This is a genomic window from Caloramator quimbayensis (assembly GCF_900167605.1).
In the GTDB taxonomy this organism is placed as follows: Bacteria; Bacillota; Clostridia; order Clostridiales; family Caloramatoraceae; genus Caloramator_B; species Caloramator_B quimbayensis.
In genome coordinates, this window is sequence record NZ_FUYH01000010.1 from 1 (window position 1) to 110262 (window position 110262).

A 110262-nucleotide genomic window follows, 5' to 3' on the forward strand; every position below is an offset into this window, starting at 1 on the left:
AAAGTGAACATAGGCAGTTAAAGCAAAAAGATACCTGTCACTGTCAACAATAAGACTTTTAAATCTATCATGGAAAAGGTGACCTATTCTTTCATGCCTTTTGTTATAGTACATAGCGTACTTATAATTGATAAAGTGCATAATCTTCGATATGTCTGCACCGTTTGAATCTATAATAAAATGGGCGTGATTATCCATAAGACAGTATGAATACACCTTAAACTCGAAATGGTCCTGAGCTTTTTTAACGAAATCCATAAACTTTACTTTATCATCATCATCTTTAAAAAGAGGAGCTTCAACGATGCTTTTAACCATAACATGGAAAATTGAGTCATACGATTTTTGCCTTGCCAGTCTTGGCATGACAAACCACCTCCAACTTAAATTATATTTTTAGTATTATTTTGCCAAGTTAGAGGTGATTTTATTCATGTAATTGTAATGTTGGTAGTGAAAATAAGTAACCGTCCCTCCTAACTTTATAACCTTCTTTGACCTATAAGAATATATTTTTTGAAATTTTTGTATTTTTATATGTTTTTATAATATATTATGATATAATTTACTTGGAATATTTAAATTTAATTTTTTAATACGGGGTGGTAGCGTGAGCGAATATGAATCAAAATTAAAGAGTAGCGATGTGGATCTTTTATTTGAAGCCATCTTGACCCTCGAAAATATAGAAGACTGCTATAGATTCTTTGAGGATATATGCACTGTTAATGAAATAAAAGCTATGGCTCAAAGGCTTCATGTTGCTAAAATGCTGAGGGAAAGAAGGACATATATAGATATAGCTGATACTACAGGCGCAAGCACAGCGACCATCAGCAGAGTAAACAGATTCTATAACTATGGAAATGATGGATATAAAAGGGTGTTTGAAAGGTTAAAGAGCAAGGGGAAATTAAATTCTGACTAGGCAGCATTTATGTGCTGCCTTTTATGTTATAATAGCAGCATATAAGAAATAATGCTATAATCAATTTGTATATTAATTGGTAACTTGGGAGGAATAAAAGTGATAGATCTGAATTTACTAAATGAGCAGCAAAGAGAAGCGGTAGAAACTCTAAGCGGGCCTTTATTGATACTTGCAGGGGCAGGAAGCGGAAAAACAAGAGTTTTAACATACAGAATAGCAAATCTTATTGAAAATGGAGTTTACCCAGGGAACATACTTGCAATAACCTTTACAAACAAGGCAGCAGGAGAGATGAAGGAAAGGGTAGCTGATTTAGTTGGAGACGAAGCTAAAAGCATCTGGATAACAACTTTTCATTCTGCCTGTGTCAGGATACTAAGGCAAGATATTGAAAAGCTTGGGTACAGCAGGGATTTTGTAATATACGATACCTCTGATCAGGAAAAGATTATAAAGGATTGCTTAAAGGAACTCAATATAGATGAAAAAGCTTTCCCTCCAAAGGATGTCCTTTCAAAAATAGGTTCCTTTAAAGATGAGCTTATAGATGCGGATACATACTTTAGAAAACATGGTATGGATTTTAAGACAAGAAATATAGCAAACCTTTATAAGCTTTATCAAAACAAGCTTGAGAAGAGCAATGCCCTCGATTTTGATGATATTATAATGCTTACAGTTAAACTTTTTAAAGAAAATGATGATGTTTTAAGTTATTATAGAAGAAAATTTAGATATATTTTAGTTGATGAGTATCAGGATACAAATAGAGCACAGTATGAACTTATAAATATACTTGCAAAGGAGCATAGAAACCTTTGTGTAGTTGGAGATGATGATCAGTGCCTTTATTCATGGAGAGGAGCTAAAGTTGAGAACATACTCGACTTTGAAAAGGACTATCCTGATGTTAAGATAATAAAGCTTGAGCAAAACTACAGGTGTACCAAAAGAATACTCGATGCTGCAAATTATGTTATTCAAAACAACGAAAAAAGAAAAGCCAAGAGGCTCTGGACTGAGAACATGGAGGGGGATAACATAAAGTTTTATAAGGCAGAGAGTGGTGAGGATGAGGCACAATTTATTGTAAATGAGATATCAAAGCTTAAGAGTAATGGAAGGAACTTTAAGGATTTTGCCGTTTTGTACAGGACAAATGCAATGTCCCGTTCTCTTGAAGAGGCCTTTGTAAGATCATCTCTTCCTTATAGGGTAATAGGAGGATTGAAATTCTACGACAGAAAGGAAGTAAAGGACATATTAGCTTATCTAAAAGTTATAAACAATCCCCTCGACAGCATAAGCCTTGAGAGAATTATAAACGTTCCAAGAAGAGGAATAGGACAGTCTACAATAGATAAATTAAAGGAATATTCATCATCAAAGGATATGAGCCTTTATTATACTTTATTAGAGATAGATTCTATAGACGACCTTAATAAAAGGGCGCTAAACTCAATAGAAAAATTTATAAGCCAGATGAATTATTTTGTTATGTCAAAGGATTCAATGAAGGTGTCGGAGCTAATAGATGAGATATTGAATACAACAGGATATATTAAAGAGCTTGAAAAGGAAAACTTAAAGGAAAATCAGGACAGAATTGAAAACCTTAAGGAATTTAAATCTGCTGCAGTTGAGTTTGAACAGAGCAGCGAAGATAAAAGCCTTTCAGCTTTTCTTGAAAAGGTAGCTCTCGTATCCGATCAGGATCAGATAGAATCCGTTGATGCTGTTAACCTTATGACGCTTCATACTGCAAAGGGCCTTGAATTTAATGTTGTATTTATAGCAGGAATGGAGGAGGGAATATTCCCACATTTTTCAGCACAGGAAGATGATGAAGAGCTTGAAGAAGAGAGAAGACTTTGCTACGTTGGAATAACAAGGGCGAAGACAATACTTTATCTAACCTGTGCGAAGTATAGACTCCTTTATGGAAGGCAGATGTTTAACAGCGTATCGAGCTTTATTGAGGAAATACCAGAGAACCTGATAGATGATATAACTAAAAAGAATATTAGCTTTAATAGAAATTACGGCTATGAGGAAAATAGATTTTCAAAGTTTAGCGGAAATAGTTCAAGTTATCAAAAGTATGGAAGCCCTTTAAACATAACAAAACCTGAACCCCCAAATAAATCCTCAATTAAAAAGGTAATAGAATATACTGTTGGGTGCAGGGTAAAGCATGATAAGTTCGGAACAGGCATGGTAGTTGCAATAAAGGATGTATCATCGGACAAAATGATAACTGTAGCCTTTGACAAAACCGGAATTAAAAATCTTTTAGCATCTGTTGCGCCTCTTGAGAAGATATGATTAAATTTATGAGAATCTATTGATAAAACTTATATTTTGCTAAATCTTTTTTTCATTTAATATTTGTTATTTATGAATAGATTAACTATTCAATTATTGATATTCGCAAATCAAACCCATATAAAAGTAAAAAACGTATAAAAACATAAAATTAATTGTGTTTTCTGAATTAGCGAAATATGAGATAAAAACATAATAAAGCTCATATTTCGCTCAATGATTTTCACATTTATAATATTTAAAAAATCCATAATTATTCTAAAACAATTTTAATATAAAGGCAATTAATGCAAAAAAATTTTAATATAAAACTTAGATATATCAAGGCTTATTGAGAATAATTGCCGAATCCAAGTAAAATATATATGTATAAAGTTATAACTTTAATTACGATAAAAGTAATTCAGCAAAATATACTATAATTCTTAACAAAAATTCTTTCTAAGACGGCAGATAGGCAGTTAATGTTATTATCTCATGAACATGCCTAATAAGAGATGGAACATTATTTAAAAAGGTTATTATTTAAATGGAGGTTGCTATGGAGGACGTTAAAAAACAAATAGAAAGATTGAGAGAGGAATTAGAATATCACAACTATAGATACTATGTTTTGGATGATCCTGAAATATCAGATGCTGACTACGATAAAATGCTGAAGGAGCTTGAAAAGCTCGAAAAGCAGCATCCCGAGTTTTATGACGAAAATTCTCCTACTCAAAGGGTTGGAGGAGTGCCTTTAAAGGAATTCAATCAGGTGAGGCACAACGTACCTATGCTGAGTCTTCAGGATGTTTTCAGCTATGAAGAGTTAAGAGATTTTGACAGAAGGGTAAAGAGCGAACTTCCCGATGTAGAATATATTGTTGAACTTAAAATAGACGGACTTTCAGTATGCCTTAGTTATGATGAAGGACGATTAAAAAGAGCAGCAACGAGGGGGGATGGATTGATAGGTGAGGATGTTACTTTAAACGTTAGAACTATAAAAAGCGTCCCTCTAAAGATAAATTACAATTATCCTCTCGAGGTTAGAGGAGAGGTTTATATGCCAAGGGATGCCTTTGAAAAGCTTAATATAGAGAGGGAGGAATTAGAACAGCCTCTCTTTGCAAATCCAAGAAACGCAGCGGCAGGTTCTTTAAGACAGCTTGATTCAAATATAACTGCAAAAAGAAAGCTTGATATTTTTATATTCAATCTTCAAAGCATAGAGGGCAAAGAGCTTAAAACTCACTATGATGCCTTAGAGTTTTTAAACTCTATAGGTTTTAAGGTAAGCCCCAAAAGGATATTATGCAAAGATATAGATGAGGTTATTGAAAAAATTGAAGAGCTGTCGCAGATAAGGGGAGAACTTCCCTTTGACATAGACGGAATAGTTATTAAGGTTAATGATTTAAAGGACAGGGAAAAGCTCGGACAAACTTCTAAAACACCAAGATGGGCAGTTGCCTATAAGTTCCCAGCGGAAAAGAAGAAAACTAAGGTAAAAGATATAATAGTGCAGGTTGGAAGAACCGGTGCTATAACTCCAACGGCAATATTAGAGCCCGTAAGGATTGCAGGCTCTACGGTATCGAGAGCGACTCTGCATAATGAAGATTACATAAAGCAAAAGGACATAAGAATTGGGGACAGCGTTATAATTCAAAAGGCTGGAGAAATAATACCTGAAGTTGTTGAGGTTGTTATTGAGGATAGAAATGGCGATGAAAAGGTATTCAATATGCCTGAAAAATGTCCTGAGTGCGGAGGAGATGTTGTAAGGGAAGAAGGAGAGGCTGCGTTAAGATGTACAAACATATCATGCCCGGCTCAGCTAAAAAGAAGTATAATTCACTTTGCTTCAAGAGATGCTATGAACATTGAGGGCCTTGGACCGCAGATAATAAGCCTTCTTATGGATAATAACCTTATACATGATGCTGCAGATTTATATTATTTAAAATTTGATGATTTGGTAAACCTTGAGAGGATGGGTAAAAAATCTGCACAAAACCTTATAAATTCAATAGAAAAAAGCAAAGATAATGATATAGATAAATTTATATTTGGTCTTGGTATAAGGTATATTGGAAACAAAGGGGCTAAAAATCTTGCAAGAGCTTTTAAAAGTATAGATAATTTAATTAATGCTTCCTATGAAGAATTGATAGAAGTTGAAGAGATAGGGGATAAAATGGCAGAGAGCATAATAGCTTTCTTCCAAGAGGAGCACAATAAAAAACTCATTGAAAAGTTTAGACAATCAGGTATAAATTTTATTCTTAAAGATGCAAACAATAACGAAAATAAAATTTTTGAAAATCTTACCTTCGTTTTGACAGGAAGTCTTTCAAAATACAGCAGGAAGGATGCAGAAAGTATAATAGAGAGCCTTGGAGGCAAGGTCTCCTCAAGCGTATCAAAGAAAACGAGCTATGTTTTAGCTGGAGAGGATGCAGGAAGTAAGCTTAAAAAGGCACAGGAGCTTAACATAAAAATAATCTCTGAGGATGATTTTGAAGATATGATAAAAGGAGTTAATTAAAATGAAGATTCTTGATGTTTTAATGTGGATAATGTTTTTTATTTCCTTTGTTGTATCAATTATAACTATTGTTGTACTCTTTGGTATTTCCTATGGGGATCTTTTAAAACCATTTGCGACGATGCTGCCTATTGAAATAAGCCTGTCTTTAACGTTTTTCATATGGGGGCTTTGTAGCATTTACGGCTGTGATGTATCAGATAAAAACAGCAGCCCTAAAGTTTCAACGGCGCTGTTTGCACTCGGAGGAATACTTCTCATATTTGTGGTTTTTGGAATATATTGATAGAATAATGAATATTTTTATATTATAAATTTCAAAATTATATATTTTAAAAACAGGGATTAATATATAAATTGATATGTAATTTTTATATTTAATCGCTGTTTTATTTTTTTTAATTAATTCATATAATTTTATATGTGATTTTATAAAATGTTATTAAAACACGAGATTAAGCTGTAAAATCAAAACTTTAAGCAACAATTAACGACATAAAATTATAAAAATATTTTCTATAGAATTTATAAATATGACAATTAAGAGATTGAATTTTTATATATATAAATATAATAATGCAAACAAAAGTTATAAATTGTCGAAAAAATGAAGGTTAAAAATATAAAATTGCAATTGATTTTACAAATAAAAAAATATAGAATATTAATATTAAATTATTTTGCTTAATTTAAATCTAAAGGGGTGTTGAGGATGGTAAAGTATATAATCAAAAGGGTTATATCCTGTATTATAACCATGTGGGTAGTAGCCACAATAACATTTCTTTTAATGCATGCAGTGCCAGGGGGACCCTTTGATAGGGAAAAAAAGATACCTCCCGAGATAAAAAAACAGATAGAGGCAAGGTACAATTTAGACAAGCCTCTTTGGTGGCAGTATCAGGATTATTTTAAACATCTTTTAAAGGGAGATTTTGGACCTTCCTTCAGGTACATAGGAAGAAGCGTTAATGATTTAATAAAAGACGGCTTCCCAGTATCTGCACAACTTGGAGGGGTTTCGGTGCTTGTTTCACTTTTAATAGGCATACCCTTTGGAATCATATCAGCACTAAATCAGGGGAAGTGGCAGGATAATTTTGTTATGTTTCTCGCTACAATAGGTATTACAATTCCAAGCTTTGTACTTGCAACTCTTCTTTTATATTTTCTATCCTTTAAACTTGGACTTTTCCCGTCGATGAGATGGGGAACAGCAAAACATTATGTTCTTCCGGCAATAGCTCTTGCAGCAACACCAACAGCTTTTGTTTCAAGACTTACAAGGTCAAGCCTTCTTGATGTTATAAGGCAGGATTATGTTAGGACTGCAAAGGCAAAGGGAATTCCGGATAAAATCGTAGTATATAAACATGCTTTGAAAAACGCAGTTATACCAGTAATTACATATCTTGGACCATTAGTTGCGGGTATTTTAACGGGAAGTTTTGTAATAGAAAAGATTTTTACAATACCTGGAATGGGAAGACAGTTTGTTGAAAGCATAACAAATAGAGATTATACAACTATTCTTGGACTTACAATTTTTGATAGTTTCCTCCTCGTATCCTTTAATCTTTTAGTTGACATATTATATGTTGTATTTGATCCAAGAATAAAGCTTGATAACTAGGGGGTGAGGAAATGGATTTAAATCTTAAAAATATAGATAAAGAGCTGTTTGAGTATATTCCTTCTGATAATAAAGATTTAAATACAGTTGTACGTCCAAGTGAAACCTATTGGCAGGACGCATGGAGAAGGCTTAAGGAAAATAAAGTTGCAACCTTTTCTTTATTCGCTTTAATTCTTCTTATTCTTATTTCAATAATAGGTCCTTATCTCTCAAAATTCGATTATAGAACTAACGATATAAATTCATTAAATCTTTCGCCAAACTCAGAGCACTGGTTTGGAACTGATGAACTTGGAAGGGATCTTTATGTAAGGGTTTTATATGGTATGAGAATATCTTTATCTGTTGGAATAGTTTCAGCCCTTATAAACTTTGTAATTGGTGTAATATATGGAGGCATATCTGGGTATTACGGAGGGAATATAGATAATATAATGATGCGCTTTGTTGATGTGTTATACAGCGTTCCTACGGTTTTATATGTAATACTTCTTATGGTTGTTTTAGGTGAGGCAAGCCTATCTAACATATTCATAGCTCTTGGTATATCCTACTGGGTTGGAATGGCAAGGATAGTAAGAGGACAGGTTCTTGCATTAAAACAGCAGGAGTTTGTACTTGCAGCAAGGGCCCTCGGAGCTAAAAATTTCAGAATTATATTAAGACATCTTATTCCAAACAGCATGGGACCTATAATAGTAACTCTTATGATGTCTATACCGAGTGCAATATTTACTGAAGCATTTTTAAGTTTTATAGGTCTTGGAGTTTCAGCTCCTATGGCTTCCCTTGGAGTTTTGTGCAACGATGCAATTACAACCTACAGAACATATCCCTATCAGCTGTTTTTCCCATCCCTTGCTATATGCATTATAATGCTTGCATTTAATCTTTTTGGAGACGGATTAAGAGATGCTCTTGATCCTAAAATGAGAAAATAGGGGGCACGGTTATGGAAAAACTTTTAAAGGTAAATAATCTTCATACCTCTTTCTATACCCATGTTGGAGAGGTCATGGCTGTTAGGGGAATAACCTTCGATGTTGAAAAAGGGGAGGCAGTAGGACTTGTTGGGGAGTCGGGCTGTGGGAAAAGCGTTACTATGATGTCCCTATTAAGGATTTTAGCTGATACTGGGAAGGTAAAAGAAGGCAGTGCATTGTTTGAAGGAAGGGATCTTGTAAAAATATCGAATCAGGAGATGTTAAAAATCAGAGGAAATGAGATAAGCATGATTTTTCAAGACCCAATGACTTCTTTAAATCCTGTATTTACAATAGGAAATCAGCTTATGGAACCTCTTTTAAGGCATAAAAGAATGACAAAACACGATGCTAGAAAAAAAGCAGTGGAGCTGTTAAAGCTTGTTGGAATACCTGAGGCAGAAAAAAGGCTATCCCAATATCCCCATGAGTTTTCAGGGGGTATGAGGCAGAGGGTTATGATAGCAATGGCTCTAGCCTGTGATCCTAAACTTTTAATCGCTGATGAGCCGACTACAGCTCTTGATGTTACTATTCAGGCGCAGATACTCGATTTGATGAAGGAACTTAAAAATAAGATAAGCACATCTATTATTCTTATAACCCATGACCTTGGAGTTGTTGCAGACCTTTGCAGCAGGATAAACGTAATGTATGGAGGCAAAATTGTAGAGCAGGGAACAAAAAGAGATATATTCTACAATCCATCCCATGCTTATACCTTAGGACTTTTGGGCAGCGTTCCAAATCCCAAAACATTAATTAAAGAGAGGTTAAAGCCGATTGATGGACAGCCTCCGGATCTTTTAAAACCTCCTGAAGGATGCCCTTTTGCGCCAAGATGTAAATATGCAATGAGAATATGTGAAATTAAAATGCCTCCTTATTTTGAAATAAGCGAGGGGCATAGAGCAGCCTGCTATCTTAATCATCCGTATGCTCCAAAGGTTGAAGGTTTCAAAGGAAGGGGGAGAGAATGATGGAAGAGAAAAAAAGCCAATTTTTAATTGAGATTAAGAACTTGAAAAAATATTTTCCAGTAAAAAAAGGGATTTTTAAAACTTCATCAAGCTATGTTAAGGCAGTAGATGATGTTTCCTTTGAAATAAAAAAAGGAGAAACATTAGGGCTTGTTGGTGAGTCAGGATGCGGTAAGACTACCTGTGGAAGAACTATATTAAAGCTTTATGAGCCAACCTCAGGGAAGATAATATATGATGGAAAGGATATAACAAAGTTATCTGTAAATCAAATGCTTTCCTATAGGAGAAAGATGCAGATTATATTTCAAGACCCCTATGCATCCCTCGATGCAAGGATGACGGTTGGGGATATAGTAGGTGAGGCCATAGATATTCATAATTTGATGGGGAAAAAGGAAAGAAACGAGAGGGTTCAGTATCTTCTTCAAAGGGTTGGGCTAAACAGTGAACATGCAAATAGATATCCCCATGAATTTTCAGGGGGACAAAGACAGAGAATCGGTATTGCAAGGGCTCTTGCTGTACAGCCTGAATTTATTGTGTGTGATGAACCTATATCGGCTCTCGATGTTTCAATTCAGGCACAGGTTGTAAATATGCTTGAGGATCTTCAGGGAGATTTAGGGCTTACCTATCTTTTTATAGCCCATGACCTCTCTATGGTTAAACATATTTCAAACAGAGTAGGAGTTATGTATCTTGGAAAACTTGTTGAACTTGCAGCAAGCAATGAACTATATAAAAATCCGCAGCACCCCTATACACAGGCTCTTTTATCTGCAATACCTGTTCCTGATCCTGATATGGCAGAGGAGAGAAAGAGAATTATACTTGAGGGAGAGATACCATCTCCTATAGATCCTCCTGAAGGATGCAGGTTTAAGGGAAGGTGCAGATTTGCAAAGCCTATATGTTCAAAGGAAAATCCAGTCTTTAAGGATTTGGGCGGAGAACATTATGTGGCGTGTCATTTATTTGATTAAAAATTAATAAATATTATTAGGTGAACATCCAGTAAAATTACATATACTGGAAAATATAAAAAATAAGGGGGTTTATTATGAAAAGGAAAAAATTATTTATCTGCTTAACTGTCATCCTTACCATAGCTATGGTGGGGACACTGCTTGCCGGCTGTGGTAACAAGAGTGCATCAAGTGCTAATCAGACTCTTGTTTACAACCTTGGTACTGACTCGGAGACAATAGACCCTGCGTTAAACCAAGCAGTTGACGGAGCTACTGTTGTTGCAAATGCTTTTGAAGGCCTTACAAGAATAGGCGATGACAACAACGTTAAACCCGGAGTTGCTGAGAAGTGGGAAATAAGTCCGGACGGAACAGTTTACACGTTCTATCTTAGAAAGAATGCAAAGTGGTCCGATGGGAAACCGGTTACAGCAAAGGATTTTGAATTTGCTTGGAAGAGAGCCCTCGATCCAAAACTTGCAGCAGCCTATGCATTTTTCTTAACTGATAACATAAAGAATGCAGAGGAATACTACAATGGGAAGGCAAATTGGGAAGATGTTGGGATTAAAGTTAAGGATGATTATACTATAGAAGTTACATTAAAAGTTCCAACTGCATTCTTCCTGCAGCTTGTTGCAATGCCAATATACATGCCTTTAAGACAGGATGCTCTTGAAAAGGGCGGAGAACAGTGGACACAAAGCGGAGAAACATACATTGGAAACGGTCCATTTAAGATGGTAAAATGGACACACAATGACTCTATGGAATGGGTAAAGAATGAAAACTACTGGGATGCAAAGAACGTTAAGCTTTCAAAGATGACCTGGGTTATGGTAACTGAGGCTTCATCAGCTCTTCCATCCTGGGAAAAGGGAGAAATCGATATTATAGAATCAGTTCCTCCTGCAGAGGCTCCAAGACTTATTCAAGAAAAGAAGCTTCAGATAATACCAGAGCTTGGAACATATTACTTATATTTTAATACAAAGAAGGCTCCTTTAAATGATCCAAGAGTAAGAAAGGCATTAGCCTTAGCAATAAATAGACAATCTATAAAGGATGCAGTATTAAAAACAGGGCAGATAACAGCCTATGCACAGGTGCCCTTTGGAATTAAGGAAGCTGATGGGAAGTCAGACTTTAGAGAAAAAGGCGGAAATTTATTCCAAGAAGATGTAAATCTTGCAAAACAGCTTTTAGCTGAAGCAGGATTCCCAGATGGAAAGGGATTCCCAGAGATGACATATCTTTATAATACAAACGAATCTCATAAGAAGATTGCTGAAATGATACAGGATATGTGGAAGAACAATCTCGGTATTAATATTAAGCTTGCTAACCAAGAGTGGAAGGTATTCCAAAAGACAAGACAAAATGGAGATTTCGATATTGCAAGAGGCGGATGGATTGCTGACTATGTTGATCCTATGACATTCCTTGATATGTTTATGAGCGATAACGCATTTAATGATGGAAAATACACAAATGCACAGTATGATGCTCTTTTAAAAGAAGCAAAGACAGCAACAGATTTAGCAAAGAGAGACCAGCTAATGCATGATGCTGAAAAGATTATAATGGATGAAATGGGAGTTTGTCCAATATACTTCTATGTAAGCAATATGTGCGTACAGCCATGGATTAAGGGAGTATATAAGACTCCTCTTGCAACGGTATACTTTGATCATGCTTATGTAGATGAAAGTGCAAAGAAGTGATTTTAAGGCCCGCAAAATGCGGGCCTTATGTTTTTTAAAAGGTAGTAGCCGTTATTGCTGCACAGCCAATCATTTTCGCTTGTTAAGAAGCTCTAAGTCCTGCTTCCTTGAAAATTAAGAACTTTTGGAACTCACTCCGTTCAAACAGCCAAAAGTTCTAAAATTTTCTGCGTCAGCAGGACAAGAGCTTCTAAGACTCGCTTTATATTGGCCTTAGCAATAATAACGGCTTTGAATTTGCTAAAGTATGTTTTAAGGCCCGCAAAATGCGGGCCTTATGCTTTTTCAGGAGGAGCATCTGATATTTTCTCTCTTGGAGAAAAATACGCACAGTCGGTTCCATGACCCATTACGCTTTGGGTAATACTCACATGGTTTAAGGTGCACTTTCCGTTCTTTTCATGAACACAGTTTGCAGAACAGTTTATATTTGTCACCAAAATCCCCTCCTTAATTATAGTATTGAATTTTTGTGCTATTTTTATTTACAAAGGCAGATTTTCAATACTATAATTACTCTCTACATAATTCCCAAGGAGGGACAGTTACTTATTTAGCATACAACTTTAACAATTTTAAATTTTATTCTATGCTCTCAAAAAAATTACTTTCATTGCTGCCTATATCGTTGGTCAATATTGTATTTTCTATGGGACGGTTACTTATTTCAGATACAATTGTTGTATTGTTAATATCATCGGCTAAAGATATTATCTTGTTTTCCTCATCTCTAAAATTATCTATTACGCTGCCAAAATAATGAAGAAAAATATAGCTCGAGTAGAAGGAGTAGAAGCTATTAAACTGTCTTGATAAAGTAATTGAGGAAGGTGATTTTTTGCTTGATACTCTAAAGCTTTTTATAAACACAGGAGCTTTGCTTGAAGAGAATATATCAGGTAATTCAGTAATATCGAGATTGTATCCTTTAAGATTAAAATTTTTAAAAGAGGTACTCTGCATTATATTTGAATTTTCAATTGAAGATTTATAAAAATCAATTAAAATGTTTAAGGTGTCCCTGCTGCTGTCAATAGAATATATTAATAGGATGCATTTTAATATTTCGCATATGTCTCTTATAGAATAGCTTATTTTAGAATAATCACCATTAATAAAAAGACTATATATTGGATCATATAAATCTAAGAGGATATTATATGTTCTAAGGGCAGATTCTTTAAATATATCTATTTTTGTTTCAAGGTATCCTTCAATAAGAGCCGATACGGTTTTAAAATGTGTCCATATTGAAGTTATTGAGGTGTCTATACCTCCTCTTTCAACTTCACCGGTTATTTTTATTCTCGATTCGAGTTCAGCACAGAGCATAGCAACCAAGAGCCTGTATTTTTGTTTTTTCTCCGTATCATCATCTAAGTTTAAACATCTGACAAAGGATGAAACTGCAAGGCTTAATTCCTTTGATGATAATTCGAAGATTTCGTTGCAGTTGTTATATAAAAACTCAAATAGGTTGTCTGAATCGATTCTATATCTCTCCAAACCTGATAAAGTATTATCTTTACCATATTTTAAAGTTGCTTTATAAAGATATAAAAGAGCTTCGTACATGAAAATCTGTTCTATCAGTTTTGCTCCATTCTGAATAGGTTTAATTTTAATCTCACCTTCTGAATTTTTGGTCTTATCTTCAACGGATATAAAAAGACCATCTTCATTTCTCATATATGTTGTCGCAAAATTATAATAGTTTTGAGCAGTTAAAAGCATTAAATATGATAAAGGCGTATTTTTGTCCTCTAAAACTTCAATAGATTTAAGGAGGCTCAATATAGCAAATGCCTGAGAAGATGGAAGTATTGTTTTGTTAAAACTGTTAGGGCTCCACATGTATCTGCCTTTTCTATCTGTATCAGCAAAAGATAAAAGCGGCTTTCCTTTTTTATATGAACATCTAAGCAGCAATACATCTTCAAGTGACTCATCTTCTTTATCTGATTCAAAAGAAGGTAAAAATTTTTTTATATCCTTTTCATCGTATATTTGAAATATTCCGCAGCCAGAGTATAAAATTCCCCATTTTATATTATCCATGCTCATACAGCACAGTTTAAGGGAAGTGTTTAATAAATCAATGCTTTCCTGATGGCTTTCCAAAATTTACACCACCTATGATAATAATTCCTTATATTTATTTTATGTATAGTGGACATGCAAATTTACATAGGATTATAAATTTATTAGTTTGTCATGTTGTCGTTATACATGTATAATTATATTTGGAAATGGAGGTTTTAAAATGAAGTGTGGTAAACTTCCCAATGATGTGCTTGAGGACATAGTAATCTCGAGCATAAAGAAAAAAAATAAAGATATTTTTGTAGGTCCTAAGGTTGGAGAGGACTGTTCAATAGTAGACTTTGATAATGAAGTTTTAGTTTTAACTACGGATCCAGTAACTGCAGCACAAAATGATGCAGGGAAAATAGGAATACATATATGCTGCAACGATATTGCTTCTGCAGGGGTGAGCCCCTTAGGGGTTCTTGTTACGATACTTGCACCGCCAAGCAGTACAATAGATGATATAAAAAGAATAATGAATGAAATAAATGAAACCTGTGAAGAATTAAATATAGATGTTCTTGGAGGGCATACGGAGGTAACTGATGCTGTAAATAGGATAGTACTTTCAATAACTGCCATTGGAAAGAGCAGAGGTAAAAGATATGTTACAACTGGAGGAGCAAAAACTGGAGATGATGTTATAATTACAGGCAATGTTGCTGCTGAAGGTACTGCAATAATTGCAAAGGATTATTATGAAAAGTTAAAAGTAAAGATAAATGAAGAAATTCTTTTGAAAGCTCAAAACCTTATAAAGGATATAAGTGTTGTTAAAGCAGGACTTATTGCAGGAGAGTTTGGAGTAAATGCAATGCACGATGCTACAGAAGGAGGAGTGCTTGGGGCAATTTGGGAGGTTGCACAGAGCAGCGGAAAGGGAGTTTATGTTTATGAGGATAAAATAGCTATAAAAGAAGAGACTAAGATTATATGCGATACTTTAAATTTAGACCCTTTAAGGCTCATATCCAGCGGTTGCATGATAATTACCTGCAAAAATGGAGAGGAACTTATTAAAAGGTTGAATGAACATAAAATAGAAGCCTGCATCGCAGGGAAAATAACAGATGAAGAAAAAATAATTCTATCAAAGGGTGAAGAAAAGGAATTATCTCCTCCTGATTCAGATGAAATCTATAGGGTAAATATTTGATGATATAAATGCCTGAAAAAATAGAATTTTCGTAGAACATATAAATTTATTTAAAACTAATTCTATATAGTTTATAATCTTTAACACTTTTTAAAAGTGGAGAATAAAAACAATATGCATTATTAGATAAGTTATTATAAGAAATAATTAAAAGAATATTATGAAAAATATTTTTGCTTTTTCATAAATTAAGGAGGATACAAATGACAAGAATTGATGGAAGACAAAGCAATGAAATAAGACCATATAAAATTACAAGAAATTATATAATGCATGCTGAAGGTTCTGTGCTTGTTGAATCGGGGAATACCAAAGTTATATGTACTGCATCTATTGAAGATAAAGTTCCTCCATTTTTGAAGGGAACAGGGGAAGGATGGATAACCTGTGAGTATGGTATGATTCCAAGATCAACCCATGTAAGAAAGGTTAGGGAAGTAAGCAAGGGAAGAGTTGATGGAAGGACAGCAGAGATACAAAGAATAATAGGAAGAGCATTAAGGTCTGTTGTTGATTTAAAAGCAATAGGAGAGAGAACTATTTGGATAGACTGCGATGTTATACAGGCAGATGGCGGAACGAGGACTGCATCTATAACTGGAGCATTTGTAGCTCTTGTTGATGCTATAAATAAATTAGACAGCACTGCTAATTTTACTGTTTATCCTATAAAAAGCTATGTCGCAGCTGTAAGCGTTGGAATAGTGGACGATGAAGTTTTAACTGATCTTTGCTTTGAGGAGGATTCAAAGGCAAAGGTTGATATGAATGTTGTTATGACTGATAAGGGTCAGTTCGTTGAAATACAGGGAACGGGAGAAGACAGCCCTTTTAGCAGGGAAGAACTTGAAAAGTTAATTCAGTACGCACAGGAAGGAATACAAAATTTAATAGCAATACAAAGGGATTCTCTTGGCGATGGGGGTAAAAGGATAGGCACTGGAGGAGAAAATAATGAAGTTAGAGAAGATAATAATAGCCAGCAACAATAAGCACAAGGTAGATGAGATTAAAGATATTCTGAAGGGTTTTTGCAATGAAATTTTATCTTTGAAAGAAGCCGGCATAAACTGTGAAGTTGAAGAAAATGGAACAACCTTTGAAGAAAATGCCTACATAAAGGCAAAGGCTATAGTAGATTTAACAGGCCTTCCATGTATTGCAGATGATTCAGGTCTTGAGGTTGATGCTTTAAACGGTGCTCCTGGAGTGTATTCTGCAAGATTCTCTGGAGAGCATGGAAATTATAAGAAAAACAATGAAAAGCTATTATCCCTTTTAAAAGGGGTTCCAAGGGAAAAGAGAGGGGCGAGGTTTGTAACTGCTATTGCTCTTGTAACACCTGATGGAGATAAAATATTTGCAAGAGGAGAAATAAGAGGTATAATAACTGAGGAGGAAGTGGGCAGTAACGGATTTGGATATGATCCTCTGTTTTTGGTTTTAGGACTTAACAAAACCTTTGCTCAGCTAAGCTCACAGGAAAAAAACAGTATCAGCCACCGAGGAAGAGCTTTAAATGACTTAAAGGAAAAACTTGTTTCCATAGGATAGATAGGGGGAGGACTTAGTGCGTATTGGTGTAGTCAGCGATTCCCATGGAAATTTATATATGCTGGATAAAGCTATAAAAAGTATGGGAAATTTAGATTATATAATACATTTAGGAGATGAATACAGGGATATTATAAAAGTTAATGAAAAATATAAGCTGCCTATTGAATATGTAAGCGGCAACAATGACTTTGGAGCAGAAAGAATTCCAGAAAAAATCTTAAGTATTAGTGGGAAGAAAATATTTATAACTCATGGACATAGATATAATGTTTATTTTGGACTTGAAAGCCTTTATTTTAAAGCTCTTGAAACAGATGCAGAGCTTGTTTTATATGGTCATACTCATGTTCAGGATATAAAAAGCAAAGGTGATATAATTCTTTTAAATCCGGGTAGTGTATCAAGACCAAGGGACACAAAACCCGGATGTGCAGTAGTTGAGATAGACAATAGGGGCGATATTGATTTTAAGCTCATAAGGCTTGAGTATTAGTATCTATAAAGGCTTTTGATAATTGGTAATAAATTTTTTAAAAAAGGTATTGACGATTAACATAATATCCTGTATACTCTATATTGTCGCCGGAAGAAATGACTTAAAAAAAGGTTTCGGGGTGTAGCGCAGATGGGAGCGCGCGTGGTTTGGGACCATGAGGTCGCAGGTTCAATCCCTGTCACCCCGACCATTAAAAAAGTTGTTGACAAGGACGACGAAATATGTTATTATGTTTAAGCTTGAATATGCGGGTGTAACTCAATGGTAGAGTGCCAGCCTTCCAAGCTGGTAACGTGGGTTCGATTCCCATCACCCGCTCCACATATGCGCCCATAGCTCAGTTGGATAGAGCAACGGCCTTCTAAGCCGTGTGCCGGGGGTTCGAATCCCTCTGGGCGCACCAATAATGGTGGATATAGTTCAGTTGGCTAGAGCGCCAGATTGTGGCTCTGGAGGCCGTGGGTTCGAGCCCCACTATCCACCCCATATAAAACGTTGGGCAGTAGCCAAGTCGGTAAGGCACGGGACTTTGACTCCCGCATGCGTAGGTTCGAGTCCTGCCTGCCCAGCCATTCGAGCCACTAGCTCAGTCGGCAGAGCACATGACTTTTAATCATGGTGTCCGGGGTTCGATTCCCCGGTGGCTCACCAATTTAATATTAACATGCGGGCATGGCGGAATTGGCAGACGCACTAGACTTAGGATCTAGCGCCGCGTGCGTGGGGGTTCAAGTCCCTCTGCCCGCACCACTATTTAAATAAAAAATGCGCGGGAGTGGCTCAGTTGGTAGAGCGTCACCTTGCCAAGGTGAACGTCGCGGGTTCGAGTCCCGTCTTCCGCTCCAAATGTGCGGGTGTAACTCAATGGTAGAGTGCCAGCCTTCCAAGCTGGTAACGTGGGTTCGATTCCCATCACCCGCTCCATTTGCGCCCATAGCTCAGTTGGATAGAGCAACGGCCTTCTAAGCCGTGTGCCGGGGGTTCGAATCCCTCTGGGCGCACCATAATAAAGGCCAGAGAGGGCGCCCATAGCTCAGCTGGATAGAGTTGCAGACTTCGAATCTGAAGGTCGTAGGTTCGAATCCTACTGGGCGCGCCAGAAAAGTGAATGCGGGCCATTAGCTCAGTTGGTAGAGCACCTGACTCTTAATCAGGGTGTCCTGGGTTCGAGTCCCCGATGGCCCACCAAATAAATACGGGCTATTAGCTCAGTTGGTAGAGCACCTGACTCTTAATCAGGGTGTCCTGGGTTCGAGTCCCCGATAGCCCACCAAATAAGGATCATCGTAAGATGGTCCTTTTATTTTTGCCTTCTAAAATGATATAATAAATTAATCAAAGGAAATTTAAATCACAGGTATAATTAGGAGGAGATTAAATGTCCTATTTAAAGATTTTGCAGGACAGAATACAGCAGATATCAGAGGATTTGAGCTCAGCCCTAAGTATAGATGTAACGGTTGTAGATGAAAACTTTATAAGAATAGGCGGAACGGGGAAATATGCCTATGAAATAAACAAGTGCTGTCCAGAAAATTCTCTTTTTCATAGAGTACTTGAAACTGGGAATATGGAAATAAATATAGAGAATATAAAGGGTGATAAATGCAAAAACTGCTCAAGTTATAAAAGCTGCAAAGAAACAGGCAACATGGCATGCCCTATTAAAATAGACGATAATGTGGTTGGGGTAATTGGATTTATAGCCTTTGATATGAACCAGAGAAAACTTATGGAACAAAAGTATATTGAATACCAAAAGATGCTTAAAAGAGCTGCACTTATTATAGAAAATGAACTAATGAACATGAAGATTACAAACAGGCTGAATATTGAGATGGCTGAGATTAATGAGATAATAAATTCAATAAATAAAGGAATAATAATCATTAACTCAGAGGAGAAGATAACCCATATAAATTCAAAGGCAATTAAAATTCTTGGGATAAACTTCTCTAAGGATAGAATAATAGGTAAGAGTATAAAATCTATAGTTAATAATCTTGATATTGCAGATACCCAGAATAAGGAACTTATTGATACTTGGAATGTTACAGAAAAAAATGTAAAGGTTATATATCAAATAAAGGAACTTATGCTAAATAAACAGAAGATTTCAACACTTATTGGGTTTGATGAGATTAAAGAAATAATTAACATAGCCATGAATTATACTAAATCTGACAATATTGATTTTTCTTGTATAATTGGAAACAGCAAGAGCCTTACTAAAGTTGTTGAAAAGGCAAAAATTGCTGCTAAATCTGACTCCACTATACTTCTTCAAGGGGACAGCGGTACGGGGAAGGAACTTTTTGCAAGGGCTATACATGCTGAAAGCAGAAGAAAAAATGAAGCGTTTGTTGCAATAAATTGTGCCAGCATACCTGAAAATTTACTTGAATCGGAGCTTTTTGGCTATGAAAAGGGTGCTTTTACAGGAGCAAGTACTAAGGGACGAATTGGTAAATTTGAACTTGCTAATAATGGAACATTATTTCTTGATGAAATTGGAGATTTGCCTCTTCACCTTCAGCCAAAGCTTCTTCGAGTTTTACAGGATAGGGAGATAATAAAAGTTGGGGGCAACACCCCGATAAAAGTTGACGTTAGAATAATATGTGCAACCCATAGAAATTTAGAACAGCTTGTGAGGGAAAAGGGATTTAGGAAAGACTTATTTTACAGACTTAATGTAATTCCTCTTTATATACCTCCACTTAAGGATAGAGAAAATGATGTTCTGATATGCTCTGAATATATTTTAAATAAACTAAGCATAAAACTTGGAATAAGTAGGAAGTTTTTATCAAAGGAAGTTGAAGAAAAATTTAAAACATATGACTGGCCGGGAAATGTAAGGGAACTTGAAAATGTACTTGAGTATGCAGCAACGCTCTCATCAAGCAGTGAAATACGGCTGGAAGATTTACCTGAATATTTTTACGAAAAATCAATAGATAATATTGACTGTAAGGATGTTTTAGAATGTTCGCTTGATGAGAGTACAAAGGAGTATCAGAGAAAAATCTTAAAGTACTATATTGATAAATATGGAAATTCAACAAAAGGAAAAAAACAAATAGCAAAGGAGCTTGGTATAAGCCTTGCTACTTTATATAGAAAGCTTGATGATTTAGAACTTTAATTCTCAATATTAAGAAATATTTATCAAAGATGAGAAATTAAATATTACCCAAAAAGTATTGAACATTAAAAATTTAATGTAATGGTTATTAAATTTTAATTGTAATATAAGATTTTTATGCAGTTTTAATAAAAACATTTTCATATTCTCTCCTGTAATATTAAAAGGGAGTATTGGCACAGCATTTGCACTATATAAAGGCGAAGGGAGAGGATATTATGGATTTTAATAAAATAATAAAAGTATTAAATCAGCAGGTAAAACCTGCATTAGGCTGCACAGAGCCTGTTGCTGTTGGAATTGCAGTTGCAAGAGCTTATAAAGAGGTCAAGGGAGAAATTGAGAAAATAACTGTAAATCTTAGCCCTAACATATTTAAAAATGGTATGAGGGTTGGAATACCTGGTACAAGCCATAGCGGAATACCCTTTGCAATAGCCCTATCAGCTGTTTGTGGGGATTCCGATTTAGGACTTGAAGTTTTTAAGAATGTTACTTTAGAAGATGAAAGAAATGCAGAAAAACTTTTATGCAAGGGAGTAGTGGATATAGGAGTTGACGACTCAAAGGATAACTTTTATATTAATGCCCATGTAAAAACAGATAGAGGTTATGGAGTATGTATAATTCAAGGCTTTCATACTAATATAACCTTTGTTGAGGCAAACGGCAGCGTTATTTATAAAAAAGATTATGAAGATTGCAGCAGAAAAGAGGAACTGGAGAAAATAGGGAATTTAACTATAAATGAACTTATAGATATAATAGAAAACATCCCCTATGAAGATATAAAGTTTCTTCTTGAGGGTGAAAAAATTAATATGGAAATAGCGGCAAAAGGATTAGAAGAAGGAGTTGGCCTTGGCCTCGGGCGAGGAATTAAAAATCTGATAGAGAGCGGAATGATAAATAAGGACATAGCAAATACGGTAAGGTTTTATACAGCAGCAGCTTCCGATGCAAGAATGGCAGGTGTTAATATGCCTGTTATGAGCAGTGCAGGAAGCGGAAACCACGGAATTACGGCTATAATTCCTGCTTCCATTGTGTGCCGCTATTTAGGATATGACGATGAAAAACTCTCAAGAGCCCTTGCACTTAGTCATCTGATTACTGTTTATATTAAAGAATACACAGGAAGATTATCGCCGGTATGCGGCTGTGGTATTGCTGCAGGAGTTGGTGCCTGTGCTTCTGTTGCATGGCTTATAGGATGCGACGATAACCAAATTGCAGGAGCAATAAAGAATATGATAGGAAATCTTGCAGGACTTTTATGCGACGGTGCAAAGGGAGGATGTGCTTTTAAACTTTCAACTGCATCCTCAGAGGCAGTTATTCAGGCATATCTTGCTAAGAATAATGTTATAATATCTGACTACGATGGAATAGTATCAAAAGAAGCCGAAAATACAATTAAAAATCTTGGAAGATTATGCATTGAGGGTTTATCCGGAGTTGATAATAAAATTATAGAAATCATGCTAAGTGAGGCTTAGAACTTCTAAACGAGCTAAGAAGATTGCCTTAGCAGCATTAAGGGCTTTCCTTTAATATAAAATTAGTATTGTTTTTAAATACTTTAAATATAAGTATTAATATTTCATTAAAAGGAGGTTTATCCTCCTTTTTTTAATTTTAATATTGGGGTATAATAATTTATAGTATTATTTGGGAGGAGTAGATATGGGAAAGCCAAGTATATTCAGCAGCAAATATGAACAGCAGATGAAAAGAAGAAGAATCAATATAATACTTATAATACTCATCTTAATAAGTGCTGCTTATTTTGGAGGAAAATATTATTTGAATAAAAACAATATCAATATAAATATAAACATCTTTAAAAATAGGAAGACTACAGAGAAAAAAGCAGAGAATCAAAAGAGCAATGTTAATATAGACAATACAAAGAATACTGAAGTTCCCAATAAAAATACGAATACCTCATTAGAAAATGAAAAAATATTAAGTTATGAATATAAAACTGCCAATGGCTTAGTATTAAAAATAGATTATAAAGTAAAAGGTGATTTGAAGGAATTTTTAAAGTTAGAGGATGCATCATCTCAGACTTTCTATGATATTTCTGAAGATAAAAAATATATTATATTTGATGATATAACATCAAATGACATAATATTAGCTGATATTAATGGTAATTTTAAAAAGCTTACTAAGACGAACTATAAATCAACTTCAACCAATCAGACCTATGAAAAAGATAAGATACTTTCATCAAATCCTCAATATGTATGGTCAAGGAAGCCTCACTTTACTAAAGATGGAAGGATAGTTTATATATCGCAGCTGCCCTATTTTAGAAGACAGGGAGAATTTTATCTGTGGGTAGTTAAGTTTGATGGAAGCGGCCATAAAAAAGTTGGTCTCATAGGAAATGATTTAAACGGAATAACCTATGATGGATATGACTCGGAAGGCAATATTAGGATTAAGTCCCAAAATGCTATATATTATCTTAAAAAAGGGGCATATTCTTTAAGTAAATAAATATGCCCTGTCCTATTTTCTCCAAACATACAAAATAAGCGCAGATAATTCATATAATTATATAAAGAACTGCTCGGAGGAATATTTGATGTTAAGTAGTTATGACAGCTGCAGCATTAAGGAAAAGATATCTGTGTTTATTAATGACTACAAGATGTGTAATAGGACGATAGCTTCTATTATAGCAGGATTTTACAGATCCTATGGTTTTAGAAATGAGGGTACTGCATTATCTTTAGAAATAGTAAATTCTATTAAAGATGATACATTAAACTTAGAGGAAAGAAATGTACTTATTTGGAATTTATATATTCTATCAGATGAGAGTATAGATGATGAATTGTATGATAATGCCCAAAGGATGCTTGACAGGGCTGAAAAAAATTGGTCTCGTGATGTAATACTTGGAGATGATATTGGAGTATATCACGTTTCATGGATTGAACAGATTTGGCTTAAAAAGGCGGAGATATATCTTCTTATAGGAGATAGAGAAAATTTTGAAATAACAACTGATAGAATACTGAACAGCAGATTTGAACTTTTTAAGGATGCCCAAATAGAAACAGGTGAGAGCATAGTTTATGATAGATGTACTTACAGCTGCTTAGAGCTTATGGCAGTTGAAATGAGGAAAAGGGATGCAGCTTTAGCCAATAAAATAATAAAAAAAGCTGCACTTTATAAGGGCGGTTTTGGAATATATGATTTGGATGCTTTTAAAAAGGCACAAGAAATAGAGAGAAAAGGGATGCCATATAGGGCTTTTCAGATGTATTTGAAGGAATATTATAAACTTTTAGATAACCAGTATGATAATTTAAGATATGGTTATTGCGGAACATGTTCTTATTTTGAAGATTTTAAATGTAGTAGATATAATTTATATGTAAATCAAAACAAAGCGTGCTCAAAATATAAATCAAAGAAAAGTATAAATAAATAAATAAAAAAGGCAATCCCCATGGAACAATATGTAATTTTTATACGGCAGCACAGAAACAGGAACAAACAGGAGTAAAGAAGGGATTGCCTTTTAAACTAAGATAATATTTTGAACTTCGATTATTATGTTATCCATTATGAATAATTTTATACTATAAAAAAAGAATTTTTTAATAAAAAATACTGAGAATTTTTGGAGGAAATAAATGAAAGTTGGAATTTCTACTGCCTGTTTTTATCCTTCTGTAAATACAGAAGATACTCTAAAAATAATAAAGGATATTGGATTTGATTTATGTGAAGTATTTCTTGAAGCAGAATGTGAAACAGATTTTGATTTTTGTATGAATTTAAAGAATAAGGCAGATAATCTTGGAATAGAGATTTATTCGGTTCATGGATTTTCTGCAGCCTTTGAGCCTTATCTGTTTGATAAATATAGAAGAAGAAAGTTAGAGATGGAAAAAAGGTTCAGAGCTATGTGCAGTGCAGCACAGATATTTAATGCAAAGTGTTATGTATTCCATGGACTTAGAAAGACTAATGAAAAAATTGATTATGAGGAAATCTCAGAGAATATGGATTATTTATGCAGTATATCTGAAGAATATGGGATTAAAATTGCCTGGGAAAACGTTGCTTGGTGCAGAACAAGCGATCCATCCTTTATAAATGAAGTTTCAAGAAATATGAAAAATGATGTATATTATACATTGGATATTAAACAAGCTGTAAGAAGCGGAAAAAATCCTGTTGAATATTTGAATGTATATAATAACAAACTGATTAACGTTCATATTAATGATGCTGGATATGGAAACAGCTGCCTTCTTCCAGGAAAAGGGCAGATGGATTTGAAGGGAATAATACAACATGTCAGCAGCATTAATGAAGATATTCCTTTAATAATTGAGCTTTATAGAGAAAATTATGATACCTATGATGATCTTAAAAAAGCTAAAAAATATATTGAAGGATTGGAGGAAAAATAGTGAAAAGGTTTCTGCTTGTTTTATCTATAATATTCGTTGTATTGTTTTCTTCCTGCCTTGACAGCAATGATATTAACAACATTTCAGATTCTCCTTCTTCTCCTAAGGAGAACCAAAGAGGAGTTTTAACCATTTCTTTTATAGATGTTGACCAAGGTGATGCAATACTTATAAAAACGCCTAATGGAAAATTTGTGCTTGTAGATTCAGGATCACAGAATGAAAAGGAAAAATTTTTTAAATTTATATCAAGGCAGAATATAGAAATTTTTGATGCATTAATTGCAACACATCCCCATGAGGATCATATTGGAAATATGGATGAAATAGTTTCTAATTATAAAGTTTTAAATATATACATGCCAAAGGTAACATCTAATACAGCTACATTTCGCAGCCTTATGGAAGCCGTTAAGGATAAAAGTCTTAAAATAAAAAACGCATATAATGGTGTAAATTTTGATTTAGATGGAGTTAAGTTTGAATTTTTAGCTCCAAACAATTCAAGGTACGATGACCTTAATAATTATAGTGCAGTACTTAAAATTACCTATGCAAACAAATCATTTATGCTTATGGGTGATGCTGAAAAGTTATCAGAAGGAGAAATTCTAAAAAATAATGAAAATTTAAAAGCGGATGTAATTAAAATAGGACATCACGGCAGCAGTTCATCATCAGCTAAATCTTTTATAAGCGCTGTATCACCAAAATATGCAGTAATATCCTGCGGGAAGGATAATGATTATGGGCATCCCCACAGGGAAACTATAAAGCTTCTTAACGATTTTAAAGTAAATATTTTAAGAACTGATATGGATGGAACAATAATTTTTAGTACTGATGGAGAAAATATAAAAGTATTAACCAATAAATAGATTTCAAATGTTTAAATTATGTAGTAATAAGGGTATAATCAATATTAAATAAATATTTAATAACAAAAGTTATATTTAAAGCATATATTTTGATATAAAGCATCTTAAATCTGAAATAGTTAAGAATAATTTATTTCAATAAATGTCTAATACTTGAATATGTATTTTTACTATGGTATTATTACAATGTTGTATTGTATGAAATTAGAATTACTATTATATAATATGGGTTTTAAGGTAATACCCAGGGTTACGGATAGGAGGAAAATAAATGAATACAAAAGTAGAAAAATTAGAAAAGAACACGGTTAAATTGGAAATAACTGTTCCAGCTGAAAACTTTCAAGAAGCTTTAAAAAAATCATACAATAAAAACGTAGGTAAGTATAATATTCCTGGTTTTAGAAAAGGAAAGGCACCTATGGCAGTTATTGAAAAGTACTATGGAGTTGGTGTTTTCTATGAAGATGCTGTACAATTTGTATGCGATGAAACATATCCAAAGGCTATAGAAGAAAACGACATAACACCAGTAGATTATCCAGAAATAGATATAGTACAAATAGGTAAGGATACTGATTTTATATATACTGCAAAGGTTACTGTAAAACCAGAGGTTAAACTTTCAGAATATAAAGGTGTTGAAGCGAAGAAGGCAGAATATCCTGTAACTGAAGAGGATGTTGCTTCTCAGCTTAATTTAATGAGGGATAAGAATGCAAGAATTGTAACAAAGGAATCAGGAAAAGTAGAAAATAACGATATAGCAGTTATTGATTTTGAAGGTTTTATAGATGGAGTACCCTTTGAAGGCGGAAAGGGAGAAAACTATGAACTTACAATCGGTTCAGGAACTTTCATTCCAGGATTTGAAGAACAGCTTATAGGTGCTTCAAAGGGAGATACTGTTGATGTAAATGTTACTTTCCCAGAGGAATATCATGAAGAAACTCTTAAAGGCAAACCAGCTTTATTTAAGGTAACAATAAAGGAAATTAAATTTAAGGAACTTCCAGAGCTTGATGATGAATTTGCAAAGGATGTATCTGAATTCGATACTTTAGAAGAATTAAAGCAGGATATTAGAAAGAAACAGGAAGAAACTAACGCAAACAGAGCAAAAAGAGAATATGAAGATGAGGTTGTAAAGAAGGTTGTTGATGCATCAGAGGTTGAAATCCCTGATGTTATGGTTGAAAAAGAAATAGATTATATGATGAATGATCTTAATTATAGATTAAAATATCAAGGACTTGATATAAATCAATATGCTCAGCTTATGGGAACAACTGCTCAAGATATGAGAAAAGAATTTAAAGGAACTGCAGAGTACAGAGTTAAAAACAACCTTGTTCTTGAAGCAATCGCAAAGGCTGAAGGAATAAAGGCTGAGGATGAAGAAATTGAAAAGAGAGCCGAAGAAATAGCAAAATACTATGGAAGCAAAGACCTTGAAAAAATGAAGGAAGCTATATTAAAGACAGAAAAATCTATAATAGAAGAGGAAATTGTAAATAATAAGGTTATTGACTTTCTTGTTGAACATAGTAAAACTATAGAATAATTATTTAACTTTATTGGTAATTAGGGAGGGATTTTTATGAGTTTAGTGCCGATAGTTGTTGAGCAGACAAATAGAGGGGAGCGTTCATACGATATCTATTCAAGGTTATTAAAAGACAGAATTGTTTTCCTCGGTGATGAAGTTAATGATGTAACTGCAAGCCTTGTTGTAGCTCAGCTGTTATTCCTTGAAGCGGAGGATCCTGATAAGGATATATCATTATATATAAACAGTCCTGGAGGTTCTATTACTGCAGGAATGGCAATATATGACACGATGCAGTATATTAAATGCGATGTTTCAACTATCTGCATTGGTATGGCTGCATCTATGGGAGCTTTCCTTCTTGCTGCAGGTACAAAGGGCAAGAGGTTTGCCCTCCCAAACAGTGAAATAATGATACATCAGCCATTAGGTGGTGCAAGAGGTCAGGCAACAGATGTTGCAATACATGCCGAACATCTTCTTAGAATAAAGAAGAAGCTTAATGAAATATTAAGCGAAAGAACAGGGCAGCCTCTTGAAAAAATTGAAAGAGACACAGAAAGGGATAACTTTATGACTGCAGAGGAAGCAAAGGCGTATGGCTTAATCGACGAGATAATTATTAAGAAGAGTAAGTAAATTGAGGGGTGTAAAGATGCCAAAAATTGATGACAAGAAGCAGTTAAAATGTTCCTTCTGCGGTAAAACTCAGGATCAGGTCAGAAGGCTGATAGCTGGCCCAGGGGTATATATTTGTGATGAGTGTATAGAACTGTGTTCAGAAATAATTGAAGAAGAACTTGAAATAGATCAGGAACTTGATTTGACGGATCTTCCAAAGCCGAAGGAAATAAAGGATTTTCTTGATCAATATGTTATAGGTCAGCATCAGGCAAAGAAATCTCTTTCTGTTGCTGTTTACAACCACTATAAGAGGATAAACAATCCTAAACAAAAAAATGATGACGTTGAGCTTCAAAAGAGCAACATTCTCCTTCTTGGACCTACTGGTTCAGGAAAAACTCTTCTTGCTCAAACTCTTGCAAAGCTTTTAAACGTACCTTTTGCAATTGCAGATGCAACAACATTAACTGAGGCAGGGTATGTTGGGGAGGATGTTGAAAACATACTTTTAAAGCTTATACAAAACGCTGACTATGATATAGAAAGAGCAGAAAGAGGTATAGTTTATATCGATGAAATAGATAAAATAGCCAGAAAATCAGAAAATCCGTCTATAACGAGAGATGTTTCGGGCGAAGGAGTACAACAGGCACTTTTAAAGATTCTTGAAGGAACTGTTGCCAATGTTCCTCCACAGGGAGGACGTAAGCACCCCCATCAGGAGTTTTTACAGATAGACACTACAAATATACTGTTTATTTGCGGTGGAGCTTTTGATGGAATAGAGAAAATAATTGAAAAGAGAATGTATCAAAGTTCTATGGGATTTGGTGCTGATGTAAAGGGCAAACAGGATAAAGACATTGGGGAGATTTTAAAGAATATACTGCCTGAAGATCTTTTAAAATATGGAATGATACCAGAGTTTGTTGGAAGAGTGCCAATTGTTGTAACCCTTTCACAACTGGATAAAGAAGCTCTTATTAACATACTTACAGAACCTAAAAATGCTATTGCAAAACAATATAGGAAGCTTTTCGAAATGGATGGAGTAGAACTTGATTTTGAAAAAGAAGCTCTCGAGGCAATTGCTGATGAAGCTTTAAAGAGAAGGACAGGAGCAAGGGGTCTTAGAGCAATAATGGAAGAGCTAATGCTCGATGTTATGTATGAGATTCCGTCAAGAAACGATATAGAAAAGTGCCTTATAACAAAGGATACAGTCGTAAATAAGCAGCCTCCGACTATAATTATAGGAGAAGGCAATAGAAAAGGCGTAAAGAAACCTTCTAATGTTAAGAAAAAATTAAAGAGTGAAAGCGTTTCATAGTTAAAATAAAATTATTTTGAATTAGACTGAGCCTGCATACTGCAGCTGTTTTTAGATTAGGACTTTAACCTTCTGCAGTATGCGGGCTTTTATTTTATAAAAGTGTTTTCTATTATTTTTATATAGCCCCTTTTTTTTGAATATAATTCCAATCTTTGAGCATACTAAGATTGAAAAAAAAAGGAGGGGTTGTAATGTACGCTAGTCAGGTATTAGTAATTTTGAATTTAATCTTTACCGCCATAATTGGCATTTATTTTTATAACCTTTTAAAGGGACAGCAAAGCTCAAAGGTATACATAGAAAAGGAAAGCAAAAAAGAGCTTGATAAACTTGAAAAGATGCGAAGGATGGCCCTTACAGTACCGCTTTCTGAAAAAACAAGACCTGCATCCTTTGAGGAGATAATAGGTCAAGAGAGGGGAATTAAAGCATTGAAGGCAGCCCTATGCGGTCCTAATCCTCAGCATGTTATAGTTTATGGACCTCCAGGTGTTGGTAAAACTGCTGCGGCAAGGCTTGTACTCGAAGAAGCTAAGAAAAATCCTATATCGCCCTTTAAAAGTGAAGCTAAATTTGTTGAGGTGGATGCTACCACTGTAAGGTTTGATGATAGAGGAATTGCCGATCCTCTAATAGGTTCGGTACATGATCCTATATATCAAGGGGCAGGTCCCTTAGGAGTTGCAGGAATACCTCAGCCCAAGCCCGGAGCAGTTACAAAGGCCCATGGAGGAATACTTTTTCTCGATGAAATTGGAGAACTTCATCCAATTCAGATGAATAAGCTTTTAAAAGTTCTTGAGGATAGAAAAGTATTTTTAGACAGCGTATATTTCAGCTCAGAAGATCCTAACATTCCAACTCATATAAAAGATATATTTGAAAATGGGCTTCCAGCAGATTTCAGGCTTGTTGGTGCTACGACTAAAAATCCAGAAGATATCTCGCCTGCAATTCGTTCAAGATGCGTTGAAATTTTCTTTAGAGAATTAACAAACGATGAAATAGAGATAATTGCAAAAAATGGTGCTAAAAAAGGCGGATTTTCTATAGATGATAGTGCAGCCAAAATGGTTAGCCGCTATGCTACTAACGGAAGAGATGCGATTAACATAGTTCAGCTTGCAGGAGGCATAGCTATAAACGAGAATAGAAGAAATATAACAGTTGAAGATGTTGAGTGGGTAATAGAAAGCGGACATTATAATCCAAGACCAGAAAAGAAGATAGAACCACAACCTCAAATTGGATATGTAAACGGGCTTGCAGTTTATGGACCCAATATGGGTATGATTCTTGAAATTGAAGCTACCGCAATACCTCTTGAAAATTCAAATGGCAAAATAATGGTCACTGGTATCGTGGATGAGGAAGAAACGGGAACCTATGAGAAAAAATTTAGAAGAAAAAGTACATCAAGAGGTTCAGTAGATAATGTGCTTACAGTTATAAGAAAATATTTGAATGTGGATCCGAGAAAATATGATATACATATTAATTTTATAGGAGGAATACCTGTTGATGGCCCGTCAGCAGGAATAGCTATCACAACTGCAATTTATAGTGCTATTTCAGGGATTCCAGTTGACAACAGCATAGCTATGACTGGTGAAATCTCTATCAGGGGATATGTAAAACCAATAGGAGGTATTATGGCTAAAATTGAAGCTGCAAGAAAAGCAGGTGTAAAAAAAGTTATAATCCCCAATGAGAACTGGCAGGAAAGTTTTAAAGATATGGATATAGAGATTATCCCCGTTCTTAGGATTGAAGATGTTATAAATTTAGCTTTAATTAATAACAATAAGAAAACTATGATAACAAATATTAATGCCGAGTCAAGCATTGGAGTGCTTTCAGCACAGGGAATGGAACAAAAATTAAGCAGCTAAAGTGAATGCTGGCTGCAATTTTTTTTATTTAGTTGGAAAAATTCTCTTTATAATATATAATATTATAAGCTAACCTTAATATCTCTTTAGAGAGGAGATGAAATTATGGACGAAATTAAAAATAATATTTACCCTTTATTGCCTTTAAGAGGAATGACTATTTTCCCCCATATGGTACTTCATTTTGATGTTGGAAGAACAAAATCTATACTTGCCCTTGAAGAAGCTATGGTTAAGGATCAAATGATTTTTCTTGTAGCACAGAAGGATGTCAAGGAGGAAAATCCAAGAGAAGATGATATATATAGAATTGGATGTGTATCAAAGATAAAGCAGATATTAAAGCTCCCAGGAGACATGATAAGAGTATTAGTTGAGGGACTTTACAGAGCTGAAATTGAAGAGATTACTAAAGAAGAACCCTATTTTGAGTGTAGACTTTATATACATACCGAAAAGGAAAATGAAAAAACAGTAGAAGTTGAGGCACTAATGAGACAGGCTATTTCTCATTTTGAGGAATATGTAAATCAAAGCAATTCAATACCCGATGAAATATTATCAACCATAACTGACATTAAAGAACCTGGAAAACTTTCAGATGTTATAACATCCTATCTTATAATAAGCTTAGAACAAAGGCAGGAGCTTTTAGAGGCTGTAGATCCTGTATTAAGGCTTAAAAAATTAATTGAAATAATGTTTAGAGAAATTGATATATTAAAAATGGAAAAAAAGATAGGAATGAAGGTAAAACGTAAGATTGATAAGATGCAAAAGGAATATTATCTGAGAGAACAGCTAAAGGTAATTCAAGAGGAACTCGGAGACAGGGATAGTATTGAAGCTGAGGTTGAGGAATATAAAAATAAAATAAACAAAGCTAAGCTCCCTAAGGAAGCAAAGGATAAAGCTTTATATGAGCTTTCAAGATATGAAAAGCTTACAGTGGGATCTCCAGAAGGAGGAATAATAAGAACGTATCTTGACTGGCTTGTTGAGCTCCCTTGGGCAAAGGAAACTAAGGATATAGATGATATAGGGAAGGTTAGGGAAGTCCTTGAAAAGGAGCATTATGGTCTTGAAGATGTTAAGCAAAGAATACTTGAATATTTTGCTGTAAGAAAACTGAATAAGAGTATGAAGGGTCCAATACTTTGTCTTGTAGGCCCTCCAGGAGTTGGTAAAACTTCTATAGCACGTTCAATTGCTAATGCAATGAATAGAAAATTCGTAAGAATGTCCCTCGGAGGAGTAAGGGATGAGGCTGAAATAAGAGGCCACAGAAGGACCTATATAGGAGCTATTCCTGGAAGGATAATTTATAATATAAAGCTTGCAGGAACTAAAAATCCAGTTTTTCTTTTCGATGAAATAGATAAAATGAGTTCAGATTTTAGAGGAGATCCTGCTGATGCTCTTTTAGAAGTTCTCGATGCTGAACAAAACCACAGCTTTAGGGATCATTACCTCGAGATTCCCTTTGATTTGTCAAAGGTTCTTTTCATAACCACTGCAAACACAACCGATACTATACCAAGGCCTCTTTTAGACAGAATGGAAATCATTCAGATTTCAGGTTACACAGATGAGGAGAAATTTAATATCTGCACAAGATATCTAATACCAAGGCAGATAAAGGAAAACGGTCTTAAGGAAGATAATATATCATTAAGCGATAAGGCTGTAAAAGATGTTATAAGCTTTTATACAAGAGAATCAGGGGTTAGAAATCTCGAAAGAAAGATAGGCACGATTTGCAGGAAAGCAGCTATGGAAATAGTCGAGAACCCAAATAAAACTGTAAAAATAAATCAGAGCAATTTGCAAAAATATTTAGGAGTACCTCGCTATAAATATGAAGAAAAGGCTAAAAAAGATCAAATAGGAGTTGTTATGGGCCTTGCATGGACGGCATACGGAGGAGATACTCTTCCTGTTGAGGTAGTTCCTATGGCGGGAAATGGTAAACTCGAGCTTACAGGACAGCTTGGAGATGTTATGAAGGAATCTGCAAAAGCAGGATACAGCTATATACGTGCAAACGCCTCGAAATTTGGTATAGATGAGGAGTTCTATAAGAATACTGATATACATATACATGTTCCTGAGGGAGCAGTTCCAAAGGATGGACCATCTGCAGGGGTTACAATGGTAACTGCTATGGTATCAGCCCTTTCTAAAAAACCTGTAAGAAGTGATATAGCTATGACAGGGGAAATTACGCTTACAGGAAGGGTTCTTGCTATAGGTGGAGTTAAGGAAAAGTCTCTTTCGGCCTATAGAGCAGGTATTACAAATATAATACTTCCAGCAGAGAATAAGAAGGATATTGAAAAAATACCTGAAAACATAAAAAAGAAGATTAAATTTATATTTGCAGAAAGAATAGAAGAAGTATTAGATGCTGCATTAAAGGGTGAGGAAAAATGATTATTAAAAAAGCTGAACTTGCTGCCACAGCAGTGGCAGCATCTCAATACCCCAAAGAAGGATATCCAGAAGCAGCCTTTGTAGGAAGGTCTAATGTTGGGAAGTCATCCCTAATTAATTCCCTCTTAAATAGAAAATCCCTTGCAAGGATTAGCAGCGTACCGGGGAAAACGAGGACAATAAACTTTTATAACATTAATGATGAATATTACTTTGTTGATCTCCCAGGATACGGTTATGCTAAGGTTTCAAAGGAAGAAAAGAAAAAATGGGCAGGTATTATTGAAGGATATCTTTTTAATAGAAATGAGCTTAAGATTATATTTTTACTCGTTGATATCAGGCATGAACCAACTGAAGATGATAAGCTTATGCTCGAGTGGATAAAATCCAGCAATCATAAATTTGCAGTCATAGCAACAAAAAGCGATAAACTGTCAAAAAATCAGATGATAAAGAATATAAATATTATAAAAAAGTCTTTAATGCTAAGCGATGAAGATTTTTTAATACCTTTTTCTTCACAAACAAAACAAAATAGAGAAGAAATTTTAGATTTAATAGAGTCTATTAAATTATAATTATATGGGAGTTTTCCATGGGCAGGAATTTAAATTATATAGAAATCCTTAAAGCAGTTTCAATAGTAATTTTTCTTGCTCTTCCTCCATGGTTTGCCATGAGGAAGTATTTAAAAAATTATATAAGCAGAGCACTTCTTATTATCACTTTTATTGCGTATATTGCAGCTACAATTTTTACTCAAAATGTAATTCCTTTTATTGCTGTAATATTAACCTTTTATTTTGCGGTAAAAATGAAAGATAACGATGAAATGCTTTATTATTTAAGACCTCTTGAAAGCAAGAAAGAAGAAATTATATTGTATTCCTTTGCGTTTAAGTTTTTTACGATGATTATAAATATTTTTTTTGTCATGCTGCTTTATAAATTTGGAATAAAAGCTAAGGAACAGGATATATATAATATATTTCTAAAGTCAGGCTGGGGTCAAACCATACTCCTTGTTATTATGACAGTTGTTACTGCTCCAATAGTTGAAGAGTTTGTTTTCAGGCATATATTATACAGAGGATTTAAAAAGAAGATAGGAAATGTATTTTCTGCTATTTTAAGCAGCTTATTGTTTACGCTTTTACATTTTAACATTGCAGGTTCGATTTCATATTTTGCCGTAGGTATTTTTAACTGTTATCTATATGAAAAGTATGGATATAGGGCAGCGGTTATAAACCATTTTGTATTTAATTTCATTTCTGTGCTTATGATTATTCTTATGAAGGCTTTTAAGCTGCCTAACGTGGTATAGTAGAGCATAAATCTGCACAGCCAATCTTATTCGCTTGTTAAGAAGCTTTAAGCCTTGCTTCCTTGAAAATTAAGAACTTTTGGAACTCGCTGCGCTCAAACAACCAAAAGTTCTATTATTTTCTGCGTCATCAAGGCAAAAGCTTCTAAAACTTGCTTTATATTGTCTTTAGCAGATTTATGCTCTTAAAAATAATGGAAAAAGGTAATCAGACCATAAATCTGTACAGACAATCTTATTTAATGCATCAAGAAGTTTTAAGATAGGGCTTATATTTGTAAAAAGGCCCATGGATTGCTTAAATTAAGCAGTCTATGGGCTTTATATAAATTTGATTGTTTTTAGAACTTTAACGTTTCTTTTTAGGTGTAGCTTTATCAAGGACTCCCTTTAGCCTCAAAAAATTTATTATATCATCAATCATCTTGCACTTATCCTCAGGGAGGAAGGGTTTTAAGGAATTAAGAACCTCAACCCTTATATCTCCCTTTTTGTTTGACGGCATCGAAATATCTTGAGGATTAATACCCATGCTTTGAAGCATAGATGAAACCTGATTCATATCTACATTATTAAGCATTTCAGATATGGATTGAGGATTGCCTTTTGTTAGATTTTCCACAGATTGTTTTATATCGCTGCTATTTTTTCCTGTAAGATTAGAAAGCATTGAAGACAGCTGATTTATGTCAACGTTATTCAGCATTCCAAGCAGGGATGATAAGTCGAAATTCATAGGCAGATTTGGCATATTGTTTTGATTAGCATTTGGATATTGATTATACTGCTGATTTTGATTAGGACTTTCTTTTTTACTTTTATGATGATGTCCCATTATTTCACCCCTTTCAAAGGATAACATCGTTTTATTCTTCTTTGTTTTCAGTTTCTAAGTCTTCATTTTTATTTAATTTTTGAATAAGAAATAAAAGTGCAATGATTAATACTGTAAATAATATGTTGTCTTGCGAGTTTGAAGAATAGCTGTTAAAAAATCCAAAGGTGTTTTCGGCGCAATTATTATTTTGACAGCAATCCTTATTTAAAGATTCTGCTTTGATATTTTTTGAGTGTTTCTTATGTTTTTTTCTATTTTTATCCCATTCACAGCAGGGGCTATAATATGGACATGTACTATAGGTATTATTATTGAAACTGTATAGGGAAGAGATGATAAGTATCAATAAAATTATGTCTATATAGTTTTCATCAATATTAAAATTGCTTAATAAATCGCTGTAATTCATGCTATCCCTCTTAAAAGCTATAGATTCTAATAATAATGTATTCTAAATTCAAAAATCTGTTACAAAAAAATAAAGGAGGAATAAATCCTCCTTTATTTTTTAGCATCCTCCCATTATGCCTTTACCGCATCCGCAGTATACAAGAAGGAAGAGAGCAATTATAAAGAGTATGCCATTGTCTATTAATCCTCCAAAGAACCCGCCGTCGTCATCATCGTCATCGCAGTCATGGGATTTTTTCTTAGAAAATTGAAGTACTACAAGTATAAGGATGATTAGAGTCCATGGATTGCTGTAGTTGCATCCGCAGCCCATACCTCCACCGTATGATGGATATGAGTATACAGGCTGGCAGCAAGCATAATGTTTCTTTGACATTTTAAAATCCCCCTTTACTTCTTAAATAATATATTTTTAAAATATAATGTAGGGCTATTTGTAAGGGGAAAAATTCCCCTTACATTAGCAGTCGTATTTCATAAGGCCTTTGCCGCATCCGCAGTACATAAGAAGGAAGAGAGCGATTATAAAGAGTATGCCGTTGTCTATTAATCCTCCGCACCAGTCATGACCTTTCTTGTTTGAAAATTGGAGAACAACGAGTATCAGTATGATTAATGTCCATGGGTTGCTGTAGTTGCATCCGCAGCCCATGCCTCCACCGTATGATGGATATGAGCATGCAGGCTGGCAGCAAGAATAATGCTTCTTTGACATATAAAATCCTCCTTTACTTCTTAATGATATTATTTTTTTTAACTTCTCTATCTTTTATCATTAGTACTTTCCACAGCCGCAGTATACAAGAAGAAAAAGAGTTATTATAAAGAGTATGCCATTGTCTATTAAGCCTCCGAAGAAGCCCTCATCATCACAATCATGGTCTTTCTTATTAGAGAATTTTAATACTATTAATATAAGGATTATTAGGGGCCATATATTATTATAGTTACATCCGCATCCGGTTTGAGGATAGCAGCAATATTCATAATGTTTCTTTGACATATTGATACCTCCTTAAAAACATATAAATTTTAATATTTTTTACAGCTGCAGTTTATAAGAAGGAATAAAGTTATAATATAAAGGATGCTGTTATCTATTATCTGCTTATCTTTATGCCTGCCATTACTTCCAAATTGGAGAATTACTAAAATCAATATACACAGGCTGTAGATATTAAAACTTTCACCATAACATTCATACATATCCGAAGGCTTTTTATATTCACAGCAGCATCTTGTAAATCTATGTCTTCTTGACATTTTATCTCCTCACTTTCAATAAAATTTTAGTTAATCCTCATCGCGGGTATTTTGTGAACCAAGGAGAAGCAGTAGAGCAAGTATTAATATAATGAATAAAACATTTCCTCCAAGGCCGCTCTGAGATGAATACTTGTTAAAGAAACCGAATTGGTTACAGCCATCTGAGCCAGTTGATGCTCCTGCTACTCCTGGATTAAAATATACGAGGTTTCCTCCAGAAGGATTGCTACTAGAACCGCCAAGAGCAGGAATAACTAATAATAGCAGCAGGAGTATTAAAATAAAGTTATTTCCTTTTCCGAAGTTTTTTCCAAAGATATTATTAAAATCCATACTTACACCTCACTTTATTTTATATCTGTGAGCAATTTCAATTAGATTTAAGATTCTAAATTTCCATCCTGATGCAAAGTTTCTATATCATCGTTTATTTTTGAATTGTCTTCTTCATCTATAGTACTGAAGGTTTTTATAATATCATCGATTATAATCTGCTTATCATCAGGTAGAAAGTCCTTTAGGACATTTAATATTTTTATCCTTTCATCGTTTTGTCTTAATCTTAGATTTTCTGCATAGGGATTTATATTAAGGCTTGATATTAACTTTAAAAATTGATGTACTTCATTTTCCTTCATATATTTCACCCCATTTTGCACTATGTAATGGGGGGAATCCCCCACTTATTAATCATCGCAGCAGTCATGATGATCGGGCTTATTGCAGAAGCAGAGGAAGAAAAGTATTACTAAAATCCATATCCATAAATTGCTGCCAGATCCAAAGGTATTGCAGCTTCCAATTGCGCCAGGATTAAAGCATGGGCTGCAGGGATTAAACTGATTAGGCGGGCAGCATTTATAGTATCCACAGCATGAACGTGACATTATATTTCCCTCCTTAATAACGATAGATATTTATTAGTCACAGCAACAATCTTTATTATCTTTTTTATAGAAACAAAGTATGAATAATGCTATTAAAAGTATCCAGAAAAATGAATTTCCTCCGCCTTGAGGATAGTAGCAAGGGTTGCAGCAGCCGCATTTATCTGTACTTTCGGGGCTTACTCCTGAAGGTGAGAGGTTTGCAGGGTTAAAGCATCCAAAGTTAAAACCACATACACTTGTATTTCCGTAGCCGAATATAATTACAAGCACAAGTAAAACAACAATTATCGTGTTTGTATTTAAATTATCTTGATTTAAAAGGTTTCTAAAAGTATCCAAGTCTACAGCCCCCCTTCATTACCTATATTTTTTCTGTCGAATAATGTTAACTTTTCTAATAATAGTGTATGAACTTGGAGTAATAAGGTTACAAATTATTTTTATAAAATCGAAATTTGAAAAATAGAAAAAATAAATTATAAATAATTAAATTTATTGTACTATGTTGTACAAACTCCAATTTTGTGTAATAATCAAATTATATTGATATAGGGGTGGTGTAGATGAATAAAACTAAGAAACTTATATTTGATGCTTCTATAAAAGCTTTTTCAAGGAAGGGATTCCATAAATCAACAATGGATGAGATTGCTGAAATTGCAGGAGTTGCAAAGGGTACATTATACTACCATTTTAAAAGCAAAGAAGATATTTTTAAATTTATAATAGATGAAGGGATAAGGCTTATTGCAGACGAAGTAAGGGACAGGACTGAACATCTTTCTAATCCATTAGAAAAAATTGAGGCAATATGCAGGGTACAGCTTGAACTAATTACGGATTATTTTGAATTTTTTAAAACCATGTACAGCCAGATGTGGGGAGATGAAGAAAGACAGAATCAGCTAAGAGAAGCACTATCTAAGTATTTTAATGTTATAAGCGAGTATTTTAGAGAGGCCTCAAAGGAAGGATATATAGATAAAGAAAAAATCGACCTTATTCCCTATAACTTTTTTGGTATTATGTCATCGGTTATCGTTTACAGCCTTTTGCATAGCGATATTAAGGTATCAGAGATTTCAGATCTTTTCGTGGATATTGCAATGAACGGAATTGTACAAAGATAATAAAATTGAATTTATTGCATTTTATGATATAATGTAACAAAAAAAACCTGTTCCATTTTCTCGATTCTTTATGTATAATATAGTAGACAAGTTATTAAAAAGCCGAATGCATTATGCAGCGGGGGATAAACTTTGGGGTGAATCCTTTATGGTAGGGACTCTCTCTTCCCGAACCCGTCAACTAACCTCGTAGGCAAAAGAGAGGTGTTTATTATGAAAAAAAACTTACCAATCCTTCTTGGCATACTGTTTGGCTTGTTTTTAAGCACGCTGTCAGCATACAGCTTTGAAGAGAAAAGCTCATCAAAAACTGCTGCTATAAATAATAATTCAATTAAGGAAACGGTCAGTGAACCAGTTGCTATGACAAGGCTGACATATACAGCAAAAATAGCAGCAGAGAATCAAACAGCTGCCAAAGAGAGTACATCAGAGAATAAAAACGTATCTGCTAAAGCAAAGAGTACAGTTTCTAAAACAAAAACATCAACTACAAAGGTATCATCTAATAAATTAAAACCAGTTACTAAGGGAGAAGTTCTCGACTGGTGGAAATCTGCGAGGTATACCTTTAGAATAGGAGATGTAGCAAAGGTTACGGATATCAAGACCGGGAAAACATTTAAAATAAAAAGAACTATGGGTTCAAACCATGCAGATTGTGAGGCCTTAACAAGTAAGGATACACAGATTATAAAAAGCATATGGGGCGGTTTTACATGGGATGTTAGGCCTGTAATTATTAGTGTAAGAGGCAGGAACTTAGTAGCCTCTATGAGTGCTATGCCCCATGCCGGAGTGGATGCTGCACCAGCATATAAGGTAGTAAGCAACCGCTCAGGGGGATACAGCAGAGGAGAAAACCTTGATGTTGTTAAAAACAATGGAATGAACGGCCATTTTGACGTGCACTTTTTAAACAGCACGAGACATAAGGATGGAAAAGAAGATGCAAGACATCAGGCAGCAATAGCTTGGGCTGCTAAAAGAAAATAAAACAAATAAAAAAAGGCTGTAACTAAGTAATTAGTTTACAGTCTTTTTTGATAAAGAAACTTCTCTGAAAGCATTTTAAACTGATTATGAGAAGTTTATAAATTATTTGTATACAAGAAATGGATGCTCATCCTTGGGTTTGAAGGTTTTGCAGCTCGTTCCTTCGCTGCTGTTTGCGAATCCATCTCCTACAGGGTTTATGTCTACATGATTTGCTGTACAAAGATTGTTGCTGTTATAGACGCAGTTTGATACGGTACATTTTAAATTTTCAACCATCACAATACCTCCTTGAGTTTATTTTTCCGCTTTATTAAATTAATATTCAATTCGCGGATATTGAGAATATGTATAAAATATGTTAATATATGGTAGAGGTGTTGGGATGAACGGTATGCGTTTTATAGTTACCTATAACTGCAATTTTTCCTGCAGCAGCTGCAGATATAAGTGCGGACCGTATAAAAAGGGAGTTATGGATTCAAATATTTTTAGAAATAAAGCTCTTAAATTATATGAAGAAGGATATAAGGATTATCTTATAATAGAAGGAGGAGAACCCTTTCTGCATATTGGAACTATATATAAATATTTGAAAAAGATTAAAAACATAGACTCCAAAAAATATATTATAACAAATGGTTTTTGGGGTAAAATGGATACATATCTTTATTCTCTCAGTGATTTAAAAGAAATGGGCCTTTATGGAATAATAATTGAATATGACTATTTTCATTCCGCATTTATTGATATTTTAACTATAAAAAGTGCCATAGAAAAAGCGCTTTTAAACGGACTTAATATATCTGTAAGAGCAGCCTTTTTAACGAGGGATATAAGTGTTAAGGCAGATATTATAACCTTTGAGTATATAAAAGAAATAAGAAAAAATTATAAAAACATAGGATATATATTCGAAGATGCAAATTTTAAAAAGCAAAGTCTATTAATAAAACCCAAAAGTGCCATAAGAGAAAAGGTGATATTCTATAATGATTTTAAAGCATCTAAAAAGAGTGATGCAGCTATATGTAAATTGGACTCGTAATGTATACAAAATGGCTTAATGGATTAATGTATACAAATAGATGTTAATATAAAATTAAAATGTATACAAGTACTTTTGCATAATTATATTTATAAGAGCCAAAGGCTCTTTTTTTATTACCTTTTATTAGATAAATACAGAAAAAAGCAGCTCTTTAATATATAATCTGTCTATATCAGAAATGAATGAATATTTTGATGATATTTGGTATAAAGTTCAATTAGTTAAAAACATAATAATGATATAAAATAAAAGTGGATTAAGCCAATTATAAATTGGCTCAATGAGGTGGAATATGAATATCGTTATAGATAAGAAAAATGGGATACCAATTTATATTCAAATAAAAAATCAAATAATGGAAGAGATAAAAAATGGGAATCTTAAAATAGGAGATAAAATGCCTACAGAAAGGGAGCTTGCTAAAGCGATAAATACAAGCAGAAACACTGTAAGTGCTGCTTATAACCTTTTAGAGCAGGAAGGAGTTTTGACATCCTATCAGGGACGAGGAACTTTCGTTGCTGAGGAGGCTAAAACCTGGAAGCAGCATGATATTAAAGATAAACTTTTAAAGATAATAGATATAGCCCTTGAAGAGGCTCTCGAAATGGGAATAGATAGTCGCGAGTTTTTTGCAATAATCCAGGAAAGGATAAAGGAAAGGGAAGAATTTATAAAGAAAATTAATGCAGTATTTATTGAGTGTAATATAGAACAGGCAAAGGATTTTTCAAAACAGCTCTCGGAGGCAATAGATTTTAATGTTATTCCTATGACTATATCAGAACTTAACAATATGACAGATAAAACTAAAAAAATACTTGAGCAGACGCAGCTTATAATAACAACCTTTAACCATGTAAATGAAGTAAAAAATTTAACTTTAGATTTTAATAAGGATGTATTCGGAGTTGCAATAAATCCTTCCCTTGAAACTATAGTTAAAATAGCAAGATATCCAAAGGAAACAAAGTTTGGACTTGTATGCTTATCTAAGGAGTTCCATTTTAAGGTTGAAAATGCTTTAAAATCAGCAGGACTCGACAATATAATTATAAATGCAACGACAAGCAGGAGAATAGAGGACGTTCAATATATTATAGATACCTGTGATGTTCTTATAGTATCCCCAGGAAGAAAAAGCGAGGTGTTAAAGCTTTCAAAGGAAGAAAAGGAAGTTATAAGGTTTGATTATAACCTTGACCAGGATTCGGTTAAGGCTGTTATAGTAAAAATTATGGAAATCAAAAAAAATATATAAAGGGTATGAGGGAGGACTTTTTTATGAAAAAAACCATTGTACTTGGAGTTATAGGCGCTGACTGCCATGCAGTCGGCAACAAGATTTTAGAGCATGCCTTTACGCAGGCAGGATTTAATGTTATTAACATAGGAGTTTTAAGCCCTCAGGAGGATTTTATAAACGCTGCTATTGAAACAAACGCAGAGGCTATACTTGTGTCATCTCTTTATGGACATGGAGAGATAGATTGCAGAGGACTTCGTGAAAAATGTGATGAAGCAGGGCTTAAGGATATACTTCTTTATGTTGGAGGAAATCTTGTGGTTGGGAAGCAGGATTGGAATTCTGTTGAGCAAAGATTTAAGGATATGGGCTTTAACAGGGTATATCCTCCAGGAACTTCACCAGATACAGCAATTAATGATTTAAAGCATGACCTTGGAGTTGAATAATTGAGAGGTAGATAATATGGATGCCATACTTTTAATTGACTTTGGGAGTACCTATACAAAACTTACAGCAGTTGATATAGAAAATGAAGAGATTATAGGCACAGCAAAAGCTTTAACGACAGTAAATGAAGATATAATGATAGGATTTAATAATGCCTTTAAGATACTTAAGGATAATTTAAAAAAAGAAGATGTAAACTTTACTGATAAGCTTGCCTGCAGCAGTGCAGCAGGAGGACTTAAGATGATAGCAATAGGGCTTGTACCAGAACTTACTGCTGAGGCAGCGAAGAGGGCAGCCCTCGGCGCTGGTGCAAGAATACTTGGGGTATACAGCTATGAACTCTCAAAAAGTGAAATAGATGATATAAAATCTAAAAATCCCGATATAATACTTCTTGCAGGAGGGACCGATGGGGGAAACAAAGATTGTATAATACACAATGCAAATCTGTTAGCTAAAAATATAAAGAATGTCCCTGTTGTTGTTGCAGGGAACAAAAATAGCAGGGATGAAATCGAAGAAATATTTAAAGCAGAAGGAATTTACTATAAAGCTACTGAAAACGTAATGCCACGCCTTAATGTGATAAATGTTGAGCCTGCAAGGGAAGTAATAAGGGAAATATTCATGGAAAAAATAATTGAAGCAAAGGGTATGAAAAAGGCAGAGAGTTTTATAAATGGAATACTTATGCCAACGCCTGCAGCAGTACTTAAAGCTGCAAGAATACTCGCTGATGGTACTGATAAAGAAGAAGGAATAGGGGAACTTGTTGTAATCGATATAGGAGGCGCTACTACAGATGTACATTCTATTGCAAAGGGAGAACCCTCAAAGCCCGGAGTTACATTAAGAGGTCTTCAGGAGCCCTATGCTAAGCGTACTGTTGAAGGAGACCTTGGTATGAGGGTAAGCGCTGTATCATTATTTGAGGCAGCAGGTACAAGAAGGATTAAAAAATTTGTTCCTGATACTCCCTTTGATGTTGAGGAAAGATGCAGATTTCTCCAGAGAAACGTAAACATAGTGCCAAACTCAGCAGAAGAAGTTGAATTCGACGAAGCTCTTGGAATGGTTGCAACGGAAATGGCTATGGAAAGGCATGTTGGAGTTATAGAGAGCGTATATACTCCGATGGGTATTATATATTCACAGGTGGGAAAAGACCTTTTAAATGTAAAATACTTAATAGGAACAGGTGGTATATTAGTTCACAGCAGCAATCCTAAAAAGATTTTAAGTGCAGGACTTTTCAGTATGGAATCTCCAAACTATTTAAAGCCCCAAAGTCCGGATATTTTAATAGATAAAACCTATATACTTTCTGCGATGGGGCTTTTATCAGAAAAATATCCTGATAAGGCTATAAGAATTATGAAAAAGTATATGGTTAAAATGTAATGGGAGGAAAATGTTATGGAACTTAAAAATAAAAAATTGAGCAGGGATGAATTTCTTAAGATTAGAGAAGAAGTTTTAAATCAGTGGCCAACGGGAAGAGATGTTGATTTAGAAGAAGCTGCGCAGTATCTCAAGAGTGTTCCAGATTACAAAAATTTCTGTGTAAAACTTAAAAAAGCAAAGGATGAAGGAATAACTCTTGCCCAGCCAAGGGCTGGGGTTGCCCTTGTTGATGCCCACATCGAACTTTTAAAGTATCTTCAAAATGAGGGCGGTGCTGACCTTTTACCATCAACGATAGACAGTTATACGAGGCAGAACAGATACAGCGAGTGCGAAGTTGGGATTGAGGAGAGCAAAAAGGCAGGGCGTTCAATGCTCAATGGCTTTCCAGCTGTAAACTATGGCGTTAAAGAATGCAGAAGAGTTTACGAATCTTTAGAGCTTCCTCTTCAGGCAAGGCATGGGACACCCGATTCGAGACTTTTATCTGAAATAATACACGCATCAGGATGGACATCTAATGAAGGAGGAGGCATATCCTACAACATTCCCTATGCAAAAAGCGTAAGCGTTGAAAAATCCTTAACAGATTGGCAGTACTGCGACAGGCTTGTTGGAATATATGAAGAAATGGGAATTCATATAAACAGGGAGCCCTTTGGACCTTTGACAGGAACATTGGTGCCGCCGAGTATGTCCAATGCTGTTGCAATAATTGAAGGCCTTCTTGCAGCAGAGCAGGGAGTTAAAAACCTTACATTAGGTTACGGACAGTGCGGAAATTTAATTCAGGATGTTGCGGCAATTAGAGCTTTAGTTGAGCAGGCTGAAGAATATTTTAAAGAATATGGATATGATATAGAGCTTACAACAGTTTTCCATCAGTGGATGGGAGGATTCCCAGCAGATGAATCAAAGGCCTTTGGGGTAATATGTACAGGTTCAGCAGCAGCAGCTCTTGCAGGTGCTACAAAGGTTATAGTAAAAACTCCCCACGAAGCGGTTGGAATACCTACAAAGGAGGCAAATGCTGCAGGAATTAAGGCTACAAAGCAGACATTAAACCTTTTAAGAGGACAGAGACTTCCGCTTTCAAAGGAATTAAAGGATGAGATAGAGCTTATTAAGGCAGAAACTAAATGTATAATTGATGAAGTTTTAAAACTCGGCAAGGGAGATATTGCAGTTGGAACTGTAAAGGCTTTTGAAGCAGGAGTTTTAGATATTCCCTTTGCACCAAGCAGATACAATGCAGGAAAGATGCTTCCAGCGAGGGATAACAACGGAGCGGTTAGATATCTTGAATTTGGCAACGTCCCAATGAATAAAGAGATAAGAGATTATAATAGAAAGCTTCTTGAGGAAAGAGCAAAATATGAAGGAAGAGACGTCAGCTTCCAAATGGTTGTTGATGATATATTTGCAGTGGGCAGAGGCGTTCTTATAGGAAGGCCTGAAAAATAAAGGAGGATTTAAAATGAAAGTAGTAGATGTTTTATGCAGTGCAGGAAGAACAGGTTTTTTCTTCGATGACCAAAGGGCTATAAAAAAAGGAGCAGAGCATGATGGATTTACCTATGTAGGTGAGCCTGTTACAGAAGGATTTAAAAAAATCAGAGTTGCAGGTGAATCAATATCTGTTATGTTAATTCTCGAGGATGGGCAGGTTGCCTATGGAGATTGTGCAGCAGTTCAGTATTCAGGAGCAGGCGGAAGAGATCCACTATTCCTATCAAAGGATTTTATACCGATAATAGAAAAACATATAGCCCCAAAACTTATTGGAAGAGAGCTTGAAAACTTTAAAAGTATAGCAGAAGAAATCGATACTATGCTTGTTGATGGCAAAAGGCTTCATACAGCAATAAGATACGGTATTACCCAGGCAATACTTGATGGGGTTGCAAAGTCTAAGAAGCTTACAATGGCTGAGGTTATAAGGGATGAATACAATACAGGGGTTGAGCTTAAGGAAGTTCCAATATTTACTCAATCTGGAGACGATAGATATAATAATGTTGATAAGATGATTATAAAGGGCGCTGATGTACTTCCCCACGGTCTTATAAACAACGTAAAGGAGAAACTTGGAGAGAGAGGAGAACTTCTAAAGGAGTATGTTGTGTGGCTTAGGGATAGAATAATGCATCTTAGAACTTCAAAGGATTATAATCCTGTTTTACATATAGATGTGTATGGAACAATCGGAATAGCTTTTAATAATGATATTGAAAAGATGGCAGATTACCTTTCAGAGCTTGAAAAGGCAGCCCATCCGTTAAAGCTTAGAATAGAAGGACCAATGGATGTTGAAAACAGGGAAGGTCAGATGCTTGAACTTAAAAAGCTGAGAAATGCATTAAAGGATAGGAATATTGGGGTTGAAATAGTTGCAGATGAATGGTGCAACACATGGGAAGATATAAAATACTTTACTGATGAGCAGGCAGCTGACATGATACAGATTAAAACTCCTGATCTTGGAGGAGTAAATAATATAGTTGAAGCTATATTGTATTGTAAAAAACACGGCGTTGGTGCTTACTGCGGAGGAACCTGCAATGAAACAGACCGCTCAGCTCAGGTCTGCACGAATATAGCAATAGCCTGCGGCGCTGACCAGTGCCTTGCAAAGCCTGGTATGGGCGTTGATGAAGGATTTATGATAGTTTATAACGAGATGCAAAGAGTTTTAACTCTTGCAAAGAACAGAGAAAGAATAAACAAAGCTATTAAATAAGGTTTAAGCTGGGTATGTAATGAAAATTACATACCCATATGTTAATTACAAAGGAGAATGAATAATGGAAGAAAATAAAGATATAAGTCTTTCTGAGATGCTTGAGATGTCGAGAGTGTTATGGGAGAAGAATAAAGAAAGATGGTCGCCAATGGAGCCGCAGTACGGCAAGAATTTCATTTTATATATGATTGAAGAAATAGGAGAGGTAATACAGATTATTAAGAAAAAAGGCGAAGAGGAGATTATGCAAAGTCCTGAGGTAAGGGAAAGATTTATAGAAGAATTGTGCGATGTTATGATGTATTATTCTGATGTATTAAATAGATTTAAAATTACTCCCAATGAATTTGCTGAAAAATATTATGAAAAATTTAATAAAAACATGAAAAGAGATTACGAAAAACAGTATAAAGAAACAGTATAATTAAATTATTGGAGGGCGGCATGATGAAGGAAATACACGTTTCTAAGATAGTTGAAACTGTAAAAAAGCTCTGCATAGATGCAAATTATTATTTAAATGATGATATTAAAGATAGCCTCTTTAAAGCTAAGGAAAAAGAAACCTTTTCACTTGCACAGAATATACTCGATATAATACTTGAAAACGCTGATATTGCAAAAAATGAAAATATGCCTATGTGTCAGGATACAGGAATGGCTGTTGTATTTCTTGAAATAGGTCAGGATGTACATATTACAGGAGGAAGCCTTGAGGATGCTGTAAATGAAGGGGTAAGAGAGGGTTACAGTGAAGGATATTTAAGAAAATCTGTGGTAGGGGACCCTATAGAGAGAATAAATACAAAGGACAATACTCCAGCGATAATTCATTACAGTATAGTGCCTGGAGATAAACTAAAAATAACAGTTGCTCCAAAGGGTTTTGGAAGCGAAAACATGAGTCAGCTTAAGATGTTAAAGCCTGCTGATGGTATAGAAGGTGTTAAGGATTTTGTTTTAAAGGCTGTAAAGGAGGCAGGACCTAATCCATGCCCTCCAATAGTAGTCGGGATTGGAATAGGAGGAACCTTTGAAAAAGCAGCATTTCTTGCTAAAAAAGCTCTTTTAAGACCTGTAAATGTTAAAAACTCTAATCCTTATTACGCAAAGCTTGAAGAAGAACTTTTAGAGAAAATAAATTCCCTTGGGATAGGGCCTCAGGGCTTTGGAGGGAGGACTACGGCTCTTTCAGTCAATATTGAAACATATGCTACTCATATTGCAGGGCTTCCCGTTGCAGTTAATATAAACTGCCATGCTACAAGACATTCAGAAGCTGTTTTATAAGGAGGACTATTATATGAAAAAGAAGATTACAACACCCCTTACTGATGATGCAGTAAAGGAATTGAAGGCCGGAGATAGCGTACTTTTAACAGGATATATATATACTGCAAGGGATGCAGCTCATAAAAGGCTTGTTGAACTTTTGAAGGAAGGTAAAAATCTGCCTTTTGATATAAATGGTCAGGTTATTTATTATGTAGGACCAACACCAGCAAAAGAGGGGATGCCCATAGGTTCTGCAGGACCAACAACAAGCTACAGGATGGATCCTTATGCACCAAAGCTTTTGGAGATTGGACTTAAGGGAATGATAGGTAAGGGCTCAAGAAATGATGAGGTAATAAATGCTATTAAAAAATATAATGGTGTTTATTTTGCAGCAATAGGCGGTGCAGCAGCTCTTACTGCAAAATGCGTAAAATCATCAGAGCTTATAGCTTATGAGGATTTAGGAGCAGAGGCTATAAGAAGGCTTTATGTTGAGGATTTGCCATTAATTGTTGTTATAGACAGCGATGGAAATAACTATTATGAAATAGGACAAAGAGAATATCTAAATTCAACAAAATAAAATAAATAGATTATTGGTGCTCTGCTTTGTGGAGGTAAAAGGGAAAGCGGTGAAAATCCGCTACAGCCCCCGCTACTGTAATGGAGGACGAATCTAATATGCCACTGGCATTTGCTGGGAAGGTTAGAGGAGAATGATGCCTAAGTCAGGAAACCTGCCAATAATCTTAGAAAAATCTTTCGGAGGGAAGGATAATATGGAATTTCAAAATAAACTTTATAAAATCTTAAAGATAACTTTTGGAAGTTTTATTTATGCTGCTGCAATAAATATATTTATTGTTCCACATAGGCTTTTAAGCGGAGGAATAGCAGGTATATCTCTTATTATGCAGTATATAACATGCATACCATCTGGATATTGGGTTTTTATAATTAATTTACCCTTATTTATTATAGGATACAGGCTCATAAATAAGAAATTTATTTTATTAAGCTTTGTAGGGATGTTGTCTATGTCATTTTTTTTAATACTTACTAAAAATATTTCTTTTTTAGTAAGTATTGATGATTTAATTATATCAACGATATTCGGGGCCGTTATAAGCGGAATAGGTATGGGTATTATTTTCAAAGAAGGAGCATCTCAGGGTGGAACAGATATAATAGCCTTTATAATTAAAAAAAATAATGGAATAAAATTATCAACACTATATTTTATTTTAAATGGTGCGATTGTAATTTCTGAAATGTTTATTGTAAATATTAAACTTACTTTATATACAATTGTTGCTATGTATATAAAGGCAATTGTAATCGATAAGATAGTTAATTTATATAATAAAAAGAAAGTATTGATGATATTAACATCAAATGAAAAGGAAATATCGCTATGTGTTTCTAAGTGTATAGGCAAAGAAACCATTCTTCTTTATGGTGAAAATGCTTATATAGGTTCAGAAAGAAAAGTTATATATTGCATTGTTAATGAAAAAGAATTAGGTAGAATTAAGACTCTTATAGGGAATATAGACATTACAGCACAGATGTCTGTTTTAGAGGCTATTGACATTCAGGGTAAAGAATGGCTGTCTTTAGCTGTATAGTATTATAAAGTAGGTGATAAAATGGAGATTAAAAGGATTGCAAAATGCGGGACCTTTGAATCGAATGATATATATGTAATAGTCGAACCAAACAGCGATGGAGGTGTTGAGATAAATCTTGAGAGCATAGTTATGAAACAGTTTGGGGAACAGATAAAAAAGACTATTGATGAGACAGTAAAATCCTTTGGGATAAAAAGCATAAAAATAACCGCAAAGGACAGAGGGGCTCTTGACTATACAATAAAATCGAGGGTTGAAACTGCCATTAAAAGGGCGCTTTAGGGGGTGAGATTTTGAAATTAAGAAGGAGTATGCTATTTATTCCGGGAAATAATCCTGGGATGATACAAAACGCTGGGGTTCTTGGGGCAGACAGCATAATTCTCGATTTGGAGGATGCTGTTGCTGTAACCGAAAAGGATTCGGCGAGGATTCTTGTTAGAAATGCGATTAAAACTTTGGATTTTTATAACAGTGAGATAGTTGTAAGAATTAATCCTCTTTCAACGGATTTCGGATTTGAAGATATAAAGGAGATTGCAAAGGTAAAACCCCATGCCCTTTTGATTCCAAAGGCTACTGAGGAGGACATAAAGGCTTGTGATGATATTCTAAAAAGGATTGAAGAGTATGAGAGATTTGAGAATAACCATATAAAGCTTTTTCCTCTAATTGAAACTGCCTATGGCCTTGAAAACGTGTATAACATTATTAAAGCCTCAGATAGAGTTGAAGGAGTTCTCCTTGGGGCTGAGGATTTGACAGCAGACCTTGGAATTAAAAGGACGAGGGAAGGTGAGGAAATATTCTATGCAAGATGCAAGGTTGCATCAGCATGTAGGGCCTTTAGAGTAGATGCTATTGATACCCCCTTTACTGACCTTAATGATTATGATGGATTTGTGGAAGATATTAAAAAGGCAAAATCTATAGGTATGACGGGAAAGGCTGCTATAAATCCAAGGCAGATAGATACCATACATGACGTCTTTGCACCATCTAAGGAAGAAATAGAATATGCAAAAAGGGTTATGAAGGCTCAGGAGGATGCTAAAAGAGAGGGCAAAGGTGTTTTCTCTCTCGATGGTAAGATGGTTGATGCTCCAATAATTCAAAGGGCTGATACTATACTCGAAAAGGCTAAGCTGTCAGGACTTTTATAGGGGGTGATTAGATGATTAATGCGGCATTAAGAGAAATACCAGAATATATAAAAGGTTATGGAAAGGTAAAACCCTTCGAAGGTGCTTTTAAAAATATAAATAAGGCTCAAAAGGCTAATGTATCTTTAAATTGTAAATCCTCTAATGATGATAAAGTTGTATCTTCAATTGAAGAAGTATTAAAAAAATGCGGAATAAGGGATGGAATGACTTTATCCTTTCATCATCATTTAAGGAATGGGGATTATGTTCTTAATATGGTGATGGAAGAAGTTGCAAGGCTTGGAATAAAGGATATTAAAGTTGCTGCAAGTTCCATATTCCCCATTCATGAACCCCTTGTGGAACTAATTAAAAGCGGGGTTGTGACAGGGATTTATACAAATTATATGTCAGGTCCTGTTGCGCAGGCTGTATCCCTTGGATATTTAAAATATCCTGCAATAATGCACACACACGGTGGCAGGGCAAGGGCAATAGAATCAGGGGATTTGCACATAGATATTGCCTTTATTGCATCCCCAGCCTGTGATACCTACGGAAATATAAACGGTGTTGAAGGAAGGGCTGCATGCGGTTCCTTAGGCTATGCAATACCCGATGCTATGTATGCCGACAGGGTTGTGGCAATAACTGACAACCTTCTTCCTTATCCACTGTGCCCTATTGAGATTTCACAGGAGTATGTGGATTATATTGTAGCAGTTGAAGAAATCGGAGATCCTAAGGGAATAGTTTCAGGAACTACAAAGATTACAAAGGATCCTGTTGGTCTTAAAATAGCAAAACTTGCATCAAGCCTTATAGAAGAGAGCGGGCTTTTAAAAGATGGATTTTCCTTTCAAACAGGAGCAGGAGGAACTACCCTTGCTGTTGCAGCCTATGTTAAAGAGATAATGAAAAGAAAAAATATAAAGGGAAGTTTTGCAGCAGGCGGAATTACGGGATATATAGTTGAAATGCTTGAGGAGGGGCTTTTTACCTCTTTATTTGATGTTCAGTGCTTTGATTTAAAAGCCGTACAGTCTTACAGGGATAATAAAAATCATCAGGGGATGTCCGCATCTATGTACGGAAATCCCCACAATAAAGGTGCCGTTGTAAATATGCTCGATGTTATGATACTTGGTGCAACAGAGGTGGATACTGACTTTAATGTTAATGTTACAACAGGTTCTGATGGGTTTATTATGGGAGGTTCAGGAGGGCACAGCGATACAGCAGCAGGTGCTAAACTTTCCATAGTTACAACCCAGCTTATAAAGGGAAGGCTTCCTATAGTTGCAGACAGAGTAACTACAGTTACAACCCCAGGAGAGACAATAGATGCAATAGTTACTGAAAGAGGTATCGCTATAAATCCTAAAAGAAAGGATTTAATAGAAAAGCTTAAAGGGAGCAAACTTCCTATTATGAGCATTGAGGAACTTAAAAATTTAGCCGTAAAAATTACTGGTATTCCTCAAAGGTATGAAAACAATGGTAAGATTGTTGGAGTAGTAGAATACAGGGATGGTACCGTTATAGATGTTATAAGGCAGGTGCAGTAGATTATATGTACGATGTTTTAATAAGAAGGGCAGAGTATGAAGAATTTGATGATGTAAAAAGGCTTTTAGCTGATAATGATCTGACTCTTGAAGATGCAGAATATACTGCAATAGCCAAACTTAATGAGGATATTATTGGCACCTGCTCCTTTTCCGGAAAGATTATAAAATGCTTTGCCGTAAGGGAAGATTACAAGGGAGAAGGCTTATCTTTAAAACTTGTAACACATATAATTGATGAGATGTTTGAAAGAGGAATATATGAATATTTTGTTTTTACAAAACCTGAGAATATAAATATTTTTAAATCCATGGGCTTTAAGATTGTACATTCTGCTTATAAGGTTTGCCTTCTTGAAGGAGGAAAATCTGATATAAATAAAAGCATTGATGAAATGTTCAAAAAAAGCGGCTTAGGATATGAAAAAAAATCAGCCTTAGTTATGAATTGCAATCCCTTTACTTTAGGCCACAGATATATTATAGAAAAGGCATCAAAGGAAAGTGAAAGCGTTGTTGTATTTATCGTAAAGGAGGATAAATCCGTATTTCCCTTTGATATAAGATACAGCCTTGTTAAGGAAGGGGTTTCGGATTTAAAAAATGTAAAGGTAATTTCAGGCGGGGATTATATAATATCTTCTGCAACTTTTCCTTCTTATTTTATAAAGCAATTGGATGATAGAATCGATGCCTATACTAATCTTGATGCTCATATATTCGGGAAATATATAGCTCCTGTATTTAACATAGTGAAAAGGTATGTGGGCACAGAACCTTTTTGTAAAGTAACAGAGAAATATAATAATGCCCTTTTAAAAATTCTTCCAAGTTATAATGTTGAAGTAGAGCTCGTTGAAAGGATAAAAAATTCAGGAAATATAGTTAGCGCTTCCTTTGTAAGAAATCTTATAAAAAAAGGTGATTTTAATAGTATAAGAAATTTTATACCGGATGTAACCTTTAATTATTTAGTATCAGAAAAGGCAAAGGGTGTTATAGAGAGGATTGAAAATGAAAAATGAGAAGCTATGGGAGCTTATATTAACAGATAGAGAAAAAAGATATGATTTGATATGTGAGATAATTGAAAAATATAAAAAACCTGTACTGTGCGGCAAATTAAATTATGCAGGAGAAAATAAAAATAATGAATTGTCACAAAAGGCCTTTAAAGTTCTTTTAAATCTTTTAAAAGATAATTTTAAAGAATACATGCTTTATGAGAAAATTTTAGAAGGATATGATGGTAAAGCGGTTATAATGGCTTTGAATATTTCGCCTATTAATGCAAAAAAGCTTTCAATTTCTATTGAGGATAGTCATCCCTTAGGAAGAATTTTCGATATAGATATTTATGATTTAAACAAAGTTCCCTTAAGCAGGAGGGAGTTTGGCAGGAGCAGACCATGCATAATATGCACAGATGATGCGAGGGAGTGCATAGCTTTAAAAAAACACAGCTTCGAAGAAGTTATTAAAAAAACTGACAAAATTATAATAAACTATTTTAAAGGTGATAATGAAAATGCATAATTTTTATAGTTTTTCTCCTATATCAGCAAAAATTGCACAAAAAGCTCTTTGCAGTATGCTTTATGAGGTTAGCACAAGCCCCTCTCCGGGGCTTGTATCTCCTGTATCAAAGGGCTGCCATAACGATATGGATTATTTTACCTTTTTAATAAGCACATCCTCTATTGCCTACTATTTACCTTTATTTATAGAAATAGGTATTAAATGTGAAGATGATGTTTTAAAAAGTATAAGAGAAGTGGGAAAGCAAGCTGAAGAGGAAATGCTTAGGGAAACGGAAGGAGTTAACACCCAAAGGGGGCTTTTGTTTTTAATAGGAGTTTTATGTGGTGCTGCTGGAGTTTGCATTAAAAAATCCCTCGCCTTTAACAGATATAACCTATCGGAGCAGTGCTCCATAATCTGCAAAGATATAGTTAAAAATGAGCTTTTAAATATAGACAGAACAAAAAAGCTTACCAATGGAGAAAGACTGTATTTAGAATATAAAGTTACAGGAATAAGGGGAGAGGTTGAAAAGGGGCTTCCAACGGTTATTAATACTGCTCTCCCATCCCTTGAGGATGCTTTAAATTATGGGCTTAATATTAATGATGCCCTGAGCCATACCCTTATAAGTATAATGAGCTGTGTAGAGGATACTACTGTTATAAATAGATGCAAAATGCAAGGGATTTATACCATGAGAAACTTATCTAAAAAGGCATTAGAGCTTGGAGGAATGAAAAGCAAAGAAGGAAGAGAATTTGTAAAATATATGGAGGATGTTTTTGTAAAAGAAAATATAAGCCCCGGAGGTGCGGCAGATTTACTTGCAGCTGCACACTTTATATATCAGCTTGAAAATATGGAGGAATAGTATGAAGAAGCTTCTTGATGTTATAATTCAAAACAACAGGCACTATACTGAAGAGGGAAGCGTTGCAAGCTATATACCTGAACTTGAAAAAGCAGATAAAAACGCTTTAGGTATCTGCGTCGTAACTCTCGACGGAGAGGAATACTTTGCAGGGGATTATGAAACAAAATTTACTATACAGAGCATATCAAAGGTAATCTCGCTTATGCTTGCGCTTCTTGACAATGGAAGGGAATATGTTTTTTCTAAAGTTGGCATGGAACCAACAGCAGAGACCTTTAACTCAATAAGCAATCTTGAAACAAGGAACCCTCATAAACCTTTAAATCCAATGATTAATTCCGGTGCAATTGCAACGGTTTCAATGATTTCAGGACAGGATTCTAATGAGATGTTTGGAAGGATACTTAAATTTGCAAGAAAAATAACTGGGAATCCTTCTTTAAATCTAAATGAGGATGTATATCTGTCAGAAAAGGCAACAGGTCATAGAAACAGGTCTCTTGCTTATTTTATGAAAAGCACTAAAGTAATAGAGCAGGATGTAGAAGAGGTTTTAGATGTATATTTTAAGCAATGCTCTATAGAAGCAACCTGCAGGGATATTGCAAGAATAGGGGCAATGCTTGCAAACGATGGTATACTTCCATGGACGGGAGAGAGGGTTATACCAAGAAACGTTGCAAGGATTGTAAAGACAATAATGGTTACCTGCGGCATGTATGATGCTTCTGGAGAGTTTGCAGTAAACGTAGGAATACCTGCAAAAAGCGGGGTTGGAGGAGGCATATTAACAGCTGTTCCTAAAAGGATGGGTATAGGAGTTGTAGGTCCTTCCCTTGATAAAAAGGGAAATTCAATTGGGGGAGTAAAAGTATTAGAAGAGCTTTCAAGGGAGCTTGATCTTAGCATATTTTAAACAGCCTTTTTGATGTTTTATTCTGTAGTGGAATAAAACATCAAAATAATTATGTAAATAACAGATAGTGGCTATTGAATTTTTTTGAATTTGTATTATAATAATTTATGTAGTGCAGGTGTAACTCAATGGTAGAGTTCTGGCTTCCCAAGCCAGCTACGCGGGTTCGATTCCCGTCACCTGCTCCATTTTATTTTTTGAGCTTATTTTGCTTTTCATAATGTCCAATTTTTATAAATCATAAAATAAATTCTGAGAAGCCGCCAATGATGTATCCCTTACCATCAAGTCAAAAAACATATCATTTATAGAAAATACCTTAATTAATAAATATTTGTTAATTCCAATCGAATTTTGTTTATTTTTTGAATTGTACTTGAAATGTTAATAAAAAAATCATAAAATTATAGGTGAGATTGTTTAAATTTGGCTAAAGAGGTGCAAAGATGCGGCTTATAAGTTTGGAGAGAGCAAAGGCAGGGGATATCCTTGCACAGAGAATATTTGGAGTAGATGGATGCTTGCTGCTAAGAGAAGGTGTCGCTTTAAATAACAAATATATAAACAAGCTTATTGACTTAGGTATCGTATATGTCTATATTGAAGATGGGAATCTTGAAGATATAAAACCTTTAGATCCAGAGTTTCTTGAAGTGAAAACTGAGGCTATTAAATCCTTATCTAAGGTGTTTTCAAAGATTCAGCATACAGGTTCAGTTGACATAAAAAATACATTAAGCGCAATTACTGACATAGTTGAATATTTAATAGAGAACAAAGAAATCAATTCTACATACCTTCTTGAACTAAAAACCTTTGATAATTATACATATATTCATTCTTTAAATACATGTGTGCTTTCCCTTTTCTATGGAGTTCAAATGTCCTATTCAAAGCCTATGCTTATGGATTTGGGGGCAGGTGCGCTTTTGCATGATATTGGAAAGACAAAAATACCTGTTGAGATTATAAACAAAAACGGAAAACTTACTGATAACGAATATGATATAATGAAAACCCACCCAGAGCTTGGATATGAAATGGTAAAGAATATTGATTATATAAACGAGAGAGGAAAAACTATAGTACTTGAACACCATGAAAGGATAGACGGGAGGGGTTATCCCTTTGGACTCAAGGGAGATAAAATATCAAAATATGGGAGAATAGCCTGCATTAGTGATGTATATGATGCAATAGTAAGTGACAGGGTATATAGGAAGGGATTTGCAGCAAACGAAGCCTATGAATTTATACTTGCTAATGGCGGTACTTTTTTTGATATTGAGCTTGTTAATATATTTAGAAACAATTTTTCTCTCTATCCTTTAGGAGCATGCGTTAGGCTTTCTAATGGGATTGAGGGCTTTGTCGTTGGTCATAACAAGGGATTCCCTGATAGGCCTACAGTTAGAATTTTATATGATGAAAAGGGCAGGAAAATATCCCCCTACGAAATAAATCTTGTTGAAACAATAGATATTGGAATAGAAAGCTTGGTAATATAAATTAAAGGGCTTTTCGTTGTATTGTATGAAAAGCCCTTTATGATGACTTTATTTCATTTATAATTTCCTCAATAAAATCGTTTATCTGCATATCTTTAACTCCTGGTATGTAAAGGCCGTGTTTGTTAAAGGGAATAAGGTATTTTCGGCATTCTGCACTAAATACAGCTTCAGCAATAACAGGTGTTACTTCTCCAAGCATGCTGTTTGGGCATACGATTCCTATCGGTCCAATTATACAGTCAAGCTTTGCGTTTTTGCAGCAAAAGCATATTGCGTTTTCACCGCTTGCACCTTCGCTTGCACCTGATTTTACCATGTTTGCTGTTGCATAAGCGTTTGTACCTAAGGCGATTATTTCGATGCTGCCGTCTAAAGATTTTCTTATTCTTTCTATTATTGTCTTTCCAAGGCCTCCGCCTTGACCATCTATAACCGCAATTTTCATATAATCCTCCAAATCGTGTTTTATTAATTGTTTATAATTTAATTATAATTTCTTTATATTAGATTTTCAAACTTAAATAATAAAATAAAATCCGGATTATATTAATCCGGATATGGGGAATTAAATAACGTGAATATGTGCCAAAACATAGGCTAACATATTTTATATATTAAGTCAATAAATATAGCAAATATTAATAAATAATTTTTTAATTTAATTGTTAAATAATTTAAGAAATAAAAATTATTTATATAGAATATATTTTAAATAGAGCATTAATAGGAAGATTTATATGGATAAATTATTAATAATTGCACTTTTTACAGAGTCCATCTGGGAGACTATTAAACTAATAAAAAAGGAAAAGGGAATCAATACTGATAGAATAGGAGCTATAGTAGTAGGAATTTTAATATGCGTATTGGCAAAGGTAGATTTATTTAAGCTCTTTGGGGTTAATCTCAGTATAGAGTATTTAGGATATATTCTTACTGGATTTATTGTAAGCAGGGGTTCTAATTTTCTGCATGACCTTCTTGGAAGCGTGGATAGAATTTATCAAAATCAAAAAAACATATCTAAGTAAAATTTATATATATTGTAAGAATAATAAACAAAGGTTAAAATAATTTTGGAGGTGATATTACTATGATAAAACATATTGTTGCATGGAAACTTAAAGACGAAGCAGAAGGAAATAAGAAATGTGAAAATGCAAAAATAATTAAGGAAAGGCTCGAAGCATTAAGGAACATTATAACTGAAATTAAAAATATAGAAGTAGGGATTAACATCAATGATTCAAGTTCTGCCTATGATGTTGTTCTATATTCTGAATTTGAGACTCTAAATGATTTAGAGAAGTATCAAAAACATCCTGAACATGTTAAAATAGCTGAATTTATTGGAAAGATAAGAGAAGATAGAATAGTAGTTGATTATGAGGCTTAAAATAAAAAATAAGTCCTGTTATTTGTTTTTGACAGGGCTTATTTTTTTTCTGCTTTCAATTTTTTCAATAGATTCTTCAAGACATTGTTCTATGACTTCTTTAGATATAATAAATATCTGTTTCTTATACATAAATTCACCTCCTTACAAAAGTACTAACATTGATACTTATTATACCATTTTTAATATATTTAATATATTACAATTGTATAATAAAAACATTAAATAAATGTTAAAGTGAATTTAATTTTCTACATATATTACATTTTTTGCGCTTAATAAAGATTTTTGAATATTTACATATATTTTGTTCAAAAATCTGGATAATACAATGCTATAACCTTAAAAATGAGATTATTTTTAGATTGTTCAATTTGTATTAATCATTTTAGAGTAATAAAATATGAATTATGATTTTAGGAGGCGATGATTATGGATGTATCAATGGAAGAAGTAATAAAAAATATAATTCATATCGATAAAAATGCAGCTGAATTGAAGAGAAACTTCGATAAAGAAATTGAAGATAGGAAAAAAAAGGTTAAGGAAGAAATTGAAAGTTTAAAGTGTGAAATTGTAGACAAGGAACTTGAAAGGATTAAAAGGCAGCAGGAGAACGAAATAGAAGAAACATTAAAAAATACAAAGGTTATGAAGGAAGCAGCCTATAAAGACTGCGAAGAAATGAAAATAAAATTTCAGCTTCAAAAGGATAAGTTAATTCAAGATATTTTTAATCACATTTTTAATCAATCAGCTTAAAAGAGTTAAAGACAGGTGATTATATGAATAATGTTGTTAAGTTTTCAGCTGTAAATACAAAAATACAAAGCATGTCTGGAAAACTTCTTAAAGAAGAAGATTATAAAAAAATAATAGCTTTAAAATCAACGAGGGAAATAGCAGCTTATTTAAGAGACAATACATTTTATGGAGAATTTTTTAAAGATATTGATTTATCAGATATCCACAGGGATGAGCTTGAAAGGCATTTAAAACAAGGACTTATAAGCCATATGGATAAGCTTATACATTATTTTAACGGAAATTATAGGAGCTTTTTTAAATGCTTTTATATGAAATATGAGATATATGATTTGAAAAAGGCTGCAAGAATGATACACATTGATAAATCCTATTCAAATCTCAGGGAAAATTTAGTTTTTGCTGGTAAGTACAGGTATATAGATGTTGAAGCTATTATAAAGGCTAAAAGCATTGCAGAAATAATATATGCTCTAAAGGATACTGTATATGAGCCTTTTTTGAAAAACCTTATAGACGGAAATGAAAAGGAGAGCCTCTTTAGGTTTGAGATGGCTCTTGACAGGGCGTTTTTCAGCGTTATGGAGGAGAACGTTAAAAAACTTGATAAAAGAGATCAGAGTGCTTTTTTTGAACTTTATGGCAGCTACATCGATATGCTAAATCTTCAATGGATATATAGAGGTAAAAAATATTATAACCTTACTCCTGAAGAACTTTTTAACTATACTATAAACCGAGGCTTAAAATTTAATTATGTTAAAATAAAAGAATTCTGCTACTCCAATAATATACAAGATTTTATAAACAAAACAAAAGATACTCCTTATTCTTTTATGTTTAAAGAAAATGAAACACAGGAAATTTTTATGGAAAGAAGAATGAATAGATATATGTATTTTAAAACAAAATATGCAAAACAAAGATTTAAATTGGATTTATCTGTAGTTATAGCTTATATGGACTTAATAGAATTTGAAATAAAAGATATCATTTCAATGATAGAAAATGTAAGATACGGTATGAACTTTGAAGAAACAAAGAAATATTTAATTAAGGCTATATAACTGAGGTGATAATATGTTGCTTAAGAAAAAACAGGCAGTAAACATTGTTGGATATATGGATGATATCGATGGTGTGCTTAGAAATTTAATTAAAAATGAATATTTTGATTTAGCAGATGCTAATAAAGAATTAAAAGAAAGAATAAAGCTTCATTTAGATAATGTTAATGCGTCTGCAATAAACAGCCAAAGTAGCGGTTATGACCTCGATGATATTAAGCGAAAGCTTGATGCAATTATAAAGTTATTTGATTTAAAAAATAAAGAGTATAAAATGTCAGAAGATGAGGAGTATGAATTTAAAATTGAAGCTGAAAAAATAAATAAAATATATGATGAAGTTATTGAGAAACATAATGCTCTTCAAAAGATAAATAATGAGTATGAAGATTTAAAGAAACTTAATGATTATTTATTGAATTTAAAAGATACAGATAAAAAATTAAAAGAATTGATAAATATGAGATATATAAAACTAAAAGCTGGTAAACTAATAAAATATAACATGGATAAAATTAAAAAGAACTATGAAAATATTCCTGCAATTGTGTTTAAGATTTATGAAAATAAGAATGAAGCATTTATTTTGGTTTTAGTACCTGATGCTATGGAGATAGAAGTAAATAGAGCACTAAATTCGTTGAATTTTGAGGAATACAAGATTGATATATCATGCTGCAATGATGAATCGGATTATTTTAATGAGCTTAATAATAAAATGGAATCTTTAAAAACAAAAATAGAAAGTTTAGATAAAGAGCTGCTTAATATTAAAAAGAATTATACTAATGATATTATGAAATATAAAACACATCTTGATTTGGAATTGTATATTTCAAGATATAAATCAAATGTAGCGTGGATAAGCCAGTTCTTTTTTATAGCAGGGTATTTTCCTAAGAAGAAGAGAGAGATTATTGAAAAGCTGCTAAAACCATATAGCAGCAGGCTTATTATTGATTATTGTGATTTAAATTAAAGTTAAAAGCTTGGGGTGGTAAGATGGCTGTTGAAAAGATGGAAATGATTAATATAATAGGGCAGATGGATGAGGTTGATGATGTTGCTAAAAATATAATTTTATCTTCATCTGTTCATATGGTAAATGCTATAACTGAAATAAATCAAAATAACTTTCCAATACTAAAGGCTCAGGATAATGTAGATGCTCTCTTGGATTTTAATTATATTAAACAATATAACAGCCAAAAAAATCTGCAGGAAATTGAGCGTAAGGTGGAAGGCCTTTTAGATATTTTTGAGATTAAAAGAAGAGTAAAGTTTAAATATTTAAATGAGGAATACGATTTTAAGGAAGATATAAGAGAGATAAATGAGCTTTATGAAGTTGTAAGGGAAAAACATGAAAAAGTAAGCAGTTTATATGATGAAAGCAAAAATATAGAAAAACTTGAGCAGTATTTAAGATATTTAAGGCATATAAACGTTAATCTTGATGAAGTATTGGATATGAAGTATATAAAAATGAAGCTTGGAATAATTCCAAAGTATAATGTTGATAAACTGAAAAAGAATTATGAAAACATTTCAGCTATAGTTTTTAAAGTATTCAGTGACATAGATATGGCAGTTGTTATGGCTTTTGTGCCAAAGCCTGTTGAGATTGAAGTGGACAGGGTATTGATGTCATTAAATTTTGATGAAATAAATATAAATGTTAAGTTTAAAGGTACTCCATCAAACTGGATAGATATGTTAAGCCAAAGAAAAGAAGAAATAAAAAGAGAAATTCATTCCATACGAAGTGAGCTTTCAGAAATCAAAACTAAAAGCTTTAAAAAAATAGAGATGTATTATTCAAGATTGATTATGGAGTTTAAAATTGAAGAACTTAAAAACTATATTGCATGTACTAATGAATTCTTCTATTTAACAGGATGGGTTCCGTTTTTCAAAAAGAGAAATTTAATGAAAAGATTAGAGAAGAATCATAAAAACCTTATTGTAATATTTAAAGAAACTAAGGATTTAAGGGAAGGATTAAATCCTCCAACCTGCCTTAGAAATGGTTATCTTTTAACTCCTTTCCAATCTATTGTAAAGATGTATGGTATACCATCTTACAATGAACTTGATCCCACAGCCTTTGTTGGAATCAGCTATATGCTCCTGTTTGGGGCTATGTTTGGAGATGTAGGACAGGGCCTTGTTCTATTTTTAATAGGAGAGATTTTAAACCGGTTTAAAAGAAGGCCTAACCTTGGAGGAGTGCTTGCAAGGCTTGGTATAAGTTCTACGATTTTTGGATTTTTGTATGGAAGCGTATTTGGATATGAAGATATTATAAATGCATTGGTAGTAAGACCTATGGAAGATATAAATTTAATGCTTATTGCAGCAATTGTTCTTGGAATAGTGCTTCTATCAATTGGGTATCTTTATAACTTTATAAATTCCTATAAAAGAAGAGATGTTGAAAATGGAATATTCAGCAGAAATGGAGTTGTAGGATTATCCTTCTACTGGCTTATTTTGTATTATATTGCAGCAAAGGTTTTAGATAAAGAAACATTCCTTCCATCGGGAGTAATTACTATTATATTAATAATCCTTTTAATTGTAATGGTGCTAAAAGAGCCTCTGTCTAACTTGGTAAAGGGAGTGAGACCTTTATATAGTGAATCAGTTTCAGATTATTATATAGAGGGAGGCTTTGGAATACTTGAAACCCTTTTAAGCCTTTTAAGCAACACGTTATCTTTTATAAGGGTTGGTGCTTTTGCCATAAACCATGTAGGGCTTTTCATAGCCTTTGCAACTCTTGCAAAGATGATGGCAAATAATGTTGAAAGCGCTGCAACTATGGTGCTTGGAAATATAATCATAATTGGACTTGAAGGACTTATAGTGTTTATTCAAGGCTTAAGGCTTGAATACTATGAGCTTTTCAGCAAATATTTTTCAGGTACAGGTTATGAATATAATCCCTGCTGTATAACATCTTATTTGGATGATATTAAAAAAGGTATTTTAAGTAAAATAACAAAGAAACAAAGTACATTAGTTAGTATAGAATAGGAGGATGTAAAATGTATACATTTTTATTAATTGCAACATTAATAGTAATAGCAACTATAACAAAGGGAGTTATCGATTTTTATAATGGAAAAGAATCAAATAGAAAGAATGTTAAGAGAGCTCTAAGAATTAATCTTTGTTCGCTTTTACCAGTTTTAACCGGTATCATTGTAACTTCTATACCAAAGGTTGCCTATGCCGAAGGTGCTGTAAGTTCATCATCAGGACTTGGCTTTATAGCAGCAGCTCTTTCAACAGGGCTTGCAGCAGTTGGTGCTGGTATTGCCGTTGCAGCTGTTGGTTCCTCAGCTTTAGGTGCGGTATCTGAAGATCCTAAGATACTCGGTAAAACTCTAATATTTGTTGGCCTTGCAGAAGGTATAGCTATATATGGACTTATAATATCAATAATGATTCTTGGAAGATTATAGGATGTGATTTTATGAATATATATCTTATAAGCGACAACAGGGATACGCTTGTTGGAATGAGACTTGCAGGGATTAAAGGATTAATTACAAGTGATAAAAAAGAGGCTGAAAAGCTTCTCGACAGCCTTATAAAGGATAAAGATATTATGATTATAATAATTACAGAAAAATTGGCTGAGGCTATGAGAGATAAAATAAATAACATAAAACAAAAAATGAAACTTCCTTTGATTGTAGAAATACCAGATAGACATGGAAGTATTAAGGATGAAGATTATATAACAGGTTATGTAAGAGATTCTATAGGTATAAAGATTTGAGGTGATACTATGATAACTATTGAAGAGAAGTTGAACCTTTTTACCAAGCTCATATACGATAAGATTGAAAAGGAAAATGAAAGCCTTCTAAAAAAGTTTAATTTAGAATATGGCAATCTTTTAGATGAGAAGAAAAAGGAATTTCAAAAACAGGCTGAACAGCTGAGGAAAGAAAATGAAAAAGATATCGAGAAACAAAAACTTCAAATAATATCAAAGGCAAAAATAGAAGAGAAAAAGATAATACTTGAAAAAAGAAAAGAAATATTCGATGAAGTTTTAGATTCTCTTATAGTTTACTGCAAAAATTTCACAAATAATGATGAATATAAAGATATGCTCTTAAATGATTTGAATAAAGTTTTAAAAGAAATGGATTCAATAAATAATTTTGAAATTACAATTACTTATAAGGACTATAAAAGATATAAAGATGTTATATTAAATATGTTTAATGATAAGAATATTGAATTTAATGAAGATGATGACTTATTAGGCGGTTTCATAATAACTGATAAAGAAAAAAATATAAGAATAGATATGTCTATGAAAAACAGGATTTTAAATTCTAAGGAAATAATCGGTGAGAAGCTCTTTGAGGCATTACAGTAGGTGGTGATTATATGGATAAAATACAGGGTATTATAACATACATCAATGGGCCTGTTATTAAGGCTAAAAATATGGAAATGTTTAAAATGAGAGAAATGGTTACTGTAGGTGAAAAAAGGCTTATTGGTGAAATTATATCAATAGACGGGGATATTGGAACAGTTCAGGTCTATGAAGAAACCACCGGACTAAAAATAGGAGAGAAAATAGATTCCACAGGTAAGCCTCTATCTGTAAAATTAGGGCCTGGAATTATAGGAAATATTTTTGATGGAATACAAAGGCCTCTAAATTTTATATATGAAAAGTCCGGAGGATTTATAAGCGAAGGTATTGGTCTTGCATCTATAGATTTAACTAAAAAATGGGATGTTACAGTTTTAGTTAAGGAAGGAGATACTGTAAAGGAGGGAAGTGTTTTTGCAACTGTTAAGGAAACACCCCTTATAACTCATAAGTTGATGATTCCCCCGGGAATAAACGGGAAGATAGTTTATGCTGAAAAAAATGGTACCTATGATTTGGAAGAGGTTCTTTTAAAGATTGACGATGGCAAAACAGTGCATGATATAAAGATGTATCAGGAATGGCCGGTTAGAACTCCAAGACCTGTTAAAGAAAGAATGCCTATTGAAAAACCTCTTATAACAGGACAAAGAGTAATTGATACCTTTTTCCCAGTTGCAAAGGGAGGAACGGCTGCAATCCCAGGAGGATTTGGAACAGGAAAGACTATGACTCAGCATCAGCTTGCAAAGTGGAGCGATGCGGATATTATTGTCTATATAGGATGTGGAGAGAGAGGAAATGAGATGACAGAGGTTTTGGAGGATTTTCCAAAACTTATTGACCCTAATTCTAATCTTCCTCTTATGAATAGAACTATTCTTATTGCGAATACATCTAATATGCCTGTTGCAGCGAGAGAAGCATCTATTTATACAGGTATAACTATTGCAGAATATTTCAGAGATATGGGATATAACGTAGCTATAATGGCAGATTCCACATCAAGATGGGCGGAGGCTCTGCGTGAAATATCAGGACGTCTTGAAGAGATGCCTGCTGAGGAAGGTTATCCTGCATATCTTCCATCAAGACTTGCTGAATTTTATGAAAGGGCAGGATATGTTACAACTTTAGGAGATGATGAAGCATCGGTTACGATAATTGGTGCTGTATCACCGGCAGGAGGAGACTTTTCTGAGCCTGTAACTCAAAATACTAAAAGATTTGTAGGTGCATTTTTAGGTCTTGATAAAAAACTTGCTTATGCAAGACATTATCCAGCTATAAATTGGCTTTCAAGTTACAGCGGCTATTTAGCATCCCTTAATTCATGGTACAGGAATAATGTATCTGAGGATATGATGAATCTAAGGGGAGAGATGCTAAGGGTTCTTCAGGAGGAAAGCAAGCTCCTTGAAATAGTAAAGCTTGTTGGAGAGGATGTCCTTCCAGATGAGCAGAGGCTTATACTTGAAATTGCAAAACTTATAAAAATAGGCTATCTGCAGCAGAATGCCTATCATAAGGATGATACCTATGTGCCTCTTAATAAACAGTATAGAATGCTTAAAGTTATAAAACTCTTTTATGAGCATGCAAACGAGGTTATCAAAAAGGGAATACCGATTTCAAAGATAAAATCAAGTCAGCTGTATAATGATATATTAAAAATGAAGTATTCTATTCCAAATGATTATAAAGACGAATTTGATAATTTTGAAAATCAGATAATAACCTATTTTGATAGCCTTATTGAAGCATACGAGGGGTGATTTTATGAACATTATAAAGGAATACATGCAGCTTGATAAGATAGAAGGTCCTCTTATAGTTTTATCCGGCGTCGATAATGCTGCCTATGATGAAATAGTTGAGATAAAAACAAATAGTGGAACAAAGCATGGTAAGGTTGTTCAGCTCCATAACGATAAGGCGATAGTTCAAGTATTTGAAACAACCTCTGGAATGTCAGTTAAGGATGTATCAGTAAGATTTACAGGCAGTCCCCTTGAAATAAATTTATCAAAGGATATTTTAGGCAGAGTATTCAATGGAATTGGAGAACCTATTGACGATGGTGGGGAAATTTTCGGCGGAGTTAAGATGGATGTAAATGGACGTCCTATAAACCCTGTTGCAAGAAGATATCCAAGAAATTTCATACAGACAGGGATTTCTGCAATCGATGGTCTTACAACTTTGATTAGAGGACAGAAACTTCCTATATTTTCAGGAAACGGACTTCCTCATAATCAAATTGCAGCACAGATTGTAAGGCAGGCTAAAATATCGGAGGAAGAAGGACAGGACTTTGCAGTGGTTTTTGCTGCTATGGGTGTAAAGCATGATGATGCGCATTATTTTTTAAAAGCCTTTGAAGAGTCTGGAGTTTTGGAAAGAGTTGTTATGTTCTTAAATCTTGCTGATGACCCTGTTGTTGAAAGGATTATAACTCCGAGATGTGCACTGACAGCAGCGGAATATCTTGCTTTTAATCATAATATGCACATACTTGTTATTATGACAGATATTACAAGCTATTGTGAAGCGCTGAGAGAAATATCCTCAGCAAGGGAAGAAGTTCCAGGAAGAAAGGGATATCCTGGATATCTATATTCAGACCTTGCAAGCCTTTATGAGCGCGCTGGGATGATGGAAGACTCTTCAGGTTCAATAACACAAATACCTATATTGACAATGCCAAATGATGACATAACCCATCCAATACCGGATTTAACAGGATACATTACTGAAGGTCAGATAGTTTTAAGCAGGGAAATATTCCAAAGAAATATTTATCCTCCAATTAACATTCTGCCGTCACTTTCAAGACTTATGAAGGATGGAATAGGGGAAGGCTACACAAGGGATGACCATCCTGCAGTCTCAAGCCAAGTATTTTCTTCATATTCGAGAGTTCAGGAAGTTATTGCCCTATCTCAGGTTATAGGTGAGGATGAGCTTTCTGATATAGATAAAAAATATCTCGAATTTGGAAAAGCTTTTGAAGAAAAATTCTTAAAGCAGGATTTTGATGAAAACAGAAATATAAATGAAACCCTTGAGCTTGCGTGGGAAATACTATCCATACTTCCAAAGTCGGAGCTTGATAGAATAGATTCAAAGACTATAGATGCTCACTACAGGGGGTGATTGAATGGATATTAATGTCGCCCCAACCAAGTCAAACCTTATGAGTGCAAAGGCGACTCTCGAGTTTTCTAAAAAAGGTTATGAACTTTTAGATCAAAAGAGGAATGTGCTTATAAGGGAAATGATGAGTTTGATTGACAGAGCAAAAGAAATTCAGGAAAAGGTAAGTGTTACCTTTAAAGAAGCCTATGAGGCTTTAATGATGGCAAATCTTACAATGGGCATTGCTTCAGTTGAAGATATAGCAGATTCAACTATGGAGGACAGCAGGTTTGAGATTCTTTTCAAAAGCGTAATGGGTGTTGAAATTCCAAAGATTAAGTATGAGGAAAATGATATACAGCCAGTATATAGCTTTTATCAAACCAATGTATCTATAGATGTGGCTTTTAAAAAATTTCAAGAGATTAAATATCTTGTAATGGAGCTTGCTGAGGTTGAAAACTCTGTATATAAGCTTGCTGTAGAAATTAAAAAGACTCAAAAAAGAGCAAATGCCCTTGAAAATATACAGATACCCAAATATACAGAAATGGTAAAATATATACAGGATGCTCTCGAAGAGAAGGATAGAGAGGACTTCTTCAGACTTAAAGTAGTTAAAAAGAAAAGAATTAAGAAAAAGGCAAAGGCGCTGTAAGGAGCTTTTGCCTTTTTAACTTATATTTTGTACAAAACTTTTAAATTTAAATATTAAAATTTTTGTATTTAACATTTGTTAAATATGCTTCAATTAAATATAAAATGAAGTATTTATACTCGTAATCTCAGCCACATAAAGGTGAAAATTAGGATAGCTATTTTTTAATATATCTTTTATATGTGCTGTTAAATTCTGTCCAGCATCCTGTTCCGCAATCTCTTTGTATTATAAGATTAAATCCGTTTACCTCTGCGCTCATTTTGTCGGCATTGTGGAGAGCTATTGCTTCTATTGTCATTGGTACTACGGGGGAGCCCATCTCGAGGGTTCCATGATGGGATAATATACAATGCTTAAGCTCAAGCAAAAGCTCATCAGGAAAATTTTCTATCTCTTTTGCACTTTTACTTATAAGCTCTGTACCTAAATATATGTGACCAAGGAGTCTGCCGCTGTCTGTGTATTTATTTTCAGGAAAAGTGGAAAGTTCAAAAACCTTTCCTATATCGTGAAGAAGAGCGCTTGTTACGGCGATATCATAATTTATATAGCTATAAAGTTTGCAAAGGAAAATAACTGTTTTAGTAACCTCTATTGTATGCTCAGCAAGTCCTCCGATATATGCATGATGTATTTCAGACCCAGCTGCTTTTTTATAAAAATCTGAGCATACTTGGGATGAAGAAAATATATTATTCAATAGAAGTTTTAATTTTTCATTTTTTATTGTAGATATAATTTGCTTTATTTCTTTTTCAAGATTTAGTTCATCGAGAGCACTTGAAGGGGTTATTTCTTCTATTAAATTGATATCAGGAGAATCTATTTTAATTATTTTATCTATATGTATCTGAAGCATTCCTTTAAATTCTTTAACAGTTCCCCAGACATTAGCAAAGCATCCTGGAGTTATTTCTTTTGCAATCTCTTCATTGCTATTCCAAATCTTTGCATCATAATTTTTTATTCCATAACTTATCTGAAGATGGTAGTATTCCTTGCTATTCTGACTCATTTTTTTACAAATCTGTCTTACTATAAAAGGCTGGCCTTCAAGCCTATCATTTGGATTTAAATTCAGCATATTATCACCTCTTTAATATTATACAATTTTTACAAACTATGTACACATAAATAAAGAAATTAGTTAAAAATTTTTTACAATACTATTGTATTTTGAAAAGAAAGTAGTATAATATTAGTAGTATAAATGACTGGGTGTGGCGCAGATGGTAGCGCGCTTGAATGGGGTTCAAGAGGTCGCTGGTTCAAGTCCAGTCACCCAGACCAATAAAAGCCTGTAACATTGATGTTACAGGCTTTTTTGCACTGAAAAATTAATAAAGAGCTGTTTTGATGTATTATTTGTAATACTTATTAAACTGTCTGTAAAACATCTGTTTATATTCTATCAGCTACAAAAATTCATTATATTGAAAAATAAACAAAAAAATGTCGCAAAAAAGGTTATAGAAATGTTTGAATATATTTATAATCAGGAGTAAAATGGAAAATGCTGGTGAGTATTGACTACTGCAGCAAATATAATAATAGAAATTAGAACAAAGGGAGAAAATTGTCATGGAAAGCGCAGCAATTATACAAATTTTAATGAAATACCTGAAGGATAAAGAAAAAGTTGAATACGATGAATTGTTAAAATTTCTTCATAATAGTGAAGACTGCAGCATTAAAAAAAATAACATATCCCAAATTAACGACTGCATTTTCGATTTAATACTTGAGGGTATATTAAAAGTAGGTATTGTATATTCATATTATGGTTCGTCAAATCAATACTATATTGACAGGGATAAGTTAATGAGAAAAATAGGATCGAATAGTCTTTTGGCAAGTTAGCTTATTTATAGATTTGATGATATTTTATAATTTAGTTATATCTATATATTAAGAACAAACTCCTCATACAATTTATATATTATATTAGAAAAATAAGGAGGGGTTTGTATGCTTCCTATTAAAGTCATGCTTCTTACAAATAAAAATAGACCCAAAATAAAATTGAAAAAACTAAAAGGAATCGTTATTCATTGGACGGCAAATACAGGAAAGGGAGCTGATGCTTTAGCAAATAGAAATTATTTTAATTCAACGGATAGAGCAGCTTCAGCCCATTTCATAGTAGATGATCATCAGATAATTCAGTGTATTTTAGAAGATGAAGTAGCCTTTCATGTTGGAGCAAATAAATATAGGTCTGCAGGAGAGAAAATAAGAGAGGGAAGTTTTGGCCCTAATTATTTTCTCCTTGGTATTGAAATGTGCGTAAACAGCGATGGAAATTTTAATAAAACCTATGAAAACACTGTGGAACTTGCTGCATATCTTTTAAAAAAACATAAGCTTAGTATAAACGATTTATATAGACATTACGATATTACCGGAAAAGACTGTCCTAAGATGCTTATAGATGAAAATCAATGGCAGAAATTTAAAAATGATGTAAATAAGATATTAAATAATTACCCTAAGGATGAAGGCAGCACTAAACCTGTAGCTGCTGTAAAAGAAAAAATAGGAATAGTAACTGCGAGTATATTAAATTGTAGAGAACAGCCAACACTGAATTCAAAAATAAATGGAAAACTTATAAAGGGTACTAAGGTAAAGATTTATGATGTAAAAAACGGCTGGTATCTTGTAAACAATAAAATGCCCCAATGGGTTAGTAAAGAATATGTAAGTTTAATTTAGAAACCTGACTACAGGTTTCTATTTTTTATGCTGTTTTATGCTAACGATTGCACAAAATAACTTTAAATTTTAGCTTAAACAATTAATTTTGTGTTGAAAATTGGCTATTTAATATAGTTTGACAATTCAGAAAATGTGTTCTATAATTAAATTAATGCAAGCGATTGCACAAAGTGCTGTCGTAAAAAATCGTTTTTAAAAACAAGGGGGTTGTGTTAATGAAAAATACCAAAAAAGTTTTAACTTTGCTTTGTATTGTAGCATTGCTGACGGGTATTTTTGCAGCCTGCGGGAAAAAAGAGGCATCAAATCAAAATGATCAGCAGCAAGCTTCTCAGCCTGCGCCAGAGCAGAAAAAGGTTGAAATAGCCTTTTGGGAACAGGATGAAGCTAACGCAAGAAATACTCTTGATGCACTTATTTCAGAATTCCAAAGTCAAAATCCAAATATAACTGTAAAAAGAACACACTTTGAAACAGAAGATTTGAGAAAGAATTTTACTTCTGCTTCACTTGGGACAACCGGTCCAGATATTGTTTTAGGACCTAATGATAACCTTGGTGTATTTGTTCCAGGAAACCTCGTACAATCTGCAGAGGATGTTATGGGAGCAGATTTCTTTAAAAACTTTGATTCTGTAGCTCTTGAAGCTGCAAAATACTATGGAAAACAGTACATGATTCCTGATAGAAATGGTAATGAGCTTTGTCTTCTTTATAATAAGAAGTTAGTTTTAGAAGCTCCAAAGACTTTTGAAGAATTAATGGATATTTCAAAGAAGCTTCAAAGCGAAAAGAAGGTACAATATGGACTTGCGTTCAATAAAGTTGAGCCTTTCTTTACAGTTCCATTCCTTGGGGCATTTGGAGGACAAGTATTTGATGATGTTAATGCACAATCACCAAAGCCAACACTTGATACTCCAGCTATGCTTGAATGGGCAAAATTCCTGTTAAAGCTTCAAAATGACAAGATAATACCAAAGGAAGCAGATTATGATGTTGCAAGCAATCTCTTTAAAGAAGGAAAAGTTGCATTCCTTATAAACGGACCATGGGAATTTGGAACATACGTTAAAGCTGGGATGGACCTTGGAATAGCTCCAATCCCATCTATCAATGGCAAATACCCTGCTCCTTATTCAGCAGTTAAGGGCTATTGTATTTCAGCTGGAGTTACAGATCCTGACAAGAAAGCTGCAGTTAAAAAGTTCCTTGAATTTGTAAACAGCAAGGATGCACAGCTTAAAATGGTAGATGCTCATAAACAGCTTCCAACAAATCTTGAAGCACTTCAAGATTCAAAGATTACAAGCGATCCAATGATAGCAGCACAAAAGGAGCAGCTGTCAAAATGCGTTCCAATGCCGATAATAACTCAGATGAGAGCGGTATGGGATGCTATGAAACCAGTTCAGCAGGAACTCTTTGCTGGAAAGATAAAACCAGAAGATGCTCCAAAGAAGATTCAAAAGAAAGCTGAGGAAGGAATAAAGGCATTAGGATTTTAAAATATAAATAGGGGGATAAAAATCCCCCTTTTTTTAAAGAGAGGAGGCTAAAAATGGAACTTAAAACTTTGCAAAATAAGAAGCAAAATAGAACTGGTCACAGCAGAAATATGGCTCAAACAAGATGGACACCTTTCTTCTTTTTGCTTCCTTCGCTTATTGTATTATGCTTTATCGTGCTTTATCCTCTTTTTTATGAATTTTGGATATCCTTCAGAAATGTTACTTTATTAAACTTAAAAAGTGGTAAATATCCTTATATTGGATTTCAAAACTATATTCAGATTCTAACAGATCCACTTTTTTATAAGACGCTTTTAAGAACTTTAGTATGGACAGCTATAAATGTTTTCTTCCATATTACTTTCGGACTTTTTCTTGCTATACTTTTAAATAGAAAACTACCTGGTAAAAGTATTATTAGAGTTCTGTTAATACTTCCTTGGGCAATACCACAGTATATAGGGGCTATTACTTGGAGAGGTATGTTTAATATAGAATATGGAGCAATTAATATTCTGCTTACAAAATTCTTTGGACCTAACGCTGCAATTCCTTGGTTATCTGATCCTAAATGGTCCTTTATTGCAGCAATAATAACGAATATATGGCTTGGCATCCCATTTATGATGATGACATGTCTTGGAGGACTTCAGAGCATTCCTCAGGAATTTTATGAGGCAGCTGATACCGATGGAGCATCTGGATGGCAGAAATTTAAAAATATAACTCTTCCTTTATTAAAACCTGTAATTACGCCAGCAGCTGTTCTCGGGACAGTTTGGACTTTTAATATGATTAGCGTTATTTACGTTATAACTTATGGAGCAGAAACAGAGGAAGCACAGATACTTGTTTCCCTCGTGTATAAAAAGGCATTTTCATACTTTAGATATGGATATTCAGCAGCACTCTCAGTTATTATTTTCTTAATACTAATGTCCTTTAGTTCCATATTTATAAAGTCCCAAAAGCTTGAAGATTAGGGGGGATTGTATTATTATGAGAAGTGAAAGATTTGAAAAAGGAGATTCTGTATTAAAGATAATACTAATTTATATAACTCTCGGTATATTTTGCGCTATTTCAGTATATCCGGTATTAAACATATTATCGATATCTTTAAGACCAGCAAGTACTGTTTTTTCAACATCCTTAAAGATAATTCCTGATAATGCAACCTTTGATAATTATATAAATGCCTTTTTAAAATATGATTTATCAAAATGGCTATTAAACAGCCTTATAATTTCAAGCCTATCAGCTTTTTTTGGAGTAATTCTTTCTGTTACAGCAGGCTATGCTTTTTCAAGATTTGAGTTTTTGGGCAAAAAAGTCGGTCTTAGTATGCTTCTTGTTACACAGATGTTTCCGGCAACAATGACTCTTTTACCACTTTATATAATGCTTATACATTATAGATTGTCGAACAGCTTTTTAGGACTTGTTATTGTATATATTTCAACTACAATACCATTTAACATATGGATATTAAAAGGTTATTTTGATACTATTCCAAAGTCCCTTGAGGAAAGTGCCTATGTTGATGGTGCAAATATTACAATCTCTTTTTATAAAATTACCCTGCCTCTTGCAGCTCCTGCGATAGCCCTTAGCGCTCTCTTTTCTTTTATGGGAGCATGGTCAGAATATATAGTTGCAAGAGTTATTATAACAGCGTCTGATAAACTAACCCTTCCAATAGGGCTTACTAACATGATGGGACAGTTTACAACAGATTGGGGAATATATTCAGCAGCAGCTTTAATCACCGCTGTTCCTGTAATGATAATTTTCATATGCCTTTCAAAATACCTTGTTGGAGGATTGACTCTTGGGAGCGTTAAAGGTTAAAATACATTAAAACAAAGCATTATCTATAAATTTGTTAAAATAAAAGAAGCGGGAGTTGATTTAAGTGTCTGCAACAATTAAAGATGTAGCAAGGATTGCAAATGTTTCTCCATCCACTGTATCAAGAGTTATAGCTGACAGCCCAAGAATAAGCAAGGAAACTAAATTAAGAGTAGAGCAGGCAATTAAAGAGCTTAATTATCATCCCAACATTATAGCAAGAAGCCTTGCGAATAAGTCAACTAAAATAATAGGGCTTATAATACCAAATACTTCAGAAGATCTTTTTAAAAATCCTTTCTTTATTCAGGTAATGACTGGAATTAGCATATACGCACAAAAAAAAGGATATTATATAATGTACAGTTATAGCAAAAAAGAAAATGAAGAAATTAAGTTTTTAAAGAATTATTCAAATAGTAAACTTGTTGATGGTTTTATATTATTAACCTCAAAGAAAGACGATAAATGTATAGAATTTTTAAAAAAGAATAACTATCCCTTTGTTGTTGTAGGGAGGCCGGAGGATACAAATAAAGTTTCATGGGTTGATAATGATAATTTTAAAGCTATGTATGGGGTTGTGAATTTGCTTATACAAAAGGGTCATAACAGTATAGCCTTTATAGGTGGTCCAAAACAGTTTAACATGTCAAAGGACAGGCTTGAAGGATATAAAAAGGCCCTCGATGTTCATGGGGTTTATATTGATGATAAAATGATTGAGCAGGAGACAAATTTTACTGAAAGCTGCGGTTTTGAAGCTATGAATAGAATTTTAAGCTATAAGATACCATCTGCGGTTGTAACAACGGATGACCTTCTTGCCTTTGGAGCTTTAAAAGCCATCAATGAAAGGACATGCCAAAAGATTGCAATTGCAGGTTTTAATAATATTCCTTTAGCTGCTTATCAAAACCCTCCGCTTTCATCGGTAGATATTAATGCAGAGGAGCTTGGTTATAATGCAGCAAAGCTCCTTATCGGGAAACTTGAAAATGAGCTTTTAACTACAAATCATTATATTGTGGAAACAAAGTTTATAGAGAGAGAGTCTACTTTGTAATACCTATTTTTCAAAATATAGTTTTGCGACGATAGTGATTATTATATTTAAAATTACAAAAAAGTTTACTTTGCGATTTATATGAGCCCCTGATACTGCACAGCCAATCTTTTTCGCTCATTTAGAAGCTCTAAGCCTTGTTTCCTTGAAAATTAAGAACTTTTGGGAACTCGCTCCGCTCAAGCAACCAAAAGTTCTAAAATTTTCGGCGTCACCTTCGGCAAGAGCTTCTAAAATTAGCTTTATATTGGCCATAGCAGTATCAGGGGCTATCTATTTCAAAATGTGGTTTTATAAATTAAATATTTTTAAAAATTAAATGGGCACCTATTGGTGCCCATATTTTAATTTGCTTTTTTAAGTATTAAAAATTCAAAGGGTTTTAATTCAAAATTTAGCTTACCGTTTTCTGATTTATATGTTTTATTAGTAAGTAAATCTGTATATTCACCATCGTTTTGCTGTGTATCAACTAAAACCTTATAATTTGTATCTTGTACATTAATAACAACAATTATAGTGCTCTTATCATCCCATCTTGAATAGGATATAAAATTAGAATCATAACTTAGCAATTTAAAATTATTAGAAGCAAAGGCAGAATTGCTATTTCTAATTTCAGTAAGTTTTTTATAGAAGTTAAGTATATTTGAATTTGATGTCTTATCCCACTGCATATCACGCCTGTTATCAGGGTCAGAATCACCCTCCATAGCTATTTCTGTACCATAGTAAACAACAGGTATTGAAGGATATGTCATTATAAAGGACAGAGCAAGTTTCAAGTAATCTTCTTTGTTTTCTGAAACATCAGTAACAAATCTTTTATTGTCGTGATTATCTATAAAAATTCCGTTAAGCTCTGGTTTTGTATAAGTATCTCTTTGCTGAATTGCGCTTATAAGTCCATCGGATAGGCCGAGGGGCTTAAAGGTTGACTTTATACCATAATAAAGAGGATAATCAATTAAACCATCTATTCCGCACTCTTTATACTGCTCGAGATATGTTGGATTTCCACTCCATACTTCTCCAAGAAAATAGAAATTTGGATATTTTTCCTTTATTGCCTTTGTAAATTCGCTCCAAAAGCTTTTAGGAACGTGCTTTACAGTATCAAGCCTCATACCATCTATTCCTGTTTCTTTAATCCACCAAAGAGCATTATTGATTAAAAATTCCTTAACCTTTGGATTTTCCTGATTTAAATCTGGAAGGCCTGCAAGCCAGCCGTTTTCACATTCCGTAGGATCATCATAATTTGATATTTCCATTTTAGGATGGAACCATCCTTCATGCTTTCCATCTGTAAGATAAGGACTATTAGGACCAGTGTGATTTACTACATAATCTATAATTACTTTTATATCTCTTTTATGTGCTTCTTTAACCAGATTTTTAAGATCATCCATACTTCCAAGATGAGGATCTACCTTTGTAAAATCCTTTGCCCAATATCCATGATAACCTTTATCTTCATTTTCAACAACAGGAGTTATCCAAATAGCAGTTGTTCCCAAGGACTTTATGTAATCGAGTTTTGATATTATACCTTTAAAATCTCCTCCATGATAGGATAGAGGGTCGTTTTTGTCTACATCATAATCGTTTGAAGTATCTCCATCGCAGAATCTGTCTGTCATTATAAAATATATTATGTCTTTGTTTGAAAAGGTTCGATTTTTAGAGCTACTGCTGTTAAAAATATCTTTAAAGCTGCAGCCTGTAAGGCTTGAAAATAATATTAGAAAAGATAATAAAATACAGAATAATTTTTTCTTCAATTTTACCCCCCCTTTTTAATATAAAAACCTGAAACAGAACTGCTGTTTCAGGTAAATATAGATTTAGCTTATATACATCTTTTCAAAGTATTCCTGAAGCATTCTTTTAACAGAGAAATATTCCATAGTGCTTAATATGCTGTTTTTCATCATATCAACCCATTTTGCTCTGTTATTATAGTAGGTTGGTATTACTTCGTTTAATAATACTTCATATAAAGCAGTAATATCGTTTTTATCGAGCTCCTGCTCGTTTTCGCTTTCAAATCCATTTCCAAACTGCCAGCCGTTTACTCCATGATTGCAAGCTTCAGGCCACCATCCGTCGAGAGTGCTTAAATTTAAAACTCCGTTCATTGCCGCCTTCATTCCAGATGTTCCGCTTGCTTCCTTTGGCCTTCTTGGGTTATTGAGCCACACGTCTGAACCTCTTGTGAGCATTTTTCCAATAGTCATATCGTAATTTTCGAGGAAAACTACTGAATCAGGATATTTCTTTGAAATAGAAACTATGTTCTCGATTATTTTTTTACCGGTGTCATCTAAAGGATGAGCCTTACCGGAGTAAACCATTTTAAGCTTCTTATTTTTAAGAAGAGGTTCTATAACGTTTACATCAGAAAATATAAAATTACTTCTCTTATATGGAGCTGCACGTCTTGAAAAACCTATTAAAAGCACATCAGCATCGAGTTTAACTCCATTTCTCTCATATACAAAATCAATAAGTTCTTTTTTATTTTTCATGTGGCACTCCCATAAATCTCCGTTCCCCTTTGCTGCATCTATCATATTATCATCAACCCATGTGGGTATATGAATAGCGTTAGTAATACCTATTATATTAGATTTATCTTCAATATGCTTCCACATTTTATTTGCGGTTACCTCATGAAGTTTTGCAACAGCATTTGAAATTCTTGATGTTCTAAGTGAAGCAACGGTCATATTAAAAGGATCTCCGCCTAATTTGACCATTTGTTCTAAAGAAAGGCCGTTGTTTGCTCCCATATACATAAGGCTGTCTAAAGTATGACTTTCATTTCCCTCAATTATTGGAGTATGAGTTGTAAAAACAACCTGCTTTCTTGTTTCATTTAATGCATCCTCAAAGGATAATCCTCTTTCCATTTTCTCTCTTATTAACTCTAATGCTGCAAACACTGCATGACCTTCATTAAAGTGATAAACATCTACATCCATTCCAAGGGCCCTTAGAGCTTTTATTCCTCCGATACCAAGTACCATCTCCTGAGCTATTCTTTCTTCCTTAAACCATCCATAAAGCTGTCCTGTAATCCATTTGTCCTCATTTTCAGGTATATCTGTATCAAGAAGATATAAAGGAACATTTCCAAATTTATCAACTTTCCACACTTTACATACAACATCTCTTTTTCTTATATTTACAGTTACTTTAACCCCTGTATCTTCAAGAAAATCGTATTCATAGTTGTGGTATGTGTCGTAGGGTTTTCCGTTTTCATCAATCATTTGATCCGTATAACCCTGTTTCCATTTGATACCTATTGGTATGATAGGGAAATTATAGTCCTTTGCCCCTTTAATATAGTCTCCTGCTAAAATACCAAGACCTCCAGCATAGGTTCTCATGCATGTATCAAGACCGTATTCCATTGAAAAATAAGCTACTTTTGGAAGATTGTTATATTCCACGATGTTTCCCTCCAATAATTTATTTTTTAATTATTACTGAACCGTTCTGAGGAACAGTATATTCATCATCAAAAACCTTAATAATAAATTCATTTCCCCTTTCTTGATATATAGTAATAACATCTTTTTTTACATCTATCTTTAATAGATGCTCTCTAAAAAGTATTTTGAAAGAATAGGATTTCCATTTCGATGGAACATAGGGCTTAAAGCAGAGCATATCGTTTATGACCTTCATTCCTCCAAAGCCTTGAGTAATTGTCATCCAAGTACCTGCCATGCTGGTTATGTGAAGGCCGTCATTTGTGTCGTTGTTGTAGTTGTCGAGATCGAGCCTCGAGCTTCTTAAAAACAACTCATATGCCTTATTTTGATATCCAATTTGGCTTGCAATAATCGAATAAATACAGGCAGAAAGGGAAGATTCATGCACTGTTCTTGGTTCATAGAAGTCGAAGTTTCGCTTTATGGTATCTAAATCATATCTTTCATTTAAAAAGTATATTCCTTGAATAACATCAGCTTGCTTTATAAAGCATGACCTTAATATTCTATCCCAGGACCAGTTTTGATTTAAAGGTAAATCATCCTTTGAAAGTTCAGAAACTAACTTTTGTTCCTTATCCATGTACCCGTCCTGCTGCTCAAATATTTTAAGAGATTCAACATAGGGATAATACATCTTGTTTATTATATCCTGCCATTTTTCAAACTCTATATCCTGTAGTTTAAGTTTTTCCTTAAGAACTTTATATTTCTCAGGATATTTTTTCTTTAAAATCTCACATACTTTTAAAGTGTAGGAAAGATTCCAAGCAGCCATTGTATTTGTATACCAGTTATTGTTAACGTTGTTTTCATATTCGTTAGGTCCAGTAACACCAAGAATCATGTATTTATCCTTTAGAGGGTTGTAATTTACCCTCGATTCCCAAAAACGGCTTATTTCTACTAAAACTTCAAACCCATAATCAGATAAATATTCTTCATCTCCTGTATATCTTACATAGCTGTATATAGCATAGGATATAGCTGCATTTCTATGTATTTCTTCAAAGGTTATTTCCCATTCGTTATGACATTCTTCACCATTCATTGTAACCATAGGATAAAGGGCACCCTTTAATCCCAATTTTTTTGCATTTTCCTTAGCTTTCTCAAGATGATTGTATCTGTATATTAAAAGGTTTCTTGCAACGCTTTTATCATGAGTACTCAAATAGAATGGGAAGCAAAAGGCCTCAGTGTCCCAATAGGTACTTCCTCCGTATTTTTCTCCTGTAAAGCCTTTAGGTCCTATGTTAAGCCTCGGATCCTTTCCGTTATATGTCTGGTTCAAATGGAAGATATTAAATCTTATTGCCTGCTGTGATTCAACATCTCCATCAATTACTATATCGCTTTCTTTCCATTGATGTTCAAGGGCTTTAGAGTGTTCTTCAAATAGATTGTCAAACCCCTTTAAAAATGCTTCTTCAAGTATCTCCTTGCCCTTTGAAACAAGTTCTTCGTTTTTATAGTATCTATTTGATGTTACAGCTGCATATTTATAAAGAGTAATTGTCTCACCAATATTACAATAGGTTTTATACTTGCTTCCAACATACTTTTCTTTAACTATAGGTTCAATCTCTGTTTTATTTTTATTTCCACTGCAGTAAACATCATATTTCATAGATGTGCATACGAAAAAGTCAAGCTTTTTGGTTTTCATTGTTATATAACCATAAAGGCCATCTACATTCTTTTCAACCTCATCCCAGAATTTTTCTCCATAATTTGAATCTTCATTCGAAACATCTCCATCGATTAAAGGTATAAGTTCTATTTTTCCATCATAATTTAAAGGAGTTATGCTATATGAAATTGCGGCAACTTCACCCTTTGCCATGCTTATAAATTTTTTTGTTTTTATTTCGGTTTCACGATTTTTTCCATCACAAATTGTAAATTCGATATTGAGACATCCTGTTTTCATATTTAGGGTTCTTTTGAATTTTTTAAATTTTACTTTTGCAAGGTCGAGTCTTTCATCTTCTATATAAACGTCTATAGTTGTGAAATCTGGGGCATTTAACACCTTTGCAAAGTATTCAGGATATCCTATTTTCCACCAGCCAACCCTTGTTTTATCGGGATAATATACTCCGGCTATATAAGTACCCTTAAGAGAATCACCAGAATAATATTCAGTGAAATTACCTCTAATACCCATATAGCCGTTCCCAAGGCTCATTACGCTTTCTGTAAGCCTGTTTTTATCTGGATTAAACCCTTCTTCAATAACATTCCATTCATCCACTAAAAAATATTTTTCCATAACATCACCATCTCATAATTATTATATGCAATCGTTTGCGCAAATTGTAAAAAATAAATTCCAATTAAAGCACAGGCTATAGATTGGAATTAAAATTTAAAACTTATCTATAATATATCATTTTTTTTATGGATAAGTCAATTAAAAATTTTTTATTTTTTATATTTTCATACAATGTTTTCAATAACAAAAATATCTACTATAATGTACTTGTTAATAAAATTAAGGAGATGATATTATGGCAAATTGCGATAGCTGTCCATCAAAGGACGGATGCAATAAAGGCGATAGCTGCATGGTTGAAAACAACCCACTAAATCAAGTAAAAAATATAATTGCAGTTATGAGCGGTAAGGGAGGAGTTGGAAAATCAACTATATCTTCATTGATAGCATGCGAACTTAAAAACAGAGGATATAGAGTAGGGCTTCTTGATGCGGATATTACAGGACCGAGCATTCCAAGGCTTTTTGGTATGACAAATAAAAGCGTTGAAATAACTGAAGATGGAATATATCCTCCTCAAAGCGTTACAGGCGTTTACGTTATGTCGATGAATTTATTAACGGAATATGAAGAGCAGGCTGTTGTCTGGAGAGGGCCATTAATTGCTGGAGCAGTAAAACAATTTTGGACTGATGTAGTTTGGGGAGACTTAGATTATTTAATAGTTGATATGCCTCCGGGAACTGGAGATGTTCCATTAACTGTCATGCAGTCAATACCTGTTACGGGTATTGTAATGGTATCAACACCTCAAAATCTCGTATCAATGATAGTTTCAAAGGCAGTAGATATGGCAAAGAAAATGAACGTTAAAGTATTAGGCGTTATAGAGAATATGAGCTACATAACCTGCCCAGAATGCAATAAAAAAATTGAAGTCTTTGGTGAAAACGCAGCTCAAAGGGCAGCGGAGAAAATTGGAATTGACCTTTTAGGAGAACTTCCTCTTGATAATGATTTAATGGAGCTTTCGGATGAGGGAAGAGTTGAGCTTTTTGGAAAGATGAAGGAAGATTTCAAATCAATTGTAGATGAAATAATAAATAAAATAAATAAGTAACGGGGAAAATATATTTATAAAAATATAAAGCAGTTGAATAAAATATTAAAATAAGAAAAAAAGATAATAAGATAATCTCCATTAATATTCTATTGATTTTTAATTTAAATTAAAGTAATATATACCTATATGGGGTATATATGAATGGAGGTATAAATATGGAGATTAAAATAACAAATTCAGCTGCGGAAATTTTGAAAGAAAAGCTAAGTAAAAAAGGTGACAATTACGGGGTTAGGGTATATATTGCCGGTATAGGATGAGGCGGCCCAACTCTTGGATTGGCTCTGGATGAGCCTAAAGATAGCGATAATGTATATGAAGCAGAAGGTATTAAGGTTATCTTTGATAAGGAGATGGCTGAATATACTAAAGGTTTTGTAATCGACTATAGAAATTCTTTCTTTGGAAAGAGATTTACAGTCGACCAGCTTTATAGCACTGCCTCTTGCAGATAGGTCTGTTTTAAACAGACCTATCTTTTTTATTGACTGAGAAGAATATTAAAGTTATTATAAAGAAAAAATAAATAAAGAGGGATGAGAATGAAGGAAATAGTTATCAGAGAAAATGAAGCAGGACAAAGACTTGATAGGTTTTTAAGAAAGTATCTATTGAATATGTCCCTTGGAAACATTTATAAGGCCATAAGAAAAAAAGAAATAACCGTAAATGGAAACAAGTCCAGCGAGAAATACATATTATCTGAAGGGGATATAATAAAATTTAATTTTAAGATTGAAGTTAATAAAGAAGATAAAAAGCTCAGATTTATAGATATAGATTATGAAATCGATACTGCCTATGAAGATGAAAATATATTAGTAGCTGTAAAAGGAGCAGATACCCTTGTTCATCCTGATGAGGGTAAAGAACTAACTTTAACCGATGCAGTTTTGGCCTATTTATATGATAAGGGAGAATATAACCCTGAAAAAGAGGTGACTTTTTCACCATCCCCCTGCAACAGGCTGGACAGAAATACATCTGGACTTGTAATCTTTGCTAAGAACTATGAAACCTTAAAAGCTGTAAATGAAATGATAAGAGATGGTAAAATAAAAAAATATTATTCTGCAATAGTTAAAGGAAGAATAGCCGAGGGTATCTATAAGGCCTACATTTTAAAGGACAGCAAGACAAATAAATCCTATGTAAGCAAGGACTATATAAAAGATTCAAAAGAGATTGAAACAAGAATTATAAATATAGAAAGCGTAGGGCAGTTTTCCCATATAGATATAGATTTAATTACAGGAAGAAGTCATCAGATAAGGGCCCACTTATCCCATCTTGGCAATCCAATATTAGGAGATCCTAAGTATGGTGATAAAAAATTAAACAGTTTCTTTTTGAATAAATATGGCCTCACAAATCAGCTTCTTATTGCTTATAAACTTATATTTACAGACTGTCCTAACAACCTAAAATATCTTGAGGGAAAAACAATAGTAATGCCCCTTCCTCCACTTTTTAAAAAAATTAAAAAAGATATATTTAAGTTTTAATATAAAAAGCTGTTAAGGCTTGAAGATAAAGTATTCTTTAGGCTTTGACAGCTTTTGCTGTGTCGAAAAAAGTCTTACGATTTTTAGAGGATTTATAAAATATTTAAAGAATTTCTAAAATATATAAAAAACAAGGGGGGAGTATTTTGAAAAAATCTAACTTCAAAAAAATCACAAGTTTATTTCTTGCCTTTTTGTTGATGGTAACTATAGTTTTACCAATCAACACTACTAAAGCAAAGGCTGAGAAAAATGTTAAGACTTTTGACATCATTGAAATTACTGACTTTCATGGGACCCTTGAAGATACAAGCGGAAATCCGGTTGCTGCAGTACTTGCTAAAAATATAGGCGATATAAAAAATACAAATCCTGAAAGAACGCTTATATTGGGAGGCGGAGACTTATATCAAGGATCGCCTATGTCAAATTTCTTTAAAGGAGTTCCTGTACAAAAGGTATTCAGCAATATAGGGATGGAAGTTACTGCACTTGGGAATCATGAATTTGACTGGGGACTTGATACAATAATTAATACTACGATGAAGGATGCGAAATATTCAATAGTTTGTGCAAATTTATATGACAAATCAACGGGCAAAAGAGTATTTGAGCCATATAAAATTATTGAAAAAGATGGAGTGAAAATTGGAATAATTGGGGCAATATCGACAGAAACGCCTACAATAGTTCTTCCAAAGTTTGTTGAAAATTATGAATTTAAAGATATAGCTTCAGAAATAAACAGCGTTGTTAAAGAAGTTAAGGATAAAGGTGCAGATGTTGTATTGGCTCTGATACACGAAGGAGACAGAAGTGATAAAATATATCCTTCAATTTATGATATAGCAGATAAACTTGAAGGTGTAGATGCAGTTTTTGGAGGCCACTCACATACTATTGCAAACACTAAATCTTCAAAAGGCATTCCTGTTATGGTAGCATATTATTCAGGAAGAGGATTTATTGATGCTAAAATGACAATAGGTTCAGATAAGAAGGTATCCTTTGCTGCAAATTATGTTGATATTTATACTGATAAGCCTAACGGATATAAAGCGCCAAACCCAATTATGGATTCAAATGTAAAAGCAATTGTTGATGAGGCAAAAAAAGAAATAGCACCAACATTTGGCGTTGTAATAGGTTCTTCCGACACAGACTTAACAAGAAAACAAATAGTTACAAATAAATGGTCGCCCTATGGAGAATCGTATCTTGGAAATTGGATAACAGATGTAATAAAAAATAAAGTTAATGCTGATGTAGGAATGCAGAATAATGGAGGAATAAGAATTGATGTTCCAAAAGGTGATATTACTGTTGGAACAATTAACTATATTATGCCCTTTGACAATACAATCTGCGTAATTGATATGAATAAAGCCCAGATTAAAAAAGTACTTGAACAGGCGGTAATGGATGGAGGCAAAGGTATTCAGATTTCAGGACTTAAAGTTAAATATGACTATGCGAGACCTTCAATGAACAGAGTTGTTGAGATTGTTAGAGAAAATGGAGCACCAATAAGTGATACTGAAATTTTAAAAGTTGCTACTAACGATTTTATGGCAACTGGAGGAGATGGATTTACAGGTTTTGTTGATGCAGGTGGGAAGGATCCAAAAGCTAATACATTCATACTTGTAAGGGATGCAATGATTGAAGCTGTAAAATCAAAATCAAAAATTGAAACGGTATTAAATTCAAGACTTACAGATATTTCAAAGGCTATATCAGTAATTGGAACTTCAGATATTCACGGAAATATTTATCCTCTCGACTATTATACAGGAAAAGCAGCAGATCAGGGACTTGCAAAGGTATCAACCTATGTAAAAGATCAAAGGAAAGCAAATCCCAACGTTATGCTTGTTGATGCAGGTGATACGATTCAGGGAACACCGTTAGCTTACTATTATAATAAGATGGATACAAAATCAGAATATCCAATGATAAAAGCAATGGGCATAATGAAATATGATACATGGACTTTAGGAAATCATGAATTTAATTATGGACTGGATAACCTTGATAGAATAATAAAAGATGCAAACAATGAGGGTATTTCTGTTCTTTCAGCAAACACATATAAAACCGATGGTACAAATTATGTAAAGCCATATATTATTAAAAGCTTTAATATAAATGGTAAAACACAAAAAATAGCGATACTTGGACTAACAACAAAGACTATTCCAAGCTGGGAGAATGAGGCAAACTATAAAGGATTAAAATTTAATGATCTTGTTGATGAAGCAAAGAAATGGGTTCCAATTATTAAGTCAGAAGGTGCTGATAAGGTAATAGCTGTTATCCACAGTGGAGAAGAAAGTGCAAGTGATATTATTCCTGAAAATCAGATAAAAGCAGTTGCACAGGGTGTATCAGGAATTGATGCTATAATTTGCGGACATACACATAAAAATATAGCTCAAAACATATACAAAAATCCTGAAGGGAAGAATGTAATAGTAACTGAGCCTGGAAAATATGGACAATATATATCTCAAGTTGATATATATGTTGACTCTGAAGGCAATATTGGACAAATTACAAGTAAAAATGCAAAAATGGATTCAGTTGCTGCAGATAAGGAATTAATGGATGCAATGCAGTCTTATCAGGATAAAACTATGAATTATATTGATACAGTAATTGGAAAATCAACGGGAGAATATTATGGGAAAGAGCAGACTATGAAACCTACAGCTCTTATGGATCTTGTTAATGAAGTACAAAGAACATATGCAAATACCCAGCTTTCAATAGCAGCGCCGCTTAGTCTCTCAGCTTATATACCAAGCGGAGATATAAAGATTAAAGATATAATGTCTGTTTATGTTTATGAAAACTTCCTATATGGTATAAAGATGAATGGAAAGCAGATTAAAGATTGGCTTGAATGGTCTGCAAGATATTATAAGCAGGTTTCAAAACCTGATGATAAAGTAGAAAAGGATCCACAGCTTAATATACCTGATTATAATCTTGATATGCTTTATGGAGCAACTTATGATATCGATCTTACCCAGCCAATAGGTCAAAGAATAAAGAATCTTAAGTATAACGGCAGATTAGTAAAAGATACAGATGTATTTACAGTTGCAGTTAACAACTATCGTTTTAATGGCGGCGGAGGATTTATGGCTGCAGCAGGATTAAAGCCTGGAGATATGAGCATTGTAGTTTATGATTCTGCTAAACTTCTTGGAGATGACGGTCAGGTTAGAAGCATGATGATAGATTATATTAAGAATAAGGGAACAATAAACCCAACGATTTCAAAGACATGGACACTATATACAACTAATGTAGAACAAATAGTAGAATCTCCAGCTAAAACAGTTAAGGTTGTTGCTCTTAAGGGACTTAGAATAAGAGCTGCTGCAAACGTATCATCAAAGATTCTTGGGGTTTATAAGAATGGAACAGAGGTTGTAGTTGAAGGTGAAGTTGGAAATTGGTATAAGGTAAATTATAATGGATTAAAAGGATATATTTATAAGAAGTATACAAAATAGATTTAAGCTAGGCATTTTGCCTAGCTTATTCTTATATTTGAGTATTATATTAATAAATACTTTATAGCTTTATATATATAAAGCATAAAAATAAAAGAAATTTATATTAAAAAATCTGAATATAAATATAAAAAAGGCATGGGGTTGAGGGAATATGCCAAGTATTTATAGAAGAAACATAAACAATCTATTATTTATAATTATTATAGGATTGCTGTCAGGAATATATTGGTATAAAAAAAGTATTGATATTTCAAGAAGCGCTGCCTGTACTAATACTGTTACTTTAGAAAACGAAAGCATAAAATCCATAAAATATATAGAAAAAAAAGAAGTGTTAGGGGTTAAAAGTGGTATTAACAAAACAGTGAGCGAGATATCCTATGTATATCCTGACAAACTTAGAATAGAAAGTTTAGATAATATAAAGAATATAGAAATATATAATGGTAATAAATATATACATTATGATGGAAAAATAAAAATTAAAGAATGCTTTCCGATAGATAAACCAAACATATTAGAAATAGAAAAAAACATAAATGACTCAATAAACAATAAAAATTACGAGTTTTTAGGGTATGAAATAAAAGATAATAAAAGATTGAAGGTTATCAGTATTAAGTGGAAATTGAATGATCACAATTATATGCAGAAATTTAAGCTTCAAGAAATAAAGGGAATAACTCTTCCCTATATGGAAGAGTATTTTGTGGATAATGTTGTAATATCAAAAACTACTTACGATTATTTAAAAGTCAATGAAACTTTAAAAGAAGATATATTTAAAATTGAATCTTTGCCATCCTCTGATATAATTAATGATGGGGTTCTTTCAAAAACTGTTGAGAGCTATGAGGAGGCACAAAAATATTTAAATTTTAGGATTATTGTTCCTGATAAGATTATAGATGGATTTATTCCTTGGGAAATAGGAATAATCCCGCCGGCAAAATATCCCTCCTTTTATTGTATATACTTTGATAGCGGAAATAGAATATATTTAAATGAAAGTGAAGGAAGTCTTGATTTGCCCCCTAACGGGATTATAGGAGAGTATCCATGCAGAATTGATATAGAAAATGAAACCGTTATCCTTAAGTGGAAACAGGAGAATATACTAATAGCCTTAAGCGGAGATACTAAAAATATGATTCAGATAGTAAAAATAGCACAAAGTATGGCTAAGGGAACTTTAATTAAGAATGAACAAAAATAACGAAGGAGAATTTATATGAAAAGCACTCTCGAGTATAGTATAGAAAAGGATAAAGAAGGAATAAAGCTTATTAATTTTCTAAGACATGAACTTAAAATGTCAACACGCCTTACAAGAAAACTTTTAAGAGGAGAGTTTGTAAAAATAAACGGTATAACAGGAAAAGCAAACAGCATTTTAAAATGTGATGACAGGGTTATTATTATTCTTGACACAGGAGAAACACAGGATATTGAACCTCAGGATATACCAATCGATATCTGCTATGAGGATGAGGATATTTTAATTGTAAATAAGCCTCCTTTTATGGTAGTTCATCCAACTAAGGGACATCCACAGGGGACATTATCAAATGCAGTTATGCATTACTTTAAAAAAACAAACCAGAATTCTATTGTAAGGCTTGTAAATAGACTTGACAGAGATACTTCAGGATTAGTAGTTATTGCAAAATCCCAGTTTGCACATCAGGCTATGGCAAAAAAGCTTGAAAAAAACGAAATAGAAAAATATTATGTATCTATCGTTGAAGGAATGATGGAAGGAAGGGGAACTATTGATCTTCCAATTGACAGAGAGTTTCCCGATTCAGTTAAAAGGGCTGTTATTGAAAATGGGCAAAGGGCTGTAACTCACTATGAAGTTATTAGCTCATCCTTTGATATGTCAGCTCTTCTTATAAAACTTGAAACTGGTAAAACTCATCAGATAAGAGTTCATTTCAGCCATATAGGGCATCCTATTGTAGGAGACACCCTTTATGGAAAAGAAAGTAATCTTATAAACAGACAGGCGCTTCATGCCCATATATTAAAGTTTAAAAGCATAAGAGATAATAGACCTCTTGAGATTGTTGCAAAAATACCTGATGATATAAATAATCTTATGAACATTATAAATCACAGTAACTTATAAATTACTGTGATTTTGCATTTTATTTATAGGATAATATATTATTCCATAGGTTAGGTAGGATATAAGTATTAATAAAGGAGTACTGCTTATATTAATAAATACAGAATTTATTATAAAGTAAAGAAGTATTGAACATAAAAATGGAAATATTATAATACCTGTAAAATCGAAGCTGTAATTTAAAGATTTTTTAATTTCCTTAAGATTTAATATTATTCCTATTATAGGATATAAAATAAAGTCTATGGCATATCCTTTTATATTTATGTCTGGAATTCCTATAAAAATATATAAAGCAATAAGCTCGAATAGGGCTATTATTATAGAATTTAAAAGCAGTGCACCCTGTTTTCCTATACCGTTTAAAAGAGCGCAGAGAGTAATTTCAATATAAACAAGAGGAAGACCTATGGATAGCATTTTTAAAAGCTCTCCTACGGTTTCATCGTTGTAGAAGAAAAATCCAATCCTTAAAGGTATTGAAAAAAATATAGCCGCAGAGGAGAAAGCGATTAAGGAAGTAATCTTTAAAGATAAATTCATCTTTCTTGTAACAGACTGTTCCTTTTTAAAAGTTACTGCCTCTGAAATAGAGGGAACAAGAAGTACGCACAGGGAATTAATTACTATTGATGGGTAAAAGGCAATCGTCAATGCCATGCCTTCGAGTTTCCCAAAGAGAGACAGCGCTTCTTCATAGATAAAGCCAGCATCTTGAAGCCTTCTTGGTATGAGAACAGCTATAATAGCAGTGAATATGGTTCCGAGAATACCATTTAGTGCAAGGGGAAAAGAGAGCCTTAAAACATTGAATATTAATTGAAAGTCGTTGTCTGATTTACCATGTATAGGATTTTTTCTCACATATCCTTTAAAACATATTACAAATAAAATAAGACTTACCATTTCGCCGAAGCTTAAAGTTATGAAAGCAGCTGCTGTTTTTATTTCAAGGCTCATACTCTTTAATGCCGATAATAAAGTACAGATTACAATTATCCTTATTATTTTTTCAACTATATCTATTATTGCAGGCTCTAACACTCTTTGGATACCGTAGTATGCTCCCTTATATACCGAAGATATTGAAATTATTATAAGTGCTGGACAGAATGCAATAATTCCGTACATAGTCCTCTCGTCATATAAAAGTTTTTTAGATATTATACTGCATGACATAATAAGAACAGCTGTAACTAAAATGGACCAAATTATTTCAAAAATACATACTGCTTTTATGGTATTATAAAGCTCTTTTAAATTTCCTGTAGCTTTTTTTTCGGCTGCTATCTTTGAAATCGATACAGTAATTCCTCCTCCAGTAATGCAAAGGAAAAGAGAGTAAACCGGCATTGTCAGCTGATACAAGCCCATTCCCTCAGAACCTATTTTTCGTGATAAAATTATTGAAAAAACAAAAGCTAAAGTTCCAGTTATTATATTAGATAAAATTAATATCAAAGTCTTACCAGCAAAAGAAGAACGCTTCATTCTATACCCCTTTATGTTTAATAATGCTTCTTTTTATTAATATGGTAAAAAATATTATGCTATGACTATAAAAAATGTTAATGTAGGGATAAAAGAGGTATAGCATTATTGATAAAGACAGAAATAAAAAAAGTACGGCAAAACTATTAATTTGATATTAAACAGCTTCATATATATTTGTAAAAAGCTCACAATACTGCATTTATTGAGCTTTTTAATGAAAATAATAAAGCTATGTAGCATTGTGAGCTTAAAAAATTATTTTAAGTTTTCAGGATTTAAGCATTCAAGTTCAGGAATAACAAACATTCCGTCCTTTCTTATAAGAACATCATCAAAGTATATTTCTCCTCCTCCATATTCTGGAGTTTGTATGTATACTAAATCCCAATGTATTGCTGATTTGTTTCCATTAAAGCAGTCGTCGTAGGATGAGCCAGGAGTAAAGTGTATTGAACCTGCAATCTTTTCATCAAACAAAGTATCTTTCATAGGCTTTAATATGTACGGATTAACTCCGATTGCAAATTCTCCTACATATCTTGCACCTTCGTCAGTGTCGAATATCTTATTTATTCTTTCAGTATCGTTTGAAGTTGCGTTTATTATTTTGCCATCCTTAAATTCGAGTCTTATGTTTTCAAAAGTAAAGCCCTGATATTCTGCAGGTGTGTTATAAGTAATATAACCGTTTACTGAATCCTTAACAGGTGCAGAGTAAACCTCTCCATCGGGGATATTGAGCTTTCCATCGCACTTTATTGCAGGAAGTCCTTTAATTGAAAAAGTAAGGTCTGTATTAGGGCCAGTTATTCTAACTTTATCTGTTTTTTCCATAAGCGCTACTAAAGAATCCATAGCCTTTGACATCTTTGAGTAGTCGAGGTTACATACATTGAAATAAAAATCCTCAAAGGCTTCAGTACTTAAATTTGCCATTTGCGCCATTGAAGGTGATGGATATCTTAAAACAACCCATTTAGTTTTTGGTACTCTTATCTTACCATGAACTTCATCCCAAATGTTTTTAAAATAAATACCCATTTTATCCCCTGGTACATCAGCAAGTTCGGAAGAGTTCTTCCCAGAGCGGACACCTATGTATGCATCCATTTCGCTCATCCTCATAGCTTCATATTTAGCTATAAGCTTTGCATGTTCTTCAGTAAGGTTCATATAAATTGCTCTGTCAACAGCTTTGTCCTTAATAGTAACAAAGGGCAATGCTCCAACATTGTAAGCTTCCTTTACAAGCTCAGTTACAAGAGGAGTTTCAAGTCCAATAGCTTCAATTAAAACCTTTTCTCCTTTTTTGAGCTCACAGGAATAGTTTATAAGGTTTTTAGCAAGAACCTTTATTCTTGGATCTACCATTAAAGTTACCTCCCTATAAATAGTTTACTTAATCATTATAACATATATATTAATATGCAACAAAAATAAACAAAATAATTATGTATAATATGTCATCAAATGGATATACTTATAATGAAACATAGGTTAATATAAAAAATTTGTCAAAAAGAATAAATTCTTATTTACAATTGCCTGTGTTTTAAATAAAATAGTATTTGTGTGGTTATAGGCAGGTTACGTAAGGTTTATTAACATATTAATCCCTTGATGTCCCGTAATAGGGACATTTTTTATTATATAAAATTTATTTTATTTTTCACAAATTGTGAGATAATAAAAATAAAAAATAAAAAATCTGGTGTGTGATATGAAAATTTTAGAAAACACATATTCTTATATATTTAAAAATATACTAAGAGCTGTTAACCCTATTAAAAAGAAAATAATAAAAACTGAATGTGAAGTACACAAATTTATTAATAATCAGGCAGTAGAAATACTAAAAAACGATAAACATGATAAAGCATATAATTTAATGCATCGCTATATTAATGAAATAAATTCAGGGGTAGTTTGGGCAGACCAAGACTTTAAAAGCAGCAATCACTTCTATAATCCCGATAATAAAAGAGGGATGTATGGATGCAGCAATGCTCTTTTAGAATCGAGACGCTACTATTCTAAAGCTGTCAAATATTATAACAGCGGTAATATAAAAATGGCGATGTTTTACCTTGGAGCAGCTTGTCACCTCATACAGGACATTACAGTACCTCAGCATGTTAATGTAAAGCTCCTAAATCAACACAGGCAGTATGAACAATGGGTAATAAGAGCATATAAGGAGCATGAAAATTTTAAGGTAAAAAACGGGGGTATATATTTTAGCACTATAGGGGAATATGCAAAGCTTAATTCAAAAATTGCCATGGATACCTATAGAAAATATCAAAGCACTCAGGACAAAAATCAAAGATATTATAAAATAACTTCGATAATACTTAGTATTGCACAAAAAACAACAGCAGGCCTTTTGATGAAGTTTTACAGGGACGTAAAGAGAATTGAAGCTATAAAAAAGGATAAGTATGGGAGAAAATCTTATAGATTGAAGATATTATAGCAAAAATAATTATATAGTATATTTAGAAAATTAAGGGAACTAATAAGTTCCCTTTTGTTCATAATTTAAAAATATTGAGAACTAAATATAATTGAAGATTACTCTGCACAACTTCTTTTCATTGAACTTTTCTTTTTCTTTTTTATTTGCTGTATTGTATCCTGCAATTAACCAACTACCTTAATAGGTTCTATTGTTAAAATCTTTTATCTAAGTATGATAGAAATTTATTGTCAGATACTTTAAAATAGTATCTATCTTTTTATTACTAAAAATTTATTTTGAGCTATAATAATAAATAAAAAAATGGAGGATAAAAAATGAATATAGTTCTCGCATCCCTTAACTCAAAATACATACACTCAAATCTTGCAATAAGATATATTAAATCTTACTGCAGTGAATATAATATTAAACTTTTTGAAGGTACTATAAACGAAAATATATTAGATATAGTTGAAAGGATTATAGATTTAAAAGTAGATGTTATAGGCTTTTCCTGCTATATATGGAATATAGAAAGCACTTTAAAGGTGTGCAGCACATTAAAAAAAATAAATAAGGATTTAATTATAATATTAGGAGGCCCAGAGGTTTCCTTCGATGGGGAAAGTATAATAAAAAAATATGACTATATAGATTACATAATAGAAGGAGAAGGAGAAGTAACATTTAAAGAACTTATTGATACGATATTTAATAACAAAAATTTGTATAGTGTTAAAGGTATTGTATTTAAAGATGGTGATAAAATAATAAAGAATGAGCAAAGGAAGTTAATAGAAAATCTTGATATACTGCCTTTTCCGTACAGAAATGAAATACCTGATAAGATAGTTTATTATGAAGCCTCCCGAGGCTGTCCCTTTAATTGCAGCTATTGCCTGTCATCTACAATAAAAGGTGTTAGATACTTTGATTTAGAAAGAGTAAAAAAAGAGCTGAAATTTTTTATAGATAATGAAGTTAAACTTGTAAAATTTGTTGATAGAACTTTTAATGCAAATAAAAATTTTTCAAAAGCTATATGGCAGTTTCTTATAGAAAACGCTAAATCAACAACCTTTCATTTTGAAATATCCGCAGATTTGCTTGATGAAGAAAGCTTTGAAATATTAAAGAGCGCTCCGAAGAATCTTTTTCAATTTGAGATTGGAGTGCAGACAACGAACATAGAAGTATTAAAAATTATAAACAGAAGAATGGATTTTGAAAAGGTTAAGGAAAACATAAAAAGGATAAAAAAATTTAAAAATATTCACTGTCATCTTGATTTGATTGCAGGTCTTCCAACGGAGGATATTGATTCATTCAAAAAATCCTTCGATATGTGTATGGATATAAAACCTGATGTTCTTCAACTTGGATTTCTAAAAGTTTTAAAAGGTTCTGCAGTTGAAAAAGAGATTAAAAAATATGATATAAAATATGCTGATTTTCCTCCTTATCAAGTTCTATCAACTAAAGACATGAGTTATATAAATATGGAAAAACTAAATAAAATAGAGAAAGTATTCGATATATACTATAATAGCGGGAATTTTAAACTTACAATGGAATATCTATTAGACATAGTACCTTCTTTCTTTAATTTTTTTAATGAATTTAGTATTTTCTTAAATAGCAAGGATTTTTATACTAAAAATTTTGACTTAAAGGATAAATTTTACTTTATTTATGAGTTTTTAATAGAAAAGATTGACAAAGAATTGATAAAGGATTTGTTGCTTCATGATTACATTATAACTTCTAAAAAACCCTATGCTGTAGAGCTTTTTGCGGATAGATATTGTGATAACAAAAAAGAAATAATTATACAAAACAAAGATAATATATACATTCATTTTAAATGCACCGATTTTAAAAAAGTTATATGTTTCAAGGTGAAATACAAAATTATTCTGAAAAATGAAGGAGTGACAATAGAAAATCAAGATGCATTAGTATTCTTTAATCTTGAAAATGGAGAATATTTTTATATCTAAGATTAAGTACTAATAAGCAAAAAAGAGTGAAATTTAGATTAATAATTAGATATGGCACGATTATTTAAAATTATCATTAAATTTTCTGATTTTTAAAGGAAAAACAGTTTAAAAAATTTTTTATTCTGTTGTATAATAAACTTGTGCATGTGTATTTTTATTTAAAATACTTGTTATTAAATACACAAAGGTGGTGATAGTTTGGCCTTTGAAGTTGTTAAACAAATAACACAAATTGAAAAGGAGGGAGACGAACTAATAAAAAAAGCTCAAAGCGATGCCCTTGAAATTCAAAAGACAGCAAAAAACGAAGTACAAAATATTATAGATAGGGCAAAATCAGAGGCAGAGGATTACTATAAGAAAGTAATCCAAAAATATGAAAATGATGCTCAAGGAGATGTAAAACGTATTTTAGATGAAAGCGACGAAGCTATAAAAGAGCTGAATGATATTTCAAAGGATATAATGAACAAGGCTGTAAATATGGTTATCGAGAGGATAGTGAATAGCCATGGCGATAGTTAAAATGAAAAAAATAACCGTAGCAGCCCCTCAAAGCCAAAGAGATAATATATTAGATGCTCTTCAGTCTAAAGGCTGTGTTGAGCTTATTGATTTAAAAAATCTTCAGCAAGAAGCAGAGGGCATCGGTTATTTTAAAGAAAATAAATCAATATCTCAAACAGAAATAAACTATAACAAAATTAAATTCTGCTATGATTTCTTAAAACAGCATGAATCAAAAAAAGAGGGACTGTTTAGCAAAAAGACAGTAATATCAAAAGAGGAGTTTGACAAATTAGAAGAAACTATAAATTGGGAGAACATATATTTAGAGTGCAAAAAAATAGATGATGACATAAACCATATTAAAAATAAGAAAAACAAGCTTATTACTCAAATAGAGCAATATAGCAATTGGATTGGGCTTGATGTTTGCAGCAAAGAGTTAAACATATTAAAAAACGTCTCCTATTTTATAGGTACTATTTCTAAAAAGTATGAAAGCAAAATAATAGATGAACTGAGCAGTAATTTTAAGGATATTTACATTGAAAAAATATCAGAAAAACAGCAGGATGTTAATGTGTTTATGCTGTGTCATAAAAATGACAGCGTGAATGTTTCTGAAGTACTTAAAAAATATGGATTTACTAAGATAAACTTTGAACTTTCTATGATTCCAAAAGAGCAGATAAAATCATTTAATGATGAATTATCAGAGCTTGATAAAGAATTTATTACTCTAAATGAAAGAGCACTAAAGCTCTCAGAGGGAATAGATGATATCGAAAAGATGTATGATTATCTTTCGAGTAGATTAGAACTTGAAAATTCAGTATTGAATCTTTTAAAGACTCAAAAAACATTTATACTTCAAGGCTGGATACCATCTGACAAGGAAGAATTTATTATGAATTCCATGTCAAAAAATTTCAGCGACTGCTATATTGCTTTTGAGGAGCCAAGTGAGGACGATATGCCTCCGGTTCTTCTTAAAAACAATAAGATAGCAGAGCCTTTTGAAGTTATAACCTCAATGTATGCACTTCCTCTGCCTACGGAGGTTGATCCAACGCCTGTTCTAACGCCGTTTTTCCTTCTATTCTTTGGAATGATGATGGCTGATATAGGCTATGGAATACTTATGCTCTTAGTAGGGCTTTTTATGCTCAAAAAGATGGATTTAGAGGAAGAAGGCAAAAAAATAGTAAAACTTTTAGTATATTGCGGTATACCAACCATTGCCTTTGGGGTTTTATATGGAAGTTTCTTTGGAGGTATAATACCTTTAAAACCTATTTGGCTTAATCCGGTTGATAAACCTATGGATGTTCTTGTTGTTTCAATAGCTTTAGGTATTGTACATCTATACGTTGGGCTTGGTGTTAAAGCCTACAGCCTCATAAAAGCAGGTAAAGCATTGGATGCTTTTATGGATGTTTTCTCTTGGTATATATTCCTTTCAGGCCTAATATGGATGCTTTTGGGCTCACTTGTGGGAGTTGGAGGAGTTGGAATTGCAAAGATTATGGCGATTGCAGGAGCCCTTATAATACTCTTTACGCAGGGAAGAGAAAATGAGTCCATAGTAGGAAAGTTCTTTGGAGGTTTATATTCCCTTTATGGAGTAACATCCTATCTTGGAGATGCGCTCTCATACTCAAGACTTTTAGCTTTAGGTCTTGCATCGGGGCTTATAGGATGGTCCTTTAACTTATTGATAGGTCTTCTTGGAAAAGGAGCATTAGCCTTAATATTTGGACCTATTATATTTGTAGCAGGGCATACATTTAATTTCCTGATAGGTGCTCTTGGAACCTTCGTTCACACCTGCAGGCTACAATATCTTGAGTTTTTCGGCAAGTTCTATGAAGGTGGAGGCAGAGCCTTCAATCCTTTAAAAATAAATACAAAATTTATAAGGGTAAATACAGAAAGATAAGGGAGGAATATTTATGGATTTCACTACATTTGTTGCTTTCTTAAAGCAGTTTGGAGGACCAATACTTGCATTACTTGGAGCTGCACTTGCTGCACTTCTTGCAGGAATAGGTTCAGCAAGGGGAGTTGGAATAGTAGGTCAGGCTGCTGCAGGTCTTGTTACTGAGGAGCCAGAAAAATTTGGTAAGACTCTTATTCTTCAGGTTATTCCAGGTACACAGGGTTTCTATGGCTTTATAACAGCTCTTATAATTCTTTCAAGAATAGGGCTTTTATCAGGAAATCTTGCACAGTTATCCTTAAGCCAAGGATTCTTGCTTTTGATGGCTGCCCTTCCAATAGCTTTCGTTGGATACAGCTCAGCAATATCACAGGGTAAGACAGCTGCAGCAGGTATACAGATTCTTGCAAAGAGACCTGAAAAGTTTTTCAATGGTGTTATCTATGCAGTTATGGTTGAAACCTATGCCGTTGTTGCGCTTATTACATCAATACTTATGATAGTTAACATAAAGATATGAGGGAGTGGCACAAATGGCCGGAATTGATAATTTAAAAAACAGGCTTTTGGAGGATGACAAAAAAAGAGCAGCTGAAATAGAAAATGAAGCAAAGGTAAAGGCTGATGAGATTATAAATGGTGCAAAATTAAAAGCATCGGATATTTTAGAGGATATAAAGCAAAGAGCAGAGAAGGACGGAAAAGAAAGAAAAGAAAGACTGATTGCAAGGGCTCAGCTTGATGCAAGAAATTCCATTCTAAAAGCAAAGCAGCAGGCAATTGATAAGGTGTTCAGCCTTGTAATCGAAAGAGTATCTTCTATGAATAAGACTGAATATGAGGACTTTATCAAAAAACTTTTAATTAACAATGTTGAAACTGGAGAGGAAGAAGTTATTTTCTCAAACAATGATAAAGAAAGAATAAATTCAAATGTTATCGATGAAGTAAATAATGAATTGAAAAGACAGGGTAAAAATGGAAACCTTAAATTGAGCAGCGATACACGAAACATATTGTCAGGTTTTATACTTAAAAGGGGAGGACTTGAGATTAACTGCTCGATTGACTCTCAAATAAGGGCATTTAGAGAAAACCTTGAGGGTGAAATTGCAACTCTCTTATTTAGCAAATAATATTATAAAATTACGGAAGGAATAAGGAAAGCAGAGCCCTTGGCTCTGAGATTTACCTCCGAACTTAGAAAGGGAGGGCAAGATATGGATAATACTATTTTTGCACAAAGTATTGCAAGAATAAGATCTTTAGAAACAAAAATGATAGATAAGGCTAAAATCGAAGCGATGGTTGAGTCAAGAGATTTTAACGACTGCTTAAGATTTCTTCAGGACACCCAATATGGAAGCTATATTACTGCATCAAACTATGAAGAGGGTCTGAAATCTGCAACTATAGATATTTATAAGGAAATGTACAAAATCTGCCCTTTAAGGGAAGTAGTTGATATTTTAGCTCTTCGTTATGATTCGCATAACATAAAAAGCCTTATAAAAGGAAAACTTGCAGGAATAGATACATTGTATCTTACAGTTGATGCCGGCACAATTCCTGTTGATAGACTCAATATAATGGTAAAAGAAGAGAATTTCAGGGATATGCCAAAGACTTTAAGATATTATGTTGAAAAAGCCTTTGAAAATTATAAAAACTCACAGGACCCTCAGGATATTGATATTACAATCGATAAAGGCATATATGAATATATGCTTGAAATAGCTGAAAGCAGTAAGATGGAGTATTTACTTGATATTGTTAAACTCATGATAGATACAATAAATATTAAATCATTTATCAGGATAAACATACAGGAACGCGGAAGAGATTTTATGCAGAAAGTACTTTTGCCAAAGGGAAACCTCGATAAGGATTTATTTTTGAATAACATAACGGATTCCCTTGAGAGCTTTGCAAACAAGATAATGCATACTGATTATTTTAAATGGGTAAAGGAAGGTTTAGGAGAATATATTAAAAAGGGTGACCTTGGAAGTATTGAAAAATACGGAGATAACTACATTATAGATTATCTAAAGAAGGCAAAGCTTGTAAGCTTTGGACCAGATCCTATTATCGCATATATTTTAGCCAGAGAAAATGAAATAAGAGCAATAAGAATAATACTTACAGGAAAAAGGAACGATGTAAGTCCCGACATAATAAGGGAAAGGCTGCGTGATGTTTATGTATAAAATAGGAGTTGTTGGAGAAAAGGACGCAGTTATAGCCTTTCTTGCTCTTGGCCTTACTGTTAAAGCTGTTGAAAGTCCTGATGAAGCTATGAAGGCAGTTGACGGTATGGCAAGGGAGGGCTATGGAATAATATTTGTAACGGAGACGGTAGCAAAGGACATAGAAGAAACTATTGAAAGATATAAAAATCAGATGCTTCCGGCAATTATTCTAATTCCAGGAAGCAAGGGAAGCCTTGGAATTGGTATGGCTAAAATTAAGGAGAATGTAGAAAAAGCTGTCGGAGTAGATATTTTATCAAAGAAAGAAGGTTGATAGCTTGAGTAACGGAAGAATTGTAAAAATATCAGGACCTCTTGTAATAGCAGAGGGTATGGAAAATACTAACATGTTCGACGTTGTTAGAGTAGGCAATAAGAAATTAATCGGTGAAATAATAGAAATGAGAGGCGATAGAGCTTCTATTCAGGTATACGAAGAAACATCGGGTTTAGCACCTGGAGAACCTGTTGAATCTGTTGGAGAGCCTCTTAGCGTTGAACTTGGACCTGGACTTATAGAGGCCATGTTTGATGGTATTCAAAGACCTCTCGATGCTGTAAGGGATGTTGCAGGTGATTTTATTGCAAGAGGTGTAGATGTACCATCGCTAAACAGAGAAAAGAAGTGGGATTTTAAGCCATTAAAGAACGCAGGGGATTTTGTAACTGCAGGAGATGTTATTGGTTTTGTTCAGGAAACAACTCTAATTCAGCATAGAATTATGATTCCCTATGGAATAGAGGGAAACATAGTTGAAATTAAAGAAGGAAGTTTTACGGTTTTGGATGTTGTTGCTACCGTAAAAGATAAAAACGGCAGCATTCATAATGTTACTTTGATGCAAAAGTGGCCTGTAAGAAGAGGAAGGCCTTATAAAAACAAAATAGCTCCAGAAGAGCCTATGATAACTGGACAAAGAATAATCGATACCTTCTTCCCAGTTGCAAAGGGTGGAACGGCATGCGTTCCAGGACCTTTTGGAAGCGGTAAGACAGTTGTTCAGCACCAGCTTGCAAAATGGGCAGACGCTGAAATAGTTGTATATGTAGGATGCGGAGAACGTGGCAATGAGATGACAGACGTTCTTATGGAATTCCCTGAATTAAAGGATCCTAAATCAGGAGAGCCTTTGATGAAAAGAACAGTACTTATTGCAAATACTTCAAATATGCCGGTTGCAGCGAGAGAAGCATCAATTTACACTGGAATTACTATTGCTGAATATTTCAGGGACATGGGATATTCTGTTGCAATAATGGCTGACTCAACATCAAGATGGGCAGAAGCTCTTCGTGAAATGTCTGGCCGTCTTGAAGAAATGCCTGGTGAGGAAGGATATCCAGCATATCTTACTTCAAGAGCAGCTGCTTTCTATGAAAGAGCAGGTAAGGTTGAATGTCTTGGAAGCGATGGAAGGATTGGTGCCCTGACTGTTATAGGTGCAGTATCACCTCCTGGAGGAGACCTTTCAGAGCCGGTAACCCAGGCAACCCTTAAAATAGTTAAGGTTTTCTGGGGACTTGATTCCCAGCTTGCATATAAAAGACATTTCCCTGCAATAAACTGGCTTTTAAGTTATTCCCTATACCTTGATAAAATAGGTCCATATATAGAGGGAACGGGAATAAAGGATTGGCAGGATATGACTAAGGAAGCTATGAAGATACTTCAGGAAGAGGATGAACTTCAGGAAATTGTAAGGCTCGTTGGTATAGATGCATTATCAGAAAAGGATAGATTGACTTTAGAGGCTGCAAAGTCCTTAAGGGAAGATTATCTGCATCAGAATGCCTTCCATGAAGTAGATACTTATACTTCGCTAAATAAACAATCTAAGATGTTAAAGCTTATACTCGAGTTTTATCATCTTGCTCAAAACGCCCTTGATAATGGTGTTTATCTTAGTAAATTAACTGTTCTCCCTGTTAGAGAGAAAATAGCAAGGGCAAAATATATACCTGAAAATGAAATGGAAAAAATCGATGCTATATTTGATGAATTAAAACAGCAGATAAACTCTCTTTATGAGGGAGGTGCAGTAAATGCTTAAGGAATATAGAACCATAAGAGAAGTTGCAGGGCCGCTTATGCTTGTTGACAATGTTGAAAAAGTAGCCTTTGATGAACTTGTTGAGATAGAAACTCAAAAAGGTGAAATTAGACGTGGAAGAGTTCTTGAAATAAATCAGGATAAGGCACTCGTTCAGCTTTTTGAAAGTTCTGCAGGAATAAACTTAAAAGACAGTAAGGTAAGATTTCTTGGAAGGACATTGGAACTTGGTGTTTCAATGGATATGCTCGGAAGGGTATTCGATGGACTTGGAAGGCCTAAGGATGGAGGACCAAAGATAATTCCTGAAAAAAGGCTTGATATATCCGGAGAACCTATAAACCCTGTTGCAAGAGATTATCCGTCAGAATTTATACAGACAGGTATTTCTGCAATAGATGGACTTAACACTCTTGTTAGAGGACAAAAGCTTCCGATATTCTCGGGCTCAGGTCTTCCACATGCAAGGCTTGCAGCACAGATAGCAAGACAAGCAAAGGTTTTATCCGCTGACAGCAAATTCGCAGTTGTATTTGCTGCTATGGGTATAACTTTTGAAGAAGCAGACTTTTTTATCTCTGATTTTAAGAAAACAGGAGCTATAGACAGGTCCGTCCTATTTATAAATCTTGCAGATGAACCTTCAATAGAAAGAATAGCAACTCCAAGAATGGCTTTAACCTGTGCAGAATATCTTGCTTATGAAAAAGGAATGCATGTTCTTGTAATTATGACTGATATGACGAACTATGCTGAGGCTTTAAGAGAGGTTTCAGCAGCAAGAAAAGAGGTTCCAGGAAGAAGAGGATACCCTGGATATCTTTATACTGACCTTTCTACTATTTATGAGAGAGCAGGAAGAATAAGGGGCAGGGAAGGATCTATAACTCAGATACCGATACTTACAATGCCTGAAGATGATAAGACTCATCCTATACCTGACCTTACAGGATATATTACAGAGGGACAGATAATATTAAGCAGAGAGCTATACAGAAAGGGAGTTATGCCTCCTATTGACGTTCTTCCATCACTTTCAAGACTCAAGGATAAGGGTATTGGAAAAGGTAAGACGAGGGAAGATCATGCAGATACCATGAACCAGCTTTTTGCAGCCTATGCCCAAGGTAAACAGGCAAAGGAACTTGCAGTAATTCTTGGTGAATCAGCCCTTTCTGATACTGATAAGCTTTTTGCAAAGTTTGCTGAAGAATTTGAAAGAAGATATGTATCACAGGGTGAGTATGAAAACAGGAGTATAGAAGAAACATTAAGTATAGGCTGGCAGCTTCTATCCATACTTCCAAAATCAGAATTAAAGAGAATAAGAGATGAATATATAGAAAAGTACCTTCCCAAAAAAGGGGTTGAATAGGAATGAGACTTAATGTAAACCCAACAAGAATGGAGCTTACAAGGCTTAAAAAGAGGCTGAAGGTTGCAGTAAGAGGACATAAGCTTTTAAAGGATAAGCAGGATGAGCTCATGAAAAAGTTCATTGAGCTTATTAAAAAGAACGATGAGCTAAGGAAAAGCGTTGAAGGAGAGCTTACAGAATCTTTGAAGAATTTTATGATGGCAAAGGCTGTAATGTCAACTGAGTCCCTTGAAGAAGCGATTATAATGCCGACGGAAAAGATAAGCCTTAATGTATCCAAAAAGAATGTGATGAGCGTTAACGTTCCTGTTATGGAATTTGTAAGGGAGGCAAAGGAAGGAGCAAGCATTTACCCCTATGGTTTTGCTGCGACGACGGGAGAACTCGATAGCGCAATAAAAAAGCTGTATGATATTATGCCTCACCTTTTAGAGCTTGCTGAGGTTGAAAAATCCTGCCAGCTCATGGCCGATGAAATTGAAAAGACAAGAAGAAGGGTTAATGCTCTCGAGTATGTAATGATTCCTCAGCTTCAGGAAACTATTAAATATATAACCATGAAGCTCGATGAAAACGAAAGAGGAACATTGACAAGGCTCATGAAAGTAAAGACCATGATACAAAAATGATAAATTAAAAAACAGCAGCGATTATGATAAATGCTGCTGTTTTTTTTATGAAATTAATATTACAATGGAAATAAAGAAAATTTAGTTAAATTTTACAATCGATATAATGAATTAAGGTGTTATAATATGAAAAAAAGATTTAATTTTATTTTGTTTTTACTTGCTTTTATTATATTCTGTTCTTGCAGTTTAAAAACTGAAGGGATTGATCAGAGAATAGAAGAAGAATGTATTTCTACTTTTGAAAGCGATTCGATTAAAGAACAAAAAATAGTATTGCAAGGAGAAGAAGAAACAGCAGCTTTAAAAAAAGATTTAAAAGAAGATAAGATAAGCATAGCTGCAACTGGGGATATAATGTTTCACATGCCAATTGTAAACAGCGCTTATAATGGGAAAAAATATGATTTTAAATATATCTTTGAAGACATAAAGCCATTAATTGAATCTTCAGATATTGCAATAGGGAATCTTGAAACAACAATATATCCTAAAAGAAAACTTTCAGGTTATCCAAGGTTTAATTCTCCCATCGAAATACTTGAGGGGATAAAATATGCCGGCTTTGATGTTTTAACAACAGCAAATAATCACTGTGCTGACAGCGGAAGGGAAGGTATACTATCTACAGTTAATAACATTAAAAAAAGCGGAATGATACCAGTTGGAACAGGAAACACGAAGGAACTTAAATATGCTGTAGTTGAACGAAATGGTATAAAGATAGGAATTTTGTCCTATACATTCAGCACTAATGGGATTAAGGTACCAAAGGGTATGGTAAATTTAATAGATAAAAATGTAATTAAAAAAGATATTGATATATTAAAGAAGAAAAGCGATTATATAATTGTTTGTATTCATATAGGAACAGAATATGTGATGGATGCTGAACCTAATGTTAAAAAACTTTTTAAAGAAATAGCTTTTATGGGTGCTGACTGCATCATAGGAAACCATCCCCATGTTCCAAGGACAGTTGAAATCATAGAAATAAATGGGAAAAAAGTGTTTATAGCCTATTCACTTGGGAATCTATTATCAAGCCAGAATAAACCTTATACTGATATTGGGCTTATATGCAAATTGGATATTAAAAAGGATGATAAAGGAATAGTTTCTTTAATAAGCAGCGATGTAATACCTGTTTATAGAAAAAATTATATTGAAAAAGGTAAAAATTTATATAAAATAATAAACTACAGCTCTACAGAAAAGATTGATTATTTATTAGAAGAAGAGAAGGAGTACATAAAAAATACATATTATGATATTATAAATAAGAGCAGCTTTGAAGTTTTTAATTTAAATAGGAGGGAATAATATGGCAGTAAGGGAAATAGTTCAAAAGGGACATCCTGCACTAAAGGCAAAAAGTACGAGCGTTGCTAAAATCGATGATAGGATTAAAGGTATAATTCAGGATTTAAAGGATACACTATACAGCACTTCAAATGGTATAGGACTTGCAGCTCCGCAGATAGGAATAAACAAAAGAATTATATTAATAGATATGAGAGATGGCATGAAGCCTATTGTACTCATAAATCCAAGGATTGTAAGCTATTCTGGGAAACAGGAAAGTGAAGAGAGCTGCCTTAGCTATATAGGATATTATGGATATGTTGAAAGACCTGCAAAGGTAATAGTAAAAGGCCTTAATGAAAATGGAGAAGAAGTAAGCTATAAGGGTGAAGAACTTTTATGCAGAGCTTTTTGCCATGAAATTGATCATCTCGATGGTATAATGTATACAGATAGAGCCTACGAAATTTATAGAGATGATGAGGAGAGATTGCACTAATAATTAAGAAGCTCTAAACATTTTTTAAAAAAAGAACTTTTGGTATTTAATATTTTTAATAACCAAAAGTTCTTTTTTTATATAAAAGTGTACAGTGCTTCCTAAAATCTTCTTATATTGAAATTCCTTTTATTTGAAAACTTTGACCTAACAGAGGAAGATTAAACTTCAGATTAATCTCAATGGTATCTAAAGTTTTAATTTTGTTGTAGATATAGATTTTAATATCTTTATAATTATAGACATTAAATAAATTTGTATTGTCTACGGATTTAACAGCCTCTGCCCAAAGGCTCTTTGTTGTTCCAGCTCATCCGCATGATACAGAAGTATATTTTATCATTAACTTTCCTCCGTTTTTTAGTATAAAATCATAGGTTTTATCATTCATTATTATATTCATGAAATCACCTCCATACCCTTATAGGGTATTTTTATTATATCATATTTTGTTTTTTCATACAAGAATAATGTGTAAAAACAATAGACAAACAGGTGTATATACAGTATAATATTTGTGTAAAGACACATGTATGGAGGATGTAAAAATGAAAACGAAAGAATTAACGGTAGGTGCTCTATTGTCAGCTATGGCTCTGCTTATCCCTCTTGCCTTTGGAAATTTTTTAATGGTAAGCATTCCACCTTTTACGGCAACGATTATGTCCCATGTACCTCTATTTTTAGCCATGCTTGTAAGTCCCCTCGCAGCGGTTATGGTAGGACTTGTTTCTGCTTTCGGATTTTTAATAAAGTTAGGTCCTGTTGTTGCAGCTAGAGCACTTATGCATGCTGTTGCAGGCTATGTTGGAGCATCAGCAATAAAAAAAGGATACAGCTTTAAAGCTGCCCTTGCGATTTCAATGCCCTTTCATGCACTCCTTGAAGCTGTTGCAGTTATACCTTTTTATGGTTTAAATCTTTATAAAATTTTAGTTGTCGTAGCTCTTGGAACAGCGATACATCATGCAGTAGATTCAGTTATAGCTGTATTTATTGCAGAGACTCTAAAAAAGGCGAAAGTAGTAAAAGCCGTATAATATTAAAAATATAGGTTTATAAATAATTTGCTAATAAGTCCTAAATTATTAGTAGAATAAATGAATATAAAGTATTATTTTATAAATATAGAACTTTTGCAAACATTACAATAAAGCAAGCAAAAGTTCTATATTTTTTAAGAGTAAAAAAAGTTTATATAATTTAATTATTAGTCATTGATTAATCGAGGACTTTTATTGTCTATTTTATAACAAATACTAAATTGACTTGATTGTAATATAATTATATAATTTATATGGATAATTGTATTTTAGGGGGTATTTTATGAAGGAGTATAATGTATTCGAAGACCAATACTCATTAAGAGGAAGAGTATATAATATATTAAGAGAAAATATTTTGGATGGTAAATATAAGCCCGGTGAGAACCTGATTGAGCTTAAACTTGCAAATGAGCTTCATGTAAGCAGAACCCCGGTTAGAGAAGCAATAAGGCAGCTTGAGCTTGAAGGCCTTGTTGAAAGCATTCCCAATAAAGGAGTTATAGTTAAGGGTATAACTAAAAAGGACATGGAAGATATATATAGAATAAGAGTTGTACTTGAAGGTCTTGCTGCAAGATGGGCTATTGAGCAGATTACAGATGATAAGATAAAAGAGATGAAAGACCTTTGTGAGCTTATGGAATTTTATACTATGAAAAACGATGTTGACCAGATAGCAGATCTTAACACTAAATTTCATGATATTATTTTCTCTTCAACAAACAGTAGTATATTACAGCACATATTGAGAGATTTTCAGTTCTACGTTAAATGGGCAAGACATGAATCACTATCTACCCCCGGAAGAAAAGAAGAAGCGCTGAAGGAACATCTTGACATATTAAAAGCCTTTGAAGATAGAGATGCTGAAGCAGCTGTTAAATACCTTACAATACATGTTGAAAATTCAAGCAGAAACGTATTGAGAAAGCTTTCAGAAGAATAAAAATTTAAGCTGCAGCCTTATTATTTTAAGCTGCAGCTTAAAAATTCATATATGCATGCTTTAACAAGATTTTTATCATATCCCCAGGAATTCATTCCTGTAATTTTCATGTCAGTAGAGTATTTTTTAAATCGATTAGGAAGATCTATTTCCCCTCTTATACCGCTTCCAGCATCTAAAAGATTTATATATAGTATATTTGTTGAATTTAATTTTTTAAATTTTTCCATTGAAGAATCGACATTCATATCTATTATTATATTATCATCAAAATATCCTGAGTATATTAAAGAAGATTTAATATTGCTGCTCGTATCTGTAACTTCATCAACTATGATTATGCCGTCATATTTAATGGGCATATTTTTTACTCTATTACTTATCGATTCAGCAAAAAGATTAGAATTATAAATCGGTTCAGTAAATTTTATTTTTATTCCCATTTTATATAGATACTCTAAATCTATTTGATTTTTAACTACATCTTCTATTGCGCGGCTTTTAGTGTAATTAATAATAGTTATGCTTCCACATCCATCAAGTATAGCAGAGTTTATAGCACTATTAATTTCTGGGTAGTAACCTGAAAATGCTATATAAAAAAAGTAAGGTTTATAATTTAAAAGCGAACTTCTAACATCCTCTGCAACTTTTGTAAGTTCATTTATCTTTGGGTTGACTTTAAGTATTTTGTATTTTTGTTTTATTTGAAATGCATATATTGGTTTTAAAATGTAAGGAGCATCTTTAAAAAAGTAATTAGAATAATATGGAGTATATTTTTCCATTTCTCCTTCGCAGTAGAATATTACTGCTTCCTTATTAGTGGATATGATACTAATATTGGGGAGCATATATTTTACAGGTTTAAAAATAATAAAGCTGGTTATAAAATAGGAAAATATAAAACATGCAAAAATCAAAATAAACTCTAAAATTTTTATCTTTTTTATCTTTTTTCTATAAATGAATAAAAATATAACTGTAAATAATAGCATAGGAATGAATAGGAAATAATAGCTGTAAGGAGCACAAAGAATTAAACATATCATTATTCCCCAAAATATTGATAGTAAAATCAACAAAATATCACCTCCATAGAATTTTATTCCAAAGAGGAGGGAAATATTATTAATTTTAAATGTAACCATAATGCTGCACAGCCAATCTTTACCGCTCATTTTGAAGCTCTAAGCCTCACTTCCTTAAAACCCAAGAACTTTTGGAACTCGCTGCGCTCAAACAGCCAAAAGTTCTAAGGGTTTTGG

General features: G+C 33.5%; 108 protein-coding genes, 15 tRNA genes and 2 riboswitches. Of the genes, 100 read left to right on the forward strand and 23 right to left on the reverse strand.

The window, feature by feature from the left end; all coding sequences use genetic code 11:
* A partial coding sequence (locus B5D15_RS07705; RefSeq protein ID WP_179122226.1) for a transposase occupies nt 1-366 on the reverse strand: 366 nt, incomplete at its 3' end.
* A gap of 244 nt (nt 367-610) precedes the next feature.
* On the opposite strand from B5D15_RS07705, the gene B5D15_RS07710 reads away from it, so the two are divergent.
* The 9 genes from B5D15_RS07710 (at nt 611) to B5D15_RS07750 (ending at nt 12083) form a co-directional block, all read left to right on the forward strand.
* Nucleotides 611-928, forward strand: a complete 318-nt coding sequence (locus tag B5D15_RS07710; RefSeq protein WP_078696548.1) for a YerC/YecD family TrpR-related protein — start codon at nt 611-613, stop codon at nt 926-928.
* Nucleotides 929-1030: 102 nt separating this feature from the next.
* Nucleotides 1031-3256, forward strand: a complete 2226-nt coding sequence (pcrA, locus tag B5D15_RS07715; RefSeq protein ID WP_078696649.1) for a DNA helicase PcrA — start codon at nt 1031-1033, stop codon at nt 3254-3256.
* Between the two features lie 541 nt (nt 3257-3797).
* Entirely contained in the window at nt 3798-5789 is a 1992-nt protein-coding gene (gene ligA, locus B5D15_RS07720) for an NAD-dependent DNA ligase LigA (RefSeq protein WP_078696549.1), read from the forward strand.
* A gap of 1 nt (nt 5790) precedes the next feature.
* The gene (locus B5D15_RS07725; RefSeq protein ID WP_078696550.1) at nt 5791-6075 is read left to right on the forward strand and encodes a hypothetical protein; all 285 of its coding nucleotides are present in this window, start codon (nt 5791-5793) and stop codon (nt 6073-6075) included.
* A 426-nt stretch (nt 6076-6501) separates the two neighbouring features.
* Entirely contained in the window at nt 6502-7422 is a 921-nt protein-coding gene (locus B5D15_RS07730; RefSeq protein WP_078696551.1) for an ABC transporter permease, read from the forward strand.
* 11 nt (nt 7423-7433) lie between these two features.
* Nucleotides 7434-8366 (forward strand): ABC transporter permease, encoded by a 933-nt coding sequence (locus tag B5D15_RS07735; RefSeq protein ID WP_078696552.1) that lies wholly within the window; start codon nt 7434-7436, stop codon nt 8364-8366.
* A gap of 11 nt (nt 8367-8377) precedes the next feature.
* Nucleotides 8378-9388: an ABC transporter ATP-binding protein gene (locus tag B5D15_RS07740; protein ID WP_078696553.1), complete on the forward strand. Its 1011-nt coding sequence runs from the start codon at nt 8378-8380 to the stop codon at nt 9386-9388.
* A complete protein-coding gene (locus B5D15_RS07745) occupies nt 9388-10374 on the forward strand; it encodes an ABC transporter ATP-binding protein (protein ID WP_143287237.1) in 987 nt (328 codons plus the stop codon). Before B5D15_RS07740 ends, B5D15_RS07745 begins: the two co-directional genes overlap by 1 nt.
* A 77-nt stretch (nt 10375-10451) precedes the next feature.
* Nucleotides 10452-12083 carry a peptide ABC transporter substrate-binding protein gene (locus tag B5D15_RS07750; protein WP_078696555.1) on the forward strand — a complete coding sequence of 544 codons (1632 nt, stop codon included), beginning with the start codon at nt 10452-10454 and terminating at the stop codon, nt 12081-12083.
* Nucleotides 12084-12358: 275 nt separating this feature from the next.
* Here B5D15_RS07750 and B5D15_RS07755 read toward each other — a convergent pair whose 3' ends face one another.
* The gene (locus tag B5D15_RS07755; protein WP_078696556.1) at nt 12359-12520 is read right to left on the reverse strand and encodes a hydroxymyristoyl-ACP dehydratase; all 162 of its coding nucleotides are present in this window, start codon (nt 12518-12520) and stop codon (nt 12359-12361) included.
* Nucleotides 12521-12665: 145 nt separating this feature from the next.
* Nucleotides 12666-14204 carry a hypothetical protein gene (locus B5D15_RS07760; protein WP_078696557.1) on the reverse strand — a complete coding sequence of 513 codons (1539 nt, stop codon included), beginning with the start codon at nt 14202-14204 and terminating at the stop codon, nt 12666-12668.
* A 142-nt stretch (nt 14205-14346) separates the two neighbouring features.
* Between B5D15_RS07760 and B5D15_RS07765 the strand changes: the two genes are divergently transcribed.
* From B5D15_RS07765 to B5D15_RS07910, 30 genes are all read left to right on the forward strand, one after another.
* The gene (locus tag B5D15_RS07765; protein WP_078696558.1) at nt 14347-15327 is read left to right on the forward strand and encodes an AIR synthase family protein; all 981 of its coding nucleotides are present in this window, start codon (nt 14347-14349) and stop codon (nt 15325-15327) included.
* A 203-nt stretch (nt 15328-15530) separates the two neighbouring features.
* Complete coding sequence (gene rph, locus B5D15_RS07770; protein ID WP_078696559.1) at nt 15531-16319, forward strand: ribonuclease PH; 789 nt, start codon at nt 15531-15533, stop codon at nt 16317-16319.
* The gene (locus B5D15_RS07775) at nt 16282-16881 is read left to right on the forward strand and encodes an XTP/dITP diphosphatase (protein WP_078696560.1); all 600 of its coding nucleotides are present in this window, start codon (nt 16282-16284) and stop codon (nt 16879-16881) included. The genes rph and B5D15_RS07775 overlap by 38 nt, the downstream gene beginning before the upstream one ends.
* A gap of 16 nt (nt 16882-16897) precedes the next feature.
* Nucleotides 16898-17377, forward strand: a complete 480-nt coding sequence (locus tag B5D15_RS07780) for a metallophosphoesterase (RefSeq protein ID WP_078696561.1) — start codon at nt 16898-16900, stop codon at nt 17375-17377.
* A gap of 117 nt (nt 17378-17494) precedes the next feature.
* Nucleotides 17495-17570, forward strand: a tRNA-Pro gene (locus B5D15_RS07785).
* 57 nt (nt 17571-17627) lie between these two features.
* A tRNA-Gly gene (locus tag B5D15_RS07790) sits at nt 17628-17701 on the forward strand.
* A gap of 5 nt (nt 17702-17706) precedes the next feature.
* Nucleotides 17707-17783, forward strand: a tRNA-Arg gene (locus tag B5D15_RS07795).
* Nucleotides 17784-17789: 6 nt separating this feature from the next.
* A tRNA-His gene (locus B5D15_RS07800) sits at nt 17790-17866 on the forward strand.
* A 10-nt stretch (nt 17867-17876) separates the two neighbouring features.
* A tRNA-Gln gene (locus B5D15_RS07805) sits at nt 17877-17952 on the forward strand.
* A gap of 3 nt (nt 17953-17955) precedes the next feature.
* Nucleotides 17956-18031: transfer RNA gene (locus B5D15_RS07810), tRNA-Lys, on the forward strand.
* Between the two features lie 15 nt (nt 18032-18046).
* A tRNA-Leu gene (locus B5D15_RS07815) sits at nt 18047-18130 on the forward strand.
* Nucleotides 18131-18149: 19 nt separating this feature from the next.
* Nucleotides 18150-18225: transfer RNA gene (locus tag B5D15_RS07820), tRNA-Gly, on the forward strand.
* Nucleotides 18226-18230: 5 nt separating this feature from the next.
* Nucleotides 18231-18304 (forward strand) — tRNA-Gly (locus B5D15_RS07825).
* 3 nt (nt 18305-18307) lie between these two features.
* Nucleotides 18308-18384, forward strand: a tRNA-Arg gene (locus tag B5D15_RS07830).
* Between the two features lie 18 nt (nt 18385-18402).
* Nucleotides 18403-18479, forward strand: a tRNA-Arg gene (locus B5D15_RS07835).
* A gap of 13 nt (nt 18480-18492) precedes the next feature.
* Nucleotides 18493-18568 (forward strand) — tRNA-Lys (locus B5D15_RS07840).
* A 9-nt stretch (nt 18569-18577) separates the two neighbouring features.
* Nucleotides 18578-18653, forward strand: a tRNA-Lys gene (locus B5D15_RS07845).
* A gap of 105 nt (nt 18654-18758) precedes the next feature.
* Nucleotides 18759-20528, forward strand: coding sequence for a sigma-54 interaction domain-containing protein (locus B5D15_RS07850; protein WP_078696562.1), 1770 nt, complete (start codon nt 18759-18761; stop codon nt 20526-20528).
* Between the two features lie 218 nt (nt 20529-20746).
* Nucleotides 20747-22027 carry an L-cysteine desulfidase family protein gene (locus B5D15_RS07855; RefSeq protein WP_078696563.1) on the forward strand — a complete coding sequence of 427 codons (1281 nt, stop codon included), beginning with the start codon at nt 20747-20749 and terminating at the stop codon, nt 22025-22027.
* A 187-nt stretch (nt 22028-22214) separates the two neighbouring features.
* Nucleotides 22215-23039, forward strand: coding sequence for a hypothetical protein (locus tag B5D15_RS07860; protein ID WP_078696564.1), 825 nt, complete (start codon nt 22215-22217; stop codon nt 23037-23039).
* A gap of 88 nt (nt 23040-23127) precedes the next feature.
* Nucleotides 23128-23985, forward strand: coding sequence for a hypothetical protein (locus B5D15_RS07865; RefSeq protein ID WP_078696565.1), 858 nt, complete (start codon nt 23128-23130; stop codon nt 23983-23985).
* Between the two features lie 205 nt (nt 23986-24190).
* Entirely contained in the window at nt 24191-24976 is a 786-nt protein-coding gene (locus B5D15_RS07870) for a sugar phosphate isomerase/epimerase family protein (RefSeq protein WP_078696566.1), read from the forward strand.
* Nucleotides 24976-25854, forward strand: a complete 879-nt coding sequence (locus tag B5D15_RS07875) for a ComEC/Rec2 family competence protein (RefSeq protein ID WP_078696567.1) — start codon at nt 24976-24978, stop codon at nt 25852-25854. Before B5D15_RS07870 ends, B5D15_RS07875 begins: the two co-directional genes overlap by 1 nt.
* Nucleotides 25855-26125: 271 nt before the next feature.
* On the forward strand, nt 26126-27418 hold the full coding sequence (gene tig / locus B5D15_RS07880) for a trigger factor (protein ID WP_078696568.1): 1293 nt from the start codon (nt 26126-26128) through the stop codon (nt 27416-27418).
* A gap of 36 nt (nt 27419-27454) precedes the next feature.
* The gene (gene clpP, locus B5D15_RS07885; protein WP_078696569.1) at nt 27455-28042 is read left to right on the forward strand and encodes an ATP-dependent Clp endopeptidase proteolytic subunit ClpP; all 588 of its coding nucleotides are present in this window, start codon (nt 27455-27457) and stop codon (nt 28040-28042) included.
* Between the two features lie 16 nt (nt 28043-28058).
* Nucleotides 28059-29357, forward strand: a complete 1299-nt coding sequence (gene clpX / locus B5D15_RS07890) for an ATP-dependent protease ATP-binding subunit ClpX (protein ID WP_078696570.1) — start codon at nt 28059-28061, stop codon at nt 29355-29357.
* Between the two features lie 194 nt (nt 29358-29551).
* Nucleotides 29552-31252, forward strand: a complete 1701-nt coding sequence (gene lonB / locus B5D15_RS07895; RefSeq protein WP_078696571.1) for an ATP-dependent protease LonB — start codon at nt 29552-29554, stop codon at nt 31250-31252.
* A 105-nt stretch (nt 31253-31357) separates the two neighbouring features.
* The gene (gene lon, locus B5D15_RS07900; protein WP_078696572.1) at nt 31358-33685 is read left to right on the forward strand and encodes an endopeptidase La; all 2328 of its coding nucleotides are present in this window, start codon (nt 31358-31360) and stop codon (nt 33683-33685) included.
* A complete protein-coding gene (yihA, locus tag B5D15_RS07905; RefSeq protein WP_078696573.1) occupies nt 33682-34266 on the forward strand; it encodes a ribosome biogenesis GTP-binding protein YihA/YsxC in 585 nt (194 codons plus the stop codon). The genes lon and yihA overlap by 4 nt, the downstream gene beginning before the upstream one ends.
* Before the next feature lie 17 nt (nt 34267-34283).
* Nucleotides 34284-35015 carry a CPBP family intramembrane glutamic endopeptidase gene (locus B5D15_RS07910; RefSeq protein ID WP_078696574.1) on the forward strand — a complete coding sequence of 244 codons (732 nt, stop codon included), beginning with the start codon at nt 34284-34286 and terminating at the stop codon, nt 35013-35015.
* A 349-nt stretch (nt 35016-35364) separates the two neighbouring features.
* Here B5D15_RS07910 and B5D15_RS07915 read toward each other — a convergent pair whose 3' ends face one another.
* The 10 genes from B5D15_RS07915 to B5D15_RS07960 form a co-directional block, all read right to left on the reverse strand.
* Nucleotides 35365-35850, reverse strand: a complete 486-nt coding sequence (locus tag B5D15_RS07915) for a hypothetical protein (protein ID WP_143287239.1) — start codon at nt 35848-35850, stop codon at nt 35365-35367.
* A gap of 31 nt (nt 35851-35881) precedes the next feature.
* The gene (locus B5D15_RS07920) at nt 35882-36262 is read right to left on the reverse strand and encodes a hypothetical protein (protein ID WP_078696576.1); all 381 of its coding nucleotides are present in this window, start codon (nt 36260-36262) and stop codon (nt 35882-35884) included.
* Between the two features lie 99 nt (nt 36263-36361).
* The gene (locus B5D15_RS15420) at nt 36362-36640 is read right to left on the reverse strand and encodes a hypothetical protein (RefSeq protein ID WP_078696577.1); all 279 of its coding nucleotides are present in this window, start codon (nt 36638-36640) and stop codon (nt 36362-36364) included.
* Nucleotides 36641-36724: 84 nt separating this feature from the next.
* Nucleotides 36725-36979, reverse strand: coding sequence for a hypothetical protein (locus B5D15_RS07930; RefSeq protein WP_078696578.1), 255 nt, complete (start codon nt 36977-36979; stop codon nt 36725-36727).
* Nucleotides 36980-37039: 60 nt separating this feature from the next.
* The gene (locus tag B5D15_RS07935) at nt 37040-37267 is read right to left on the reverse strand and encodes a hypothetical protein (RefSeq protein ID WP_078696579.1); all 228 of its coding nucleotides are present in this window, start codon (nt 37265-37267) and stop codon (nt 37040-37042) included.
* A gap of 29 nt (nt 37268-37296) precedes the next feature.
* The gene (locus B5D15_RS07940) at nt 37297-37527 is read right to left on the reverse strand and encodes a hypothetical protein (protein ID WP_078696580.1); all 231 of its coding nucleotides are present in this window, start codon (nt 37525-37527) and stop codon (nt 37297-37299) included.
* Between the two features lie 30 nt (nt 37528-37557).
* A complete protein-coding gene (locus B5D15_RS07945; protein WP_078696581.1) occupies nt 37558-37863 on the reverse strand; it encodes a hypothetical protein in 306 nt (101 codons plus the stop codon).
* A gap of 47 nt (nt 37864-37910) precedes the next feature.
* Complete coding sequence (locus tag B5D15_RS07950) at nt 37911-38168, reverse strand: hypothetical protein (protein ID WP_078696582.1); 258 nt, start codon at nt 38166-38168, stop codon at nt 37911-37913.
* 48 nt (nt 38169-38216) lie between these two features.
* Entirely contained in the window at nt 38217-38417 is a 201-nt protein-coding gene (locus B5D15_RS07955) for a hypothetical protein (protein ID WP_078696583.1), read from the reverse strand.
* A gap of 33 nt (nt 38418-38450) precedes the next feature.
* Complete coding sequence (locus B5D15_RS07960; RefSeq protein ID WP_078696584.1) at nt 38451-38759, reverse strand: hypothetical protein; 309 nt, start codon at nt 38757-38759, stop codon at nt 38451-38453.
* Between the two features lie 224 nt (nt 38760-38983).
* Between B5D15_RS07960 and B5D15_RS07965 the strand changes: the two genes are divergently transcribed.
* A complete protein-coding gene (locus B5D15_RS07965) occupies nt 38984-39550 on the forward strand; it encodes a TetR/AcrR family transcriptional regulator (RefSeq protein ID WP_078696585.1) in 567 nt (188 codons plus the stop codon).
* A gap of 90 nt (nt 39551-39640) precedes the next feature.
* A riboswitch (cyclic di-AMP (ydaO/yuaA leader) is annotated at nt 39641-39761 on the forward strand.
* Nucleotides 39762-39763: 2 nt separating this feature from the next.
* A complete protein-coding gene (locus tag B5D15_RS07970; protein WP_078696586.1) occupies nt 39764-40546 on the forward strand; it encodes a hypothetical protein in 783 nt (260 codons plus the stop codon).
* Nucleotides 40547-40648: 102 nt separating this feature from the next.
* Here B5D15_RS07970 and B5D15_RS07975 read toward each other — a convergent pair whose 3' ends face one another.
* On the reverse strand, nt 40649-40825 hold the full coding sequence (locus tag B5D15_RS07975) for a DUF1540 domain-containing protein (RefSeq protein ID WP_078696587.1): 177 nt from the start codon (nt 40823-40825) through the stop codon (nt 40649-40651).
* 106 nt (nt 40826-40931) lie between these two features.
* Between B5D15_RS07975 and B5D15_RS07980 the strand changes: the two genes are divergently transcribed.
* The 19 genes from B5D15_RS07980 to B5D15_RS08070 all read left to right on the forward strand — a co-directional run bounded on the left by B5D15_RS07980 (nt 40932) and on the right by B5D15_RS08070 (nt 57887).
* Nucleotides 40932-41594 (forward strand): radical SAM protein, encoded by a 663-nt coding sequence (locus tag B5D15_RS07980; protein ID WP_179122227.1) that lies wholly within the window; start codon nt 40932-40934, stop codon nt 41592-41594.
* Between the two features lie 295 nt (nt 41595-41889).
* The gene (locus B5D15_RS07985) at nt 41890-42858 is read left to right on the forward strand and encodes a GntR family transcriptional regulator (RefSeq protein ID WP_143287240.1); all 969 of its coding nucleotides are present in this window, start codon (nt 41890-41892) and stop codon (nt 42856-42858) included.
* 23 nt (nt 42859-42881) lie between these two features.
* Nucleotides 42882-43292, forward strand: coding sequence for a methylaspartate mutase subunit S (gene glmS / locus B5D15_RS07990; RefSeq protein ID WP_078696590.1), 411 nt, complete (start codon nt 42882-42884; stop codon nt 43290-43292).
* A 16-nt stretch (nt 43293-43308) separates the two neighbouring features.
* A complete protein-coding gene (glmL, locus tag B5D15_RS07995; RefSeq protein WP_078696591.1) occupies nt 43309-44697 on the forward strand; it encodes a methylaspartate mutase accessory protein GlmL in 1389 nt (462 codons plus the stop codon).
* 15 nt (nt 44698-44712) lie between these two features.
* The gene (locus B5D15_RS08000) at nt 44713-46164 is read left to right on the forward strand and encodes a methylaspartate mutase subunit E (protein ID WP_078696592.1); all 1452 of its coding nucleotides are present in this window, start codon (nt 44713-44715) and stop codon (nt 46162-46164) included.
* A gap of 13 nt (nt 46165-46177) precedes the next feature.
* A complete protein-coding gene (locus B5D15_RS08005; RefSeq protein WP_078696593.1) occupies nt 46178-47440 on the forward strand; it encodes a methylaspartate ammonia-lyase in 1263 nt (420 codons plus the stop codon).
* A 64-nt stretch (nt 47441-47504) separates the two neighbouring features.
* A complete protein-coding gene (locus B5D15_RS08010; protein ID WP_078696594.1) occupies nt 47505-47867 on the forward strand; it encodes a MazG nucleotide pyrophosphohydrolase domain-containing protein in 363 nt (120 codons plus the stop codon).
* A gap of 23 nt (nt 47868-47890) precedes the next feature.
* On the forward strand, nt 47891-48733 hold the full coding sequence (locus B5D15_RS08015) for a fumarate hydratase (RefSeq protein ID WP_078696595.1): 843 nt from the start codon (nt 47891-47893) through the stop codon (nt 48731-48733).
* A gap of 13 nt (nt 48734-48746) precedes the next feature.
* Nucleotides 48747-49304, forward strand: a complete 558-nt coding sequence (locus B5D15_RS08020) for a Fe-S-containing hydro-lyase (protein ID WP_078696596.1) — start codon at nt 48747-48749, stop codon at nt 49302-49304.
* Nucleotides 49302-49480: riboswitch (cobalamin riboswitch) on the forward strand. Its footprint overlaps the gene before it by 3 nt.
* On the forward strand, nt 49441-50349 hold the full coding sequence (locus tag B5D15_RS08025; protein WP_179122228.1) for a YitT family protein: 909 nt from the start codon (nt 49441-49443) through the stop codon (nt 50347-50349). Its footprint overlaps the riboswitch before it by 40 nt.
* 21 nt (nt 50350-50370) lie before the next feature.
* Nucleotides 50371-50634, forward strand: a complete 264-nt coding sequence (citD, locus tag B5D15_RS08030; protein WP_078696598.1) for a citrate lyase acyl carrier protein — start codon at nt 50371-50373, stop codon at nt 50632-50634.
* 8 nt (nt 50635-50642) lie between these two features.
* The gene (locus tag B5D15_RS08035; protein ID WP_078696599.1) at nt 50643-51515 is read left to right on the forward strand and encodes an HpcH/HpaI aldolase/citrate lyase family protein; all 873 of its coding nucleotides are present in this window, start codon (nt 50643-50645) and stop codon (nt 51513-51515) included.
* An 11-nt stretch (nt 51516-51526) separates the two neighbouring features.
* Nucleotides 51527-53065, forward strand: coding sequence for a citrate lyase subunit alpha (citF, locus tag B5D15_RS08040; RefSeq protein WP_078696600.1), 1539 nt, complete (start codon nt 51527-51529; stop codon nt 53063-53065).
* Between the two features lie 5 nt (nt 53066-53070).
* A complete protein-coding gene (gene citC, locus B5D15_RS08045; protein WP_078696601.1) occupies nt 53071-54090 on the forward strand; it encodes a [citrate (pro-3S)-lyase] ligase in 1020 nt (339 codons plus the stop codon).
* Entirely contained in the window at nt 54080-54601 is a 522-nt protein-coding gene (gene citX, locus B5D15_RS08050; RefSeq protein ID WP_078696602.1) for a citrate lyase holo-[acyl-carrier protein] synthase, read from the forward strand. Before citC ends, citX begins: the two co-directional genes overlap by 11 nt.
* Nucleotides 54594-55460, forward strand: a complete 867-nt coding sequence (locus B5D15_RS08055) for a triphosphoribosyl-dephospho-CoA synthase (protein WP_179122229.1) — start codon at nt 54594-54596, stop codon at nt 55458-55460. The genes citX and B5D15_RS08055 overlap by 8 nt, the downstream gene beginning before the upstream one ends.
* A 1-nt stretch (nt 55461) precedes the next feature.
* Nucleotides 55462-56379, forward strand: coding sequence for a glutaminase A (glsA, locus tag B5D15_RS08060; protein WP_078696604.1), 918 nt, complete (start codon nt 55462-55464; stop codon nt 56377-56379).
* A 114-nt stretch (nt 56380-56493) separates the two neighbouring features.
* Nucleotides 56494-56567 (forward strand) — tRNA-Gly (locus tag B5D15_RS08065).
* A 258-nt stretch (nt 56568-56825) separates the two neighbouring features.
* A complete protein-coding gene (locus B5D15_RS08070; RefSeq protein ID WP_078696605.1) occupies nt 56826-57887 on the forward strand; it encodes an HD-GYP domain-containing protein in 1062 nt (353 codons plus the stop codon).
* A gap of 37 nt (nt 57888-57924) precedes the next feature.
* Here the strand turns inward: B5D15_RS08070 and B5D15_RS08075 are convergent, their stop codons facing one another.
* Entirely contained in the window at nt 57925-58335 is a 411-nt protein-coding gene (locus B5D15_RS08075; RefSeq protein ID WP_078696606.1) for a DUF3842 family protein, read from the reverse strand.
* A 292-nt stretch (nt 58336-58627) separates the two neighbouring features.
* On the opposite strand from B5D15_RS08075, the gene B5D15_RS08080 reads away from it, so the two are divergent.
* The 12 genes from B5D15_RS08080 (at nt 58628) to B5D15_RS08135 (ending at nt 69322) form a co-directional block, all read left to right on the forward strand.
* Nucleotides 58628-58921: a hypothetical protein gene (locus B5D15_RS08080; protein WP_078696607.1), complete on the forward strand. Its 294-nt coding sequence runs from the start codon at nt 58628-58630 to the stop codon at nt 58919-58921.
* 62 nt (nt 58922-58983) lie between these two features.
* Entirely contained in the window at nt 58984-59286 is a 303-nt protein-coding gene (locus B5D15_RS08085) for a Dabb family protein (protein ID WP_078696608.1), read from the forward strand.
* Nucleotides 59287-59718: 432 nt separating this feature from the next.
* The gene (locus tag B5D15_RS08090; protein ID WP_078696609.1) at nt 59719-60048 is read left to right on the forward strand and encodes a hypothetical protein; all 330 of its coding nucleotides are present in this window, start codon (nt 59719-59721) and stop codon (nt 60046-60048) included.
* Nucleotides 60049-60071: 23 nt separating this feature from the next.
* Nucleotides 60072-61118, forward strand: a complete 1047-nt coding sequence (locus B5D15_RS08095; protein WP_078696610.1) for a V-type ATPase subunit — start codon at nt 60072-60074, stop codon at nt 61116-61118.
* A gap of 13 nt (nt 61119-61131) precedes the next feature.
* A complete protein-coding gene (locus tag B5D15_RS08100; protein WP_078696611.1) occupies nt 61132-62097 on the forward strand; it encodes a V-type ATP synthase subunit I domain-containing protein in 966 nt (321 codons plus the stop codon).
* Between the two features lie 23 nt (nt 62098-62120).
* Complete coding sequence (locus B5D15_RS08105) at nt 62121-64157, forward strand: V-type ATP synthase subunit I (protein ID WP_078696612.1); 2037 nt, start codon at nt 62121-62123, stop codon at nt 64155-64157.
* 11 nt (nt 64158-64168) lie between these two features.
* Nucleotides 64169-64588, forward strand: coding sequence for an ATP synthase subunit C (locus B5D15_RS08110; protein WP_078696613.1), 420 nt, complete (start codon nt 64169-64171; stop codon nt 64586-64588).
* A gap of 11 nt (nt 64589-64599) precedes the next feature.
* A complete protein-coding gene (locus B5D15_RS08115; protein WP_078696614.1) occupies nt 64600-64908 on the forward strand; it encodes a V-type ATP synthase subunit F in 309 nt (102 codons plus the stop codon).
* Nucleotides 64909-64917: 9 nt separating this feature from the next.
* Complete coding sequence (locus B5D15_RS08120; RefSeq protein WP_078696615.1) at nt 64918-65520, forward strand: V-type ATP synthase subunit E; 603 nt, start codon at nt 64918-64920, stop codon at nt 65518-65520.
* Between the two features lie 11 nt (nt 65521-65531).
* On the forward strand, nt 65532-67301 hold the full coding sequence (locus tag B5D15_RS08125; RefSeq protein WP_078696616.1) for a V-type ATP synthase subunit A: 1770 nt from the start codon (nt 65532-65534) through the stop codon (nt 67299-67301).
* 10 nt (nt 67302-67311) lie between these two features.
* On the forward strand, nt 67312-68682 hold the full coding sequence (locus B5D15_RS08130; RefSeq protein ID WP_143287247.1) for a V-type ATP synthase subunit B: 1371 nt from the start codon (nt 67312-67314) through the stop codon (nt 68680-68682).
* Between the two features lie 4 nt (nt 68683-68686).
* Complete coding sequence (locus B5D15_RS08135) at nt 68687-69322, forward strand: V-type ATP synthase subunit D (RefSeq protein WP_078696618.1); 636 nt, start codon at nt 68687-68689, stop codon at nt 69320-69322.
* Nucleotides 69323-69479: 157 nt separating this feature from the next.
* Here B5D15_RS08135 and B5D15_RS08140 read toward each other — a convergent pair whose 3' ends face one another.
* Nucleotides 69480-70409, reverse strand: coding sequence for a 3'-5' exoribonuclease YhaM family protein (locus B5D15_RS08140; protein ID WP_078696619.1), 930 nt, complete (start codon nt 70407-70409; stop codon nt 69480-69482).
* 130 nt (nt 70410-70539) lie between these two features.
* On the opposite strand from B5D15_RS08140, the gene B5D15_RS08145 reads away from it, so the two are divergent.
* From B5D15_RS08145 to B5D15_RS08175, 7 genes are all read left to right on the forward strand, one after another.
* A tRNA-Pro gene (locus B5D15_RS08145) sits at nt 70540-70615 on the forward strand.
* Nucleotides 70616-70906: 291 nt separating this feature from the next.
* Complete coding sequence (locus tag B5D15_RS08150) at nt 70907-71185, forward strand: hypothetical protein (RefSeq protein WP_078696620.1); 279 nt, start codon at nt 70907-70909, stop codon at nt 71183-71185.
* A 108-nt stretch (nt 71186-71293) separates the two neighbouring features.
* Nucleotides 71294-72040, forward strand: a complete 747-nt coding sequence (locus B5D15_RS08155; RefSeq protein ID WP_078696621.1) for an N-acetylmuramoyl-L-alanine amidase — start codon at nt 71294-71296, stop codon at nt 72038-72040.
* A 218-nt stretch (nt 72041-72258) separates the two neighbouring features.
* Nucleotides 72259-73551: a sugar ABC transporter substrate-binding protein gene (locus B5D15_RS08160; protein WP_078696622.1), complete on the forward strand. Its 1293-nt coding sequence runs from the start codon at nt 72259-72261 to the stop codon at nt 73549-73551.
* A gap of 53 nt (nt 73552-73604) precedes the next feature.
* Complete coding sequence (locus tag B5D15_RS08165; protein ID WP_078696623.1) at nt 73605-74537, forward strand: carbohydrate ABC transporter permease; 933 nt, start codon at nt 73605-73607, stop codon at nt 74535-74537.
* A gap of 16 nt (nt 74538-74553) precedes the next feature.
* Nucleotides 74554-75405 carry a sugar ABC transporter permease gene (locus B5D15_RS08170; RefSeq protein ID WP_078696624.1) on the forward strand — a complete coding sequence of 284 codons (852 nt, stop codon included), beginning with the start codon at nt 74554-74556 and terminating at the stop codon, nt 75403-75405.
* Nucleotides 75406-75469: 64 nt separating this feature from the next.
* On the forward strand, nt 75470-76471 hold the full coding sequence (locus B5D15_RS08175) for a LacI family DNA-binding transcriptional regulator (RefSeq protein WP_078696625.1): 1002 nt from the start codon (nt 75470-75472) through the stop codon (nt 76469-76471).
* 344 nt (nt 76472-76815) lie between these two features.
* Here B5D15_RS08175 and B5D15_RS08180 read toward each other — a convergent pair whose 3' ends face one another.
* The 3 genes from B5D15_RS08180 to B5D15_RS08190 all read right to left on the reverse strand — a co-directional run bounded on the left by B5D15_RS08180 (nt 76816) and on the right by B5D15_RS08190 (nt 82252).
* Entirely contained in the window at nt 76816-78255 is a 1440-nt protein-coding gene (locus tag B5D15_RS08180; protein WP_078696626.1) for an alpha-amylase family glycosyl hydrolase, read from the reverse strand.
* A gap of 63 nt (nt 78256-78318) precedes the next feature.
* On the reverse strand, nt 78319-79932 hold the full coding sequence (glgP, locus tag B5D15_RS08185; protein ID WP_278305670.1) for an alpha-glucan family phosphorylase: 1614 nt from the start codon (nt 79930-79932) through the stop codon (nt 78319-78321).
* 19 nt (nt 79933-79951) lie between these two features.
* Entirely contained in the window at nt 79952-82252 is a 2301-nt protein-coding gene (locus B5D15_RS08190) for a family 65 glycosyl hydrolase domain-containing protein (RefSeq protein WP_078696627.1), read from the reverse strand.
* A 238-nt stretch (nt 82253-82490) separates the two neighbouring features.
* Here B5D15_RS08190 and B5D15_RS08195 point away from each other — a divergent pair, with 238 nt between their 5' ends.
* The 6 genes from B5D15_RS08195 (at nt 82491) to B5D15_RS08215 (ending at nt 90484) form a co-directional block, all read left to right on the forward strand.
* On the forward strand, nt 82491-83318 hold the full coding sequence (locus B5D15_RS08195) for an Mrp/NBP35 family ATP-binding protein (RefSeq protein ID WP_078696628.1): 828 nt from the start codon (nt 82491-82493) through the stop codon (nt 83316-83318).
* Between the two features lie 158 nt (nt 83319-83476).
* Nucleotides 83477-83776 (forward strand): HesB/IscA family protein, encoded by a 300-nt coding sequence (locus B5D15_RS15835; protein WP_332925428.1) that lies wholly within the window; start codon nt 83477-83479, stop codon nt 83774-83776.
* Between the two features lie 87 nt (nt 83777-83863).
* On the forward strand, nt 83864-84826 hold the full coding sequence (locus B5D15_RS08200; protein WP_078696629.1) for an RluA family pseudouridine synthase: 963 nt from the start codon (nt 83864-83866) through the stop codon (nt 84824-84826).
* 200 nt (nt 84827-85026) lie between these two features.
* Nucleotides 85027-88350, forward strand: a complete 3324-nt coding sequence (locus B5D15_RS08205; RefSeq protein WP_078696651.1) for a 5'-nucleotidase C-terminal domain-containing protein — start codon at nt 85027-85029, stop codon at nt 88348-88350.
* A gap of 154 nt (nt 88351-88504) precedes the next feature.
* Nucleotides 88505-89569, forward strand: coding sequence for a hypothetical protein (locus tag B5D15_RS08210; RefSeq protein WP_078696630.1), 1065 nt, complete (start codon nt 88505-88507; stop codon nt 89567-89569).
* Nucleotides 89570-89584: 15 nt separating this feature from the next.
* The gene (locus tag B5D15_RS08215; protein WP_078696631.1) at nt 89585-90484 is read left to right on the forward strand and encodes an RluA family pseudouridine synthase; all 900 of its coding nucleotides are present in this window, start codon (nt 89585-89587) and stop codon (nt 90482-90484) included.
* Here the strand turns inward: B5D15_RS08215 and spoVB are convergent.
* Nucleotides 90479-91975: a stage V sporulation protein B gene (gene spoVB / locus B5D15_RS08220; RefSeq protein WP_078696632.1), complete on the reverse strand. Its 1497-nt coding sequence runs from the start codon at nt 91973-91975 to the stop codon at nt 90479-90481. The genes B5D15_RS08215 and spoVB overlap by 6 nt on opposite strands.
* A 258-nt stretch (nt 91976-92233) precedes the next feature.
* Nucleotides 92234-93349, reverse strand: a complete 1116-nt coding sequence (locus tag B5D15_RS08225; RefSeq protein WP_078696633.1) for an aminopeptidase — start codon at nt 93347-93349, stop codon at nt 92234-92236.
* A gap of 349 nt (nt 93350-93698) precedes the next feature.
* Here B5D15_RS08225 and B5D15_RS08230 point away from each other — a divergent pair, with 349 nt between their 5' ends.
* On the forward strand, nt 93699-94454 hold the full coding sequence (locus B5D15_RS08230; RefSeq protein WP_078696634.1) for a zinc dependent phospholipase C family protein: 756 nt from the start codon (nt 93699-93701) through the stop codon (nt 94452-94454).
* Nucleotides 94455-94535: 81 nt separating this feature from the next.
* On the opposite strand, the gene B5D15_RS08235 is transcribed toward B5D15_RS08230, so the two are convergent.
* Entirely contained in the window at nt 94536-94622 is an 87-nt protein-coding gene (locus B5D15_RS08235) for a DUF3784 domain-containing protein (RefSeq protein ID WP_078696652.1), read from the reverse strand.
* Nucleotides 94623-94774: 152 nt separating this feature from the next.
* Between B5D15_RS08235 and B5D15_RS08240 the strand changes: the two genes are divergently transcribed.
* The 14 genes from B5D15_RS08240 to B5D15_RS08305 all read left to right on the forward strand — a co-directional run bounded on the left by B5D15_RS08240 (nt 94775) and on the right by B5D15_RS08305 (nt 108994).
* On the forward strand, nt 94775-96439 hold the full coding sequence (locus B5D15_RS08240; protein WP_078696635.1) for a B12-binding domain-containing radical SAM protein: 1665 nt from the start codon (nt 94775-94777) through the stop codon (nt 96437-96439).
* Between the two features lie 201 nt (nt 96440-96640).
* Complete coding sequence (locus B5D15_RS08245; protein ID WP_078696636.1) at nt 96641-96967, forward strand: hypothetical protein; 327 nt, start codon at nt 96641-96643, stop codon at nt 96965-96967.
* Nucleotides 96954-98888 (forward strand): V-type ATP synthase subunit I, encoded by a 1935-nt coding sequence (locus B5D15_RS08250; RefSeq protein WP_078696637.1) that lies wholly within the window; start codon nt 96954-96956, stop codon nt 98886-98888. Before B5D15_RS08245 ends, B5D15_RS08250 begins: the two co-directional genes overlap by 14 nt.
* A gap of 13 nt (nt 98889-98901) precedes the next feature.
* Nucleotides 98902-99408, forward strand: coding sequence for a V-type ATP synthase subunit K (locus tag B5D15_RS08255; RefSeq protein ID WP_078696638.1), 507 nt, complete (start codon nt 98902-98904; stop codon nt 99406-99408).
* Nucleotides 99409-99421: 13 nt separating this feature from the next.
* Nucleotides 99422-100024: a V-type ATP synthase subunit E gene (locus B5D15_RS08260; protein WP_078696639.1), complete on the forward strand. Its 603-nt coding sequence runs from the start codon at nt 99422-99424 to the stop codon at nt 100022-100024.
* 84 nt (nt 100025-100108) lie between these two features.
* Nucleotides 100109-101098 (forward strand): V-type ATP synthase subunit C, encoded by a 990-nt coding sequence (locus B5D15_RS08265; RefSeq protein ID WP_078696640.1) that lies wholly within the window; start codon nt 100109-100111, stop codon nt 101096-101098.
* Nucleotides 101085-101414: a V-type ATP synthase subunit F gene (locus B5D15_RS08270; protein ID WP_341428593.1), complete on the forward strand. Its 330-nt coding sequence runs from the start codon at nt 101085-101087 to the stop codon at nt 101412-101414. Before B5D15_RS08265 ends, B5D15_RS08270 begins: the two co-directional genes overlap by 14 nt.
* 4 nt (nt 101415-101418) lie before the next feature.
* Nucleotides 101419-103191 (forward strand): V-type ATP synthase subunit A, encoded by a 1773-nt coding sequence (locus B5D15_RS08275; protein WP_078696641.1) that lies wholly within the window; start codon nt 101419-101421, stop codon nt 103189-103191.
* Entirely contained in the window at nt 103184-104566 is a 1383-nt protein-coding gene (locus B5D15_RS08280; RefSeq protein WP_078696642.1) for a V-type ATP synthase subunit B, read from the forward strand. The genes B5D15_RS08275 and B5D15_RS08280 overlap by 8 nt, the downstream gene beginning before the upstream one ends.
* A gap of 2 nt (nt 104567-104568) precedes the next feature.
* Nucleotides 104569-105198 carry a V-type ATP synthase subunit D gene (locus B5D15_RS08285; RefSeq protein WP_078696643.1) on the forward strand — a complete coding sequence of 210 codons (630 nt, stop codon included), beginning with the start codon at nt 104569-104571 and terminating at the stop codon, nt 105196-105198.
* Between the two features lie 126 nt (nt 105199-105324).
* Nucleotides 105325-106521 carry a CapA family protein gene (locus B5D15_RS08290; RefSeq protein WP_078696644.1) on the forward strand — a complete coding sequence of 399 codons (1197 nt, stop codon included), beginning with the start codon at nt 105325-105327 and terminating at the stop codon, nt 106519-106521.
* Nucleotide 106522: 1 nt separating this feature from the next.
* Nucleotides 106523-107002 (forward strand): peptide deformylase, encoded by a 480-nt coding sequence (gene def / locus B5D15_RS08295; protein ID WP_078696645.1) that lies wholly within the window; start codon nt 106523-106525, stop codon nt 107000-107002.
* A gap of 548 nt (nt 107003-107550) precedes the next feature.
* Entirely contained in the window at nt 107551-108042 is a 492-nt protein-coding gene (locus B5D15_RS08300; protein ID WP_078696646.1) for an ECF transporter S component, read from the forward strand.
* A 286-nt stretch (nt 108043-108328) separates the two neighbouring features.
* Nucleotides 108329-108994 (forward strand): GntR family transcriptional regulator, encoded by a 666-nt coding sequence (locus B5D15_RS08305; RefSeq protein ID WP_078696647.1) that lies wholly within the window; start codon nt 108329-108331, stop codon nt 108992-108994.
* Nucleotides 108995-109014: 20 nt separating this feature from the next.
* Here the strand turns inward: B5D15_RS08305 and B5D15_RS08310 are convergent, their stop codons facing one another.
* Entirely contained in the window at nt 109015-110175 is a 1161-nt protein-coding gene (locus B5D15_RS08310) for a hypothetical protein (protein WP_078696648.1), read from the reverse strand.
* Between the last annotated feature and the right edge of the window lie 87 nt (nt 110176-110262).

Excerpts from the sequence above, each read along its gene's own strand:
- ligA (WP_078696549.1), top strand. The coding sequence starts at position 3,798 with ATGGAGGACGTTAAAAAACAAATAGAAAGATTGAGAGAGGAATTAGAA.
- B5D15_RS07725 (WP_078696550.1), top strand. The coding sequence starts at position 5,791 with ATGAAGATTCTTGATGTTTTAATGTGGATAATGTTTTTTATTTCCTTT.
- B5D15_RS07730 (WP_078696551.1), top strand. The coding sequence starts at position 6,502 with ATGGTAAAGTATATAATCAAAAGGGTTATATCCTGTATTATAACCATG.
- B5D15_RS07735 (WP_078696552.1), top strand. The coding sequence starts at position 7,434 with ATGGATTTAAATCTTAAAAATATAGATAAAGAGCTGTTTGAGTATATT.
- B5D15_RS07740 (WP_078696553.1), top strand. The coding sequence starts at position 8,378 with ATGGAAAAACTTTTAAAGGTAAATAATCTTCATACCTCTTTCTATACC.
- B5D15_RS07745 (WP_143287237.1), top strand. The coding sequence starts at position 9,388 with ATGGAAGAGAAAAAAAGCCAATTTTTAATTGAGATTAAGAACTTGAAA.
- B5D15_RS07750 (WP_078696555.1), top strand. The coding sequence starts at position 10,452 with ATGAAAAGGAAAAAATTATTTATCTGCTTAACTGTCATCCTTACCATA.
- B5D15_RS07765 (WP_078696558.1), top strand. The coding sequence starts at position 14,347 with ATGAAGTGTGGTAAACTTCCCAATGATGTGCTTGAGGACATAGTAATC.
- rph (WP_078696559.1), top strand. The coding sequence starts at position 15,531 with ATGACAAGAATTGATGGAAGACAAAGCAATGAAATAAGACCATATAAA.
- B5D15_RS07775 (WP_078696560.1), top strand. The coding sequence starts at position 16,282 with ATGAAGTTAGAGAAGATAATAATAGCCAGCAACAATAAGCACAAGGTA.
- B5D15_RS07850 (WP_078696562.1), top strand. The coding sequence starts at position 18,759 with ATGTCCTATTTAAAGATTTTGCAGGACAGAATACAGCAGATATCAGAG.
- B5D15_RS07855 (WP_078696563.1), top strand. The coding sequence starts at position 20,747 with ATGGATTTTAATAAAATAATAAAAGTATTAAATCAGCAGGTAAAACCT.
- B5D15_RS07860 (WP_078696564.1), top strand. The coding sequence starts at position 22,215 with ATGGGAAAGCCAAGTATATTCAGCAGCAAATATGAACAGCAGATGAAA.
- B5D15_RS07865 (WP_078696565.1), top strand. The coding sequence starts at position 23,128 with ATGTTAAGTAGTTATGACAGCTGCAGCATTAAGGAAAAGATATCTGTG.
- B5D15_RS07870 (WP_078696566.1), top strand. The coding sequence starts at position 24,191 with ATGAAAGTTGGAATTTCTACTGCCTGTTTTTATCCTTCTGTAAATACA.
- tig (WP_078696568.1), top strand. The coding sequence starts at position 26,126 with ATGAATACAAAAGTAGAAAAATTAGAAAAGAACACGGTTAAATTGGAA.
- clpP (WP_078696569.1), top strand. The coding sequence starts at position 27,455 with ATGAGTTTAGTGCCGATAGTTGTTGAGCAGACAAATAGAGGGGAGCGT.
- clpX (WP_078696570.1), top strand. The coding sequence starts at position 28,059 with ATGCCAAAAATTGATGACAAGAAGCAGTTAAAATGTTCCTTCTGCGGT.
- lonB (WP_078696571.1), top strand. The coding sequence starts at position 29,552 with ATGTACGCTAGTCAGGTATTAGTAATTTTGAATTTAATCTTTACCGCC.
- lon (WP_078696572.1), top strand. The coding sequence starts at position 31,358 with ATGGACGAAATTAAAAATAATATTTACCCTTTATTGCCTTTAAGAGGA.
- yihA (WP_078696573.1), top strand. The coding sequence starts at position 33,682 with ATGATTATTAAAAAAGCTGAACTTGCTGCCACAGCAGTGGCAGCATCT.
- B5D15_RS07910 (WP_078696574.1), top strand. The coding sequence starts at position 34,284 with ATGGGCAGGAATTTAAATTATATAGAAATCCTTAAAGCAGTTTCAATA.
- B5D15_RS07915 (WP_143287239.1), bottom strand. The coding sequence starts at position 35,850 with ATGGGACATCATCATAAAAGTAAAAAAGAAAGTCCTAATCAAAATCAG.
- B5D15_RS07920 (WP_078696576.1), bottom strand. The coding sequence starts at position 36,262 with ATGAATTACAGCGATTTATTAAGCAATTTTAATATTGATGAAAACTAT.
- B5D15_RS15420 (WP_078696577.1), bottom strand. The coding sequence starts at position 36,640 with ATGTCAAAGAAACATTATGCTTGCTGCCAGCCTGTATACTCATATCCA.
- B5D15_RS07930 (WP_078696578.1), bottom strand. The coding sequence starts at position 36,979 with ATGTCAAAGAAGCATTATTCTTGCTGCCAGCCTGCATGCTCATATCCA.
- B5D15_RS07935 (WP_078696579.1), bottom strand. The coding sequence starts at position 37,267 with ATGTCAAAGAAACATTATGAATATTGCTGCTATCCTCAAACCGGATGC.
- B5D15_RS07940 (WP_078696580.1), bottom strand. The coding sequence starts at position 37,527 with ATGTCAAGAAGACATAGATTTACAAGATGCTGCTGTGAATATAAAAAG.
- B5D15_RS07945 (WP_078696581.1), bottom strand. The coding sequence starts at position 37,863 with ATGGATTTTAATAATATCTTTGGAAAAAACTTCGGAAAAGGAAATAAC.
- B5D15_RS07950 (WP_078696582.1), bottom strand. The coding sequence starts at position 38,168 with ATGAAGGAAAATGAAGTACATCAATTTTTAAAGTTAATATCAAGCCTT.
- B5D15_RS07955 (WP_078696583.1), bottom strand. The coding sequence starts at position 38,417 with ATGTCACGTTCATGCTGTGGATACTATAAATGCTGCCCGCCTAATCAG.
- B5D15_RS07965 (WP_078696585.1), top strand. The coding sequence starts at position 38,984 with ATGAATAAAACTAAGAAACTTATATTTGATGCTTCTATAAAAGCTTTT.
- B5D15_RS07970 (WP_078696586.1), top strand. The coding sequence starts at position 39,764 with ATGAAAAAAAACTTACCAATCCTTCTTGGCATACTGTTTGGCTTGTTT.
- B5D15_RS07975 (WP_078696587.1), bottom strand. The coding sequence starts at position 40,825 with ATGGTTGAAAATTTAAAATGTACCGTATCAAACTGCGTCTATAACAGC.
- B5D15_RS07980 (WP_179122227.1), top strand. The coding sequence starts at position 40,932 with ATGAACGGTATGCGTTTTATAGTTACCTATAACTGCAATTTTTCCTGC.
- B5D15_RS07985 (WP_143287240.1), top strand. The coding sequence starts at position 41,890 with ATGAATATCGTTATAGATAAGAAAAATGGGATACCAATTTATATTCAA.
- glmS (WP_078696590.1), top strand. The coding sequence starts at position 42,882 with ATGAAAAAAACCATTGTACTTGGAGTTATAGGCGCTGACTGCCATGCA.
- glmL (WP_078696591.1), top strand. The coding sequence starts at position 43,309 with ATGGATGCCATACTTTTAATTGACTTTGGGAGTACCTATACAAAACTT.
- B5D15_RS08000 (WP_078696592.1), top strand. The coding sequence starts at position 44,713 with ATGGAACTTAAAAATAAAAAATTGAGCAGGGATGAATTTCTTAAGATT.
- B5D15_RS08005 (WP_078696593.1), top strand. The coding sequence starts at position 46,178 with ATGAAAGTAGTAGATGTTTTATGCAGTGCAGGAAGAACAGGTTTTTTC.
- B5D15_RS08010 (WP_078696594.1), top strand. The coding sequence starts at position 47,505 with ATGGAAGAAAATAAAGATATAAGTCTTTCTGAGATGCTTGAGATGTCG.
- B5D15_RS08015 (WP_078696595.1), top strand. The coding sequence starts at position 47,891 with ATGAAGGAAATACACGTTTCTAAGATAGTTGAAACTGTAAAAAAGCTC.
- B5D15_RS08020 (WP_078696596.1), top strand. The coding sequence starts at position 48,747 with ATGAAAAAGAAGATTACAACACCCCTTACTGATGATGCAGTAAAGGAA.
- B5D15_RS08025 (WP_179122228.1), top strand. The coding sequence starts at position 49,441 with ATGCCTAAGTCAGGAAACCTGCCAATAATCTTAGAAAAATCTTTCGGA.
- citD (WP_078696598.1), top strand. The coding sequence starts at position 50,371 with ATGGAGATTAAAAGGATTGCAAAATGCGGGACCTTTGAATCGAATGAT.
- citF (WP_078696600.1), top strand. The coding sequence starts at position 51,527 with ATGATTAATGCGGCATTAAGAGAAATACCAGAATATATAAAAGGTTAT.
- citC (WP_078696601.1), top strand. The coding sequence starts at position 53,071 with ATGTACGATGTTTTAATAAGAAGGGCAGAGTATGAAGAATTTGATGAT.
- citX (WP_078696602.1), top strand. The coding sequence starts at position 54,080 with ATGAAAAATGAGAAGCTATGGGAGCTTATATTAACAGATAGAGAAAAA.
- B5D15_RS08055 (WP_179122229.1), top strand. The coding sequence starts at position 54,594 with ATGCATAATTTTTATAGTTTTTCTCCTATATCAGCAAAAATTGCACAA.
- glsA (WP_078696604.1), top strand. The coding sequence starts at position 55,462 with ATGAAGAAGCTTCTTGATGTTATAATTCAAAACAACAGGCACTATACT.
- B5D15_RS08070 (WP_078696605.1), top strand. The coding sequence starts at position 56,826 with ATGCGGCTTATAAGTTTGGAGAGAGCAAAGGCAGGGGATATCCTTGCA.
- B5D15_RS08075 (WP_078696606.1), bottom strand. The coding sequence starts at position 58,335 with ATGAAAATTGCGGTTATAGATGGTCAAGGCGGAGGCCTTGGAAAGACA.
- B5D15_RS08080 (WP_078696607.1), top strand. The coding sequence starts at position 58,628 with ATGGATAAATTATTAATAATTGCACTTTTTACAGAGTCCATCTGGGAG.
- B5D15_RS08085 (WP_078696608.1), top strand. The coding sequence starts at position 58,984 with ATGATAAAACATATTGTTGCATGGAAACTTAAAGACGAAGCAGAAGGA.
- B5D15_RS08090 (WP_078696609.1), top strand. The coding sequence starts at position 59,719 with ATGGATGTATCAATGGAAGAAGTAATAAAAAATATAATTCATATCGAT.
- B5D15_RS08095 (WP_078696610.1), top strand. The coding sequence starts at position 60,072 with ATGAATAATGTTGTTAAGTTTTCAGCTGTAAATACAAAAATACAAAGC.
- B5D15_RS08100 (WP_078696611.1), top strand. The coding sequence starts at position 61,132 with ATGTTGCTTAAGAAAAAACAGGCAGTAAACATTGTTGGATATATGGAT.
- B5D15_RS08105 (WP_078696612.1), top strand. The coding sequence starts at position 62,121 with ATGGCTGTTGAAAAGATGGAAATGATTAATATAATAGGGCAGATGGAT.
- B5D15_RS08110 (WP_078696613.1), top strand. The coding sequence starts at position 64,169 with ATGTATACATTTTTATTAATTGCAACATTAATAGTAATAGCAACTATA.
- B5D15_RS08115 (WP_078696614.1), top strand. The coding sequence starts at position 64,600 with ATGAATATATATCTTATAAGCGACAACAGGGATACGCTTGTTGGAATG.
- B5D15_RS08120 (WP_078696615.1), top strand. The coding sequence starts at position 64,918 with ATGATAACTATTGAAGAGAAGTTGAACCTTTTTACCAAGCTCATATAC.
- B5D15_RS08125 (WP_078696616.1), top strand. The coding sequence starts at position 65,532 with ATGGATAAAATACAGGGTATTATAACATACATCAATGGGCCTGTTATT.
- B5D15_RS08135 (WP_078696618.1), top strand. The coding sequence starts at position 68,687 with ATGGATATTAATGTCGCCCCAACCAAGTCAAACCTTATGAGTGCAAAG.
- B5D15_RS08140 (WP_078696619.1), bottom strand. The coding sequence starts at position 70,409 with ATGCTGAATTTAAATCCAAATGATAGGCTTGAAGGCCAGCCTTTTATA.
- B5D15_RS08150 (WP_078696620.1), top strand. The coding sequence starts at position 70,907 with ATGGAAAGCGCAGCAATTATACAAATTTTAATGAAATACCTGAAGGAT.
- B5D15_RS08155 (WP_078696621.1), top strand. The coding sequence starts at position 71,294 with ATGCTTCCTATTAAAGTCATGCTTCTTACAAATAAAAATAGACCCAAA.
- B5D15_RS08160 (WP_078696622.1), top strand. The coding sequence starts at position 72,259 with ATGAAAAATACCAAAAAAGTTTTAACTTTGCTTTGTATTGTAGCATTG.
- B5D15_RS08165 (WP_078696623.1), top strand. The coding sequence starts at position 73,605 with ATGGAACTTAAAACTTTGCAAAATAAGAAGCAAAATAGAACTGGTCAC.
- B5D15_RS08170 (WP_078696624.1), top strand. The coding sequence starts at position 74,554 with ATGAGAAGTGAAAGATTTGAAAAAGGAGATTCTGTATTAAAGATAATA.
- B5D15_RS08190 (WP_078696627.1), bottom strand. The coding sequence starts at position 82,252 with ATGGAAAAATATTTTTTAGTGGATGAATGGAATGTTATTGAAGAAGGG.
- B5D15_RS08195 (WP_078696628.1), top strand. The coding sequence starts at position 82,491 with ATGGCAAATTGCGATAGCTGTCCATCAAAGGACGGATGCAATAAAGGC.
- B5D15_RS08200 (WP_078696629.1), top strand. The coding sequence starts at position 83,864 with ATGAAGGAAATAGTTATCAGAGAAAATGAAGCAGGACAAAGACTTGAT.
- B5D15_RS08205 (WP_078696651.1), top strand. The coding sequence starts at position 85,027 with ATGGTAACTATAGTTTTACCAATCAACACTACTAAAGCAAAGGCTGAG.
- B5D15_RS08210 (WP_078696630.1), top strand. The coding sequence starts at position 88,505 with ATGCCAAGTATTTATAGAAGAAACATAAACAATCTATTATTTATAATT.
- B5D15_RS08215 (WP_078696631.1), top strand. The coding sequence starts at position 89,585 with ATGAAAAGCACTCTCGAGTATAGTATAGAAAAGGATAAAGAAGGAATA.
- spoVB (WP_078696632.1), bottom strand. The coding sequence starts at position 91,975 with ATGAAGCGTTCTTCTTTTGCTGGTAAGACTTTGATATTAATTTTATCT.
- B5D15_RS08225 (WP_078696633.1), bottom strand. The coding sequence starts at position 93,349 with ATGGTAGATCCAAGAATAAAGGTTCTTGCTAAAAACCTTATAAACTAT.
- B5D15_RS08230 (WP_078696634.1), top strand. The coding sequence starts at position 93,699 with ATGAAAATTTTAGAAAACACATATTCTTATATATTTAAAAATATACTA.
- B5D15_RS08240 (WP_078696635.1), top strand. The coding sequence starts at position 94,775 with ATGAATATAGTTCTCGCATCCCTTAACTCAAAATACATACACTCAAAT.
- B5D15_RS08250 (WP_078696637.1), top strand. The coding sequence starts at position 96,954 with ATGGCGATAGTTAAAATGAAAAAAATAACCGTAGCAGCCCCTCAAAGC.
- B5D15_RS08255 (WP_078696638.1), top strand. The coding sequence starts at position 98,902 with ATGGATTTCACTACATTTGTTGCTTTCTTAAAGCAGTTTGGAGGACCA.
- B5D15_RS08260 (WP_078696639.1), top strand. The coding sequence starts at position 99,422 with ATGGCCGGAATTGATAATTTAAAAAACAGGCTTTTGGAGGATGACAAA.
- B5D15_RS08265 (WP_078696640.1), top strand. The coding sequence starts at position 100,109 with ATGGATAATACTATTTTTGCACAAAGTATTGCAAGAATAAGATCTTTA.
- B5D15_RS08270 (WP_341428593.1), top strand. The coding sequence starts at position 101,085 with ATGTTTATGTATAAAATAGGAGTTGTTGGAGAAAAGGACGCAGTTATA.
- B5D15_RS08280 (WP_078696642.1), top strand. The coding sequence starts at position 103,184 with ATGCTTAAGGAATATAGAACCATAAGAGAAGTTGCAGGGCCGCTTATG.
- B5D15_RS08285 (WP_078696643.1), top strand. The coding sequence starts at position 104,569 with ATGAGACTTAATGTAAACCCAACAAGAATGGAGCTTACAAGGCTTAAA.
- B5D15_RS08290 (WP_078696644.1), top strand. The coding sequence starts at position 105,325 with ATGAAAAAAAGATTTAATTTTATTTTGTTTTTACTTGCTTTTATTATA.
- def (WP_078696645.1), top strand. The coding sequence starts at position 106,523 with ATGGCAGTAAGGGAAATAGTTCAAAAGGGACATCCTGCACTAAAGGCA.
- B5D15_RS08300 (WP_078696646.1), top strand. The coding sequence starts at position 107,551 with ATGAAAACGAAAGAATTAACGGTAGGTGCTCTATTGTCAGCTATGGCT.
- B5D15_RS08305 (WP_078696647.1), top strand. The coding sequence starts at position 108,329 with ATGAAGGAGTATAATGTATTCGAAGACCAATACTCATTAAGAGGAAGA.
- B5D15_RS08310 (WP_078696648.1), bottom strand. The coding sequence starts at position 110,175 with ATGAGCGGTAAAGATTGGCTGTGCAGCATTATGGTTACATTTAAAATT.